The organism is Streptomyces sp. RB17 (genome assembly GCF_009604455.1).
Taxonomy (GTDB): Bacteria; Actinomycetota; Actinomycetes; order Streptomycetales; family Streptomycetaceae; genus Streptomyces.
The window spans coordinates 1,018,581-1,130,577 of record NZ_WEGL01000002.1 but is presented as its reverse complement, the minus strand read 5'-3'; the positions used below and the strand labels follow the sequence as shown (position 1 = coordinate 1,130,577).

Annotated in this window: 104 protein-coding genes and 3 pseudogenes (2 of these 107 only partly in view); 59 read left to right on the top strand and 48 right to left on the bottom strand. The window is 71.8% G+C overall.

All coding sequences use genetic code 11. The features are described from left to right. Positions 1 to 543, bottom strand: partial view of a hypothetical protein gene (locus SRB17_RS46115; RefSeq protein WP_228395947.1) — the 5' portion only. 129 nt of this gene lie to the left of the window's left edge; 543 of the gene's 672 nt are visible here — the first part of the coding sequence; the start codon lies at positions 541 to 543; its stop codon lies off the left edge, out of view. Positions 544 to 640: 97 nt separating this feature from the next. Between SRB17_RS46115 and SRB17_RS12100 the strand changes: the two genes are divergently transcribed. Further along, on the top strand, positions 641 to 1,381 hold the full coding sequence (locus SRB17_RS12100) for a hypothetical protein (protein ID WP_153537530.1): 741 nt from the start codon (positions 641 to 643) through the stop codon (positions 1,379 to 1,381). Positions 1,382 to 1,635: 254 nt separating this feature from the next. Here SRB17_RS12100 and SRB17_RS12095 read toward each other — a convergent pair whose 3' ends face one another. Together SRB17_RS12095 and SRB17_RS12090 are read right to left on the bottom strand one after the other, a co-directional pair. Beyond that, positions 1,636 to 2,301: a nitroreductase gene (locus SRB17_RS12095; protein WP_323375326.1), complete on the bottom strand. Its 666-nt coding sequence runs from the start codon at positions 2,299 to 2,301 to the stop codon at positions 1,636 to 1,638. A 354-nt stretch (positions 2,302 to 2,655) separates the two neighbouring features. Further along, positions 2,656 to 3,369 carry a TioE family transcriptional regulator gene (locus SRB17_RS12090; RefSeq protein WP_323375325.1) on the bottom strand — a complete coding sequence of 238 codons (714 nt, stop codon included), beginning with the start codon at positions 3,367 to 3,369 and terminating at the stop codon, positions 2,656 to 2,658. A gap of 102 nt (positions 3,370 to 3,471) precedes the next feature. Here SRB17_RS12090 and SRB17_RS12085 point away from each other — a divergent pair, with 102 nt between their 5' ends. The 3 genes from SRB17_RS12085 (at position 3,472) to SRB17_RS12075 (ending at position 5,948) form a co-directional block, all read left to right on the top strand. Continuing rightward, the gene (locus SRB17_RS12085; protein WP_153537526.1) at positions 3,472 to 4,629 is read left to right on the top strand and encodes an erythromycin esterase family protein; all 1,158 of its coding nucleotides are present in this window, start codon (positions 3,472 to 3,474) and stop codon (positions 4,627 to 4,629) included. An 84-nt stretch (positions 4,630 to 4,713) separates the two neighbouring features. Next, the gene (locus tag SRB17_RS12080) at positions 4,714 to 5,112 is read left to right on the top strand and encodes an ACT domain-containing protein (RefSeq protein ID WP_323375324.1); all 399 of its coding nucleotides are present in this window, start codon (positions 4,714 to 4,716) and stop codon (positions 5,110 to 5,112) included. A gap of 95 nt (positions 5,113 to 5,207) precedes the next feature. After that, a complete protein-coding gene (locus tag SRB17_RS12075) occupies positions 5,208 to 5,948 on the top strand; it encodes a VOC family protein (RefSeq protein ID WP_153537524.1) in 741 nt (246 codons plus the stop codon). A gap of 159 nt (positions 5,949 to 6,107) precedes the next feature. Here the strand turns inward: SRB17_RS12075 and SRB17_RS12070 are convergent, their stop codons facing one another. Beyond that, positions 6,108 to 7,322: a beta-ketoacyl-[acyl-carrier-protein] synthase family protein gene (locus tag SRB17_RS12070; protein WP_323375323.1), complete on the bottom strand. Its 1,215-nt coding sequence runs from the start codon at positions 7,320 to 7,322 to the stop codon at positions 6,108 to 6,110. 296 nt (positions 7,323 to 7,618) lie between these two features. Here SRB17_RS12070 and SRB17_RS12065 point away from each other — a divergent pair, with 296 nt between their 5' ends. Continuing rightward, positions 7,619 to 8,413, top strand: a complete 795-nt coding sequence (locus SRB17_RS12065; protein ID WP_153537522.1) for a hypothetical protein — start codon at positions 7,619 to 7,621, stop codon at positions 8,411 to 8,413. Between the two features lie 967 nt (positions 8,414 to 9,380). On the opposite strand, the gene SRB17_RS12060 is transcribed toward SRB17_RS12065, so the two are convergent. After that, positions 9,381 to 10,031, bottom strand: a complete 651-nt coding sequence (locus SRB17_RS12060; RefSeq protein WP_089100675.1) for a response regulator transcription factor — start codon at positions 10,029 to 10,031, stop codon at positions 9,381 to 9,383. Continuing rightward, the gene (locus SRB17_RS12055) at positions 10,019 to 11,290 is read right to left on the bottom strand and encodes a sensor histidine kinase (protein ID WP_153537518.1); all 1,272 of its coding nucleotides are present in this window, start codon (positions 11,288 to 11,290) and stop codon (positions 10,019 to 10,021) included. Before SRB17_RS12055 ends, SRB17_RS12060 begins: the two co-directional genes overlap by 13 nt. A gap of 135 nt (positions 11,291 to 11,425) precedes the next feature. Between SRB17_RS12055 and SRB17_RS12050 the strand changes: the two genes are divergently transcribed. The 3 genes from SRB17_RS12050 (at position 11,426) to SRB17_RS12040 (ending at position 14,064) form a co-directional block, all read left to right on the top strand. After that, positions 11,426 to 11,941 (top strand): hypothetical protein, encoded by a 516-nt coding sequence (locus tag SRB17_RS12050; protein ID WP_323375322.1) that lies wholly within the window; start codon positions 11,426 to 11,428, stop codon positions 11,939 to 11,941. A 53-nt stretch (positions 11,942 to 11,994) separates the two neighbouring features. After that, entirely contained in the window at positions 11,995 to 12,711 is a 717-nt protein-coding gene (locus SRB17_RS12045; protein WP_153537517.1) for a class I SAM-dependent methyltransferase, read from the top strand. 369 nt (positions 12,712 to 13,080) lie between these two features. Next, entirely contained in the window at positions 13,081 to 14,064 is a 984-nt protein-coding gene (locus SRB17_RS12040) for an aldo/keto reductase (protein WP_153537515.1), read from the top strand. Between the two features lie 8 nt (positions 14,065 to 14,072). Here SRB17_RS12040 and SRB17_RS12035 read toward each other — a convergent pair whose 3' ends face one another. Beyond that, positions 14,073 to 14,585, bottom strand: coding sequence for a GNAT family N-acetyltransferase (locus SRB17_RS12035; RefSeq protein ID WP_153537513.1), 513 nt, complete (start codon positions 14,583 to 14,585; stop codon positions 14,073 to 14,075). Positions 14,586 to 14,902: 317 nt separating this feature from the next. Between SRB17_RS12035 and SRB17_RS12030 the strand changes: the two genes are divergently transcribed. Beyond that, positions 14,903 to 15,559, top strand: coding sequence for a hypothetical protein (locus SRB17_RS12030; protein ID WP_153537511.1), 657 nt, complete (start codon positions 14,903 to 14,905; stop codon positions 15,557 to 15,559). Positions 15,560 to 15,634: 75 nt separating this feature from the next. Here the strand turns inward: SRB17_RS12030 and SRB17_RS12025 are convergent, their stop codons facing one another. Then, positions 15,635 to 16,591, bottom strand: a complete 957-nt coding sequence (locus tag SRB17_RS12025; RefSeq protein ID WP_153537509.1) for a hypothetical protein — start codon at positions 16,589 to 16,591, stop codon at positions 15,635 to 15,637. A 102-nt stretch (positions 16,592 to 16,693) separates the two neighbouring features. On the opposite strand from SRB17_RS12025, the gene SRB17_RS12020 reads away from it, so the two are divergent. Continuing rightward, positions 16,694 to 17,209 carry a GNAT family N-acetyltransferase gene (locus SRB17_RS12020; RefSeq protein WP_153537507.1) on the top strand — a complete coding sequence of 172 codons (516 nt, stop codon included), beginning with the start codon at positions 16,694 to 16,696 and terminating at the stop codon, positions 17,207 to 17,209. On the opposite strand, the gene SRB17_RS12015 is transcribed toward SRB17_RS12020, so the two are convergent. Both SRB17_RS12015 and SRB17_RS12010 read right to left on the bottom strand, forming a co-directional pair. Further along, positions 17,206 to 18,051: an alpha/beta fold hydrolase gene (locus SRB17_RS12015; RefSeq protein WP_153537505.1), complete on the bottom strand. Its 846-nt coding sequence runs from the start codon at positions 18,049 to 18,051 to the stop codon at positions 17,206 to 17,208. The genes SRB17_RS12020 and SRB17_RS12015 overlap by 4 nt on opposite strands. 84 nt (positions 18,052 to 18,135) lie before the next feature. Next, positions 18,136 to 19,320: an MFS transporter gene (locus SRB17_RS12010; protein ID WP_153537503.1), complete on the bottom strand. Its 1,185-nt coding sequence runs from the start codon at positions 19,318 to 19,320 to the stop codon at positions 18,136 to 18,138. 56 nt (positions 19,321 to 19,376) lie between these two features. Here SRB17_RS12010 and SRB17_RS12005 point away from each other — a divergent pair, with 56 nt between their 5' ends. Then, on the top strand, positions 19,377 to 19,973 hold the full coding sequence (locus SRB17_RS12005) for a CGNR zinc finger domain-containing protein (RefSeq protein ID WP_153537501.1): 597 nt from the start codon (positions 19,377 to 19,379) through the stop codon (positions 19,971 to 19,973). Positions 19,974 to 20,423: 450 nt separating this feature from the next. Further along, positions 20,424 to 21,173, top strand: a complete 750-nt coding sequence (locus SRB17_RS12000) for an SDR family oxidoreductase (protein WP_153537499.1) — start codon at positions 20,424 to 20,426, stop codon at positions 21,171 to 21,173. A gap of 61 nt (positions 21,174 to 21,234) precedes the next feature. Here SRB17_RS12000 and SRB17_RS11995 read toward each other — a convergent pair whose 3' ends face one another. Then, positions 21,235 to 22,299 carry a YihY/virulence factor BrkB family protein gene (locus SRB17_RS11995; protein ID WP_153537497.1) on the bottom strand — a complete coding sequence of 355 codons (1,065 nt, stop codon included), beginning with the start codon at positions 22,297 to 22,299 and terminating at the stop codon, positions 21,235 to 21,237. Between the two features lie 182 nt (positions 22,300 to 22,481). Between SRB17_RS11995 and SRB17_RS11990 the strand changes: the two genes are divergently transcribed. The 3 genes from SRB17_RS11990 to SRB17_RS11980 all read left to right on the top strand — a co-directional run bounded on the left by SRB17_RS11990 (position 22,482) and on the right by SRB17_RS11980 (position 24,128). After that, positions 22,482 to 22,874: a DUF2267 domain-containing protein gene (locus SRB17_RS11990; RefSeq protein WP_153537495.1), complete on the top strand. Its 393-nt coding sequence runs from the start codon at positions 22,482 to 22,484 to the stop codon at positions 22,872 to 22,874. Positions 22,875 to 22,950: 76 nt separating this feature from the next. Continuing rightward, a complete protein-coding gene (locus SRB17_RS11985) occupies positions 22,951 to 23,556 on the top strand; it encodes a YdeI/OmpD-associated family protein (protein WP_153537493.1) in 606 nt (201 codons plus the stop codon). 107 nt (positions 23,557 to 23,663) lie between these two features. Next, on the top strand, positions 23,664 to 24,128 hold the full coding sequence (locus SRB17_RS11980; protein WP_153537491.1) for a MerR family transcriptional regulator: 465 nt from the start codon (positions 23,664 to 23,666) through the stop codon (positions 24,126 to 24,128). A 224-nt stretch (positions 24,129 to 24,352) separates the two neighbouring features. On the opposite strand, the gene SRB17_RS11975 is transcribed toward SRB17_RS11980, so the two are convergent. Then, the gene (locus SRB17_RS11975) at positions 24,353 to 25,780 is read right to left on the bottom strand and encodes a phytoene desaturase family protein (protein WP_153537489.1); all 1,428 of its coding nucleotides are present in this window, start codon (positions 25,778 to 25,780) and stop codon (positions 24,353 to 24,355) included. Positions 25,781 to 26,233: 453 nt separating this feature from the next. On the opposite strand from SRB17_RS11975, the gene SRB17_RS11970 reads away from it, so the two are divergent. Next, positions 26,234 to 26,716 carry a GreA/GreB family elongation factor gene (locus SRB17_RS11970; RefSeq protein WP_153537487.1) on the top strand — a complete coding sequence of 161 codons (483 nt, stop codon included), beginning with the start codon at positions 26,234 to 26,236 and terminating at the stop codon, positions 26,714 to 26,716. A 30-nt stretch (positions 26,717 to 26,746) separates the two neighbouring features. Here SRB17_RS11970 and SRB17_RS11965 read toward each other — a convergent pair whose 3' ends face one another. Both SRB17_RS11965 and SRB17_RS11960 read right to left on the bottom strand, forming a co-directional pair. Beyond that, positions 26,747 to 29,281 (bottom strand): ATP-dependent Clp protease ATP-binding subunit, encoded by a 2,535-nt coding sequence (locus SRB17_RS11965; protein ID WP_153537485.1) that lies wholly within the window; start codon positions 29,279 to 29,281, stop codon positions 26,747 to 26,749. Positions 29,282 to 29,406: 125 nt separating this feature from the next. Beyond that, entirely contained in the window at positions 29,407 to 30,345 is a 939-nt protein-coding gene (locus tag SRB17_RS11960; RefSeq protein WP_323375321.1) for a Dyp-type peroxidase, read from the bottom strand. A gap of 143 nt (positions 30,346 to 30,488) precedes the next feature. Between SRB17_RS11960 and SRB17_RS11955 the strand changes: the two genes are divergently transcribed. Further along, positions 30,489 to 31,415, top strand: coding sequence for a LysR family transcriptional regulator (locus SRB17_RS11955; RefSeq protein WP_323375320.1), 927 nt, complete (start codon positions 30,489 to 30,491; stop codon positions 31,413 to 31,415). Positions 31,416 to 31,887: 472 nt separating this feature from the next. Here the strand turns inward: SRB17_RS11955 and fdhD are convergent, their stop codons facing one another. Both fdhD and SRB17_RS11945 read right to left on the bottom strand, forming a co-directional pair. Continuing rightward, positions 31,888 to 32,724: a formate dehydrogenase accessory sulfurtransferase FdhD gene (gene fdhD / locus SRB17_RS11950; RefSeq protein WP_153537483.1), complete on the bottom strand. Its 837-nt coding sequence runs from the start codon at positions 32,722 to 32,724 to the stop codon at positions 31,888 to 31,890. A gap of 44 nt (positions 32,725 to 32,768) precedes the next feature. Then, entirely contained in the window at positions 32,769 to 35,060 is a 2,292-nt protein-coding gene (locus SRB17_RS11945; RefSeq protein WP_153537480.1) for an FdhF/YdeP family oxidoreductase, read from the bottom strand. A gap of 180 nt (positions 35,061 to 35,240) precedes the next feature. Here SRB17_RS11945 and SRB17_RS11940 point away from each other — a divergent pair, with 180 nt between their 5' ends. Both SRB17_RS11940 and SRB17_RS11935 read left to right on the top strand, forming a co-directional pair. Next, complete coding sequence (locus SRB17_RS11940; RefSeq protein WP_153537478.1) at positions 35,241 to 36,503, top strand: molybdopterin molybdotransferase MoeA; 1,263 nt, start codon at positions 35,241 to 35,243, stop codon at positions 36,501 to 36,503. A gap of 64 nt (positions 36,504 to 36,567) precedes the next feature. Then, positions 36,568 to 36,939 (top strand): thioesterase family protein, encoded by a 372-nt coding sequence (locus tag SRB17_RS11935; RefSeq protein WP_153537476.1) that lies wholly within the window; start codon positions 36,568 to 36,570, stop codon positions 36,937 to 36,939. Between the two features lie 12 nt (positions 36,940 to 36,951). On the opposite strand, the gene SRB17_RS11930 is transcribed toward SRB17_RS11935, so the two are convergent. Then, on the bottom strand, positions 36,952 to 37,329 hold the full coding sequence (locus SRB17_RS11930; protein ID WP_153537474.1) for an NUDIX domain-containing protein: 378 nt from the start codon (positions 37,327 to 37,329) through the stop codon (positions 36,952 to 36,954). Between the two features lie 278 nt (positions 37,330 to 37,607). On the opposite strand from SRB17_RS11930, the gene SRB17_RS11925 reads away from it, so the two are divergent. The 3 genes from SRB17_RS11925 to SRB17_RS11915 all read left to right on the top strand — a co-directional run bounded on the left by SRB17_RS11925 (position 37,608) and on the right by SRB17_RS11915 (position 40,013). Further along, positions 37,608 to 38,180: a class I SAM-dependent methyltransferase gene (locus SRB17_RS11925; protein WP_153537473.1), complete on the top strand. Its 573-nt coding sequence runs from the start codon at positions 37,608 to 37,610 to the stop codon at positions 38,178 to 38,180. Positions 38,181 to 38,199: 19 nt separating this feature from the next. Beyond that, positions 38,200 to 39,375 (top strand): bifunctional class I SAM-dependent methyltransferase/NUDIX hydrolase, encoded by a 1,176-nt coding sequence (locus SRB17_RS11920; protein ID WP_323375318.1) that lies wholly within the window; start codon positions 38,200 to 38,202, stop codon positions 39,373 to 39,375. Between the two features lie 86 nt (positions 39,376 to 39,461). Continuing rightward, complete coding sequence (locus SRB17_RS11915) at positions 39,462 to 40,013, top strand: DUF664 domain-containing protein (RefSeq protein WP_153537469.1); 552 nt, start codon at positions 39,462 to 39,464, stop codon at positions 40,011 to 40,013. Positions 40,014 to 40,069: 56 nt separating this feature from the next. On the opposite strand, the gene SRB17_RS11910 is transcribed toward SRB17_RS11915, so the two are convergent. Next, entirely contained in the window at positions 40,070 to 40,951 is an 882-nt protein-coding gene (locus tag SRB17_RS11910) for a diacylglycerol kinase family protein (protein ID WP_153537467.1), read from the bottom strand. A 53-nt stretch (positions 40,952 to 41,004) separates the two neighbouring features. Then, complete coding sequence (locus SRB17_RS11905) at positions 41,005 to 42,597, bottom strand: FAD-binding oxidoreductase (protein ID WP_153537464.1); 1,593 nt, start codon at positions 42,595 to 42,597, stop codon at positions 41,005 to 41,007. A 120-nt stretch (positions 42,598 to 42,717) separates the two neighbouring features. On the opposite strand from SRB17_RS11905, the gene SRB17_RS11900 reads away from it, so the two are divergent. Continuing rightward, a complete protein-coding gene (locus SRB17_RS11900) occupies positions 42,718 to 43,317 on the top strand; it encodes a TetR/AcrR family transcriptional regulator (RefSeq protein WP_153537462.1) in 600 nt (199 codons plus the stop codon). Beyond that, positions 43,314 to 44,894: a glycerol-3-phosphate dehydrogenase/oxidase gene (locus SRB17_RS11895; protein WP_153537460.1), complete on the top strand. Its 1,581-nt coding sequence runs from the start codon at positions 43,314 to 43,316 to the stop codon at positions 44,892 to 44,894. The genes SRB17_RS11900 and SRB17_RS11895 overlap by 4 nt, the downstream gene beginning before the upstream one ends. Before the next feature lie 132 nt (positions 44,895 to 45,026). On the opposite strand, the gene SRB17_RS11890 is transcribed toward SRB17_RS11895, so the two are convergent. Further along, complete coding sequence (locus SRB17_RS11890; protein ID WP_153537458.1) at positions 45,027 to 46,478, bottom strand: WGR domain-containing protein; 1,452 nt, start codon at positions 46,476 to 46,478, stop codon at positions 45,027 to 45,029. 114 nt (positions 46,479 to 46,592) lie between these two features. Between SRB17_RS11890 and SRB17_RS11885 the strand changes: the two genes are divergently transcribed. After that, entirely contained in the window at positions 46,593 to 47,189 is a 597-nt protein-coding gene (locus tag SRB17_RS11885) for an SMI1/KNR4 family protein (protein ID WP_153537456.1), read from the top strand. Between the two features lie 359 nt (positions 47,190 to 47,548). Here the strand turns inward: SRB17_RS11885 and SRB17_RS11880 are convergent, their stop codons facing one another. The 5 genes and pseudogenes from SRB17_RS11880 to SRB17_RS11860 all read right to left on the bottom strand — a co-directional run bounded on the left by SRB17_RS11880 (position 47,549) and on the right by SRB17_RS11860 (position 52,179). Beyond that, a complete protein-coding gene (locus tag SRB17_RS11880) occupies positions 47,549 to 49,153 on the bottom strand; it encodes an ABC-F family ATP-binding cassette domain-containing protein (RefSeq protein ID WP_194293972.1) in 1,605 nt (534 codons plus the stop codon). A 155-nt stretch (positions 49,154 to 49,308) separates the two neighbouring features. Continuing rightward, positions 49,309 to 50,277, bottom strand: coding sequence for a threo-3-hydroxy-L-aspartate ammonia-lyase (locus SRB17_RS11875; RefSeq protein ID WP_153537454.1), 969 nt, complete (start codon positions 50,275 to 50,277; stop codon positions 49,309 to 49,311). A 118-nt stretch (positions 50,278 to 50,395) separates the two neighbouring features. Further along, positions 50,396 to 51,219 (bottom strand): annotated as a pseudogene (locus SRB17_RS11870) (aldo/keto reductase). Between the two features lie 2 nt (positions 51,220 to 51,221). Beyond that, a pseudogene (locus SRB17_RS11865) lies at positions 51,222 to 51,455 on the bottom strand (ABC transporter ATP-binding protein); the annotation flags it as partial. Between the two features lie 19 nt (positions 51,456 to 51,474). Next, positions 51,475 to 52,179 carry an SDR family oxidoreductase gene (locus SRB17_RS11860; protein ID WP_153538290.1) on the bottom strand — a complete coding sequence of 235 codons (705 nt, stop codon included), beginning with the start codon at positions 52,177 to 52,179 and terminating at the stop codon, positions 51,475 to 51,477. Positions 52,180 to 52,969: 790 nt separating this feature from the next. Between SRB17_RS11860 and SRB17_RS11855 the strand changes: the two genes are divergently transcribed. The 4 genes from SRB17_RS11855 (at position 52,970) to SRB17_RS11840 (ending at position 57,619) form a co-directional block, all read left to right on the top strand. Further along, positions 52,970 to 53,770 (top strand): SAM-dependent methyltransferase, encoded by an 801-nt coding sequence (locus SRB17_RS11855; RefSeq protein ID WP_323375317.1) that lies wholly within the window; start codon positions 52,970 to 52,972, stop codon positions 53,768 to 53,770. Between the two features lie 204 nt (positions 53,771 to 53,974). Next, complete coding sequence (locus SRB17_RS11850) at positions 53,975 to 55,330, top strand: uracil-xanthine permease family protein (RefSeq protein WP_323375316.1); 1,356 nt, start codon at positions 53,975 to 53,977, stop codon at positions 55,328 to 55,330. Between the two features lie 34 nt (positions 55,331 to 55,364). Then, entirely contained in the window at positions 55,365 to 56,912 is a 1,548-nt protein-coding gene (locus SRB17_RS11845) for an amidohydrolase family protein (protein ID WP_153537450.1), read from the top strand. Beyond that, positions 56,909 to 57,619 (top strand): sulfite exporter TauE/SafE family protein, encoded by a 711-nt coding sequence (locus SRB17_RS11840; RefSeq protein WP_323375315.1) that lies wholly within the window; start codon positions 56,909 to 56,911, stop codon positions 57,617 to 57,619. Before SRB17_RS11845 ends, SRB17_RS11840 begins: the two co-directional genes overlap by 4 nt. Positions 57,620 to 58,124: 505 nt before the next feature. On the opposite strand, the pseudogene SRB17_RS11835 reads toward SRB17_RS11840, so the two are convergent. After that, positions 58,125 to 59,114: pseudogene (locus SRB17_RS11835) on the bottom strand (substrate-binding domain-containing protein); the annotation flags it as partial. Between the two features lie 596 nt (positions 59,115 to 59,710). Between SRB17_RS11835 and SRB17_RS11830 the strand changes: the two are divergent. Next, positions 59,711 to 61,189, top strand: coding sequence for a glutamate-cysteine ligase family protein (locus SRB17_RS11830; protein ID WP_153537448.1), 1,479 nt, complete (start codon positions 59,711 to 59,713; stop codon positions 61,187 to 61,189). Between the two features lie 211 nt (positions 61,190 to 61,400). Here SRB17_RS11830 and SRB17_RS47560 read toward each other — a convergent pair whose 3' ends face one another. Together SRB17_RS47560 and SRB17_RS11820 are read right to left on the bottom strand one after the other, a co-directional pair. Beyond that, positions 61,401 to 61,523, bottom strand: coding sequence for a hypothetical protein (locus SRB17_RS47560; protein ID WP_267133422.1), 123 nt, complete (start codon positions 61,521 to 61,523; stop codon positions 61,401 to 61,403). Between the two features lie 83 nt (positions 61,524 to 61,606). Then, on the bottom strand, positions 61,607 to 61,975 hold the full coding sequence (locus SRB17_RS11820; protein ID WP_153537446.1) for a winged helix-turn-helix transcriptional regulator: 369 nt from the start codon (positions 61,973 to 61,975) through the stop codon (positions 61,607 to 61,609). Between the two features lie 99 nt (positions 61,976 to 62,074). Here SRB17_RS11820 and SRB17_RS11815 point away from each other — a divergent pair, with 99 nt between their 5' ends. The 3 genes from SRB17_RS11815 to SRB17_RS11805 all read left to right on the top strand — a co-directional run bounded on the left by SRB17_RS11815 (position 62,075) and on the right by SRB17_RS11805 (position 63,816). After that, positions 62,075 to 62,725 (top strand): FMN-dependent NADH-azoreductase, encoded by a 651-nt coding sequence (locus SRB17_RS11815; RefSeq protein WP_153537444.1) that lies wholly within the window; start codon positions 62,075 to 62,077, stop codon positions 62,723 to 62,725. Continuing rightward, positions 62,722 to 62,946, top strand: coding sequence for an Lrp/AsnC ligand binding domain-containing protein (locus SRB17_RS11810; protein WP_228396034.1), 225 nt, complete (start codon positions 62,722 to 62,724; stop codon positions 62,944 to 62,946). The genes SRB17_RS11815 and SRB17_RS11810 overlap by 4 nt, the downstream gene beginning before the upstream one ends. Before the next feature lie 81 nt (positions 62,947 to 63,027). Next, positions 63,028 to 63,816 carry a thioesterase family protein gene (locus SRB17_RS11805; RefSeq protein ID WP_194293971.1) on the top strand — a complete coding sequence of 263 codons (789 nt, stop codon included), beginning with the start codon at positions 63,028 to 63,030 and terminating at the stop codon, positions 63,814 to 63,816. Positions 63,817 to 63,931: 115 nt separating this feature from the next. On the opposite strand, the gene SRB17_RS48000 is transcribed toward SRB17_RS11805, so the two are convergent. The 3 genes from SRB17_RS48000 to SRB17_RS11785 are packed head-to-tail and all read right to left on the bottom strand — an operon-like array spanning position 63,932 to position 67,219. Further along, positions 63,932 to 65,617 (bottom strand): EamA family transporter, encoded by a 1,686-nt coding sequence (locus SRB17_RS48000; protein ID WP_323375314.1) that lies wholly within the window; start codon positions 65,615 to 65,617, stop codon positions 63,932 to 63,934. A 44-nt stretch (positions 65,618 to 65,661) separates the two neighbouring features. Next, positions 65,662 to 66,423, bottom strand: a complete 762-nt coding sequence (locus tag SRB17_RS11790) for a cache domain-containing protein (RefSeq protein WP_153537440.1) — start codon at positions 66,421 to 66,423, stop codon at positions 65,662 to 65,664. 37 nt (positions 66,424 to 66,460) lie between these two features. Beyond that, positions 66,461 to 67,219: a GntR family transcriptional regulator gene (locus SRB17_RS11785; RefSeq protein ID WP_153537438.1), complete on the bottom strand. Its 759-nt coding sequence runs from the start codon at positions 67,217 to 67,219 to the stop codon at positions 66,461 to 66,463. Between the two features lie 101 nt (positions 67,220 to 67,320). On the opposite strand from SRB17_RS11785, the gene SRB17_RS11780 reads away from it, so the two are divergent. From SRB17_RS11780 to SRB17_RS11740, 9 genes are all read left to right on the top strand, one after another. Further along, entirely contained in the window at positions 67,321 to 68,352 is a 1,032-nt protein-coding gene (locus SRB17_RS11780) for an ABC transporter ATP-binding protein (RefSeq protein WP_153537436.1), read from the top strand. 36 nt (positions 68,353 to 68,388) lie between these two features. Further along, on the top strand, positions 68,389 to 69,585 hold the full coding sequence (locus SRB17_RS11775) for an ABC transporter substrate-binding protein (RefSeq protein WP_323375312.1): 1,197 nt from the start codon (positions 68,389 to 68,391) through the stop codon (positions 69,583 to 69,585). A gap of 3 nt (positions 69,586 to 69,588) precedes the next feature. Then, positions 69,589 to 70,482 carry an ABC transporter permease gene (locus tag SRB17_RS11770; RefSeq protein ID WP_323375311.1) on the top strand — a complete coding sequence of 298 codons (894 nt, stop codon included), beginning with the start codon at positions 69,589 to 69,591 and terminating at the stop codon, positions 70,480 to 70,482. A 12-nt stretch (positions 70,483 to 70,494) separates the two neighbouring features. Then, positions 70,495 to 71,310: an ABC transporter permease gene (locus tag SRB17_RS11765; RefSeq protein WP_153537432.1), complete on the top strand. Its 816-nt coding sequence runs from the start codon at positions 70,495 to 70,497 to the stop codon at positions 71,308 to 71,310. A gap of 31 nt (positions 71,311 to 71,341) precedes the next feature. Then, positions 71,342 to 72,022 carry a maleylpyruvate isomerase N-terminal domain-containing protein gene (locus SRB17_RS11760; RefSeq protein WP_153537430.1) on the top strand — a complete coding sequence of 227 codons (681 nt, stop codon included), beginning with the start codon at positions 71,342 to 71,344 and terminating at the stop codon, positions 72,020 to 72,022. A gap of 118 nt (positions 72,023 to 72,140) precedes the next feature. Beyond that, positions 72,141 to 72,422, top strand: coding sequence for a hypothetical protein (locus SRB17_RS11755; protein WP_153537428.1), 282 nt, complete (start codon positions 72,141 to 72,143; stop codon positions 72,420 to 72,422). A gap of 36 nt (positions 72,423 to 72,458) precedes the next feature. Further along, positions 72,459 to 72,596 (top strand): DUF2071 domain-containing protein, encoded by a 138-nt coding sequence (locus tag SRB17_RS11750; protein ID WP_323375310.1) that lies wholly within the window; start codon positions 72,459 to 72,461, stop codon positions 72,594 to 72,596. Between the two features lie 209 nt (positions 72,597 to 72,805). Continuing rightward, a complete protein-coding gene (locus tag SRB17_RS11745) occupies positions 72,806 to 74,554 on the top strand; it encodes a carbohydrate binding domain-containing protein (RefSeq protein ID WP_153537426.1) in 1,749 nt (582 codons plus the stop codon). A gap of 166 nt (positions 74,555 to 74,720) precedes the next feature. Continuing rightward, positions 74,721 to 75,602, top strand: a complete 882-nt coding sequence (locus tag SRB17_RS11740) for a DMT family transporter (protein ID WP_323375309.1) — start codon at positions 74,721 to 74,723, stop codon at positions 75,600 to 75,602. A gap of 40 nt (positions 75,603 to 75,642) precedes the next feature. On the opposite strand, the gene SRB17_RS11735 is transcribed toward SRB17_RS11740, so the two are convergent. Next, on the bottom strand, positions 75,643 to 76,335 hold the full coding sequence (locus SRB17_RS11735; protein WP_416237041.1) for a TetR/AcrR family transcriptional regulator: 693 nt from the start codon (positions 76,333 to 76,335) through the stop codon (positions 75,643 to 75,645). An 81-nt stretch (positions 76,336 to 76,416) separates the two neighbouring features. Here SRB17_RS11735 and SRB17_RS11730 point away from each other — a divergent pair, with 81 nt between their 5' ends. Together SRB17_RS11730 and SRB17_RS11725 are read left to right on the top strand one after the other, a co-directional pair. Next, complete coding sequence (locus SRB17_RS11730) at positions 76,417 to 77,238, top strand: SDR family oxidoreductase (protein WP_153537422.1); 822 nt, start codon at positions 76,417 to 76,419, stop codon at positions 77,236 to 77,238. A gap of 617 nt (positions 77,239 to 77,855) precedes the next feature. Then, positions 77,856 to 79,124: a hypothetical protein gene (locus SRB17_RS11725; RefSeq protein ID WP_153537420.1), complete on the top strand. Its 1,269-nt coding sequence runs from the start codon at positions 77,856 to 77,858 to the stop codon at positions 79,122 to 79,124. A gap of 55 nt (positions 79,125 to 79,179) precedes the next feature. Here SRB17_RS11725 and SRB17_RS11720 read toward each other — a convergent pair whose 3' ends face one another. Further along, complete coding sequence (locus tag SRB17_RS11720) at positions 79,180 to 79,569, bottom strand: RidA family protein (RefSeq protein ID WP_153537418.1); 390 nt, start codon at positions 79,567 to 79,569, stop codon at positions 79,180 to 79,182. A gap of 72 nt (positions 79,570 to 79,641) precedes the next feature. Here SRB17_RS11720 and SRB17_RS11715 point away from each other — a divergent pair, with 72 nt between their 5' ends. Beyond that, complete coding sequence (locus SRB17_RS11715) at positions 79,642 to 80,550, top strand: LysR family transcriptional regulator (protein ID WP_153537416.1); 909 nt, start codon at positions 79,642 to 79,644, stop codon at positions 80,548 to 80,550. A 16-nt stretch (positions 80,551 to 80,566) separates the two neighbouring features. Here the strand turns inward: SRB17_RS11715 and SRB17_RS11710 are convergent, their stop codons facing one another. The 4 genes from SRB17_RS11710 to SRB17_RS11695 all read right to left on the bottom strand — a co-directional run bounded on the left by SRB17_RS11710 (position 80,567) and on the right by SRB17_RS11695 (position 83,730). Further along, the gene (locus SRB17_RS11710) at positions 80,567 to 81,049 is read right to left on the bottom strand and encodes a carboxymuconolactone decarboxylase family protein (RefSeq protein WP_153537414.1); all 483 of its coding nucleotides are present in this window, start codon (positions 81,047 to 81,049) and stop codon (positions 80,567 to 80,569) included. Between the two features lie 214 nt (positions 81,050 to 81,263). Then, positions 81,264 to 81,431: a hypothetical protein gene (locus SRB17_RS11705; protein ID WP_153537412.1), complete on the bottom strand. Its 168-nt coding sequence runs from the start codon at positions 81,429 to 81,431 to the stop codon at positions 81,264 to 81,266. 335 nt (positions 81,432 to 81,766) lie between these two features. Continuing rightward, positions 81,767 to 82,645, bottom strand: coding sequence for an LLM class flavin-dependent oxidoreductase (locus tag SRB17_RS11700; protein ID WP_153537410.1), 879 nt, complete (start codon positions 82,643 to 82,645; stop codon positions 81,767 to 81,769). 65 nt (positions 82,646 to 82,710) lie between these two features. Then, positions 82,711 to 83,730, bottom strand: a complete 1,020-nt coding sequence (locus SRB17_RS11695) for an aldo/keto reductase (RefSeq protein WP_153537408.1) — start codon at positions 83,728 to 83,730, stop codon at positions 82,711 to 82,713. Between the two features lie 237 nt (positions 83,731 to 83,967). Here SRB17_RS11695 and SRB17_RS11690 point away from each other — a divergent pair, with 237 nt between their 5' ends. The 3 genes from SRB17_RS11690 to SRB17_RS11680 all read left to right on the top strand — a co-directional run bounded on the left by SRB17_RS11690 (position 83,968) and on the right by SRB17_RS11680 (position 86,933). Then, positions 83,968 to 84,579 (top strand): TetR/AcrR family transcriptional regulator, encoded by a 612-nt coding sequence (locus SRB17_RS11690; protein WP_323375308.1) that lies wholly within the window; start codon positions 83,968 to 83,970, stop codon positions 84,577 to 84,579. 151 nt (positions 84,580 to 84,730) lie between these two features. Beyond that, positions 84,731 to 85,492, top strand: a complete 762-nt coding sequence (locus SRB17_RS11685) for a tetratricopeptide repeat protein (protein WP_323375307.1) — start codon at positions 84,731 to 84,733, stop codon at positions 85,490 to 85,492. 88 nt (positions 85,493 to 85,580) lie between these two features. Next, entirely contained in the window at positions 85,581 to 86,933 is a 1,353-nt protein-coding gene (locus SRB17_RS11680; protein WP_153537402.1) for an alpha/beta hydrolase family protein, read from the top strand. Between the two features lie 53 nt (positions 86,934 to 86,986). Here SRB17_RS11680 and SRB17_RS11675 read toward each other — a convergent pair whose 3' ends face one another. Together SRB17_RS11675 and SRB17_RS11670 are read right to left on the bottom strand one after the other, a co-directional pair. Beyond that, on the bottom strand, positions 86,987 to 87,286 hold the full coding sequence (locus SRB17_RS11675; RefSeq protein WP_153537400.1) for a hypothetical protein: 300 nt from the start codon (positions 87,284 to 87,286) through the stop codon (positions 86,987 to 86,989). A gap of 81 nt (positions 87,287 to 87,367) precedes the next feature. After that, a complete protein-coding gene (locus tag SRB17_RS11670) occupies positions 87,368 to 88,291 on the bottom strand; it encodes a helix-turn-helix domain-containing protein (protein WP_153537398.1) in 924 nt (307 codons plus the stop codon). Between the two features lie 113 nt (positions 88,292 to 88,404). Here SRB17_RS11670 and SRB17_RS11665 point away from each other — a divergent pair, with 113 nt between their 5' ends. From SRB17_RS11665 to SRB17_RS11645, 5 genes are all read left to right on the top strand, one after another. After that, positions 88,405 to 88,995: a non-oxidative hydroxyarylic acid decarboxylases subunit B gene (locus SRB17_RS11665; protein ID WP_323375306.1), complete on the top strand. Its 591-nt coding sequence runs from the start codon at positions 88,405 to 88,407 to the stop codon at positions 88,993 to 88,995. 127 nt (positions 88,996 to 89,122) lie between these two features. Beyond that, positions 89,123 to 90,547 carry a non-oxidative hydroxyarylic acid decarboxylases subunit C gene (locus tag SRB17_RS11660; protein ID WP_153537396.1) on the top strand — a complete coding sequence of 475 codons (1,425 nt, stop codon included), beginning with the start codon at positions 89,123 to 89,125 and terminating at the stop codon, positions 90,545 to 90,547. Positions 90,548 to 90,589: 42 nt separating this feature from the next. Further along, a complete protein-coding gene (locus SRB17_RS11655) occupies positions 90,590 to 90,838 on the top strand; it encodes a non-oxidative hydroxyarylic acid decarboxylases subunit D (protein WP_153537394.1) in 249 nt (82 codons plus the stop codon). 133 nt (positions 90,839 to 90,971) lie between these two features. Then, positions 90,972 to 92,063, top strand: coding sequence for a trypsin-like serine peptidase (locus tag SRB17_RS11650; RefSeq protein ID WP_153537392.1), 1,092 nt, complete (start codon positions 90,972 to 90,974; stop codon positions 92,061 to 92,063). Positions 92,064 to 92,191: 128 nt separating this feature from the next. Beyond that, positions 92,192 to 93,838 (top strand): APC family permease, encoded by a 1,647-nt coding sequence (locus tag SRB17_RS11645; RefSeq protein ID WP_153537390.1) that lies wholly within the window; start codon positions 92,192 to 92,194, stop codon positions 93,836 to 93,838. Between the two features lie 33 nt (positions 93,839 to 93,871). Here SRB17_RS11645 and SRB17_RS11640 read toward each other — a convergent pair whose 3' ends face one another. Next, entirely contained in the window at positions 93,872 to 95,707 is a 1,836-nt protein-coding gene (locus SRB17_RS11640) for an arabinofuranosidase catalytic domain-containing protein (protein ID WP_153537388.1), read from the bottom strand. 260 nt (positions 95,708 to 95,967) lie between these two features. On the opposite strand from SRB17_RS11640, the gene SRB17_RS11635 reads away from it, so the two are divergent. Next, on the top strand, positions 95,968 to 98,883 hold the full coding sequence (locus tag SRB17_RS11635) for a lectin (RefSeq protein WP_228395946.1): 2,916 nt from the start codon (positions 95,968 to 95,970) through the stop codon (positions 98,881 to 98,883). Between the two features lie 77 nt (positions 98,884 to 98,960). Here SRB17_RS11635 and SRB17_RS11630 read toward each other — a convergent pair whose 3' ends face one another. Next, entirely contained in the window at positions 98,961 to 99,533 is a 573-nt protein-coding gene (locus tag SRB17_RS11630; RefSeq protein WP_153537386.1) for a hypothetical protein, read from the bottom strand. A 124-nt stretch (positions 99,534 to 99,657) separates the two neighbouring features. Here SRB17_RS11630 and SRB17_RS11625 point away from each other — a divergent pair, with 124 nt between their 5' ends. Then, positions 99,658 to 100,833, top strand: a complete 1,176-nt coding sequence (locus tag SRB17_RS11625) for a PP2C family protein-serine/threonine phosphatase (RefSeq protein ID WP_323375305.1) — start codon at positions 99,658 to 99,660, stop codon at positions 100,831 to 100,833. Between the two features lie 11 nt (positions 100,834 to 100,844). On the opposite strand, the gene SRB17_RS11620 is transcribed toward SRB17_RS11625, so the two are convergent. Continuing rightward, the gene (locus tag SRB17_RS11620) at positions 100,845 to 101,651 is read right to left on the bottom strand and encodes a maleylpyruvate isomerase family mycothiol-dependent enzyme (RefSeq protein WP_153537384.1); all 807 of its coding nucleotides are present in this window, start codon (positions 101,649 to 101,651) and stop codon (positions 100,845 to 100,847) included. Between the two features lie 47 nt (positions 101,652 to 101,698). Continuing rightward, complete coding sequence (locus SRB17_RS11615; protein ID WP_153537382.1) at positions 101,699 to 104,197, bottom strand: SpoIIE family protein phosphatase; 2,499 nt, start codon at positions 104,195 to 104,197, stop codon at positions 101,699 to 101,701. Positions 104,198 to 104,368: 171 nt separating this feature from the next. Between SRB17_RS11615 and SRB17_RS11610 the strand changes: the two genes are divergently transcribed. Beyond that, the gene (locus SRB17_RS11610; protein WP_153537380.1) at positions 104,369 to 106,435 is read left to right on the top strand and encodes a SpoIIE family protein phosphatase; all 2,067 of its coding nucleotides are present in this window, start codon (positions 104,369 to 104,371) and stop codon (positions 106,433 to 106,435) included. 65 nt (positions 106,436 to 106,500) lie between these two features. Here the strand turns inward: SRB17_RS11610 and SRB17_RS11605 are convergent, their stop codons facing one another. Then, positions 106,501 to 107,127, bottom strand: a complete 627-nt coding sequence (locus SRB17_RS11605) for a TetR/AcrR family transcriptional regulator (RefSeq protein ID WP_194293970.1) — start codon at positions 107,125 to 107,127, stop codon at positions 106,501 to 106,503. A 100-nt stretch (positions 107,128 to 107,227) separates the two neighbouring features. On the opposite strand from SRB17_RS11605, the gene SRB17_RS11600 reads away from it, so the two are divergent. Then, entirely contained in the window at positions 107,228 to 108,019 is a 792-nt protein-coding gene (locus tag SRB17_RS11600) for an SDR family NAD(P)-dependent oxidoreductase (protein ID WP_323375425.1), read from the top strand. An 84-nt stretch (positions 108,020 to 108,103) separates the two neighbouring features. Here the strand turns inward: SRB17_RS11600 and SRB17_RS11595 are convergent, their stop codons facing one another. Then, positions 108,104 to 108,670 (bottom strand): dihydrofolate reductase family protein, encoded by a 567-nt coding sequence (locus SRB17_RS11595; RefSeq protein ID WP_153537376.1) that lies wholly within the window; start codon positions 108,668 to 108,670, stop codon positions 108,104 to 108,106. A gap of 355 nt (positions 108,671 to 109,025) precedes the next feature. Between SRB17_RS11595 and SRB17_RS11590 the strand changes: the two genes are divergently transcribed. Further along, positions 109,026 to 109,793 carry a GNAT family N-acetyltransferase gene (locus tag SRB17_RS11590; RefSeq protein WP_323375304.1) on the top strand — a complete coding sequence of 256 codons (768 nt, stop codon included), beginning with the start codon at positions 109,026 to 109,028 and terminating at the stop codon, positions 109,791 to 109,793. 42 nt (positions 109,794 to 109,835) lie between these two features. Here SRB17_RS11590 and SRB17_RS11585 read toward each other — a convergent pair whose 3' ends face one another. After that, the gene (locus tag SRB17_RS11585; RefSeq protein ID WP_153537374.1) at positions 109,836 to 110,684 is read right to left on the bottom strand and encodes an alpha/beta fold hydrolase; all 849 of its coding nucleotides are present in this window, start codon (positions 110,682 to 110,684) and stop codon (positions 109,836 to 109,838) included. Between the two features lie 111 nt (positions 110,685 to 110,795). Here SRB17_RS11585 and SRB17_RS11580 point away from each other — a divergent pair, with 111 nt between their 5' ends. Continuing rightward, a complete protein-coding gene (locus SRB17_RS11580) occupies positions 110,796 to 111,395 on the top strand; it encodes a TetR/AcrR family transcriptional regulator (RefSeq protein ID WP_323375303.1) in 600 nt (199 codons plus the stop codon). A gap of 183 nt (positions 111,396 to 111,578) precedes the next feature. Here the strand turns inward: SRB17_RS11580 and SRB17_RS47995 are convergent, their stop codons facing one another. After that, positions 111,579 to 111,722, bottom strand: coding sequence for a hypothetical protein (locus SRB17_RS47995; RefSeq protein WP_153537372.1), 144 nt, complete (start codon positions 111,720 to 111,722; stop codon positions 111,579 to 111,581). Positions 111,723 to 111,863: 141 nt separating this feature from the next. After that, on the bottom strand, positions 111,864 to 111,997 hold the 3' portion of the coding sequence (gene pip, locus SRB17_RS11570; protein ID WP_153537370.1) for a prolyl aminopeptidase. 832 nt of this gene lie beyond the right edge of the window; 134 of the gene's 966 nt are visible here — the last part of the coding sequence; the start codon falls outside the window, past its right edge — the gene reads right to left on this strand; its stop codon occupies positions 111,864 to 111,866.

Below are 111,997 nucleotides of genomic sequence, written 5' to 3'. Positions count from 1 at the left end.
GTCGGCCGACGGCCCGAGCACGAGGGCTTGGGTAGGGGTGCGCCAGATGCGATGCGTCAGCGCAGGCCCGGTGACCACGGTGACCGATGACACGAACGTCCGTTGGGCAGCCGCGCCCAGGCACTCGGTCACCGCCTGCGCCGCCTGGGCGAGGACGGCCTCGCAGTCCTGGTCCGTGCACGGTTCCTCGGTGTTCCAGCCGGGCAGTTGCTGCCAGCCGTCCATATAGCCGGACAGCCACGGGCCGTTGCTCATGGATTCGTCATCCGGGTCGACGGGGTACATCTCGCCGAAGACGAGGAAATACCGTGCGTCGGGACTTCCGAACGGACTGACGCCGTCACAGCACACCACATGGTCATGAGCTGTTCGGAAGGAGTCGCAGACCAGCTCGCGCTCCCAGTTCCAGCCGCGACGCCGTATCTCCTCGTCGACGGCATCGACGTCTTCGGGGACGTACGGCACGTAGGGCAGAGCAACGAACTCGGCAACGGCCTCGGCGGTCAGGGGGCGGTGCGCGAGGGCATGGACGGGTATCGGCATGTAGATCACTCTAGAAGCAGCTGATTCCCATGCCGACAGGCGATCTTGACATGGTGTCCGGGGTTTCGGCGGGGACGGGTGGGGAGGACAGGTGGGTGTGGTCGGGCTGATATCGGTGGTCCTGGTCGTCGGTGCGGTCTTTGTGGTGTGGCGGCTCATGCGGTATCCCGGCGGCTGGCAGTACGCGTTCTCGGACGTCCATCGTGCGGACCGTCAGGACCTGGACCGCGCCCGCTCGGCCGTGCGCGCGGTCCGGGGCACGGCTCGCCAGGAGGTGTCGCGAGCGGAGACCCGGGCGACGAGGGCGGAACGGGCGTACGAGCGCAGGATCGGCGACGCCGAGCGGGAGCTGGCGAGGCTCCGGCGGCCCGGCCGGGGCGCCTTCGTCACCAGACTGGGCGAGGTGACCCTGTACCAGCACGCCCTGCTGTTCAAGGGCAAGGAGATCCCGCTGGCAGGTCTTGCGGTGCGCTTCGAACTGGCCAGGAACTCCAAGAAGAGCTACATCTACCTCACGCATCCGGATGGCCGGGTGGAGTTTCCCGGCTACGCCGACGAGGAGTTCCCCGAGGAACACGTGCGGCGTTTCAGCGTCCGGATCGAGAACGCCGTCGCGGCGGAGAACACGTTCCGCGACGGGCGCGCGGACGGGATCCGGCAGGCCGAGTCCGCGCTCGAGGAGGCCCGGCTCGACACCGCCGAGAAGGACGATGCTCGCGAGGCGCTGGAGCAGGTCAGGGCCCGCCACAGCGAGAGCCCGGAGCTCGCCAAGGCGCTCGCCGCGCTGGAGACGGCGCGTGACCGCTGGCAGGCTCTGACCGGCCGCCGACCCCGCTGACGGGCCTCTCCCTGCTCCGTTTTCAGGAAAGCTCGGCCAACTCGCCTGCCAGGGACTCCAGTACATAAGGCCAGTAGGGCAACCAGAGGTACAGGATGGCGAGTTCGGCCACGGAAACCGCGGCTGCCGAGAATCAGCTTCCGCGCGAGCAGTTGGCGCGGCCCGTGTCTGTGCTCCGCCCGTTGCCCGCGCAGTCACGGCCCGGCCTCGGGTGGGGCACAGGGTCTGTCCTGTGGATCTTGACTGCCTAGCGGTCACAGTCCGATGAAGGTCACTGTTTCTGTCATGTCCGCCCGCCCGGTACGCAGCCGCGGCACGCCTTCCTTCTCGAATCCCACCGAGACGCCGCAGAACAGCATGAGCCCGTCGTCGGCACCGACTGTCCGGCTGACGGTCTTGCGGTACATGGTCCACATCACCTGGGGGCAGCTGTGCAATCCCTCTGCCCTCAGCAGCAGCATGACCGTCTGCAGGTACATCCCCGCGTCCCCCCACTGCCCGGGCCCCATCGTCCGGTCGAGGTAGCAGAACAATACGACCGGCGCCCCGAACGCCTCCGAGTTCAAGGCGGCGATCTTCATGGGCCTGTCGGGGTCGTCGCGGTCGATTCCCAGCGCCGCGTGCCGCTGTGCGGCCGCGACGGAGAAACGGTCCAGATACGGCGAGGTCAGTTCGGCCGGGTACATCGGATACTCCCGATCGTCGCCCGGGTCTCCCGCCAACGCCCTTGCCGTCGCACGCCTCTTCAGTTCGGCCAAGGGCTCGCCGGTCACGACAAACACATGCCACGGCTGGAGGTTCCCGCTCGACGGAGTCCGCTTCGCAGCAGCCAGTACTCGTTCGAGTGTCTCTTTGGGCACCGGCTCATCGCTGAACGCCCGCACGGCCCTGCGACTGTCCACGGCCTCATACACATCCACGTCTTCGCGTCCTCCCACTCGACCGGGCCCCTCTACGGTATTCAGCGGTCAGTGCCGAGCATCGCCGGTCCCTGGTCAGCGCCCCGACCCGACATCGCGACAAAGCTCTCCATCGGCGACCGCCCGGGCGCGAAGCTCAAGGCGGGCGGCCCACAAAGCCGCCGTAGCGACCCCTGGCACAGGGCGTGCCCGCCGGCCTCTACGGCTCCGAGCTCTACAAGGAACTCGGTATGGAGCCAGCCGGAGAAGACCTGCCTGGATTGCTCCAGGCCGACCTGGCCTGACCTGCGGCGATGTTTTCAAGGCGCAACAGCATCGCTTCGACTCAGCCCAGTAGTAAGGCAGTTGTGCTCGTCACGGATTGAGGTGAGTCAGGTAGGCGTCGAGCTGCGTGGCCGCGCGCAGCATGGCCAGGCCCTGTGCGGTGAGTTTGTTCTGCCAGGCCTCCAGGGACGAGGCGAGTACGTCTGTGCCGCCCGCGGTGCGGATCTGGTGGATCACGGTGGCGATGTGGTCCAGGAGATGTCCTCCGCGTCGGAGGAGGTGCGCGAGCTCGGCGTCTCGGATGTCGTCGGCACCGAAGACGCGGTATCCCGTGGCCGGGTCCCGGGCCGGGGTGAGGATGCCGGCGTCCTCCCAGTTGCGCAGGGTCGCCGGAGTGACGCCGAGTTGGTGTGCGAGTTCGCCGACCGTGCGGGTACCGGGAGCCCGGGAGGGTGCGGCAGTCGCCTCGGGCTCCGCCGTCAGGTGGGACACAGCGGTGCGTACCGCGGCGAGGGTGTCCCGGTCGCGGAGCAGTTGACCGTGGCCGCGGTCGATGATCGTCAGGGCCTCGTCGAGAGCGTCCCGGTGGAGCGCGTTCATGATCTGCCCGGCGGCCGCGTACCCGTACGCCGGGACGAGCGAGAGATAGGCGCGCAGCGCTCCAGCGTGCACCTCGGTGTAGATCCGGTAGCCACTGGGCGTGCGCTCGGCGGGCGGGATGAATCCGTGCCGCTCGTAGTTGCGCACGGCCTGGGTCGAGATGCCGTGCTCGCGCGCGAGGTCGGTCGGTCGCAAGCTGGTCACCGGTTGAGACTTTACCGCAGGCCCTGGCCGTCGGTACGGCCCACCTGACGGGCGAGGTCTCTCAAAGTCTCAACCGAACTTTCAAGGATACGATTGAGGTCCATGAGTCAGGACATCCGAGACTTCGTCACCCCGTCGTGCGACCTCCTGGCGCTGGGTGAGCCGACACACCAGGAACCGGCCTTCGGGCGGATCCGGAACGAACTCTTCGCCCGACTGGCCGAGCAGGGCTTTCGGTCGATCGCCCTCGAGACCGACCGCGTGGCGGCGCTCGCCGTGAACGACTACGTCCAAGGAGGACCCGGAACCCTCGGCACCCTCATGCGCGAAGGCTTCTCCCACGGCTTCGGAGCGCAGGACGCCAACAGGAGGCTGGTCGGCTGGATGCGCGACTACAACCAGCACCGGCCGCCGGCGGAACGCCTGGCCTTCCACGGCTTCGACGCGCCGTTGGAGAACACCTGCGCCCCCAGCCCCCGGACCTATGTGGAACACGCCCGCGACTACCTGGGACTCGACCTCGACCTCGCGGCTCTCACCGGAGACGACACCCGGTGGAGCCGACCGGAGGCCGTCCTGGACCACGCCATGTCACCCGGCGCCACCGCCGAGGCCGAGCGACTCCGGTCGATCGCGGACGACATGCACCTTTCGCTTTACGGACGCGCCCCGGAACTTATCGCGGCGACCTCCCGCGAGGACTGGTTCAAGGCCAGGACGCACCTCAGCGCCGGCCTCGGCCTGCTGCGCTACCACAAACAGTCGGCCCAGCCTCTGGAACCGAGCCCCCGGATAGCCGGCCTGCTCGCCGTCCGTGACGCACTCATGGCCCAGAACCTCCTGGACATCCGGGCCGTCGAGGAGCAGCGGGGCGCCACCCTGGTCTTCGCGCACAACTTCCACCTGCAGCGAAACGCGAGCGCCTGGCGCCTTCAGGACCTGAGCGCGGAGTGGTCCGGTGCCGGCGCCATCGTGGCCTCTCTGCTGGGCGACCGGTACGTCTGCATCGCCGGCAGCCTGGGCCGCAGTGAGGCTCTGGGGCTGCAGGACCCCGCCCCGGACACCCACGAGGGCCTGCTCCAGAGCCGTATCACCACCTGGGGCCTGGAACCGGTCACGGCCGACCCGGACGCCCGCACCCGGACGGACACGCACCCGAGGCAGGGCTATTTCCCCCTCGACCGGGCGACACTCGACGCGGTGGACGCGGTCCTGCACATCAACGACGGGAGGACCGCCGGCACACCGGCACGCCGCTGAGCGGGGCCGGGACGCGGTGGCGACGCAATGACCGGCACCGCTCGCCTCCGGGGCGAGCGGCCGGTCGGGCCGTAGGGTGGGGTCGTGACCGGCGAGACTGATCTGCAGAGACTGCTCAGCGACATGCGTCCGGAACTCAATCCGGGCCGCTATGTCTTCACCATGGCGGAGGGCGGCGTGCCGTCCGGCGTCACCCCCGTGGTGACGGTGGCCGAACAGGAGGGCCTGACCCTCGTCGTGCACCAGGCGGAGGCGGACGCGGCGGGGATGGCGTACGACTACGTTGCCGGCTGGATCACCCTGCGGGTCCACTCCGCGCTGGCCGCGGTCGGGCTGACCGCCGCCGTCTCCCGTGCCCTCGCCGACGCGGAGCTGAGCTGCAACGTCGTCGCCGGCTTCCACCACGACCACCTCTTCGTGCCGTACGACCGCGCCGAGGAGGCCATGGACGTCCTACGGCACCTGGCCCGCGCGTCCTCCTGACCTTTCGAGGACGGCTTCACCGCAGCCCGAGCTGAGACGCGTATGGCGGGTGCATGGAGGTGGGTTGAGGGGAGCGGGCGCATAGGATCACCGACATGGCACTGCGACCTGTAATGGTGAACATCAAGGCCCTTGATGCCTCGGCCGTCGGCCGGTTCTGGGCGGAGGCGCTCGGCTGGAGTGCCTACAGCCCCGGCGTGACCACCTACGTCGGGCCCGCCGGCGGCCTCGTCTGGCCGGACCCGGTCGCCGTCTGCGTCGACGTCGTTCCCGTCCCGGAACCCAAGACGTCAGCAAAGAACCGTGTGCACCTCGATCTCGCCACCACCTCTGCCGCCCATCAGGCGGAGTTGGTCGCGCGCCTCCAGGCTCTCGGTGCGACGCCCGTCGACGTGGGCCAGGGCAACGTGCCGTGGACGGTCCTCGCCGACCCGGAGGGCAACGAGTTCTGCGTGCTGGAGCCTCGGGAGACCTACCGGGACACCGGGCCGATCGCCGCGTTGGTGGTCGACTGCGCGGATCCGCGGGCCATGGCCCGGTTCTGGGGTGAGGCGATGGACTGGACCCTGCACGAGGTGACCGACGATCACGCGGTGTTGCGCTCCGCCAAGGGTGTCGGCTCGTATCTGGAGTTCCTCCGCACGCCCGACGTGAAGACCGTACCGGACCGCGTTCACCTTGACCTGCTGCCGTACCCCGGTGACGACAAAGCGGCGGAGGTGGCCCGCCTGCGGGCCCTCGGCGCCACCGACCTCGACCTCGGCCAGGGCGACGTCCCGTGGACGTGCCTGGCCGACCCGGAGGGCCACGAGTTCTGCGTCCTCGCCCCTTCCTGACGCGGAGCCTGGACGGCACCCCGGCACACGAGCCGTGCGTGCTCATGTGCCATGGCCCCGGGTGGGTAGAGCCGCGGTGTCTCGGTCGATCCGGGCGGCGAGCGCTTACCTGTAGGCGGCAAGATCAGCTCGCTCGCCGGCCACAGCACTGTCTCGCCGTCACTTGGTGAAGACGAGACTGACGTTGTGTCCGCCGAACCCGAACGAGTTCGCCAGCGCAGCAGACCACTGCCCGGTGCGCCGCTCACCGCGCACCACGTCCAGTTCCACGCGCGGATCGAGTTCGTCGAGGTTGCGCGTGGCCGGCACCGTGCCGTCCCGGAGCGCGAACAGAGCGGCCATGGCGCCAACCGTTCCGGACGCGCCCATCATGTGACCTGTCATCGACTTCGTCGCCGTGACCGCGGCATGGCTGCCGATCACTCGGCCGATCGCCTCGGCCTCCGCCAGGTCACCGGACTCCGTCGAGGTGGCGTGGGCGTGCACGACCCCGATGTCCGCCGGGGCCAGGCCGGCGTCGCGCAGCGCCAGTTCCATGGCGAAGGCCTGGCCTTGCGCGTCGGAGGCCGTGATGTGGTTCGCGCTCGAACTCACGGCACTTCCGGCCAGCGTGCCGTAGGCACGTGCTCCACGGGCCCGGGCGAACTCGGCGCGTTCGAGCACCATCATCCCCGCGCCCTCGCCCATGACGAACCCGGACCGCTTGACGTCGAACGGACGGGACACGGTCTCTGGGTCCACGGACCGCGTCGACAGGGCCTTCATCTGGGCGAATGCCGCGATGGTGAAGGGGTGCAGGCATGCCTCCACCCCGCCTGCGACGACCATGTCCGCCCGCCCACTGCGGATCAGATCCTGCCCCAGGGCGAGGGCCTCGGCCCCGGACGCACAGGCACTCACCGGAGTCCTGGCGCCTCCCTTCGCACCCAGGTCCATGCTCACCCAGGCAGCCGCCCCGTTGGGCATCAGCATGGGGACCGCGAACGGCGACAGCCGGCGAATCCCGGCGCGTTCGAAGACGTCGTCCTGCCCCAGCGTGGTGAGGACACCACCGGTCCCCGTACCGATGACGACGGCGAATCGTTCCGGCTCGACCTGCGGAGCACCGGCGTCCTGCCAGGCTTCGCGCGCACTGAGGACGGCGATCTGCTCACCGCGGTCCAGCTTCCTGGCCTCGGCCCTCGGAAGCAGGGAGGCAGGGTCCACCGTGAGCCCGGCCGCGACATGCACGGGCAGGTCCGCGGCCCACTCCTCCTCCAGGAAACGGACTCCCGACCTACCGTCCAGCAGCCCCGACCACGACGACGGCGCATCGGCTCCCAGTGGCGTCATCGCACCGACGCCCGTCACCAGCACACGACCGTTACGGGTCACACGAGCCTCCTTGAATTGTGTAGATGCTACAGAGCGCCTCACTTGCCCTCATGGCGATCATGTCAGCGCCCAGGAGGGATATCAGGGTAGGAGCCGACTGATTCGAGGGCGAGAGATTGTCCTGTTCCAACAAACAACGAGGGTGAACTCGTGGGGGCGGGTCGACCGCCGAACGGCAGGAGTTCCGCGAGGGGTTACGGCTCCAGGCTGCGGATCGGTTCGTCCTGGGCGCGGCACGGAACGCGCCGACGGCACACCCCTACCGGTACGCCGGGGTGCGGAGCCATCGTGTACCGATGAGCCGCATCAGCCACTCGGTGATCGTCGCGTCCGTGCCCCGTCCCTGGTTCGAGCAGGCAGCCGTCGTGCTCCTCGACGTGCTGCGCGGGATCCGTGCCGAGGAGGGGCGGGTGCTGCTTCCCGACGGTCGGGCGATACCCGGTGTGCGGCTGGTGAAGGGCGAACATCTCGCGCCGGGCGCGGTGTACGAGGTCGAGCCCGAGGACGAGCGGCGCCAGGAACCGGACCGGCTGCGGATCGTCGAACGGCGGTCGGGTGGCGACCGGGCGGTACGGCTGGAACACGTCCTCGGAGACGAAGGTACGGTCACGGTCCTGGCGGGCACGCTCCACACGAGCGCCCGCCCTGTCGCCGCCGAACTCCACGGATCCATGGCGGCCGTCGGCCGCTGGGCGTCTCTGCGGCGGGCCCAAGGCGATGCCCGTGTCGATCTGCGGGCGTGGTGGGAGGCGGCCGCGGGACGGCGGTGCAACGGCACGCCGTTCGAGGCGCGGCTGGAGCACCGACTGGCCGGGGCCACGCTGTGGGCGGTGCCCCGGCCCCACGGCGACGGCCGCTGGGAGGTACGGCTCGTCCTGTCGCTCCGCGGCCGCTCCCTCCTCCGCCCCGTCGCCGCGGTCGGCCTCCTGCTGTTCCGCGGCCGGCTGCGCCAGGCGTTCGCCGACACGGTGGACAGGATGGCCCGGGTATGGAACGCGACCGTCCCGGAAACGGCGTCCCAGGACAAGGGCCGACTCCGCGCACGCATCCTGGACGCAGCCGCCTCACCACCCGAGGAGACCCTCCTGTGACGGCGCCCGGCGGACGAACAAGCTGTGGACCGGCCATGGCCGACGGCAGCTGGGTTTCGGCTTCCCCCCTCCCTCGGCCCGTACCCGATCGCATCGACCGAGGTGCTCGACATCGGTCCGGCCCCGGGCATCACGCGGCCCACCGACCCCGCGCGTACGGTGCTCTCGCCGGCGGCGGTCCTGGAAACTCATCCGGCCGCCTCAGCCCGACCTGGCCGACCGCAAGACCGGCCAGAAACGGCAGCACCTGTTCCGCCACCGGGGCCAGCTCGTCGGCAAGGACTACCTCGACCACAACATCCTCCCCGCCCTATGCCGCAAGTCCGGCGTCCCGCAGAGCGACTCCCGCGGCGCCCTGACCAGTCACCGCGCCCGCGCCACTATCGCCACCCAACTCCTCAACGCACGCGACCCGCTCACCCTCAACGACCTGCAGCAATGGCTCGGCCACAAACACCCTGCCGGCACCCGCTACTACGCGGCGATCCTGCAGCGCACCCCCACCGCGGCCTACAGGAAAGCGGACTACTTCGCCCGCAACGTCCGCACCATTCAGGTCCTCGTCGATCGCGAGTCCATCCTCACCGGAGCCGCCGCCAGCGGTGAACAGCCCTGGAAGTACTACGACCTGGGCGAGAGCTACTGCAGCTACGACTTCTTCGCCAAGTGCCTGCACCGGCCGACCTGCGCACCCTGCCCGTTCTACGTCCCCAAGCAGTCCTCGCAGGGCCAGCTCCTGGCTGTCAAGAACGGCATCGACCAGATGCTCGAACGACTCGACCTGACCGACGACGAACGCGAAGCCCTCGAAGGCGACCGCGAGGCAATCACCGCGCTCACCGAACGTCTCGCGGATACGCCGACGCCGGCTGGGCCAACCCCCAGAGAGCTAGGCACCGGCGACACCTTCGTTCCCCTCACCCAGCTGATGGCCTCCATGGTGCCCTCCAACTGGAAGGATCGCGCACTATGCGGTCGCAACGCCCAGGAAGCGCAGCACCGCCAGGACGCGGCGGTGGTCGGCGTCGGCCTTGGGCAGGTCGAGCTTGGTGAAGATGCTGTTGATGTGCTTGGCGACCGCGCTCTCGCTCACCACCAGCTCGGCGGCGATGCCGGAGTTGGACCGGCCGCCCGCCATCAGCTCCAGCACCTCCCGCTCGCGCGGCGTCAGCCGGTCGAGTGGATCGCTGTGCCGGCGCACCAGCAGCTGCGCGACGACCTGCGGGTCGAGCGCGGTGCCGCCGGCCGCCACCCGGCGTACCGCCTCGGCGAACTCCTCGACGTCGGCGACGCGTTGCTTGAGCAGATAGCCGACGCCCGAGGTGTTGGCGGCGAGCAGATCGGCCGCGTACCGCTCCTCCACGTACTGCGACAGCAGGAGCACGGCGGTACGCGGGTACTGGCGGCGGATCACCAGCGCGGCGCGTACTCCCTCGTCGGTGAAGCCGGGCGGCATGCGCACGTCGACCACGGCGATGTCGGGCCGGTGCTCCTCGACGGCCGCCAGCAGCCCTTCTGCGTCGGCGACCTGCGCGCACATCTCGAAGCCGGCCGCCTCCAGCACCTTGACCACGCCGATGCGCAGCAAGAGGGAATCCTCGGCGATCACGGCGCGCACGGCAGCTCCACGGTGATGAGGGTCGGGCCCCCGGCGGGGCTGCGGCAGGAGAACGTGCCGTCGACGGACGCGACGCGCTTGGCGAGCCCGGCGAGCCCGGTGCCGCCGGCCGCCGCGAGATCCGCGCCGCCCGCTCCGTCGTCCGCGACGACCACCAGCAGTGTCTCCCCGATCCGCTCCACGGTCACGTCCGCCCGGGTCGCCTGGGCGTGTTTGACCACGTTCGTCAGGGCTTCGGAGATCACGAAGTACGCGACGGCCTCGACCGTGGGTGAGGGGCGCTGCGGCAGGTCCACCGCCACGCGCACCGGGATCGGGAGGCGGGCGGCGACCCCGGACAGCGCGGCGTCGAGGCCGCGGTCCTCAAGGACGGCCGGATGCAGGCCGCGCACCAGGTTGTTCAGCTCGGCGATCGCCTCCTTCGCCTCGCGGTGCGCCTCGTCGATCACCTTGCGGGCGTCCTCCGGCAGGTCGCCGAGGGTGGACCTGGCCAGGCCCAGGTTGACGGCGAGTGAGACGAGGCGCTGCTGTGCGCCGTCGTGCAGGTCGCGCTCGATCCGCCGCCGCTCGGCGTCGGCGGCGTCGAGCACGCCGGCCCGGCTCTCGGCGAGGTCGGCGACCCGGCGGGCCAGCTTCTCCGTGCGGCTGGGGCCGAGCAGGACCTCGGCCGCCCGGGCCTCCAGCCGCACCAGAGCGCCGGTCAGCCGGGGCCCGAGGAACAGCAGGGCGAGGCCGCCGGCGGTGATGTACGCGGCCTGCGTGGTGTACCCGAGGTCGGTGACCCGCCACTGCGGGGGCAGCGCCCAGATCCACACGTAGATGGAGGCGGCCACGAGAGCGGCGGCCCAGACGGCGAGGACGGCGAGGTCCAGGACGGCGAGCAGCGGACCCGCCACGGCGTGGTAGCAGACCTGCCGCCACAAGGCCCGGCCGGTCAGCCGGCGCACCGCCGACTTCCAGTTGCGTCCCGGCCCGGGTACGGCGGGGCGCGGGAGGTCCTTGCCGACGAGCGCCCGGTAGCGCCGCCGCTGCCCGACGGTCAGCAGGGGTGTCACCACGAGCGTGAGCAGCACGGGCAGCGGAGTCACGGCCACCGCGCCGGGCGCGCGCACCAACGCCGCCATCGTGCCGAGCAGCCAGAGCCACAGTGGCACCACGGCGAGGTGGAGCGGCAGGCCGGCGGCGACGAGCGCGGTCCGGTGTCCCGCCCTGCGGAACGGCCGGCCCAGCACCAGCTGCAGCCACGTCGTGAGTTGCATGCGTCATACGGTAAAGCCGCAGGCCATCCCCGTGCCATGACGCTCCCGCCCGGTTCGGGGGTGCACTTGTCTCCACCCCGGGTCGGAATCCTGCGTGACTGACGGCGCCCTGGTGTGCGGCGGAGGGTGGAGCACGTGAAGGGGAGAGCCGGCGGGGAGCGGGGGAAGACGATGCGTCAACTGGCCTTGTGCGATGAGGAAGTGGCCGGTGCCGAGGGCTTCGACCGCGCCGAGGTCATCCCGCTCCACGAAGAGGCGGAGGAGCCGCGCCCGGCGCGGGGCATGCGGCGGGCCGGGTGGCTGCTGGTCGCCTGCGGGCTCGCCCTGCTGCCGTGGCTGTGCGTGCTGGCCACCGGCCTGCCGGCCACCGCGACCGCGGCGCACTGGCCGGTCGCCTGGGTCGGGCTCGACGCGCTGGAGGCGCTCGGCCTGATCGCCACCGGCCTCCTCGCCGCCCGCGGCGACCGGCGGCACGCCCTGGCAGCCGCCGCGACCGCGACGCTGCTTGTGGTGGACGCCTGGTTCGACACCACGACCGCGGCCCCGGGCGGCGACTTCGCCACCGCGGTCGCCATGGCGCTCGGCGCCGAGCTGCCGCTCGCCGCGCTGTGCGGCCGGCTGGCGCTGCGGACGCTGAGCCGGACCGCGTGACGCCGACCGCCCGACTACGTACCACGGTCCGAATCGATCCACCGGAGAACACCATGCACCGCATCACCACCGCCCCCGTCGCCCCGATCCCGGCCCGGACCCGCTGGGCGGTCGCCGCCGGCGCGGGCGCCGCGTTGGCCGCCGCCTGGTGGCTGGGCGACACAGCGCCCTATCCGTACGCCCAACGCGGCCTGCTCGACGTGCCGTTGCCGTTCCTGACCGCCGGCCGGATGGACGCCGTACTGCGGCCGCGACCGGGGGAGCGGATGCTGGAGATCGGCCCGGGGACCGGCCTGCAGTCGCTGCACGTCGCCCCGCAGCTCGGCCCGGAGGGACGGCTCGATGTGCTCGACATCCAGCAGGAGATGCTCGACCATGTGATGCGCCGCGCCGAGCGCGACGGCCTGGCGACGATCACGCCCACCCGCTCGGACGCACGTGAACTGCCCTACGCCGACGGGACATTCGACGCCATATACGCCGTGACCGCGCTCGGCGAGATCCCCGAGCCGGATCGGGTACTGCGCGAGGCGGCACGGGTACTGGCACCAGGCGGACGGCTGGTGATCGGCGAGTTCTTCGACCGGCACTGGATCCCCTTCGGCCGGCTGCACCGGCTCGCCGGCGCCACCGGCCTCCACCTGACCGAGCGCCGCGGCCCAAGCCCGGCGTACCTCGCCCGCTTCCGACCCTGCGGAGCCGACGCGCCAGGCCACCAGAGCGAGCGCCTCGCCCACAGCGACCGGGACACCAACGACGGGCAAGCGTGAGCACCACACGCAGGGGCCGCGATCACCGAGCTGAACGACCCGGTAGCGGTAGGCCGCTCCGAGAGGCGAGGGGCTCCGCCCTCCGCGCAAGCGCGACAGGTACGGGCGTCGTCTCCCACTGAGTGACTCCGTCGGAAATCTTGGTCCAGGGGCGATCATCCCGGGTCGTGGTGCCAGCTGGGCCAGGGGTAGCCGTGGGCGAGCAGGTACTGCTGGAAGCGGGCCTCGTCGGCGGGAACTCGCGGCGGCCGGCGTCGTCCTCATGCGGCGCCATGCCGACGCCGGGCTGGAAAACTGCTGGAACGCCGGGCCCGGCAGAGCGACACTCTGCAGGTCGTATGTGGATACCGTCCAGGGAGGACCGAGCGGATGAGAACGACCCGGCTGGGGCGCAGCGCGGTGGAGGTCACGGAACTGGGTTTCGGCGGCGGTCCCCTCGGTGGCCTCTTCGCACCGCTCGACGACGACACCGCCGCGAACACGCTGGCCGCGGCATGGAGTTGCGGCATCCGCTACTTCGACACCTCACCGCACTACGGCATCGGCCACTCCGAGCGCCGCACCGGCGACTTCCTCATGGGCATGCCCCGGGACGGGTACACCCTCTCGACCAAGGTGGGGCGGCTCCTCGTGGAACAGGAGCCGGCCGGGCGGCAGGACGAGCCTTTCCATGTCCCCGCCACACACCGCCGGGTGTGGGACTTCTCGCGCGACGGTGTCCTGCGCAGTGTGGAGGACTCGCTTGCGCGGATGGGCGTGGACCGCATCGATCTGCTGTTCCTCCACGACGCGGAGGAGCACTTCGAGGACGCGCTGCGCGACGGGTACCCGGCACTGGCCGAATTGCGTGCGCAGGGCGTGGTGGGCGCCGTCGGGGCGGGCATGTACCACCCCGGCATGCTGGCCAGACTGGTCGAGGAGACCGATGTCGATGTGGTGATGCTGTCCGGCCGTTACACGCTGCTGGACCACAGCGCGCTCGACGACCTGCTGCCGGCCTGCGCCGAACGCGGGGTGTCCGTCCTGGCCGCCTCGATCTTCAATTCCGGCCTGCTCGCCACCCCTCGTCCCGCCGAGGGGGCGTCCTTCGACTATGCCCCCGCCGCACCGGAGATCCTCCGGCGGGCGCGGGAGATCGCTTCCGTCTGCGAGGCACACGGTGTGACTCTCCCCCAGGCCGCGATGGCGTTCCCCCTGCTGCATCCGGCGGTCGCCGGCATCGTGGTCGGGATGCGCTCACCGGAGGAGGTACGGGACAACATCTCCGCGTTCCAGGCGGTCGTCCCGGATCAGGTGTGGGCGGACCTGGTCGCGGCAGGCCTCCTCGACGAGCGGGCACCGGTGGGCGCCTGAGGACCGGGTCACACGGCGTTCGCTCGGGGCGACTGCCGTTCGTCGTCCGCGCTCGCGACGCAGCGTGCGGACACAGGGGCGAGGGCCGGCTCGCGGACCATGAACACATCCACCGTCTCCTCCGTCTCGACACCGAATCCGTGCCGCTCGTAGAGCTGTTGGGCCCGGCTCCCCCGGAGTACGTTGAGCCGGACGCGGGTGCCGTCGCGGTCGCACCGCTCCAGCAGCAGTCGCAGCACGGCCGATCCGATTCCCCTGCCCTGCAGGCCCGGGTCCAGGTAGAAATGCTCCAGCCGGTGAGCGTCGTTCTCCGGCCGCAGTGCCACGCATCCGGCCAGTACGCCGCGCACCTCGACGACCCAGGTGTGGTCCGGTGCGAAACCGTCCCGCAGCCGCTGCCGCACACGGTGCTCGTCGTACCGCCCGAGACGCTCCAGGTCCGCTCTGAGCACCACGGCCCGCAACTCGGCCACCGCCTCGACGTCCGCCGCCGATGCGGGACGCATCTCCCAGTCCGCCATGATCCAGATGCTAGCGCGGCGGGATGGCCCCGGTTCCGGGGAGCGACGGCTTCCGCCTGCGGAAAGCGGGCCGCGAACTCGGCCATCGTGGGCGGAGGGGAGCCCGTTCGGCAGGACACATCGGAGGGATGACACGGAGGGGTGACACAGGGCAGAACGGCACACCGCCGCGCAACGCACAGGGTTCACTCAGTGGAAACCCGCCGGCCCATCCGTATCATCCATGTGTCGGGGGACCCGTAGGACAACAACTCCCGCTCCGCGCCCGCCGCAACCGCAGGCGAGGGAGCGCACCACCGTCTCGATTGGAGCCACAGATGCCTGAGCCCACCGCCCCCGTCACCGAGTTGACCTCGCAGTACGTCAGCCAGGTGACCAACGACCTCGAGCACAACGTCAAGGAACAGGAACGCATCACTGCCGAAATCACGGCGCTCCAGGAGCAGTTGGCCGCGCTGCAGCACGACCAGACCATTCTGGTGAACATGCGGCAGGCGCTCGGTGTGGCGACCTCGGTGACCACACCCGCCCCGGCCCCGGCCGAGGGGGGCGCCGTGGTTCCCGCTCCGCGCAAGAAGACCAGCACCGCCTCCGAGACACGCCGCGCGCCGAAGAAGGCGGTGCCGGAGCAGTCCGGGCGCACGAAGCAGTCGGCCAAGAAGCCCGCGGTCACGAAGCCCTCGGCGAAGAAGGCCACCGGCCCGTCCGCCCAGCCCACGCTCATCGAACTGGTCCGCCGTCATCTCGCCGCACAGCAGGAGCCCCGCTCCGCGGCGGAAGTCGCCGAGGCGCTCGGCACGGCACATCCCGACCGGGAGATCCAGACGAAGGTCATCCGCACCACTCTGGAGAACCTCGTGGCCCGCAACGGCGCCCAGCGCACCAAGCAAGGGTCGTCGGTGTTCTACACCCTCGCCGCCGGCGCCGAGTCGGCGGCGAACGCGGAGGAGTCCCGGACCGACGCTGCCGAATGAGCCGTGGGCACATCGCCCCGTCCCACGTCCACAAGGGCGGGCTGGTTCCGGACGGGGCGAAGTCGCTTCCCAGGCTCACACACCGGCCATGGCCTTCTGCCGGATCTGGTCGAACTCGGTCACGGGATCGCCGCCGGTCTGCCAGGGCCACGCGGTGACGACGCCGCCGATCTGCTCGAAGACGGAACGCGCCTCGGCGCGCCGGTCCGCGGCGACCAGTGTGTAGGCGAGGAGGTTGAGGTCGGCGAGTGCCTTGGCGTGGCGGAGGAACCCCGGCTGGATCCAGGTGTGCGCGGCGCGGTCGAGGGCCTGCGTGGCCATGTCGTTGGACCAGTGGTTCCGTGCGACCAGGGCTTCGAGCCCGCCGCGGTCGAGGATGGCGTGGTACTGGTGGATCTGGGCGGTGAGTTCGGTCGCCACGCACGGTGCGTTGGCGGGCATGCGGGCGCGCAGGGTGTCAACGAACTCCAGGACCTGGATGCGTGACCCGGCCTCGTCCGGGCTGAGGTAGGCCAGCATGTTCAGATAGGCCTCGCGGTTCCAGCGGTCGCGTGCGAGCACCTCGTTCCACAGTCCGAAGACCTGTGACTGCTCCCGGCGTTCGAGGCGTGCCACGGCGAGGAGGGCCGCCCAGGGAGTGGGGTCGTCCGGGGCGAGCTCGGCGGCGCGCAGACAGCTCTCGACGGCGCCCGCGGGGTCTTCCAGGTGCCCGTGTGCGCGGGCCTGGGCGACCTGGGTCCAGGCCTGCAGGACGAGTGCGTGCGCATTGCGGGGCTCTCGCGTGCTCCAGGCGCGTGGCAGATGGGATCCGACGAGGTATCCCGCCAGGACGTCGATGCGGTGCGCGCGGCGGTCCCAGTCGCCGGGGTCCTGCTCCAGGAGGCGGGACATCTGCGCCACGCACAGCTCGGTGGTCGCGATGGTGCCGGTCCTGGTGGTCGCCACAAGTGACTTCAGCAGCTTGCCCAGGTCCTGGTCGTCGAGCTCCGGAGCCAGACGGACCTTTCTGCGGCGACTGGATAGAAATGCCATGTCGGGAGGCTAGGACGGATCGGTGCGCACGCAAGGGCTGGGCCGAGATCGTTATGGTTTACACGTACAACTTGCTTATACAACTTGCCTATATTGCCGTTCATGCCAGAGATACAGCTGCTCCGTCCGGATCACGTCCCCGCGCTGTTGGCCTTCGAGCTGGAGAACCGGGCCTGGTTCGCCGCGTCCATCCCTGACCGGGGCGACGACTACTTCGCCCGGTTCGACGAGCGGCTCGGTGGGTTGCTCGCCGAGCAGGAGGCCGGCCTGTGCTACTTCCACGTCGTGGTGGGCGCCGGAGGCGAGGTGCTGGGCCGGATCAATCTCGTGGATGTCGCGGACGGCGGCGCCGATCTCGGGTACCGGATCGCGGAGCGTGCCGCGGGCCGGGGGCTCGCCACCTGGGCCGTGGGGGAGATCTGCGGCCTGGCCGCCAACCGCTACGGGCTGTCGGCGCTCCGTGCCGCGACCACCCTCGACAATGCGGCATCGCAGGCCGTACTGGCCCGTTCCGGGTTCACCGTCGTCGGCGAGACCCGGCTCTCCGGCCGCCCCGGTCTGTCGTATTTCCGCAGTCTCGCGGATGTCACCGCTCGGCCGGGTGCGACGGGCACCTAGTGAGGTGCCGTGTGCTCGAGGATGGCCGGGACGATCGTCGCCCAGTCGGCTCGCTCGATCCCGTGGCCGGCGTCCTCCAGAGCCAAGAGCCTTCCCCCGGGGATCTGTTCGGCGAGTGCCTCACCGTGCCGGAGCGGGAACATCGGATCGACGGTCCCATGGATCACCAGCGTAGGCACGGCGATCGAAGACAGGGGTGCCGGTGAGAGCTCGCCGTCGGCAAGTGCGTCATGGTTGCGGGCCGCGGTGGCATCACGCGCGCGCTCGACGTCGCGACGGACCAGGCTGCGGACGGCGGCCTCGTCGAACGGGCGCCGGCCCCCTGCGAGTACCCGCGCGTGGGCGACCTTGTCATCGATCACAGAGTCGGCGTCCGACCAGTCGACGTGCCTGGCCGCGAGGCACCGCATGAACTCCTCGGTGGGTGGCGGCAGTTCGCCTTCTCCGGGCACAGCGGGGGACGTGCTGATGAGGACGAGTGAGAGGACGCCACCGGTGTGTTCGAGCGCGAGCAGTTGCGCGAGCGCCCCGCCGGCCGAGACACCCACGACGTGCGCGGCGGGGACCTCATGGGCCCGTAGCACGCGGGCGGCGTCACCGACCAGGTCCGCGCAGGTGTATCCGGGACGGCCCGGTTCGTAGGTGACGGATCGGCCGGTGTCGCGGTGGTCGTAACGGATCACGAAGCGCCCGCCGTCGGCGAGCATCCGGCAAAAGCCCTCCTCCCACCAGAGCATCGAAGCCCCGGTGCCCATGATGAGCAGGATGGGCGGATCCGACGGGTCTCCGAAGGACTCGGTGCACAGTTCGACGCCATCCGCCTCGACAACGCGCTCGGCCATCGCTCTTCTCCTCTCCTGTGCCCATGGTGCCCATGTATGGAGGTGTCGGTCAGGCGGAAGCCCCAGCGAATCCGGGGGAAGGGATCAGCCCGGCCGCGCAGACCGCCCGGAGGATGCACCCGCGTGCAGGGGTACGGCGAAGAAGGCCGGCGCCGCGCAGGCCGCCACGCCCGCCGCCGTTGCCAGGGTGCCGGGAAGGGACCAGTTCGCCAGTGGGCCGGCGATCGCCGCGCCCGCTGCGAAGGCGGTGATCTTCAGGCTGGCGCCGGTGGTGAAGATCTGGCCGCGCAGACGCTCCGGAGCCTCCCGGTGGCGCACCGCGAACAAGGCGGTGAGCTGAGGCCCTTCGCCGATTCCGGCCAGCACCAGGGCCAGGACGAGCACCGCCGGGGGGCCTGTCGCCGCCAGGGCGAACGCGGCGGCCTGGATCAGGGCACCGGCCCAGATGATCGTGTCGGGGGCGACGTGTCGTGGGAACCGTGCCAGTACGGCGTTGGCCACCAGGGCCGATACGGCCGCACAGGACAGCAGGAGCGCACCGCGCCCCGCTCCGCCGAGGACACGTTCCCCGAGCAGCGGTACGCAGGCCGTCTGCATGCCCTGCGCGGCACAGCAGACGACCGAGGCCAGGGTCGCCCGGGCCAGCCGGGGTTTTTTCAGGATGACCCGGGCGCCGGCGGCAAGGTCACCGACCAGTGCACCGGGCTGCCCTTCCCGCACCCGCGCGGAACGCCCCGGCAGGGTGCACGCCGCCGGCGCCGCCGAGCCGATGAGCGCCGCCGACACCACGACGGCCGCCGACGCCCCCAGCAACTCGGCCAGAGCCCCGGCGAGGAGCGGACCGGACAGGCTCGCCACGCCGAAGGTCATGGCATCGAGCGCGTTGGCCCGTGGCAGCCGGTCGCCTGCCGCCACCCTCGGCAGCTGCCCCGTCCAGCCGCCCGACAGCGCCGGCCCGAGCAGGCCGGTCAGGACGGCGATCAGCACGGTGACGGTGAACGGGAGCCGGCCGAGCCCCACCAGGATCGCTGTGAGACCGGTCGCGTACAGGACGAGCGCCACGGCCAGCAGCCGTCCGGGCCGCTGCTGTCGGTCGAGCACCGCACCGAGCACGGGGCCGCCTGCCGCCGCCGCGACCGTGATGCCCGCGAGCAGCGCGGACGCTTCGGAGGCCGAGCCGGCGACCGCGTATCCCGCCAGCATCAGCGCCGGTCCCGACATCTCGTCACCGACGCGGGCTGCCATCGCCCCCGCGACATAGCGAGCCATCCCGTAACGCTTTATCACGCCAGTGACGTTACGGAGGTAACGCAGAACTCCGCAATATGCGTTACAGTGCGCTGGTGTCCCCCAGCCACCATGCCGACGGCGACTGGTCCAGCCGGCACTCCGTCCTGACCATGGCCCGCCGCACCGCCGCGCTGGTCAACGCCCTGGCCGCGGACCGCCCCGACCCGGGCCACACGGCGGAGGTGCTCCTCGCCTACGGCGAGAAGGGCCCCGTGGACCTCACCTCGCGGGATGTCGCGCAGATGCGCGAGGCCGCGGTCCGGCTGCGGGAGGTCTTCGCCGCCGAGCACGCCGACGAGGCCGCCGTCGTCCTCAATCGCCTACTGGGGGAACACACCGGGCCGCTCCGCCTCACCTCACACGGTGGCGGCGCGCCCTGGCACCCCCACCTCGACCGCGCCGACGACGCCCCGTGGGCTGAGTGGTTCCTGGCCTCGTCCTGCCTGGCCCTGACCGTTCTCGTCTGGGACCGCCAGCTCCCGCCCGGCAGGATCTGTGCGTCGGCCGCCTGTCGGAACGTCTTCGTCACCCAGGGCCCCGGCCCCGAACGCCGCTACTGCTCCCGGCGCTGCGCGACCCGCGAACGTGTCGCGGCCCACCGTCGCACCCGCTCCACGGAATCACCCGCGTGACGCACCGGCCAGGCGCGTGGCTCCCGTTCGGCACGGCAGCGCGCCTCGCGTGACGACGGCACCCGTGACTTCGAGCGGTCCGACCGGCAGCGTCCGGGCCCGCGCCGTCCGCCCGCAGGCGCTCAGGGCACCCTCCCGGTGATCGGGGCACGGACACCTCCGCCCAGTTGCTCGCTCCTGTCGTCACATTCCCGTCCGCCCGCATCGAGGGCCGCCCGCAGCGGGTCGGGGTCGGCGGCGCCGAGTGGGGCGGGGACGGCCATGTGCGGCTGTGAGACGGGGGCAGGGACGGCCGCGGTTCGCCGATGCCCTGGGCGGAGCACCGGACCCGGGAGTCGGTCTCCTCCAGGCCCAGCTCCCAGGCCCCTTGACAACGCCGTCTCTCTGGGACCCCAGGTCGAGGTCCGTTCGCCGCCAGCCTTCCTCACGTCTCGCCGGTGAGATGGAGGCATGACTTCTCAGGCAATCCTTGACGGTAAGAAGGCCCTGGTCACCGGCGGCAGCCGGGGCATCGGTGCGGCGGCGGCACTGCGACTGGCGCGGCAGGGCGCGGATGTGGCGGTGACCTATGTGCGCGGTAAGGAAGCGGCGGAGGATGTGGTGCGGGCCGTCGAGAGCCTGGGGCGGCGGGCGGCGGCCCTGCGCGCCGATGCCGCGGACGCGGAGGAGGCGGCGGGCGCGGTGGGGCGGGCGGCCGAGGCGCTCGGGGGCCTGGACATCCTGGTGAACAACGCGGCCGTCGGGCTGATGCAACCGCTGGAAAGCCTGTCCCTCGCCGACGTGGACCGCCTGATCGCCGTGAACGTCCGCGGGATGTTCCTGGCCGCCCAGGCCGCTGCCGCGCTCATGGCATCCGGCGGGCGGATCATCACCGTCGGCAGCTGTGTCACCCATCACACGCCGGGCCCCGGCGCCACCCTGTACGCGATGAGCAAGTCGGCCGTCGTCGGGCTGACCAAGGCACTGGCCCGCGAGCTGGGCGGGCGCGGGATCACGGCGAACGTCGTGCATCCGGGCCCGACCGACACCGACATGAACCCGGCGGACGGTCCCTTCGCGTCCGGCCAGGCGGCCATGACCGCCCTCGGCCGCTTCGGCACGGCCGAGGAGGTGGCGTCCGCGGTGGCCTATCTGGCGGGCCCCGAGGCGGTGTACGTGACGGGAACGGAGCTGTCCGTGGACGGCGGGTACGCGGCATGAGCGAGCGGGCGCACGATGCTCTCCGGCACCGGTGCGTCCCGCCCCGACCGGCCGTGCCGGGTCATGTCTGGTTCAGCCGGCGTACGTCGTCCTCGTCCCACTTCGTGGTGTCGCGCGGCTGGGCGTAGGGCTCGGCCCCGGGCGGATGTCCGCCGGCGATGGCTCGCTGACGCGCGGTCTCCGCCTCGAACTCCAGGCCGAACAAGATCGCCAGATTGCTGATCCAGAGCCAGACCAGGAAGACGATCACACCGGCCATGGTGCCGTAGGTCTTGTTGTACGAGGCGAAGTTCGCGACGTAGAAGGCGAACCCCACGGAGGCGATCAGCCAGATCGTCAGGGCGAGGACGCTGCCCGGGGTGATCCATCGGAAGCCCTTGACCCTGGCGTTCGGTGTCGCCCAGTACAGGATCGCGATCATCACCGTGACCAGCAGGACCAGCACCGGCCATTTCGCGATCGACCACACCGTCAGGGCCGTGTCGCCGATTCCCAGCGCCCGCCCCGCGTGGCGGGCCAGGCCGCCGGTGAAGACGACGATCAGCGCACTGGCCACGGCGAGGACCATCAGCACGACGGTGACGCCGATCCGCACCGGCAGGATCTTCCAGACCGGGCGCCCCTCCGGCATGTCGTAGACGGCGTTGGCGGCGCGGATGAAGGCGGCCACGTACCCGGACGCCGACCAGACCGCCAGCACAATGCCGACGACGGCCATGACCGCGCCGGTGCCCGCGTGGTTGTGCAGCTGCTCCACGGCCCTGGTGAGGATGTCCCGGGCGGAGCCGGGCGCGAGGTGCCTGAGGTCGGTCAGCACCCTGTCGGTGACCGACCTGCCGACGATGCCCAGCAGGGACACCAGTACCAGCAGCGCCGGGAACAGGGCGAGGACCCCGTAGTAGGTCAGGGCGGCCGCCCGGTCGGTCAGCTCGTCGTCCCGGAACTCGCGCAGGGAGCCCTTCAGCACCGCGCCCCAGGCCCGCTTGGGCAGCTGCGCCGGGGTGTCGGGCGCGGCCCGTTCGAACTGTCGGCCGGGCCCGGCGTCCTCCGGCGCCGGAACACGTGGCGCCGAGGCGTCGTCGCCGCCGTGGCGGTGGCCGCTCCCGGGGAGGTGCAGCTTCGGCATATAGGTCGGGTAACCCGGGCTCGCGGTCTCAAGCAGGCGTGCCCGTGGGATTAGGCCGTGCGTGCCCGGGCCGGCTGGGTACTGGGACCGAGAGGTCCGACGCCTGGGCCGGATGCCTTCGAGACGGCTCGGGTGCCGTGGACGCGGCACATGGTGAGACAGCCCAGGAAGTGGAGGTGACGATGAGGTACGACGAGTTCCTCGCCCGTGTGCGCGAGCGCGGTGAGTACGCCGGCCAGGACGAAGCGGCGCAGGTCACGGAGGCCGTGCTGAGTGTGCTGGCGCAGCGGATCAGTCCCGGGGAGATCGACGACCTCGCCTCCCAGCTGCCCGGGCCACTGGGTCCCGCTCTCTCCGGGGCGAAGCAGTCCCGGCCGGAGCGCTTCGGGATCGAGGAGTTCCACCGCCGGGTCGCCGAGCGGATCGGAGGCGGGCCGCGCACGGCACAGTGGGACGCCGGCGCGGTCCTGACCACGGTCGCCGACAGCGTCAGCGGCGGGGAACTGAACCAGGTGTTCAGCCAACTCCCGTCGAGCTACGCCGCCCTGTTCGGCAGGACGGACCTGGCGGACTGAACCCGGAAGCCTGCGTCGGCATCGGGATCGTGCCTCCCGATTGACCATGCCACCGGGGTGGGTTTTGATGTGGCGCATGCCGGGTGCAGCGCGGACGGGTGGAGCACAGAACGGGGCCGATCCGGTCCTGGCCTTCGCCACGCAGGATTCGTGGGAGAGGTGGCTGGAGGAGCACCACGCCGACGTGCGGGGCGTCTGGCTGAAGATCCCGAAGAAAGACTCCGGGCTCGACGGCGTCGACTACGCGGGGGCGCTGGAGTCGGCGCTCTGCTTCGGCTGGATCGACGGGCAGAAGAAGAAGCTGGACGAGCGGCACTGGCTGCAGCGCTTCACCCCGCGCCGGCCGGGCAGCAGGTGGTCGAAGGTGAACCGGGAGAAGGCCACCGAGCTCACGGCGCAGGGCCGGATGCGACCGGCCGGTCTGCGGGAAGTGGAGCAGGCCAGGTCGGACGGCCGCTGGGAGGCGGCGTACGAGGGTCAGCGCACGGCGACGGTACCCGAGGACCTCCAGGCGGCCCTGGAGGCCGTTCCGGAGGCGCGGGACTTCTTCGCCACGCTGGACAGCCACAACCGGTACGCGATCCTCTACCGCATCCAGGACGCCAAGAGGCCGCAGACCCGGGCGGCACGCATCGAGAAGTTCGTCGCCATGCTCGCCGCACGGCAGAAGCTCCACCCCTGACTTTCGGCCCTGAGGCCCGCACCGCTTCGTTGCGGGCCCGAGACGGAAGAGGCGGCGCACGGAACGCACTTGCTTCAAGCGCACTTGAACGTCCTAGCGTGTCCTGCATGACGGTGATCGACAGCACCCCTGTGAAGTCCTCGTCCGTGGACGCCTGTGCGCCCGCGGTTCCGGAACTGCCCCGGCCCGATGGCCAGGACCGCTACACGATCCGCGAGGTCGCGGCGCTCACGGGGCTTCGTCCGCACACGCTGCGCTGGTACGAGCAGATCGGCCTGCTGCCCCAGGTGGAGCGCTCGCACGCCGGCCAACGGCGGTTCGACAACCGGGATCTGGAGTGGCTCGCGTGTGTGAGCAAGCTGCGGCTGACCGGGATGCCGGTCGCCGACATGGTGCGCTACGCCGAGTTGGTCCGCCAGGGAGCCCGGACCTACGAGGAACGGCAGCGGATGCTGGAGCACACCCGGCGCGGAGTCCTCACGCGCATCGCCGAGTTGCACGACACCCTCACCGTGCTCGACGCAAAGATCGACTTCTATGCGGACGCCCGCCGGGCGTCGGAAAGGGCCTGAGCGCCATCATGGGCAGCACCATCGAGCAGATCCGCACGGTCGAACTGGGCACCGGTGGCCCCCGGCCCGAACGGTGAGCGGTGCGGACTGCCGGATCTTCCCCACCACGAGATGCACGCGCTGTCTCTCCTCGCCTCCTGACGGTCTGTCAACTCCAGCTGGTCGGCTCCGGACCCGGCGCCAAGGCGCCATAGCCGCTGGGGCACGCCGAAGGCGGGTCGGTGTCAGCGGGTGGCCCGGACCCCCAGGTGGCGCAGCGCGGCCGACGCGGCTCCGGCGCCGCACATGCCGTGCGCGCCGGGGCCGGGCGGGGTCGCCGCCGAGCACAGGAACACGCCCGGCAGGCCGGTCGAGTACGGCTCGGCGGTCGGGCGGGGACCCAGCAGGAGCTGAGCGGTCGTCCTGGCGCCGGTGATGATGTCGCCCCCGGCGAAGTTGGGATTGACGGCGGCGAACCGGGCGGGCGGGGTGACCAGGCGCCCCACGATGCGGTCGCGGACGCCGGGGGCGAACCGCTCCAGCTGACGGAGTACCGCTTCGGTCGCGTCCCCGTCGTAGCCGTACGGGACATGGGCGTAGGTGTAGACGGGGTGGACGCCGCCCGCCGAACGGGACGGGTCGGCCAGATACTGCTGGCCGACCAGCACGAAGGGGCGTTCCGGCATGCGACCGGCCACCGCCTCCCGTTCAGCCTCGGCCACCTCGGCGAGCGGGCCGCCGAGGTGCACGGTGCCGGCCCGGCGCGCGTGCTCGTTCGTCCAGGGCACGCCGCCTTCGACGGCCAGGTCGAGCTTGAAGACGGCGGGAGCTCGCCGGAACCGCCGGTAGGCGCCGCGCACCCGGGCGGGGAGCCGGTTGCCGTAGAGGGCGACGACCTGGCCGGGGTCGAGGTCGAGGAGGGTCACGTCGGCGGGCGGCAGCTGCCGGGGGTCGGTGACCCGCACGCCGGTGTGGACGGTGCCTCCGTGCAGGCGCAGCACGCGTTCCATGCTGCGGGCGATGGACTGCGTGCCGCCTTCGGCCACGGCCCAGCCGGCGGCATGACCCGCGGCGAGGATGCCGAGCCCGATGGCCGAGGTGAACGGGTGCGACAGTGGGCGGAAGGCATGTGCCGCGACGCCGGCCCACAGGGCCCGCGCCTGCGCAGTGGTGAAGAGGCGGGCGAGGAGGGCGGCTGGCAGCGCGGTCAGCAGGCCGAAGCGGGTGAGCAGCAGCGGGTGCGCGGGGATGCGCAGCAGGGGGCCCATCACATCGTGTGCCAGGGCGTCCCAGTGACGTGCCGGGGTGGCCAGGAGCGTGCGGTACCGGTCACCGTCCGGACCGAGCATGCGGGCGGTGTCCGGCACGGAGCGCAGCAGGACCCCGGCACTGCCGTCGTCCAGCGGGTGCACACAGTCGATGTCGGGCAACAGCCAGCGCAGCCCGTGCCGTTCGAGGCCCAGCGCGCGCAGCGCCGGGGAATGGACGGCCATGGGATGGATGGCCGAGCAGTGGTCGTGCACGAGTCCCGGCAGGATCGCCTCGTGGCTGCGGGTGCCTCCGCCGACCTCGTCGGCCGCTTCCAGGAGCGTGACGCGGAGGCCCGCCCTGGCGAGGAGGGCGGCGGCGGCGAGTCCGTTGGGCCCGCCTCCGACCACCACGGCAGAGGTCATGTGGTGCGCCTGGACGTGATCGCGGCCGAGGGGGCGGGCGACGGCGTCATCGGTCTCATGCGTCTGAGTCTGGCATCCGTCTCATGCCTGTGAGTCCGGCATCCCTGCATCCAGGGGCGCAGCCGGGCACCGGTCCCGAGGTGGTGCCGGCGCCCGGGGTCCGTCCGCTCCCGTCCAGGTCGTCAGGACTGGGGTCGTTTGCCGTGATTGGCGCGATGGTTGCGCCGCGACTTCTTCTTCCGGCGTCGCTTCGAGGACATGGAAACCTCCTGGGGAGAGGGAAACCGGTGCCGAAGAACACCAGAAAACACCGTATATCGGGTTACCGGACACCTCCACCGCAGCCGCCGCCCCGACCACCAGTGCGGGGCGTCTCGACGCCGTACTCTCGTTGATACGATGCGAAAAATGTCTGACTCATGAATTTTCTCCCCTGGACCAGAGGAGCCGGAAATGACCGGTGACCCGGAGCCGATCGGTGCCCCTGCCCGCCGCGGGCTGGAGCAGGAGCTGGCCGACCTTCGAGACGAGCGCCGGCTCGTCGCCGGAAGCCTGCGGGACCGTACGGACGTGGGCGACCAGGCGGACCAGGCCGAACAACTGCAGCGCGCCAATCAGCTCGACAGCCTGGACCGTCGTATCGAGAACATCACCGAGCGGCTGCGCCAGGCGGACGTGGCCGGGCCCGCCCCCACGGACGTGGTCGGCGTGGGCAGCACGGTCACCGTCCGCTTCCCGGACGGCTCGGTGGAGACGCTCCAGATCGGCGAGCTCGCCGAGGCCCTGGACCAGAACCTGGTCACCTCCGACAGCCCGCTCGGCCGCGCACTGCTCGGCCACCGCCCCGGTGACTCGGTCCACTTCGACACGCCGGACGGCCCCTCGAGCGTGGTCGTGGTGTCGATCGGGGAGGAGAGCGAGCAGGACGAACGGTGAGAGGTCAGGCGTCTTCGCGGTTGGAGTGATTCACTTCTCCGGCGACGCGGCTCCGCCCGCCTCGGCAGCCGCACCGGCGCCGCTGCCCTTGCGGACCTTGCAGTGCAGGGAGTCGTGTTCGACGTCGGCCACGATGGTGTCGCCGGGCTCGGACTCGCCGCTGAGCAGCAGGGTGGCGATCCGGTTGTCGAGTTCCGCCTGGATCGTACGGCGCAGCGGGCGGGCACCGAACTCCGGCTGGTGGCCGTGGGCGATGAGCAGCTTCTTCGCCGCCTCGGTCACCTCCAGCGTCATCCCCTGGGCGTGCACGCGGCGTTTGCTCTGGTCCAGCAGATGGTCCACGATCTTCCCGAGATCGTCCTCGGTCAGCCCGTGGAAGATGATGATGTCGTCGATCCGGTTGAGGAACTCCGGCAGGAACCTGGTCCGCAGGTCCCCCATCAACTCGTCCTTCAGCTCCGACACATCACCCTTGTGGTCCAGGATCCGGTGCGCGCCGATGTTGGACGTCATGATGATCACGCAGTGCCGGAAGTCGACGGTACGGCCCTGGGCGTCGGTGAGCCGGCCGTCGTCCAGGATCTGCAGCAGGGTGTTGAAGACGTCCGGGTGGGCCTTCTCCACCTCATCGAACAGCACCACGCTGTAGGGCCGGCGGCGCACCTTCTCGGTCAGCTGGCCCGCTTCCTCGTAGCCCACGTACCCGGGAGGGGCGCCCACGAGCCGGGCGACGGTGTGCTTCTCCTGGAACTCGCTCATGTCGAACCGGATCATCCGGTCCTCGTCCCCGAACAGCAACGCCGCCAGCGTCTTGGCGAGTTCGGTCTTGCCGACACCTGTGGGGCCGAGGAAGAGGAAGGATCCGACCGGCCGGTTCGGATCGCCCATCCCCGCCCGGTTGCGCCGTACCGCCTGGGAGACGGCGGTGACGGCCTCGTCCTGACCGACGATCCGGGCGTGCATCTCCTCCTCGAGCCTGAGCAGCTTCTCCTTCTCACTCGCCGTCAGCTGCGAGACCGGGATCCCCGTACGACGTGAGACCACGTCGGCGATGTCGGCGGCCGTCACCGACACCACGCCCTCGCGACGTTCCTCGATGCCGGCGAGTTCGCCCTCCACCTCGGCGATCTGCCGCTTCAGGTCCGACGCCTTCTCGAAGTCCTCCACCGACACGGCCTGGTCGAGTTCGCGGCGGAGTTCGGCGATGCGGTCCTCGCGGCTGATCACCTCGGTGGACCGGCCGACGCTGCGCAACCGCACCCGCGCACCGGCCTGGTCCATCACGTCGATCGCCTTGTCGGGCAGGAAACGGTCGGTGATGTAGCGGTCGGAGAGTTCGGCCGCGGCCGCCAACGCGCCGTCGCCGAACCGGACCTGATGGTGTGCCTCGTAGGAGTCCCGCAGACCCTCCAGGATCTGCACCGTCTCCTCCACCGTCGGCTCGGGCACCATCACCGGCTGGAACCGCCGCTCCAGCGCCGCGTCCTTCTCCACGTACTTGCGGTACTCGTCGATCGTCGTCGCGCCCACGACGTGGAGTTCGCCGCGCGCGAGGGCGGGCTTGAGCATGTTGCCCGCGTCCATGGACCCCTCCCCCGTCGCCCCCGCGCCCACGACGGTGTGGAGTTCGTCGATGAACAGGATGATCCGGCCCTTGGCGGCCTGGACGTCCTCGATGACCTTCTTCAGCCGCTCCTCGAACTGGCCCCGGTACTGCGCCCCCGCGACCATCCCCGACAGGTCCAGGGCCACGACCCTCTTGTCCTTGAGGGTGTCGGGGACCTCACCGGCCACGATCCGCTGCGCCAGGCCCTCCACGATCGCGGTCTTGCCCACACCCGGCTCACCGATGAGCACCGGATTGTTCTTCGACCGCCGCGAGAGGATCTCGACCGTCTGCTCGATCTCCTCCGCACGCCCCACCACGGGGTCCAGCTTCCCCGCCTTCGCCTCCTCCGTCAGATCCCGGCCGAACTCGTCCAGCGTCGTCGCCGGCGCCTTCTTCCGTTCGGCGGGAAGTCCGTCGCCGCGAGCGGCCTGCTCGGTGAGATCGGCCAGTTTCCGCGTGTCCATGCCCTCGGCGCGCACCAGCCTGGCGGCGCCCGTTTCGGTGTCGCCGAGCAGGGCACCGAGGATGTGCTCGGGACCGATGTACGACACACCGGCCGCCTGTGACTGTGCGTAGGCTGCCGTGAGGGTGCGCTTGGCCGCGGGAGTGAGGCCCGGCTGCGAGGAAGGCTCGCCCGACTCCCGGGGCAGGATCTTGGCGATCTCGGCCGCCAGCGTGTCGGGGTCGACGTCCAGCTGGGAGAGCAGTCTCCGGGACGGTTCCACCTTGGTGGCGGCCCACAGCAGATGTTCGGTGTCCAGGTCGGACGTGCCGTCCTCGACCGACCGCCGCGCGGCCAGGTTGAGCAGTTCCTGCGACGACTTCGTCAGCAGCCGGCCGATGGGCACCCGCTGCACGGCGGGAGGTGATGACGCCGGCGACATCCCGAAGAAGCGATTGAACAACTCGCTGAAGGGATCCGACGAACCGAACGGTGCACCGAACGACATCGACATGACAGCTCCTGGGCGCGCGGGAGGTCGATCACCGCGGGGTGGTTGTTCCGGGGTCCGTATTCACTGAACCCCGCCGTCCGCGGCGCCGCAAACGGAGGACACGTGACTGCTCCCGTAACGCTGAGTCACGAGCCGGGCGGGGCGGCGGGCAGGTCGTCGAGAAAGGTGACGGTGGGCACATGGAAGAGGCAGCCCGTGACCGGCACCGAGAAATCGAGAATCCGGTCGTGGTGACCCGGATGCCGGCCGAGGAACATGTTTCTCAGCATCTCCTCCGTCACGTCCGGGGTACGGGCATATCCGATGAAGTAGGTGCCGAAATCCCCTTGGCCGATGGTGCCGAAGGGCATGTTCTCCCGCACGATCTTGCGTTCGTCGCCGTTCTCGTCGGTGATGGTGGTGAGTGCGACATGGGAATCGGCGGGCTTCACATCGTCGGGGAGTTCGATGTTGGCCAGTTTGGTGCGCCCGATGACCAGGTTCTGTTCCTCGACCGACAGGGCGTTCCAGGCGGTCATGTCGTGCAGGTATTTCTGCACGATCACATAGCTGCCGCCCGCGAATTCCGCGTCCTCCTCGCCGATGAACACGGCGTCGGCCGCGACGTTTCCCTCAGGGTTCTCGCTGCCGTCCACGAAACCGAGCAGGTCGCGTTCGTCGAAGAATTTGAAGCCGTGCACCTCGTCGACCACGGTGGCCTCTTCCCCGAGTCGCTCGCACAGCAGCCGGGCCAGTTCGAAGCAGAGGTCCATACGGTGGGAGCGGACATGGAAAAGGAGATCGCCCGGTGTGCCGAGAGCTCGATGGCGTGGGCCGACCAGATCCGTGAAGGGGTGCAGCCGCCGTGGGCGCGGGCCGCTGAACAGCCGGTCCCATGCGTGCGATCCGATGCCGACGACACAGCTGAGTTCCTCGGCCGGCTCGCGGAAGGCCACCGAGCGGCGCAGCGCCGAGACGTCCTCGAGGAGGCCTCGGGCCGTGTCCTCCCCGCCCGGCGCGATGGTGACGACGAGGAACACCGCCGCTCTGGCCGGCGGGACGATGACGGGCTGCGGTTCGATCACGGGAGTCCGCCTCCTGATGAGGTCCCGGAGACATGAGGTCCTTGGATGCCGAGTCGTTCCAGCATGGCGCGGCCGTGCCCACTCGGCAGGTCGGACGCGGGCCGGGATTGGCTTTACGGGGAGCGGTCGGGTAGACCCGTGCCGTGCTCTTTCGTCAGCTGGAATACCTCGTCGCGCTCTCCCGGGAGCGGCATTTCGCCCGTGCCGCCCAGGCCTGCTACGTCTCCCAGCCCGCTCTGTCGGAGGCGCTGCGCAAGCTGGAGGAGGAACTCGACGTGCCGCTGGTGCGGCGCGGCCGCAAGTACGAGGGCCTCACCCCGGAGGGCGAGCGCATCGTCGTATGGGCGCAGCGCATCCTCGCCGACCGCGACGCCCTCAAGGACGAGGTCGACGTCCTGCGCAGCGGATTGAGCGGCAGGATGCGGATCGGTACGGTGCCGACCGCGTCCGGCGCCGTCGCCCAGCTGACCGGCCCGTTCTGCGCGGCGCACCCGCTGGTCACGGTCGAGGTCATCGCGGACATGCAGTCGGTGGACATCCTGCGGCAGCTGCAGAACTTCGAGCTCGACGCCGGGGTGACGTATCTGCGTGAGGACGTGTCGGACGGCTTCCACACGGTTCCGCTGTACCGGGAGCGGTACGTCCTGCTGCTCACGGCGGCCGACGGCCTGGCCCGGCGTACGTCGGCCACCTGGGCGGAGGCGGCACGGCTGCCGCTGTGCATGCTGACCCCGGCGATGCAGGGCCGCCGGGTCCTGGACGAGTTCTTCGCGCAGGCCGGGACGCAGCCGTCGCCCCGGCTGGAGACCGACTCCGTGGCGGCGCTGTTCGCCCACGTCAGGACGGGCCAGTGGGCGGCCATCGTGCCGCACGCCTGGCTCCATGTGTTCGGTGTCCCGCACGGGATGCGGGCGGTGCCGCTGGTCGAGCCCGCCGCGGCCGTGCCCGTGGGCCTGGTGATCGCCGCCCGGGAGCCGGGTTCGATGATGGCGAGGGCGCTGACGGACATCGCCCGCACCACCGACGTGGCCTCCGCCCTGGAGCGGGTACCGGGGGATCCGGGGCGGTAGCCGACTGCGCCGGGCGCGGAGGCGTTCGCGGACGCGCGCTCAGCCGGTGTTCACTGCCGTCACCCTGGAACGGCCGACCGTGCCCGCCTCCCGGCTCCACGCAGCCGTCGGCCGTTCAGCCTGGCCCCACGGTTGCCAGGGACGGCGATTCAGCTCCGGGGTCGCCAGGGGCGGCGACTCAGCCCCCACAAGCCCCGGGCGGCAGCGACTCAGCCCCACGCCAGGGGGCGGCGGCTCGGCACCAAAGACGCCAGGGGGCAGCGGCTCGGCACCACAAACGCCAGACGCCAAGGGGCGACGGCTCGGCCTGCGGTCGCCAATGGTTAGGACCGGCTCCGCGGTCGCCGAAGGCGGGGCCCGGATCCGGCGACGCCTGTCACCCCGCGTCAGCCCCCGCACCAGCCCAAGTCAGCGCCCCATCAACCCCACGTCAGCCCGCATCAGCTGCACGTCAGACCCGCACCAGCCCCCGTCACCCCACCGGCTGCCGCTGCAGCCGCTGCGCGCCGGCGTACACGTTCATCGACGTACCGCGCAGAAAGCCGACCAGGGTCAGCCCGCTCTCGGCCGCCAGGTCCACGGCCAGCGAGGAAGGGGCCGAGACGGCCGCCAGCAGGGGGATCCCGGCGAGTACGGCCTTCTGCACCAGCTCGAAGGAGGCACGGCCGCTGACCATCAGCAGGGTGCCGCGCAACGGCAGCAGGTCCGAGCGCAGGGCGTGTCCGACGACCTTGTCCACGGCGTTGTGCCGGCCCACGTCCTCGCGCAGGCACAGCAGCTCGCCGTCGGCCGTGAACAGTCCGGCCGCGTGCAGCCCCCCGGTGCTGTCGAACACCTTCTGCGCCGCGCGGAGCTTTCCGGGCAGGGAGGCCAGCAGTTCGGGGCCCACGCTCAGCGGGTCCTCGGCCACGGACCACCTCGTGGCCATGCGCACCGCGTCCAGGCCGGCCTTGCCGCACAGGCCGCAGGAGGAGGTGGTGTAGAAGTTCCGCTCCAGCGACGCGTCGGGCGGGGCCACGCCCGGGGCGAGGGCGACGTCCACGACGTTGTAGGTGTTGCCGCCGTCCGCCGTGGCGCCGGCGCAGTAGCGGATCCCGGTGACGTCGCCGGCGGCGTGGACGACGCCCTCACCGGCGAGGAAGCCGGCCGCGAGATCGAAGTCGTCGCCCGGGGTGCGCATGGTCACCGTGAGGGGGCGCCCGCCGACCCGTATCTCCATGGGTTCCTCCGCGGCCAGGGTGTCCGGCCGGGCGGAGGCTACTCCGTCGCGGATCCGGAGCACCCGCCGCCGTACCGTCACTCGTCCCATGGTTCTGCTCCTCTCTCCCCCCGTGACCCAGGTGCTCCGGTTGGTCAGCCGGCCGAGCGCGCGGGCTCCAGGCGGACCAGCACGCCTTTGGATGTGGGGGTGTTGCTGATGTCGGCGACGCTGTCCAGCGGTACCAGGACGTTGGTCTCGGGGTAGTAGGAGGCGGCGGAGCCGTGGCTGGTGGGGTAGGCGACGACGCGGAAGTCCTCGGCCCGGCGTTCCAGCCCGTCGTGCCAGACGGCGACGAGGTCCACCCGGTCGCGGTCGGCGAGCCCGAGGGCGGCCAGGTCGTCGGGGTTGACGAGCACGACCCGGCGGGCGTTCTGGATGCCGCGGTAGCGGTCGTTCATCGCGTACGGCACGGTGTTCCACTGGTCGTGGGAGCGCAGTGTCTGCAGGAGCAGATGGCCCTCGGGGATGTGCGGCATCGTGAACTCGTTGACGGTGAAGACCGCCTTGCCGCTCGGGGTGCGGAACACGCGCCGGTTGACCGGGTTGGGCAGCCGGAAGCCGCCGGGCCTGGCGACCCGCGCGCTGAAGTCCTCGAAACCCGGTACGACACGGGAGATGCGGTCGCGGACGGTCGCGTAGTCCGCCTCGAACTCCTCCCAGGGGATGGCGGGTTCGGCGCCGAGGGTGCGGCGGGCCAGCCGGCTGATGATCGCGACCTCGCTGAGCAGGTGGGGGGAGGCCGGCTCCAGGCGACCGCGGGAGGCGTGCACCTCGCTCATGGAGTCCTCGACGGTGATGAACTGCTCGCCGGACGCCTGGATGTCGCGGTCGCTGCGGCCGAGGGTGGGCAGGATGAGGGCGGTGTCACCACAGACCGTGTGGGATCGGTTGAGCTTGGTGGAGATGTGCGCGGTGAGCCGGCAGCGGCGCATCGCTTCCTCGGTGACATGGCTGTCGGGGGTGGCCCGGACGAAGTTGCCGGCGACGCCGAGGAAGAGCTTGGCGGTGCCGTCGCGCATGGCCCGGATGCCGTCGACCGAGTCCAGCCCGTGCTGCGCGGGCGGGGTGAAGCCGAACTCGCGGCCCAGGGCGTCGAGGAAGGTCTGCGGCATGCGCTCCCAGATGCCCATCGTGCGGTCGCCCTGGACGTTGCTGTGCCCGCGCACCGGGCACACACCGGCGCCCGGCCTGCCGATGTTGCCGCGCAACAGCAGGAAGTTGACGACCTCGCGGATGGTGGGGACGCCGTGCTTGTGCTGGGTGAGGCCCATGGCCCAGCACACGATGATCTTCCTGCTCTCCAGCACCCTGTCGTGGACGTGCTCGATCTCCTGGCGGGTGAGCCCGGTCGCGGTGAGGATGTCCTCCCAGGCGATCTTCCGGGCGTGCTCGGCGAAGTCGGCGAAGCCGGTGGTGTGGGCGCCGATGAAGCCGTGGTCGAGTACGGTCCCCGGGCGCTCGTCCTCGGCCTCCAGCAGCATCCGGTTGAGCGCCTGGAAGAGGGCGAGGTCGCCGCCGGGCCGGATCTGCAGGAACTGGTCGGCGATCGCGGTGCCCCGGCCGATCACTCCGCGTGCCTTCTGCGGATGCTTGAAGCGGATGAGTCCGGCCTCCGGCAGCGGGTTCACCGCGATGACCTTGCCGCCGTTGCGCTTGGTCTCCTCCAGCGCGGTCAGCATCCGGGGATGGTTGGTGCCCGGGTTCTGTCCGACGACGAAGACGAGGTCCGCGGTGTGGATGTCGTCCAGGCAGACGCTGCCCTTGCCGATGCCCAGGGTCTCCATCAGCGCGGAACCGCTGGACTCGTGGCACATGTTGGAGCAGTCCGGCAGGTTGTTCGTGCCGTAGGCGCGGGCGAAGAGCTGCAGCAGGAAGGCGGCCTCGTTGTTCAGCCGGCCGGAGGTGTAGAAGAGGGCCTCGTCCGGGGAGTCCAGCCGGCGGAGTTCTCCGGCGAGCACCTCGAGCGCCTCGTCCCAGCCGATCGGTTCGTAGTGCTCGGCACCGGGCCGCTTGATCATGGGCTCGGTCAGCCGGCCCTGCTGGTTGAGCCAGTAGTCGGACCTGGCGCCCAGTTCGGCGATCGAGTGCTCGCGGAAGAACTCGGCGGTGACCCGGCGCGAGGTGGCCTCGTCGCTGATGTGCTTGGCGCCGTTCTCGCAGTATTCGTTGCGGTGCCGCTTGCCCGGACCGGGCTCGGGCCAGGCGCAGCCCGGGCAGTCGAAGCCCTTGACCTGGTTGATGTTCAGCAGGGTCAGCGCGGTGCGTCGTAGGGTCGTCTGCCCCAGCGAGTACTCCAGTGCGTGTGTCACCGCCGGAACACCGGTCGCCCAGCGCTTGGGCGCGGTGACCGAAAGATCGTCGCCGGGGTCCTCGATACCGCTCATTGTCCGGTCCGCCTCTTTGTCCGATGGGCACTGCGGGGCAGCATCCGCCTCTGTTCGCAGGCACGTCAAAGAGGTGTTTTCGATGGCGTGATAGGCGCGGGTTATCGGATAGGCGCCGCCTATCGGCAGACAAGCGGGACCTCTTTGACTTCCTCGGACGGCTCACCAACGATGACCCGCATGACGGCATCCCGGACGCATCCGGCCGACGGCGCGGCACCGCACGGACCGCGGACCGAGCCGGACTCGCTGCGGGCCGCGCGGTCCTGGGAGCGGGCCCGCTCGATCGCCCGGTCCTGCCCCGGGCGGCCGCTGCCCGCGGTCCCCCGCGCCCTGACCGACGCGCTGGGCCACGCGCTGGCCGAGCCGCTCGTCGCGCTCACCGACCTGCCGCCGTTCCCGACCGCCGCGATGAACGGCTGGGCCGTGGCCGGACCGGGCCCGTGGCGACTCGGCGACACCGGCGTCCTGGCCGGCCGGGAGCCCGGGGCGCTGGCGCCCGACTCGGCCGTTCCCCTCGCCACCGGCGCCCCGGTGCCGCCCGGCGCGACCGCCGTACTGCGCCGCAAACACGGCGTGGCGGAGCCCGAGCGGGGCCTGCTGTACGACCGCTCCCCCGCGCCCGTGCCCGAAGGCCGCGACATCCGGCCGCGCGGCCAGGAATGCCGCTCCGGTGAGCCGCTCCTGCCCTCCGGCACCACCGTGACCGAGCGGGTGCTGGGGCTGGCGGCCGCCGCCGGGTACGACCGGCTGACGGTGCACCGCAGGCCGAGCGTGGAACTGCTGGTCCTCGGCGACGAGTTGCTCGAACAGGGCGTGCCGCGCGGCGGTCGGGTCCGTGACGCGCTGGGGCCGCTGCTGCCGCCGTGGCTGCAGGCCTGCAGCGCCGAGCTGATCGGCCATCATCGCCTCGCCGACGACCTCGCCGCGCTCCGGGAGGCCGTGCGCCGCTCGCCCGCCGACGTCGTGCTCACGACGGGGAGCACCGCCGCCGGACCGGTGGACTTCCTGCACGACGTGCTCCGGTCGGTGGGCGCCCGGCTGCTCGTGGACTCCGTGGCCGTGCGGCCCGGTCACCCGATGCTGCTCGCGGAGCTGCCGGCCACGGCCGACGGCCGGGCGCGCCGGCTGGTCGGGCTGCCCGGCAATCCGCTCGCCGCGGTGGCCGGCATGGTCACGCTGGCCGAGCCGCTGCTCCGCCGGCTCGGCGGGCACCGCGGCACCGAGTCCGTCCGGCTGGTGGCCGGCTCCACCCTGCCGGGGCATCCGCGTGACACCCGGCTGCTGCCGGTGTTCACCTCGGGGCAGGAGGTGACGCCGCTTCCGTTCGACGGTCCGGCGATGCTGCGCGGCCTGGCACTGGCGGACGGCCTGGCGGTGGTGCCGGCGGGGGGCGTGCCGACCGGCGCCGGAGTGGACGTGGTGGAGCTGCCCGGCCGGTGAACCGTGGTCCGGGCGCAGGAGGCGTCGTACGGCGGGCCGGAACGGGCGGCGCTAGCGTGGTGGGATGCAGCACGAGGTGACCGATGCCGACACCGCGGTGACGGTGGGCAGCGGTGATGTGCCCGTGCTCGCCACCCCGCGGCTGATCGCGTGGCTGGAGGCGGCCACCGTACGGGCCGCCGCCTCCTTCACCGGGTCCGGCCAGACCACCGTCGGCACCGCGGTACGGGTCCGGCATCTGCGGGCCACCCCGGTTGGTGGCCGGGTGGAGGTGAGCGCGGAAGCCTCCGCCTCCGTCGCGGGCGGGCGGCTCACCTTCGCGGTGCAGGCCGTTGACGGCTCGGGCCGGCTGGTGGCGACGGGCGAGATCGACCGGGCGGTCGTCGACCGACAGCAGTTCCTGGCGCGCACGGCGGACCCGGCGGCGGGCCGCTGACGGGCAGGACCGTCACGCGGGCGTGTGTCCCCGAAGGTACTCGCGTACGGCTCCCGGGAGGACGGCGTCGGCGGTCTCGGAGATCGGCGCCCAGCGAACCTGCCCCGGCCCGAGAGCGGCACCGTCCGACGGGGTCTCGCTCAGCAGCTGGCACACCACCGCCGACGCCGCGTCCGCCGGTGTCCCGTCGTGCGGGGTCAGGGGCTCCGTTCCGTCGACGAGGTAACCGGTGAGTTCGTAGACGACGCGCGCCGCGGTGGCCTCCGCCGGCTCGGCCGGTTGGGGGGTACCGGACGGCAGCGCCCAGCCGTGGCCGTCCTCGACGAGCAGCAGCCGTCCGTCGTACAGGACGACCGACTGCACCACGCCTTCGGCGGGCTCCAGTGTCATGACCGACCAACCCCTCCCCCGGCGCGCCCGGCCGGGTTCTCCTCCCCCTACCCAGGGCCGACAGCTCATGCACCACACCATGTCACTTCTCGATCAAGGATCCGGCCGAGTCACGGCACCCTCGGGGCGCTTGAACGGCGGCACCCCGCGGGTAGACAACTCCCGCCGGGAGTGGGGTGGGGGGCGGATGCGCGGGGTCGAGGGGCGTCCGGGTAAGCCGAGTTCTGGCAGGTCCGCTCCGTCCTGCTTCCGGTGCCGCCCGCTCGCGAAGGAGCCGAATGACGACTGTCACCGCCACCACCGGCCACTGGGAGTCCCTCTGGGCCGGCGGACGCCGGTACCGGCACGTCAGCAGCGCGGAAGCCACGCTTCTGGCGGATCACGTCGGGCCCGGCCGCGGGCGTCCCGCCCTGGACATCGGCACCGGCGACGGTGCCCTCGCCCGCCACCTGCACCGGCTCGGATACCGCACCACCGGCATCGACGTCGCCCCCAGCGCCCTCACCGCCGCACGGAACGCCCAGCACGACGACGGCCCGGCCTGGCGTCTGATGGACTTCACCGCCGACGACCTGAGCACCCTGCCGGACCCCGCGTACGCGGTCGTCACCTGCCGTCTCGTCTACCGGTGGACGGACGACAAGCCGGCCTTCCTCGACCGAGTCCGGCAGATCCTGGTACCCGGCGGGACCTTCTGGATCGTCACCGAAGTCGCCGGCCGCCGTCCCGACAGTGATCCCCGTAACCACCTCGGGATCACCACCGCCGAGGCCGAAACGCTCACCGCGCGATGGTCCGTCGTCGAAACCGTCGACCTCGACGTACTTCGCTGCTATGCACTCCGTCCCTGAACTCGGCATTGGAGCAACTGTGTCGGACATCGAGCGGCGGACACGCCTCGCCTGGGACGCCTACGGATCACACCACCTGCGGCGAGGTACGCCCCTGCCGGATGTGGACCGGATCGCCTGGGGCCCCGCGGCGAACGGGCCGGGCGACGACATCCTCGGGGACCTCAGGGGCCTGCGCGTCCTGGACCTCGGCTGCGGGCCGGCCAGGCACGCCGCACATCTTGCTCGCACCTACGGCGCGCAGGTCGACGGTGTCGACGCCTCCCCCAGTCAGATCGAGCGGGCCCGCACCCGCTATCCCGACGTACCGGGACTGCGGCTGGTCCACGCCGACGCCGTCGAGCACCTGGGCACGGCAGCACCCTACGACGTGATCTATTCCCTCAGCACCTTCCACTTCCTCGACCCCCACCGGCTCCTGCCCGCCCTGACGACCGCCCTGAAACCCGGGGGCCGGCTGTGCTTCACCGTGCTGCACACCAACTCCCACGGCGACGGCCCCACCTCGACCGTCACCCCGCGCCCGGAGATTCTGCGCCTGCCCGACGGCGACGACCTCACCGTGCACATGTGGGTGCTCACACCCGAGTTGTGGGAAGACCTGCTCGAGCGACACGGACTCCGGGTGCAGAGCGTTTCCGTCCTGGACGCGCCGGAGCAGCACAATCACGCCTCCTACCGGCTGCTCCAGGTCCACCGACCCGCCCGGATCACCGCCCGTCCCCGTACACCGAACCCGCCTGTCCCCCGCGCGGCCGTCGGTGTCGGCGCCGTGCTGCTCGGACCGCGGGGCCTGCTCCTGGGCCGGCACCGGCTGGGTACGCGTGAGTTGCCCGGCGGGACCGTGGAGCCGGGCGAGTCACCGCAGGAGGCAGTCGTGCGCGAACTCGCCGAGGAAACCGGCCTGCATGCCGAGCCGGCCGACGTCCGCCTCCTGGGCATGCTCCTCGACCAGGTCGGCGACGTCGTCCGCATCACCATCGGCGCGCTCGTGACCCGCTGGCGCGGGGAGCCTGCCGACCAGCCCGACGAGAGCGTCGGCGACTGGCGCTGGTGGCCTCTGGACGCCCTGCCGCCGGACCTGTTCGAGTGCAGCGCCCAGATCCTCACCACCTGGCGTCCCGACCTGCCGATCGACCACCCGCCGGCCCGCTTCACCCCCGTCGCCGAGCCGCATGCGCCCGCAGCTGGATGACCTCCCCCATGCCCCGGGTGAGCCGCTCACGTCGCGGAATCCCAGAGCGGGTTACGGGCACGGTCCCCGGCGACGAGGATGGAGCCATGAAGATTCCCGACCGACGCATCGAACTGTTCACCGGAACCGCCGGCGAGCAGCGGTTCAGCGGCCCAGCGACCGGTGACGAGCGGAACATGCTGGTGGCCGTGCTGGATGCCCAGCGGGCCACTCTGAAGCTCAAGTGCTCCGGGTTGGGACCGGAGTTGGCCCTGCGGTCCGTGTCCCCGTCCTCGCTGTCCCTGCTCGGCCTCGTCCGGCACCTGGCCGACGTGGAACGCCGCTGGTTCCGTGCCGTGCTCGCCGGGCACGACGTCGAGCTGCGCTTCTCCTCCGCGGAGGTCCCCGAGGGCGACTTCGACGGCGCCGGCCCCGACCCTGACATCGTCGCGGCATCCTGGGCGGCCTGGCGCGCGGAAGTGGCCTTCGCGGAAGCGTTCGTCGCCGAGGCTCCGCATCTCGACGTCGAGGGCCACGACGCCTGGCGGGGCACAGTCTCCCTGCGCTGGGTGCTCATCCACATGATCGAGGAGTACGCGCGTCACAACGGACACGCCGACCTGATCCGCGAACGGATCGACGGCGCGGTCGGGGTCTGACATCGGGTGGCTGCGCCGGCCCCCGGAGGTACGGGGTCCACGAACGGTGAGCGAGGTCAGTACAGCACCGGCAGGTCTCCTGGCCGTACCCGCACCGTGACCGGCAGGGTCGCGTCGACCTCGCCGTCCGCGCCGTAGGGGACGGGCCGGTTCGCCTCGATGCGCAGTTCCCTGCCACGCAGCACGCGCACCTCGGGGCGGTGCACATGGGCCCCCGTCTTCAGCTCGTTCATGAGGGTGAAGAAGAGCCAGCGCGGTGCCTCGCGGATCATCACGACGTCCAGCAGGCCGTCGTCGACGCGCGCGTCGGGGGCGATGAGCCGGCCGGAACCGTAGTAGGGGGAGTTGGCGGCCACGACGGTGTAGCCGCGGTGGGTGTGTTCCTCGCCGTCGACGGTGACGCGGTAGTCGGCCGCGCGCCAGGTGGTGACGGCGCGCAGGCCGCCCGCGTAGTAGGAGGCGGCGCCGCGCAGCAGCCGGGCGTGGTTGGCGTGCAGGTTGGCCACCGCGTCCACGCCGGCGTAGACGCTGCCCAGGACGACGGTGCGCGGGTGGACGGCCGACTCCACCTCGATGGTGTCGACCGGCCGGGGCTCGGCGTGCAGCAGGATGCCGGCGAGTGCGGCGGGGTCGGCGGGCAGTTCCAGGGCGCGGGCGAAGTCGTTGCCGCGTCCCGCGGGCACCAGACCGAGGACGGTTCCGGTGCCGCTGAGTGCGCCGCCGATGCCGCCGGCGATGCCGTCGCCGCCGACCGCCAGGACGATCCGGCCGCGCTCGCCGGCACGGCGGGCGATGTCCTGGGCGTGGGTGAGGCTGTGGCTGTACTCCGTCTCCAGCTCGGCTCCGGCCTCGCGCAGCAGCCGGGCCAGGTGCAGGAGGGTCGCCGCTCCGGTGGAGCCGCCCGCGGTGGGGTTGACGACGGCGGTGAACTGTCGCATCGGGTGTGCCTCCGAGGCAGGCGGATCGGGTGGGTCGGTCGGCGGATCGGGGGTCAGTCGGTGGGGAGCAGGACGCCGGGGTTGAGCAGGCCCTCGGGGTCCAGGCGGTGCTTGACGGCGCGCAGGGCCGCGATGCCGAGCGGTCCGGCCTCGCGGACGTACCAGTCACGGTGGTCGGTGCCGACTCCATGGTGGTGGGAGATGGTGCCGCCGGCCGCGAGTACGGCCTCGTTGGCCGCATGCTTGGCGGTTGCCCAGTGGGCCACCGGGTCCTCGCCCTGGGCGCTGACGACCGTGAAGTACAGCGAGGCGCCGTTCTCGTACACGTGGGAGACGTGACACATGACCAGGGGCGGGGTGCCGGCCGCGGTGAGGGTGTCGGTGAGCGCGGTGCGCACGGCCGTGTAGAGGTCGGGGACGCGGGACCAGAAGGCGGCCGTCTCCAGGGTTTCGGCGAAGGCGCCGACGTCGAGGAGCGCGTCGCGCAGGTACGGCGCCGAGTAGCGGCCATGGGCCCAGCGTTCGCCGGGTTCCGCGCCGATGAGGGTGCCGCCGCAGGCGGTGAGGACGGCCGCAGCCTGTTCCCGGCGCTGTGCGGTGTCCTCGGCCGTGCCCTCGTAGCCGGTGATGGCCAGGCAGCCGGCCGCGCTCTGTGCCAGGTCGCCGCCGATCGCGTCGGGCTGGGCCAGGCCGATGAGGGTCTCGGTCTCGTCGGACAGGCGCAGTACGGTCGGCCGGGGTCCGTCCTGGGCGAGCCTGCGCAGCGCGGCGACGCCCTCCTCGAAGGAGGCGAACCGCCAGCCCTCGTAGACGCGCACCTGCGGCAGCGGGCGGATCCGTACGGTGACGGAGGTGATGACGCCGAAGGCGCCCTCCGAGCCGAGGATCAGCTGGCGCAGGTCGGGGCCGGCGGCGGAGCGGGGGGCGCGGCCGGTCTCGATGGTGCCCTCGGGGGTGGCGAGGGTCAGGCCGAGGACCATCTCGTCGAAGCGGCCGTATCCGGCGGACGCCTGTCCGCTGGAGCGGGCGGCGGCGAAGCCGCCGATGGTGGCCCACTCGAAGGACTGCGGGAAGTGGCCGAGGGTGAAGCCGTGTCCGGCGAGCAGCGCCTCGGCCTCGGGGGCGCGCAGTCCGGGCTGGAGCACGGCGGTGCGCGAGACGGGGTCCAGGTCGAGCAGGCCGTTCATGCGGCGCAGGTCCAGGGCGATGAACGCGGTGCGCTCGGGGGCGAGTCCTCCGACGACCGAGGTGCCGCCGCCGAAGGGGACGACGGCGAGGCCGTGCGCGGCACAGGCGCGCAGGACGGCCAGGACCTCGTCGTGGGAGGCGGGCAGGACCACGGCCTGCGGGACGTCGGTGAAGTCCCCGGTGCGGATGCGCAGCAGGTCGGGGGTGGACTTGCCGCGGGTGTGGCGGACGCGGCTCTCGCTGTCGGTGCGGACGTGGTCCTCGCCGCCGACGGCCTCGGCGAGCGCCTTGAGCGCGGCGGGGGCGGCTGTGGTGGTGGGCAGCTCGATGTCCTCGAGGGAGAGGGCGGGGGTGGTGCGGGGCTTGACGCCGAGCAGGTCGCGCAGCAGTCCGGTCACCGAGTCGGGCAGCGGTGCCGCCTTGGCCGGGTCGCCCCAGCCGTTCCACAGCATGTCCATTGAACGGTCGTCCTCACAGGTCGGTGTGCTCGGTGTGCTCGGTTCACGCGACGGCCGGCGGGCCGTGCCCGGGGCGACGGTGTCTGCTCCCCCCATCCCCGGGACGTTACACTGTGACACATGACGCCTATTCGTCACAACGGTTCGGACAACGATCATGTGCTCGACGCGGTGCGCGACTGTGTACTGGCCGTCGGGGTCCGCCGCACCACCCTCGCCGACGTGGCCCGCCGTGCCGGTGTCTCGCGGATGACGCTGTACCGTCGCTGGCCGGATCTGCGGACCCTCGTCGGCGATCTGATGACCCGTGAGTGGATCGGCGTGGCCACCCGGGCGATCCCCGAGCCCGGCTCCGGCACGGACACCCGCACCCGGATGGTGGACGGACTGGTGGCGGGCGTCGAGGCCTTCCGGGCGCACCCGCTCTTCCGCAAGATCGTCGACGTCGATCCGGAACTGCTGCTCCCCTATGTGCTCGACCGGCGCGGGGCGAGCCAGGAGGCGCTGCTGGCACTGCTGGCCGACGGGCTGCGCGACGGCCACGCGGACGGCTCCGTGCGCCCCGGGCACGTCGAACGCCAGGCCCGCGCCCTGCTGTTGACCGTGCAGTCCTTCACCCTGTCCCTGCGCACGATGACCGACGAGGACGATCCGGAGCTCGACTCCGCCGCCTTCCTCGGCGAGCTTCGCACCCTCCTGGAGAGGACCCTCACGCCATGAGCCACACCAGGGCCGACGCCGGCTCGTCCCTCAGCGCACACCGCCGCAAGCGCGAACTGGCCGAGGCCACCGACGGCAGGATCGCCGACGTCCTGGTCGTGGGGCTCGGCGCCACCGGGGCCGGAGCCGCGCTGGACGCGGCGGCCCGCGGCCTTGACGTCGTCGCGGTGGACGCCCACGACCTGGCCTTCGGCACCTCCCGCTGGAGCTCGAAGCTCGTCCACGGCGGGCTGCGCTACCTGGCCTCCGCCCAGTTCGACGTCGCGCACGAGAGCGCGGTCGAACGCGGGGTGCTGATGACACGCACGGCCCCGCACCTGGTGGGCGCTCAGCCGTTCGTCCTGCCGCTGACCCCGCTGGTGTCCCGGGGCCAGGCCTCGCTGGCGTGGGCCGGGTTCCGGGCCGGTGACATGCTGCGGCTGGCCGCGCGGACGCCGCGCCAGGTGCTGCCCGCCCCGCGCCGGCTGACGGCCACGGAGGCCCGGCATCTGGCGCCGTCGGTGCGCTCGGCCGGGCTGCGCGGCGGACTGCTGTCCTGGGACGGGAAGGTGACCGACGACGCCCGGCTGGTGACCGCCCTGGCCAGGACGGCCGCCGCGCGGGGGGCCCGGGTACTGACCCGGGTCAGGGTGCTGGAGCTGACCGGCACCGGCGCCCGGATCCGCGACGAACTCACCGGCGAGGAGGGCGAGATCAGGGCCCGCGCGGTCATCAACGCGGCCGGAGTGTGGGCGGGCGACCTCGTCGAGGGCATCCGGATCCGGCCCTCCCGCGGCACCCATCTGGTCCTGCGCTCGGAGCGGCTCGGCACCCTGCCGGCCGGTCTGCACATCCCCATCCCCGGCGAGACCAACCGCTTCGTCCTGGTCCTGCCCCAGGGCGACGGCCGGGTGTACGTCGGTCTCACCGACGAGCCGGTGGAGGGCGGGATCCCGGACGTCCCTGAGGTGCCGGAGACCGACATCGGCTTCCTGCTGGACGTGCTCGGCTCGGTCCTGGACGTCCCGGTGGCCCGGGAGGAGGTCGTGGGCGCCTTCGCCGGCCTGCGCCCCCTGCTGGACACCTCCGGGCACAGCGGCGGTGGCGAACCCGCCCGCACCTCCGACATCTCCCGTCGGCACGCGGTGCTGACGTCCCCCGACGGCGTCACGACGATCGTCGGCGGCAAGCTCACCACCTACCGGCGGATGGCACAGGACGCCGTGGACGCCGCGACCGCCGCCCGGGGGCTTCCCACCGTGCCCTCCCCCACCGCCGCACTGCCCCTGGTCGGCGCCGCCGCACCCGGCCGACTGCGCGCCCTGTCCGCACCCCGGCACCTGGTCCGCCGCTACGGCACCGAGGCCGAGGCCGTCCATGCCCTCACGGCCGAGGACCCCACCCTGGCCGAGCGGGTCCTGCCCGGCCACCCGGTCACCCGCGCGGAACTGCTGTGGGCGGTCCGGCACGAGGGCGCCCTGGACGAGTCGGATCTCCTGGACCGCCGCACCCGCATCGGCCTGGTGCCGGAGGACCGCGCCGAAGTGCTCCCGGTGGCGCGGGAGGTGCTGGCGGAGGCGGCGAGCGTACGACCCTGAGGGCTCACGCCCGGCTGTGCCGGAGAGCACCGCTACATACCCGACGCCCGTGCGCCGCACAGAAGTTGCGGACGGGACGACGTCTGTCGCGGTCCTGCATGCAGGCGGCCGCCCGCAGACAGTGAGGGGGCGTCACAGCAGGCGCCGGATGTCGCCGCGGACGCGGTAGAAGCCGCCGGCCGCCGGGTGCAGGGCGTCCACGACGTAGCGGACGCCCGGCTCGCGTATCGCCCGCGGGAACTGGACGTTCCAGGAGGTGTCGTAGCCCTCGGACACCACATGCACGCGGAGCCGGCCGCCGTCCTGCACGCACTCGACCACGACGGCTCCCACGGGTGCCCGCGTGACGGTGGCCACCGCAGCCACGGCGGTGGCGGGCTGGTAGGCCGGCAGGGCGGCGGCGAGCTTGACGTCCCGCGCCACCGGCACCGTGCCCTGCTGGGCCGCGGCGATGGCGGCCTCGCTCGCGTCGACGCACACCAGCGAGCCGTCGGTGGTCACCAGGTACAGCCGCTCGTCGCGATACTGCATCGACAGCGCCGAGCCGCCGCCCGTGCCGAGCTTCCACAGGCGCGTGCCGTTCTGGTCGAAGCAGTAGACCGACGACGCGGCGTCCCCAGCGAAGACGAACCGCCCGCCCGGGGAGGTGGCGCACGAGTAGACCGCACCGTCGCAGGCGTACGTCGCCTCGATGGTGCCGGTTCCCTTCGCCAGCCGCTGGACCACGCGGTGCCCGGTGCCCGCGTACACGGCGTCGTCCTCCTGCCAGCCGAACAGCACGCTGCCCCTGGTGGCCGTGTGCCACAACTCGCCGCCGCCGTCGGGCGCGTAGGCGGTGACGCCCCGGTGGTGGCCGTGGTAGACGGCACGGTCGTCGGCGCGCACCATCCAGGCGTGTTCGCCCTGGCTGCGGCGGGCCCACTGGTGTTCGTCCTCGTGGTCGATGACAGTGAGCCGGCCCTCGCGGTCCGACACGTTCAGGATGCCTTCGTGGATGTCGAGCCAGAAGATGTCGACGTCGGCGGCGATGTCGTACGCGGCGAAGGGCAGCTTGGAGGAGAGGTCGTAGACCTTGCCGTCGTCGCAGCCCGCGTAGATCCAGAAGTCGTCGGCGACCAGGCACTTCACCCCGTCCGGCAGGCCGAACCGGGCGAGGACGGCGCCGTCGTGGCCGAGGGTGTAGACGTCACCCGCCTGATTGCCGACCCAGCAGTGTTCGTCGTCGACGTGGATGCCGAAGGCAGCCGAGCCGGTGCGGAACCGCCACAGCACGGGCGCCACCGCCCGCGCGGTGGACGGGGCCGAGCTGACCTGACGCCGGGTCACCGGGCGTGGGGCACGCTGCCCCTGGACCGCCGGGGCGTATCCCTTGCGGACCTTCTCCCCCACCTTCTTCGCGGCCGCCGCCCTGGCCTTCTCGGCGGTCGGGAAGGTCGTCGTCTGGACCTGCCCGGCGGCGCCGATCCTGCCGTACCGCACCGTCACCACGGTTCCGTCGACGGTCACCTCGTAGAACTTGTGGGCGCCGCCGCCCTCCTGCGACAGCTCCAGATACGTCGTCGACACCGCGGACGCCGTGGTCATGGCAGACCCCTCCCCAGGACGGACCCGCGGCCGTTCCGGCAGGTCCTCACTGATCGAAATGTAAGGGCGACCACTGACAATGGGGGTGCCGCGCCCAGGGGTTACCGTTCCGCGGTGACGGATGACGACGTCGTGGAGGCGGTGCGGCGGCACGTGACGGGACGGGTCCTGCCGCCGGCGACGCCGCAGGCTCTCGCCGAGGCGGAGGCGAGCATCGGTTGCCCGCTGCCCCCGCTGCTGCGGCGCCTGTACAGCGAGGTGACCAACGGAGGTTTCGGCCCCGGCCAGGGAATCCTCGGCGTACGCGGAGGTCGCCCCCAGGGCAACTTCTACGACATCACCGACCTGCACCAGGAGGGCCCGGACCCGTCCGGCAAGATCCCAGCCGGTTTCGTACTGCTCCATGACTGGGGCTGCACCATCTGGTCGATCGCCGACTTCCGCGACCCCGCCGCCCCCATGTGGTGCAACCACATGGGGGCGGTCTGGCCCCAGGGCATCACCCTCGCGCAATGGCTTCTCGACACGGTCACCGGAACTCTGACGGTGGAAAAACTCCTGGAGACGCAGCCCTCGCCGGTGACGCGTGCTTCCGTGTCCGCCCAGGTCTCCGGCGCGATCGGATCGCGTCCGTGGCCGCCACCGCGACGAGTCGCACCTGCACCGCTCCGAGCCGCCCGTCCGCGAGGCGGGCGATCTCCTCGGCCGTGATGGCGTGCGACCCCTGTGTGGCGAACAGGTCCGCCTTGCCGTCGCCGGCCATGCCGCCGGGGATGGTGAGGACCTGGTAGCCGCGCCAGTCGCCGCCCCTCTTCTTGTACGGGGCCTCGCTTGCACGGGGACTTTGGCGTGGGCAGTCGGCTCGCCCGGCTCTCGTACATGCGCGCCTCGACCGTGGGCACCACGGCGAGGACGTCGTCGAGGCGGTCCCCGTCCAGGTCACCGAAGCCGGTGAACCGGGTGCCGGGGGCCATCTCGGTCCCGCTCAGCACGAGCGCGAAAGCGCCCTTGATGACAAGCGAGTTCACGATCGGGTCCCCCCCGACACTGCAGCACCGGCAGGTCGGCCGTCAGGCGAGGGTGACCAGGGCGCGGTAGTCCTCGCTCCACAGGTCCTCGTCCGCGTCCGGCAGCAGCAGGGCGCGGTCCGGGCGGAGGGCGTCGAGGGCGTCCTCGTCGTGGGTGACCATGACGATCGCGCCGGGATACGAGCCGACCGCGGCCAGGACCTCGTCGCGGGAGACCGGGTCGAGGTGGTTGGTCGGCTCGTCCAGCAGCAGGACGTTCGCCCCGGAGTGGACCAGGCCGGCCAGCGCCAGCCGGGTCCGCTCGCCTCCGGAGAGAACTCCGGCGGGCTTGTCGGCGTCGTCCCCGCCGAACAGGAACGCGCCCAGCACCCGCCGCGCCTCACCGGTGTCCAGGTGCGGTGCGGCCGCCCTCAGGTTCTGCAGGACCGTGCGGCCGGTGTCGAGCGTGTCGTGCTCCTGGGCGAAGTAGCCGAGGCGCAGCCCGGGTCCGTGCACCACCCGTCCGGTGTCCGGCCGCTCGGCACCGGCGAGGATCCGCAGCAGGGTGGTCTTGCCGGCGCCGTTGAATCCGAGGACGACCATGCGGCTGCCCCGGTCCACCGCCAGGTCCACTCCGTCGAGGACCCGGTGTCCGCCGTAGGACTTGGCCAGGCTGATCGCGCCGAGCGGCGTCCGCCCGCACGGGGCGGGCTCCGGCAGCCGGATCCGCGCGGTCTTCTCGGTGCGCCGGGCGGGTTCCAGCGCGGCCAGCATGCGGTCGGCGCGGCGGGCCATGCTCCGGGCCGTGGTGGCCGTGGCGGAGCGGGCCTTCATACGGTCCGCCTGGGCGTGCAGGGCGGCTGCCTTGCGTTCGGTGCCGGCCCGCTCCCGCACGCGGCGCCGCTCCTCCGTCTCGCGTCGGGTCGTGTACGTGGTCCAGCCGGTGTTGTGGACGTCGATCGCGGCCCGGCCGGCGTCCAGGTGGAAGACGCGGTTGACGACCTCGGCGAGCAGCGTCGTGTCGTGGCTGACGAGCACCAGTCCGCCCTGGTGGCCCTGGAGGAAGCCGCGCAGCCAGGTGAGCGAGTCGGCGTCGAGGTGGTTGGTGGGCTCGTCCAGGAGCAGGGTGGCGTCGGCTCCGGCGAACAGGATGCGGGCGAGTTCCACGCGCCGCTTCTGCCCGCCGGACAGGGTGCCGACCGGCTCGCCCAGGACCCGTTCGGGCAGGCCGAGTCCGGCCGCCAGCCGGGCGGCCTCGGCTTCGGCCGCGTAGCCGCCGCCGGCCTGGAAGGCGGCCTCGGCGCGGGCGTAGGCGTTCATGGCCCGCTCCAGCGCTGCCGGGTGGGCGGCGTCGGCCATCGCCGTCCCGGCCCTGCGCAGGTCGCGCAGCGCGGTGTCGAGGCCCCGGGCGGACAGGATCCGGTCGGTGACGGTCATGTCGGGGTCGGCGGCGCGGGAGTCCTGGGCGAGGAAGCCGACCGGCCTGGCGTGCGTGATCGTGCCGGCGGCGGGCCGGGTACGTCCGGCGAGCGCGGTCAGCAGGGTGGTTTTCCCGGCGCCGTTGCGGCCGACGAGGCCGATGCGGTCCCCGGGGGAGACGGTGCAGCTGAGACCGGACAGGAGCAGGCGCGCGCCGGCACGCAGCTCGACATCGCGAGCGGTGATCATGGTGTAACGCTCCGAACTGGCGAGAGGACACACTTCTGGCGTGGAAGCGGGTCCTCGGCTAGGAGATTCGGGGCGTAGACATGCGCTCACGGTAGCCGACGGGTTCCGAGCGGCGCATGTGGTTTTCGGGCCGCGCCGCAGCTCGGCAACTCCCCTCATCCGCGGATGAGTTCGGCGAACCTCTCGCTGTCGATGTTGCCGCCGGAGGCGATGACGCCGATGCGGGGCGGGAGGTTGTCGACGCGGCCGGCCAGGAGTGCGGCCAGGCCGGTGGCGCCGCTGGGTTCGAGGACGATCTTCAGGCGTTCGAAGGCGAAGCGCATGGCGGCGACGATCTCCGCGTCACTGACGAGGGCGATGGCGTCGACCAGGCGCCGGTTGATCTCGAAGGTGATCTCGCCGGGCGTGGGCAGGGCCTGGCCGTCGGCGATGGTCCGGGGCACGGGCAGGGTGACACGGGCGCCGCTCTCCAGGGACCGCTTGGTGTCGTCCCCTTCCTCCGGTTCCACGCCGACGACGCGGATGCCGGGGTGCAGGGCCTTGGCGGCGGTGGCGCTGCCGGCGATCAGGCCGCCGCCTCCGACGGGCACGAGCAGGGCGTCGAGCGGGCCGGTCTCGTCGAGGAGTTCCAGGGTCGCGGTGCCCTGTCCGGCGATGACATGGGGGTGGTCGTAGGGCGGGATGAGGGCCAGGCCGCGGTCCTCGGCCAGCGCCGTACCGAGCGCGGCGCGGTCCTCGGTGTAGCGGTCGTAGGTGACGATCTCGGCGCCGTATCCGGCGGTCGCCTCCCGCTTGAGGCGCGGGGCGTCCTCGGGCATCAGGATGACGGCACTGGTGCCGAGTTCGCGCGCGGCCAGGGCGGTGGCCTGGGCGTGGTTGCCGGAGGAGTAGGCGGCGATGCCCTTGGCGAGCTGGTCCGGGGAGAGCTGGGCGGCCGCGTTGTAGGCGCCTCGGAACTTGAAGGCGCCGACCCGCTGGAAGTTCTCGCACTTGATGAACACCTCGGCACCGACGAGGGCGTTCAGGGTGCGCGAGGTGACGACGGGGGTGCGGTGGGCGATGCCTTCGAGGCGTGCGGCGGCCGCACGGACGTCGTCGAACGTTACGGGCGATGCGGCGGCCATGACGTCTCCCACATGGACGGAATTTCCATTGTTGGACAAGAACTCTAGGTACCGTGACGCCCGTCTGTCCAGGAGAGGCTGGACGGGCGTCCGGCCAGGGCGTGGCGCGCGGCCGGCCTCAGTGGCCGGCGATCCCCCTGGGGGTGTACGGCTCCTCCAGTGCCCGGATCTCGTCCTCGGTGAGGCGGAGGTCGAGCGCGGCGAGCGCGTCCGGGATGTGGTGGGGCTCGGTGGCGCCGACGATCGGGGCGGTGACGCCCGGACGTGAGGCGACACAGGCCAGGGCCACCTGGGCCCGGGGGACGCCACGGCGCTCGGCGATCGCGGCGACGGCGTCGACGATCCGCTTGCCGTCCGGCTGGTACAGGGTGCGGCCGTAGGCGTCCGTCTCGCCACGGACGCTGGTGGTCCCCCGTCGCGGGTGAGCCGGCCACGGGCCGGCGGGCTCCACGGGATCACGTCGATACCCTGGTCGCCGCAGAGCGGCAGTATCTCCCGCTCCTCCTCCCGGTTGAGCAGGTTGTAGTGGTTCTGCATGGACACGAACGCCGTCCAGCTGTGCCGTTCGGCGGTGTGCTGCAGCTTGGCGAACTGTCAGGCGTACATCGAACTCGCCCGGATGCAGCGGGCTTTGCCCGCCCCCGGGGTGTGCGGGTCGAAGCGGTGTATCTGGTAGAGGTCGATGTAATCGGTGCCGAGCCGGAGCAGGCTGTGGTCGATCTCGGTCATGATCGCTTTGCGGGACAGCCCCGACCGGTTGGGGCGGTCGCTGCGGGCCGCCCCGTCCGCCACCGCGAAGGAGACCTTGGTGGCGATCACGACGTCCTCGCGCCGCACCATCTCCCCGAGCGCCCTGGCGACGATCCCCTCGCCGGTGCCGGCGGAGTAGCTGTCGGCGGTGTCGAAGAACGTGATTCCCACGTCCAGCGCCTGGCGGATCAGCGGACGGCTTCCTCCAGCCGGGTCTCCTCGACCTGCTCGGGGAGCGTCAGCTCGCCGCGTTTCGGGGCGCGTTCGGCTGCCATGTCGAGGAAGGAGCGCATGTCGGCGAGGTAGAGGGAGGTGTGGAACACGGCGGCGCCGTGCCTCACGAACTGCGACAGGGCGGCCAGCGTGGTATGCACGGCCACCGCCGTCGCGGCGACGGGCAGGGCGACCCGCCCGGTCATGGCGAGCCAGGGTCGGCCGCGCGCAGGTCTACTGGGTCAGCTGTGGATACAGCGCCGCCAGATCCCCGGAGAGTCCGGCCTTCACATCCCGCGTCAGGTCGTCCGCCAGCACCTCGTACGCCCCGGCCTCGATGCCGTCCAGCGCCAGGGCGGCGATGTCGTCGGCAGCGGACTTGGGCGCGTCGATGTTCGAGGTCATGTCGGTGTCGATGTAGCCGACGTGCAGTCCGGTGACTCCGATGCCGCGTGGACGCAGTTCGAGGCGCAGGGAGTTGGTCTGGGACCACAGAGCGGCCTTGGTGGCGCTGTAGGAGCCGGCGACGCCGAGCCAGGAGAGCACGGAATGGACGTTGAGGAGGTGTCCGCCGCCGTTGCGCTCGATGACGGGGACGAAGGCCCGGGTGACCAGCAGCGGCCCGTAGAAGTTGATCTCGAACTCGCGGCGTACGTCGTCGACGGGGGCGTCCAGGAAGGAGCGCGCGCCCAGTGAGACACCCGCGTTGTTGATCAGGATCGTGACGTCCTGGGCCTGTGCCGCGGCGGCCTCGACCGTTGCGGGGTCGGTGACCTCCAGGGCGAGGGGTACGGCGTCGGGGTGGGTCACGGTGCGCGGGTCGCGGGCCGTGGCGTACACCTTGGCGGCTCCTCGCGTGTACAGGTCCTCCACCAGCGCCTTGCCCAGGCCACGGCTGCCGCCGGTGACCAGTACGACAGCGTCCTTGATCGAAGTCATGGTCATCTCCAGATTTGTAAACCGATCGGTTTCCATCCACCGTAAACCGATCGGTTTCAAATTTCAAGCACACGTCGGCCCCGGTCCACCTGGAGACGGAGGCGGAAGCGGACGACACCACGGCGGCGAGCCTGGAGCACCCCGGCTCGCAGACACTGCACGGGGCGGGAGAGGCGGGGAACGACCCGAGCGCATGGATTCACCGTTCCCCGCCCCCGGCGCGTCGGCCCGCCTCGTCACGGACACGGAGGGACGACCCGCGACCGGTCGGACGAACCTTCGACTCACCGATCTTGTTCCGACGATCCGACGCCGACGACACACAGTCCAGCGGAGCCGGTCCGGCCGGGTGACGGACGCTCGCCGCGAGGGGCCGGGCAGGCCTGGCCTGTGAGACACGTCCAGTGCGTGGAGGGACACCCGGCCCGAATGGGACACGCCCCGGTCTGCCGCTGCTGCCGGGCAACCGGGAGGCCGTGGACGTGGCCGCGCTGGAGTCGGCTCGCGCCGACCCGCCCGGCCGTCGGCCACACGGTCATGAACGACTGGTCCGCCAGGCGATCTGCAGTCCGCCGAGATGAAGTCCGGTCACCACCGACGACGTGGAGCCGTACCGCGACCACCGTGGTGAAGAGCCCGACCCGGTGCCGCTGCCGGCCGCCAGGCGGGTGCCGTCCCGCGACATCCTGACCTCCGGGAACTCCCGGCGCACATCCGGTAGTTGATATGGGAAGCTTTGGCCGGCCGTTTGCGGGACCGAGGCCGTGACGGTCGTCGAGAGGAGTGCAGCGTGACACAGGACGGCGCCCGAGCCGTGGACATCGACACCAGCAAGCCGCATCCCGCACGGATCTACGACTACCTCCTGGGTGGCAAGGACAACTACGAGGTGGACCAGGTGGCGGGCGACCAACTGGCCGCGGCCGCGCCCGAGGTGTGGATCTCGGTACGGGCCAACCGCGCCTTTCTGCACCGTGCGGTCCGGTACGTCATCGGCAACGGCGTCCGTCAGATCCTCGACATCGGCACCGGGCTGCCCACCTCGCCCAACGTGCACGAGATCGCCCACCAACTGGCTCCGGACACACGCGTCGCCTATGTCGACAACGACCCGATCGTGAAGGCACACGCCGACGCACTGCTCAGCCGGGCCGGCACGACCGGCATCGTGCTCGCCGACCTGCGCGATCCGCAGTCCGTCATCGATCACCCCGAGGTCCGCCGGATCATCGATTTCGACCGGCCGGTCGCCCTGTTCCTCGTCGCCATCCTCCACTTCATCCGCGACGCGGACGAGCCCGAGCGGATCGTGGCCACCCTGCGCGACGCGCTTCCGGCCGGCAGCTTCCTGGTGCTCTCGCACGCGACGGGCGACTTCGCCGTCGACCGCAGCGAGGCCGAGGCCGTCTACAACAGCGCGACCGCCACCATGAACCTGCGGTCCCGCGACCGGGTGGAGCGGTTCTTCGACGGGTTCCAACTGGTCGAGCCCGGCCTCACCCAGGTTCCCTTCTGGCGCCCGGAATCCACCCCGCCGCCCGGCTCCGGGTCGATCGGGTTCTACGGAGGCGTGGCTTGTAAGAACGCCTGAACACTGAACGTCTGAACACCGTGCCCTCCCGTGCCTTCCCGTGTCCTCCCGCGGGAGGGCACGGTGTTTCGCCTGCCCGCCCCTTGACCGAACCCCCATCGGCGCCCCCATACTGACGGCCAAATCGATTTGGCCCATCGATATGGCCGCCGTCCCGGCCGGATCGTCGAGGCCTGAGCCGAGCGAGCCGAACGGAGCCCGCGCGTGTCCAGTCCCGTACATCCCGTCGACGAGTCCCGCCCCCTCGGACGGATCCTGCTCTTCGGCGTCCAGCACGTCCTCGTCATGGCGGCGACACCGATCTCCGCCATCTTCCTGATGAGCGCCACCCTCCGGCTCAGTCCGGGCATCACCGTCGACCTGCTCTCGGCGGCCCTGCTGCTGTCCGGGGTCGGCTCGCTCGTGCAGTCGCTCGGCCCCTGGAAGTTCGGGCCACGGCTGCCGTTCGTGATGCTGCCGGGCGGTGCGCCGCTGATCCTCTTCCTGTCGATCGCGCAGGCCCACGGGCTGCGCACGGCCACGGGCGCAGTGCTGCTCACCGCCGCCTTCACCTTCCTGGTGCTGCCGCTGTTCGCACGGCTGCTGAGGTTCTTCCCGCCACTGGTCATCGGCACGATGATCGTGATCGTCGGCGTCAACCTGGTGAAGGTCGGCGCGCTGCTGGTCACCGGACAGCCCGGAACGCCGGGCTTCGCGGATCCGGTGCGGCTGGGTCTCGCCTTCGCCACCATCGGCCTGATCGTCGCCCTCACCCGGCTGCTGCGCGGGATCCTGCGGCAACTGGCCGTGCTGCTCGGCCTGGTGGCCGGCACCGCCCTCGCCTTCGCCGTCGGCCAGGTCCACCCGGGCTCCGCGCTGTCCGGCCAACTGGTCGGCATGCCCAGGCCGTTGCCGTTCGGCGCGCCCGTCTTCGACCTGCTCGCCGCGCTGCCGCTGATGCTGTACAGCCTGGCGTCCATGGCGGAGGCGACCGGGCAGACCGTCATCAACGCCGAGGCTGTCGGCAAGGACATCGACGTCCGCGCCGACGTGCCGCGCACGGTGCGCGGGGATGCGCTGACCTCGCTGCTCGGCGGGTGCTTCGGGCTGCCGCTGATGGTGACCAGCGGCGAGAACATCGGCATCGTCCGGGTCACCGGCGTGCGCAGCCGGTACGTCACGGCCGCCGCGGGTCTCGTCCTCGTCGTCCTCGGCTTCGTGACCCCCGTCGCGCGGGCGATCAGTGTGATGCCGTCGGCCGTGGTCGGCGGCGCCGCGATGGTCGTCTTCGCGGTGATCACCGTTCTCGGTGTGCAGATGCTCGCCCGCGCCCGGCTGGAGGACCACACGGCCACGATGACCTGCGCGGTCGCGCTCGCGCTGGGGCTGCTGCCGATCCTGGTGCCCGGCGTGTACGCCGGGTTCCCGTCCGACGTGCGGATCCTGCTGGAGAGCGGCGTCGCCGTGGGCGCCCTCGTCGCCGCCGTCCTCAACGTCGTCTTCCATCACCTGGGGCGGCGCGCAGCGGACACCGCTGCCGCCGCGCCGGCCGAGGCGCCGAGCCCGGGCGCCCGTGCCTGAACTCCCGCACAGCCACCTCGAACAACGGAGCAGCATGACCGACCTGACCCCCGACCGGCTCCGCCACGACACGCTGCTGCTGGTCCCCGACGTGACACTGACGCCCGACGGCCCGCTGGATCGGCACGCGGTGGTCGTCGGGAACGGCGTGTTCCGCGACGTCGGCCCGGTCGAGCGGATCGTCGGGACCCACCCGTCCCTGGCCCCTCTCCGGCTGCCCGGGCACGCGCTGACGCCGGGCTTCGTCGACGCCCACCACCATCTGACGCAGAGCTTCGGCGGCGCACTCGCCTTCGGGGAACCGTCGGAGATCTTCCGCCGGGTGTGGGTGCCACTGGAGCGCGCCCTGGACGAGGAGTCGGCCTACGTCGCCGCGAAACTGGCCGCGCTGGAGTCCCTGCGCGGCGGTTTCACGACGGTCGCCGAGTCCGGGACCCGGGCCTCGGTGGACGTGGACGTGGTGGCCTCGGCCGCGCGTGACGCGGGGATCCGCTGTGTGCTGGGGCTCGTCTGCAACGACGTCTCGGACGGCAGCGGAGCGGACGCGGATCCGCAGAGAGTGCTCGCCGCCGCGGAGCAGCACCTGGCGCGCTACGGCGGTGACGACCTGGTCCGTCCCTCGCTGGCCGTGTCCGTGCCGGAGGCCGCGACGGCGCACACCCTGGCCACGACGGCGCGGCTCGCCGCCGACGCGGGTGCGGTCGTCCAGATCCATGTGAACGAGCACCTCGTCGCCGTCGAGCGCTCGCTGGTCCGGCACGGGCTGCGGCCCCTGGAGTATCTGCACCATGTGGGTGCCCTGGGGCCGCAGTTGCTGGCCGCGCACGCGACGCTGCTGACCCCTGGCGAGGTCACGCTGCTCGCGGACAGCGGCGCGGCGGTGAGCTACAACCCGGTGGCGAGTGCGTGGAAGGGCAACGCCGTCGCCCCGGCGACCACCTTCGCCGAGCGCGGCATCCGGTTCGGGCTCGGCACCGACGGGACGCGCGGGGACGGCTTCCGGCTCACGGACGCTGCGGAGTTCGCTCAGCGGCTCGGCTACGGCCTGGCCAGCGGGGACTCTTCCTGCGGCGCCGGCTGGACGTGGTGGGAGCGGGCCACCGCGGGCGGCGCGGACGCGGTCGGCCTCGGCCGGCACACGGGACGCATCGCGCGCGGTGCCGCAGCGGACTTCCTCCTGGTCGACCTCGACACGCCGGAGATGCGGCCGTCCTGGGACCTGCCGTGGGAGCTGGTCCGGCGCGGCAACCGTGACCAGCTCTCCGCCGTGTTCGTCGCCGGCCGCCTGCGCCTGTGGCGCGGCTGGCCGCCGGACTGGGACGGACCGGCGCTGGTCCGCCGCGCCGCCGAGTTGGCCCCGCACGTGGTACGGCGCGCCGGGGTGACCCGGGCCCATCCGACGTCGGTGGCGGCAGGGCGGCGGACAGCGGCGCACACCGAGGTCGCGGCCGGGGACGTGCGCACGATCCCGACCCACCGCAGTGCCCCGGTCACGCCCCCGGACGCCGCCCCGCCCACGCCGGCCTCGGCCCTTCCGACGCCCCCGGACCCGGCCGTGTCCTGTCCCGGTGATCAGCGGTGAGCGGCGGGACGCTGGCGGTGCTGGCGTTGACCGTCGCGGCGGCCGCGTTCGTGCAGGGGGCCAGCGGCCTCGGGTTCGCGCTGATCGTGGCACCGGTCGCGGGGCTGCTCGATCCGGGGCTGCTGCCGGTGTTCGTCCTGACCGCGATGATCCCGCTCAACCTGTACGTCGCCTGGCGTGAACGGCACAGTCTCGATCTGCGCGGCGCCCGGTGGATCACGGCGGCGCGGCTGACGGCGACACCGGCGGGGCTGGCGCTGCTGTGGGCGATCCCGGAGGGTGCGCTCGGAGCCGTCGTCGGCGCGGCGACGGTGCTGGCGGCCGTGGTGAGCCTCGTCGTGCCGTCGTTCGTGCCCGGGCGCGGGGCGTACCTGGGCGCCGGTGTCATCACGGGGCTGACCGAGACCGCGACCGGCGTGGGCGGCCCACCGCTCGCCCTCGTCTACCAGCACCGGCCGCCCGGCGAGCTGCGGGCCACGGTCGCCGCCTGCTTCCTGGTGGGCGAAGTCGCCTCGCTGGCCCTGCTGTTCGTCACCGGGCGCGGCCGTCCGGCGGACATGGGCTGGGCGCTCCTGCTGCTGCCCGCGCTCGCGGCGGGAGCCTGGCTCAGCCGCCTCGCGCACCGGCGCCTCGACGCGCGGAAGATGCGCGCCTTCGTCCTTGTCTTCGCCCTGGTGTCCGGGGTGGTGCTCATGGCAGGGACGTGACCTGACCGCCCCCTCCACCGACGGCACCGGCAGCGCCCCGCTTCTCCTACCCTCCCGGGCGCATCCCGTCCGCGGCGACCGGCGGCCGCCGCAGGGACGAGGCGCGCAGAACGAGCCGGGGCGCGCCATCCGGCGCCCCGCCCGCGGCGTCCGCCGACCCGGTCTCCCCCGGCCCCGCCTCCACCGATCCGGTCTCCGCCCGTCCGGTCTCCCCCGACCCCTTTTCCGCCGATCCCGTCACCCCGGACCCCACCTCCGTCACCCCGGTCTCCGCCGCCCCGGCCTCCACCGATCCGGCCTCCGCCCGCCCGGTCTCCCCCGACCCCTTTTCCGCCGATCCCGTCACCCCGGACCCCACCTCCGTCGCCCCGGCCTCCGTCGCCCCGGCCTCCGCCCGTCCGGTCTCCCCCAACCCCTTTTCCGCCGATCCCGTCACCCCGGACCCCACCTCCGTCGCCCCGGCCTCCACCGATCCGGCCCCCGGCCCCATTTCCCCCGGCCCCGCTTCCCTCGGGCCGGCTGCCCTGCCCGCCTCCGGTCGCGCGCCCAGTCGGGCGAGCAGCAGTTCCACCGCGTCCGCAGCCGCCCGGTCCAACCCCAAGTCGACCGCGGTGAGCGGGGGTTCGCAGGTGCGGGCGCGCAACCCGTCGTACCGGGTGACGACCATGACGTCGTCGGGGATGCGGCGGTCCCCGTCCCGCAGCGCCCGTACGGCGCCGACCGCGAAGGCGTCGACGAGCACGCACAGCGCGTCGATGCCGGGGTGCTCCGCGAGCAGCGCGGCACATCGGTCGTACCCCGCCTGCTCGCCGCCGTCCTCCGGGGCGGTGGCGACGATGGGGGGCCAGCCGTACGCGGCGGCGATCCGTTCGTACGCGGCGCGGGCGTCGACCGTGGAGTGCCGGGTGCCCGCGCCGACGACGAGCGCCGGGCTGCGGGCGCCCTGGTCACGCAGGTGGTCCAGGAGCAGTTCGACCACCCTGCCGCCGTGCAGGTCCACGTACGGGGCGTCGTCGTCGGGGGCGGTGGGCCGGCCCAGAGCCACGTACGGCAGTCCGCGCTCGCGCAGTTGGGCCACGGCCGCGTCGTCCTCCTCGGGCTCGACCACGATCGCGCCGTCGATGTCCACCGAGTACAGCGCGGATCCGGACTGCACGGGCGGGATCAGCACCAGGGCGTAGCCGTGGACGAGGGCCCGCTCGGCCGCCGCGGCGGCCACCTCCATGTAGAAGCCGAGCCGCGAAGGGCCGCCGGCCACCGCGAACGGCATCGAGGAGGCCAGCGCGATGGCCTTGGCCTGGCCCCGGCGCAGCCGCTGGGCGCGCAGATTGGGCCGGTACCCCAGTTCGGCGGCGATCTTCTTGATGCGTTCGCGGGTCCGCGGATCGACCTTGCCGATGCCGTTGAGGGCGTGGGACACCGTGGTCCGCGACACCGAGGCCGCCGCGGCGACGTCGGCGATCGTGGGCCGGCGAGCGCCGTGCGAGGTGGTCATGGGCCCATCTTCGCAACCGCCGCCGCCCCGGGGCCACCGCCCCCTGGGCCTGGGCCGGCCCGCCCCACAGGCCGTCTGCAGGACGAGGGACGGACGGGAAGGCGACCCCCGGTCCCCGGCCGCAGCCGAAGCCGGCCCCCGGCCTCGGCTGCGGCCGGGGGCCGGGGGTCGAGGAGGGTCGGCGGCGGTCGCGGGCGCATCCGGCTCTGTCGCCGTACGCCCGGTGTGCACGATCTCGGGCTGCCGGCACCACCGTGGCTCGGCCGTCGCCCGGGTGCCCGACCGGCGCCACGACGGCGACGGTGACCGGCTGGTCCGCTTCACCTGCCCCGGCTTGATCGGCCGGCTGCGCCGCGAACAGCCCCGGATCGACGAGGCGATCGCCGGGCTGCGGCGTCCCCGCCACGCACTCGACGCGCTGCGCCACTCGCCTCGGCGCGCCTCCGACGCCGGACCGCGACAGCGCCGCGCCGACGCCCCGGCCCCGGTGGTCGCGGACGTCGTCCCCGTGCGGGTGCGGGCCGCGCTTGGTGAGGCTCGAGGGTTGGTGCGACGCTGGTGGAGAGGGTTGCGACGAGGGGCATCCTGGAGGGCCGATGGGACGCGACGTCCCGGCGCTCGTCTTCACCCGCGAGGACCGCCGCCGGTACCGGATCAAGATGCACGCGTGCCTGGACACGTTGGCGCAGATGCTGCGCGAGGCACGGTTCGAGTCCGAGCGGCCTCAGGTCGGTCTGGAGATCGAGCTGAACCTGGTCGGCGACGACGCCGAGCCCGCGATGCGCAACACCGATGCGCTGAAGGCGATCTCCGACCCCGCCTGGTCCACCGAGCTCGGCCGGTTCAACCTGGAGATCAACGTGCCGCCCCGGCGGCTGACGGCGGGCGGACCCGACGCGTGGGAGTCGGAGATCCGCGCCGCGCTGAACCACGCCGACGAGCGGGCCAGGTCGATCGGCACCCGGCTGATCATGATCGGAATCCTGCCCACCCTGCGCCAGCAGGACATCGGCGAGGAGTCCCTGTCGGAGAACCCGCGCTACCAGTTGCTCAACGACCAGATCTTCGCGGCCCGGGGCGAGGACCTGCGCATCGAGGTGGACGGCGCGGACCGGCTGCGCACTTACGCGGACACCATCACCCCGGAGGCCGCGTGCACGAGCACGCAGTTCCATCTCCAGGTCGCTCCCGAGGAGTTCGCCCCCTACTGGAACGCGGCGCAGGCCATCGCCGGGGTCCAGGTGGCGCTGGCGGCGAACTCGCCGTTCCTGTTCGGCAAGGAGCTGTGGCACGAGACCCGTGTTCCGCTGTTCGAACAGGCCACGGACACCCGCCCGGAGGAGATCAAGGTGCAGGGCGTACGGCCCCGGGTGTGGTTCGGGGAGCGGTGGATCAACAGCGTCTTCGACCTCTTCGAGGAGAACCTGCGCTACTTCCCCGCCCTCCTCCCCCTGTGCGACGAACAGGACCCGGCGGAGACCCTGGACCGGGGCGACATCCCGGAACTCGGCGAACTGACCCTGCACAACGGCACGATCTACCGCTGGAACCGCCCGGTGTACGCCGTCTCGAACGACCTCCCGCACATCCGGGTGGAGAACCGGGTGCTGCCCGCCGGGCCGACGGTCGCCGACACCCTCGCCAACGGCGCCCTCTACTACGGGCTCACCCGGGCCCTGGTGGCGGAGGACCGGCCGGTGTGGTCGCGGATGTCGTTCGCGGCCGCCGCGGACAATCTGCACACCGCCGCCCGGCACGGCATCGACGCCCTGTTGTACTGGCCCGGGATGGGCGAGGTGCCGGTGCCGGAGCTGGTGCTGCGCCGGCTGCTGCCGCTGGCGCACCGGGGACTCGAACAGTCGGGCATGGACGCGGCGTGGCGGGAGCCGCTGCTCGGCATCATCGAGCAGCGCTGTGTGACGGCACGCAACGGCGCCGTGTGGCAGAAGGAGATGTTCCACCACCTCGACGCCACCACGCGCGCCGGCCGCCACGAGGCGCTGCGGCAGATGACCCAGCTGTACATCGACTACATGCACCTCAACGCCCCGGCCCACACCTGGCCCGTGGACTGACCCGGCTCGGCCGCCCCCGCTCAGCAGGTTCACCGCCCGGTCGAAGGCCGAGTCGCGGTTCTCGGCGAACTCCTCCTGGGTGAAGACCGGGTGCGCACGAGCATGTCCTTCCGACGGGCGGCCGTGGGAGACCACCGTCGCCGCAGCGCCATGGTGGGCGCCATCCGGTCATCCGGTGCAACGAGGAGGGGGTAGCCCTCCCGTCCCGGTCTCACTCGGACCGCGTCATGCCGTTCAGCGGAACCCGTCGCACAGACAGCTTGCGGCGGCTGATCCGCCGGCCCTCGGGAGTGCGGACGAGGGTGTCGTCGTGGGCGGCGGGGCTGGGTGTCATGGCGGACGGCTCGTGTGGTTGGGTCCGCATCCCCTGCGCGGTGATGTCCCTGGACAGGTCTGCGCCGGCGACCCGGGTGACCGCTAGCGCTCGGCGCCGGCGCACGGCGGCGCGTCCGGCAGGTGGGTCTTCGCCCACTCGCCCAGTTCCCGGAGCGCCGGTTCCAGGGCACCGCCCGCCTCGGTCAGCCGGTAGGACACGCGCAGCGGCGGGCCCTCGTCGACCTCGCGGAGCACGAGTCCGGCCGCACCGAGTTCCGCGAGCCGGTCGGACAGCATGCGCTCGCTGATGCCGGGGATGGCCCGGCGCAGGTCGGCGAAGTGTGCGGGCTGCTCGACCAGGACGGACACGATCGGGCCGCTCCAGCGCTTTCCGAGCAGCTGGAAGACACGGGTGATGCCATCGTCCACCCGCTTGCACGCCGCGCTGTCGTGGGTCACGTCCGCCGCCATGCGATCAGGGTACTACCTCGCCGTAGGGGGATGAAAAAAAGTAAGTCCATGTGCTAAAGATAGTCCAGTACGAAACTTCATCACCCCTTGGAGTTCCCCATGGCAACCCTGCTGCACATCGACTCGTCCGTGTTCCCGACGGAGGCCTCGTCCTCGCGTGCCGTGACGGAGGCCTTCCGCACGCACTGGCAGGAGCAGCACCCCGAGGGCACGGTCGTCTACCGCGATCTCGCGGCGCAGCCCGTTCCGCACATCAACGCCGCCGCGCACACCGCCGGCTTCGTCGACCCCGCCTCGCACACGCCGGAGCAGGCCGCGGCCTTCGCTGAGCGCGTCCGGCTGATCGAGGAGCTGGAGCAGGCCGACGCGGTGCTGATCGGCGCCCCGATGTACAACTTCTCGATCCCCTCGACCCTCAAGGCCTGGGTGGACAACGTGATCCTCATCGGCCGCACCGCGGGCGAGACCCAGTCCGCCAAGGGCACCCCGGTGACCATCGTCGCCAGCCGGGGCGGCGCGTACGGGCCCGGCACCCCGCGTGAGGGATACGAGTACGTGCAGAACTACCTCACGGCCGCCCTCGCCGACGGCCTCGGTCTGGACGTCGACTTCATCGTCCCGGAGCTGACGATGGCCCCGCAGAACCCGGCGATGGCCGAGCTGATCCCGCTGTACGAGGCCTCCCGCGACCGTGCCTTCGAGGAGGCCGCCGCGAAGGCCAAGCAGCTCGCGGAGCGCCTGGCGGCCTGACCGGTCCGCCCCGGCCCGGCCGCCGCCCTGTACGCGGCGCCGGGCCGGACGAGGTCGTCGAGTTCCGCCGGATGTACGGCCGCCCCGCCTGTTTCGTCCGCGTCGCCGTCGCCGACGACGCCACGTACGAGGCCTTCCTCGTGGAGAAGCTGAGCGGTCTGTCCTGTGTGCTGCGCATCGACTCCCACCCCACCATGAAGATGATCAAGGCAGGCCCGTGACCCGTCGGCCGCCTCGGATGTACCGTGCAACGATCTGCGCGTCACCCCAGCGTGCTCGGACACCTTGAGGAGAGGCACCCGTTGGCCGCCAGCTACTTCGAGCGCATAGACCGGCTTCGCCACAAGCCCACCCCGCACGCGAGCGGCGCGTGGGACACCGACGAGATGCACTTCAGCCCACTCGGCGGACTCGTGGTCCACGCGATCGACCAGTACCGTGCCGAGCGGGCGCCGGACGGCCTGGTCCTGTCCAGGATCAGCTTCGACATCCTGGGGCGCCTCGCCCTGGACGAGTGCGAGATCCAGGTGGAGTCGATCCGGCCCGGTCGCACCATCGACCTGCTCGAAGCGGTCGTACGCATCGCGGACCGGCCGGTGGTCCGGGCCCGCGCCTGGCTGCTCACCGCCGTGGACACCGGCGCCGTGGCCGGCGGCGCCGTCCGGCGCCTCGCACCGCCGGACGGGCTCGCCGGTCGGTCGCTGGGCTCGGTCTGGCCCGGCGGACACTGCGCATCCGTCGACGTACGGCCGGTCACCCCCGCGGAACCGGGCCGCGGCACGGTCTGGATCTCCACGGACCTCGACCTCGTCGCGGGCGAGCCGAGCAGCCCGGTCGCCTCCTACGTCGCCCTGGTCGACACGGCCAACGGCATCGCCGTACGCCGGTCTCCCACCGAGTGGATGTTCCCCAACGTGGACCTGACGATCCATCTGCACCGGCAGCCGGAAGACCGCTGGGTCGGCCTGGACACCACGGTCACCTTCGGCCCCACCGGCCAGGGCCTCACCAGCAGCGTCCTCCACGACATCCACGGCCCGGTCGGCCAGGCCGAACAGATCCTCACGGTCCGTCCGCTGCCCGGCCGGTGACGTTCACTCCGCGACGCCGGCCGTCGGCTCAGGGGTCGATGTTCCATCGCTCGGGAAGATCGGCGTCGCGGAAGACGCACACGCAATGGGCTTCCCGGACGATGTTGTGCTGCCCTCAGGTGGGACACCGGCGGAAGATCACCTCATCGGTGAAGGTGCCGGGAAGGCCGAGTCCCGCACGGTCGAGGGCCGCGGCCACCGCCGGCCATGAGTCGGTGTCCGGGCAGTAGCCCGTCGACTGGTTGCTCACCTCCCGCACCGCCCAGCGGCCGGCGTCCTCGCGGAAGCCGATCTCCCCCGCGCCCAGTACCGGCTCGCCGCCCGCGCAGGCCACGTGTTCGGACCGGCGCGGGGCCAGTCGCAGGGCGCCGTCCAGCCCGATGACGAAGGTGAAAGGCTCGGACAGTTCCTCGCGGGTCCGGGTGACGGCCCAGTCCGCGAACTCGGCCGCCGTACGAATGACAGTGCCGGACTCCCCGCGCCGGACGGCGGCCTTCACGTCCTCGGGACCGACATACCGATAGCTCCGAGGGCTGCGTCCCGACGCGCTCATGCCGGTCACAGCAGGGCATGGCGGGTCCAACGGAGGGTGCGGGATACGTCGATGGTGTGGGGAGCCGTGTTGCGACAGCCGGGCGATTGGGCCGACGCGCCGCACTGGTGGACCAGGGCCTGGGAGGCCGGACATGTCACGGCCGCCTTCGATCTGGGCACGCTGTAAGCCCAGGAGAGCGACACCGACTGCGCGTGCCATGGAGTACCGGGCGCGCATCCTGGAGCGGCGCGGAGCGCACCAGCGGCTGGTCGAGACGCCGTCCTGATCCGAGTTGCCGGGGCCCCCTCGTTCCCGAACGGCCTCAGCGGGATCTCCGTCGTCGTGCGCCCCAGCGGCACCCTCCCTGCGCGTCGCCCCCACCGAGGCGAGCCCCACCGCAGCAACCCCCGCCCACTGGGCCGGCGCGAGGTGTTGGCCGAGGAACAGCAGCCCTGTCAGCGCACCGATCGCCGGTTCCAGGCTGGTCAGCACTCCGAACACGCGCGGTGTGAGGCGGCGCAGCGCCTCCAGTTGGCATGTGTACGGCACGACGCTGGAGAGAACGGCGACCACCGCGGCCACGGCGAGGGTGCCGGGGTCCAGCAGCCGGGTGCCCGCCTGGGCGATGCCGTACGGCAGGCTGAGCAGCGCTCCCCAGGTCACGGCCAGCGCGAGGCCGCGGCCGTCGGGGGCGCGTTGGGCCAGCCGTTTGCCGACGAGGATGTATCCGGCCCAGCAGCATCCGGCCACGGCGGCGCAGGCGGCGCCGGCCGAGTCCAGGGCCGTACCGGTGCGGCTGAGCAGGAGGACGCCGGTGGCGGCGAGACCCGCCCACAGCAGGTCGGGGGCGCGGCGCGAGCCGGACAGGGCGATGGCGAAGGGGCCGAGGAACTCCAGGGTGGTGGCGGCGCCCAGGGGCAGCCGGGCGACCGCCTCGTAGTACGCCAGATGGTGCACGGCGAGCAGGGTTCCGGCGGCGGCCGCGACGCCGAGCGTGGTCCGGTCGCCGCGGATCCGGGGCCGCCACATCGCGGTCAGGACGAGCGCGGCGATGGCCAGCCGCAGGGTCACCACGCCGGCCGGTCCCACCACGGGGTAGAGACCGGTCGTCAGCGCGGCGCCGCCCTGCAGGCCCAGGATCCCGCCGAGGACGAGCCCCGGGGCCGGTACGGCGCCGAGTCCCCGTCCGAGGGCGACGGCGGCGCGTGCGCGTGGGGTGAGGTACGGGGCGATGGTTACCGGACTCCTTGTGCGGCGTCTTCGCACCCTAGGGCGACGGCCCGTGGATGATCAACGGGTGGGCGGGCGGCTCAGGCCAGCACCAGGACCAGGGGCACGCCCCGGCACGGCACCAGGCGCATGCCGTCGTACGCGCCCGGCCGCGCCGCGCCGAGCAGTTCGCCGAAGTCCGGGCCCTTGGTGAGGGAACCGGCCAGGTGGGCGGGGTCGGCGGAGGCGGCGACCCGGCCTCGGGCGTTGACCAGATGGGCGGGGCGTGGCAGGCGCCGCAGGAGGGAGAGCACGGCGGTCTCGAAGTGCCGCAGATAGACGTCGGCGGCGGCCACTCCGGCGAACCGGCCCTGGACCAGGACGGGTTCGGACAGGGTGAGGCTGTACTCGTCGGAGCAGAGGTAGTCGACGTACGGTCCGGCCACCGCCCGGCGCCCGGTGTCGCGGGGCAGCGCGAACCAGTCCCAGTGCGTGTAGTCGGAGTACGCCGACTGGCCGGGATCGAGGTCGAGCAGGAGCGGGCGAACATCGCCGTCGGCGCCGGACTGCCACCACTCCAGCCAGGCGGGCACGTCGGTGAGCAGGCCGGGGGCCGCGACGAACCCGGCTCCGGAGACGAGTTCCTCGCGGGTCAGGTGGACGTGCAGTCCGGGACGCAGGGCGGCGAGGTCGGCACTGACCGGCCGCCGGCCCGCGGCGGTCACCCGGCCGAGCAGGGTTTCGGTGTCGGCGCGGATGGCCGCGACCGTCTCGAACACGGCCTCCAGCGCACCGCCGACCTGTGCGGCCACCCACGTCTCCGCTTCCGTGCCGAGGGTGGCGAGCGCGGGGCTCCGGCCCATGGTGTCCTCCAGCGGACGGGAACCTGACGCGGCACGGTCAGAGGGTGAGGCGTACGGCGACGAGCCGCGCCGTCGACTCCCTGACGCACCGCTCGGCCAGCGTGCCGGCCGTTTCGTGGGCCCCATCTTGCACGGCGGAGATCACCGCGCGGTGACGTTCCGCAACTTCTTCACGATATGCGTCGTCGGCCAGGACCAGGCACAGCAGTGCGCCGATCTCGCCCTGCAGGGCCACCTGTTCACGGGTGAGCCGGGCCGACTGGGCGGCCGCCGCGAGTTCGACGTGGAAACGGCCGTAGAGCCGGCTACGGGCGGGCGCGTCCGCGGCCCGGGTCAGCTCCTCGGCGGTGCGGCGGAGTTGGTGGAGGTCCTCGGATTCGGTGCGCTGGGCGGCGAGCCGGGCGGCGGCGCCGGACAGGGCGGCCCAGTGGTCGCCGAGGTCGCGCAGTCCCTCGGTGCTCCAGCCGCGCAGCCGGGCCTTGAGCCGGTCGTCGGCGGGGACTTCGGGGAGGGAGACGAAGCTGCCGCCGCCGCGGCCCCGGCGGGTGGTGACCAGGCCCTGTTGCCGCAGGGCCATGAGCGCCTCACGCAGGGTGACCGTGGAGACGCCGAGCTGTCCGGCCAGCTCGGTCTCGCCGGGCAGTTGCTCGCCGTCGGCGAGGAGGCCCAGTTCGATGGCGTCGCCGATGCGGCGGACGACCGCGTCCACGCGGGCCCGGTTGTCCACCGGGCTGAAGACGGCCCTGCGTGCGCCGCGCTCGATCTCGTACTGCCTCACGGTCACCACCTCATGCATTGACTCAAGCTTTACCCTAAGGGGACCTTGAGATTAGAACTATGACTTCATATGTTTGCGGTCAAGCGGTTCAACGTACAGCGCGCCAGAAAGGTTCCCCTATGGAGGGAATTGCGATCCGGCTGCAGGACCTGCGGAAGTCGTTCGGCGAGACGACCGCCGTGGCCGGGGTCGACCTGGAGATCCGGGACGGGGAGTTCTTCTCGATGCTCGGCCCGTCCGGATCCGGCAAGACAACGGTCCTCCGGCTCGTCGCCGGGTTCGAGACACCGGACCGGGGCCGGATCGAGCTCGCCGGACAGGAGGTCACCGGCCTGGCCCCGTTCGAGCGGGACGTGCACACGGTCTTCCAGGACTACGCCCTCTTCCCGCACATGACGGTCGAACAGAACGTCGCCTACGGGCTGAAGGTCCGCAGGGTACCGAAGGCCGAACGGCTCGTCCGCGCCCGCAAGGCCCTCTCCGAGGTCCGCCTGGAGGGCTACGGCCAGCGGCGCCCGGCCCAGCTCTCCGGCGGGCAGCGCCAGCGTGTCGCCCTCGCCCGCGCGCTCGTCGGCCGGCCCCGGGTACTGCTGCTGGACGAGCCGCTCGGTGCCCTCGACCTGAAGCTGCGCGAGCAGATGCAGGTCGAACTGAAGGCGATCCAGCGGGAGGTCGGCATCACCTTCGTCTTCGTCACCCACGACCAGGAGGAGGCCCTGACGATGAGCGACCGCATCGCCGTCTTCGACCAGGGCCGCATCGCCCAGGTCGGCACACCGGCGGAGATCTACGAGCGCCCGGCGACCCCGTTCGTCGCCTCCTTCGTCGGCACCTCGAACCTCCTCGACGGGGAGACGGCCCGCCGGATCGTCGGCGCCCCGGGCACGTACAACATCCGCCCGGAGAAGATCCACGTCCTGAAGGAGTCCGCCGAGGCGGACGAGCCCGAGCACGCCACCACGACCGGAACCGTCGCCGAGGTCGTCTACCTCGGCGACGCCACCCGCTTCCTGGTCGACCTCGACGGCGGCGGCCGGCTCACCGCGCTGCAGCAGAACCTGGAGACCTCCTCCGAGGACGTCGCCGCCCTGCGCGGCACCCGGGTGCGCCTGACGTGGCACCGCCGGCACGCCGTCCGGCTGCCCTCCTGACCTCTCCCCCCGCCTCTACGTCCCCTGGAGAACGCCGTGCGTCCCACCCGTACCCTGCGCGTCGCGGCCTGCGCCGCCGCGCTGCTGCTCGCCGCCGCCTGTGACTCCTCCGGCTCCGGCGCCTCGTCCGCCACCGGGCTCAACCCGCCCGACCTCAAGGCCCCGACGAAGCTCGGCAAGACGGAGGGCCAGGTCAATCTGATCGCCTGGGCCGGCTACGTCGAGGACGGCTCCAACGACCCGAAGGTGAACTGGGTCGGCGACTTCGAGAAGCAGACGGGCTGCCAGGTGCACTCCAAGGTCGCCGCCAGCTCGGACGAGATGGTCAAGCTGATGAAGACCGGCGAGTACGACGCCGTCTCCGCCTCCGGCGACGCCTCCCTGCGCCTGATCGCCTCCGGCGACGCGGCGCCCGTCAACACCGCCCTGGTCCCCAACTACAAGGACATCTTCGCCGGGCTGAAGAACGGCCCGTGGAACTCGGTAAAGGGCCAGATGTACGGCATCCCGCACGGCCGGGGCGCCAACCTGCTGATGTACAACACCGAGAAGGTCAAGCCCGCGCCCACCTCCTGGTCCGCCGTCTTCGACGACGCCGCCCGGTACCAGGGGCACGTCACCGCGTACGACTCGCCGATCTACATCGCCGACGCGGCGCTCTATCTCAAGGCCACCAAACCCGAGTTGAAGATCAAGGACCCGTACGCCCTCGACCAGAAGCAGTTCGACGCGGCCGTGGCCCTGCTCAAGCAGCAGAACAAGAACGTCGGCGAGTACTGGAGCGACTACCTCAAGGAGGTCTCCGCCTTCAAGAGCGGTGACTCGGTGGTCGGCACCACCTGGCAGGTCATCGCCAGCCTCGCCGCCTCCGAGGGCGCCAAGGTCAAGGCGCTGGTGCCGAAGGAGGGTTCGACCGGCTGGTCCGACACCTGGATGGTGTACAGCAAGGCCAAGCACCCCAACTGCGCCTACAAGTGGCTGAACTGGATCGTCTCGCCCAAGGTCAACGCCCAGGTCGCCGAGTACTTCGGCGAGGCGCCGGCCAACTCCAAGGCCTGCGCCGAGACCAGCGACAAGAACTTCTGCACGGTCTACCACGCGGCCGACGAGAGCTACTGGAAGAAGATCGCCTTCTGGAACACGCCCATCGAGCAGTGCCTCGACGGCCGCAAGGACGTCCGTTGCGTGCCGTACGCCAAGTGGGTGCAGGCCTGGACCGAGATCAAGGGCTGAGTCGTGACGACCGATGGGACGACCGCCGTCGGCCGGGGAACCGTCCGGCGGCTCGCCGGAAGCCTGCACCGCAGGCCCCGGCTGCGGCTGACCCTGCTGCTCACCGCCCCGCTGCTGTGGCTGGCCGTCCTCTACCTCGGCTCGCTGGCGGTGCTGTTCGTCTCGGCGTTCTGGACGACGGACTCCTTCACCTCGCAGGTGGTCAAGGTCTGGTCGACGGAGAACTTCCACGAGCTGTTCACCACGCCCGTCTTCCGGCAGGTGATCCTGCGCAGTGTGGGCGTGGCCCTCGCGGTGACCGTGCTGTGCGCGGTGATCGCCTTTCCGGTCGCCTTCTACACCGCGCGGGTGGCCAAGCCGCGCCGGCGTCCGCTGCTCGTGGTGGCCATCCTGACTCCCCTGTGGGCGAGTTACCTGGTCAAGGTGTACGCCTGGCGGCTCATCCTGTCCGAGGGCGGCCTCGCCGACTGGATGCTCGCTCCGTTCGGGCTGAGCGGCCCCGGCTTCGGCCTGCCCGCCACGGTCCTCACCCTGACCTACCTGTGGCTGCCGTACATGATCCTGCCGATCCACACGGCACTCGAACAGCTCCCGGCGAACCTGCTGGACGCCTCGGCCGATCTCGGCGCCCGGGCCGGGCGGACCTTCCGCTCGGTGGTGCTGCCGATGGTGCTGCCGTCGGTCGCGGCCGGTTCGGTGTTCACCTTCTCGCTCAGCCTCGGCGACTACATCACCGTGCAGATCGTCGGCGGCAAGACGCAGTTGATCGGCAATCTCGTGTACTCCAACATCGAGCTCAACCTGCCCATGGCCGCCGCGCTCGGCACCGTACCGGTCGTCGTGATCGTCCTGTACCTGCTGGCCATCCGCCGCACCGGCGCACTCAACAGCCTGTAGGAGAAGAGCGCCATGCATCTCAGCCGCACCGCGCGCATCGCCCTGCGCACCGGCGCCGGGCTCGGTTTCGCGGTGATCTACGTCCCGCTGCTGCTCGTCCTCGTCAACTCGCTCAATCCCGACCGCAGCGCGAGCTGGCCCCCGCCGGGGCTGACCGGGCGCTGGTGGTCGGTGGCCGTGCACAACTCCGGTGCCCGGCAGGCGCTGTGGGTCTCGGTGAAGGCGGGGCTGGGGGCGACCGCGATCGCGCTGGTCCTCGGCACGCTCATCGCGTTCGCCGTGGCCCGGCACCGCTTCTTCGGCCGTGACACGGTGTCGTTCGTCGTGGTCCTGCCGATCGCGCTGCCCGGCATCGTCACCGGCATCGCCCTCAACTCGGCCTTCGGCACGGTGCTGGAACCGCTCGGCGTGGGGCTCGGACTGTTCACGGTGATCGTCGGCCACGCCACGTTCTGCATCGTGATCGTCTTCAACAACGTGGTGGCCCGGTTGCGCCGTACGGCGGCCTCGTACGAGGAAGCGGCCATGGATCTCGGCGCGACCACCTTCCGTGCCTTCGCGGACGTCACCTTCCCGCTGGTCCGTTCCGCGCTGCTGGCCGGCGGACTGCTCGCCTTCGCGCTGTCCTTCGACGAGATCGTGGTCACCACGTTCACCGCGGGACCCGGGATCGAGACCCTGCCGATCTGGATCTTCGACAACATGACCCGGCCGCAGCAGGCACCGGTGGTGAACGTCGTGGCCGCCGTACTCGTCCTGCTGTCGGTGATCCCGATCTACGTCGCCCAGCGGCTGTCCGCGGACACGGCGACGTCCAGCCGGGTGTGACACCCTGTACGTCGGACGAACAGGGGGACGCATGAGTTCTGGGGATCCTGTCGCCCCGGCGCGGGCGCTGCGTGCGGCGTACGAGGCGGCCTCGGCGGTTGTCGCGGGCCTGGATGACGAGGAGTCGTGGCTGCCGACCGGCTGCACCGGCTGGGCGGTCCGCGACCTCGTCTTCCACTGCGTGACGGATGCCCAGCGCGCTCTGGTGGCCCTGCACACGCCGGCGCGGGAGCCGGCAGACCGGGACGCGGTGACGTACTGGCAGGACTGGCGGCCGGACACCGTGGGCGCGGCGAACGGACGGCGCTGGGTGCGGGTGAACGCGAGCATGTTCCTCGACTTCCGCCAGCTCCAGGGCCTGTATCTGGAGACGCTGGCGGCGGCCCTACGCGCGGCGGAGGCGGCCGATCCCACGCAGCACGTCGGCACACAGGGACATGTCCTGACGGCCGGGGATCTGGCCACCACCCTCGCGGTGGAGGCGACCGTCCACCATCTGGACCTGACCGTCCAGCTCCCGCACGCACCCGGACCGGCGCCCGAGGGGCTCGCCGCGGTGCGCGCCACCCTGGACGGTCTGCTCGGCCGGCCCGCGCTCCCGGAGTGGAGCGACGAGCACTACGCGCGCGTGGGCACCGGCCGGGCCTCGCTCACCGAGGCCGAGCGTGCCCGGCTGGGCGCTGCGGCCGACCGGTTCCCGCTGTTCGGCTGAAGGAGGGTACGGCCCCCGCGGCGGCGGGCGCCGATCACACACCCAACACGGGGACACTCGGGGGCGACACCTGCGCGGTGCGGGGTTCGCCGCCCGGGTTGATGGAAGCCTCCGCCTCATGCACACCCCACCGAGCATCAACAGTTATGTCGACCGGGTCACCGCCGGCCCCGGCGGGGCGATGACCGTGGAGGTCGGCGCCCTCACCGGCGACCTGACCGTGGCCACCATCCTGCTGTCCGACGGCCACAGCGTGCGCGTCGCCGTGCAGCAGTCCGGCAGCGACACCTGGTACACCCTCGCCGGCAGCCCCGCACCCGTGCCCACCGGGCAACTCGCCGCCTTTCACCGGGATCTGCTGGGCCGCATCCGCCGGGGAGGTGGCACCCGCGCCACCTGAACCGACCGAGCTCACGGGGGCCGCCCCGCGGAGCGGGTGCGGCGCCTGCTCCCGGGCGGGCTCGTCGTGGACACCTGCGAGGGGGCGGCGTGGGTGAGTCTCACGCCGTTCCCCATGGCCGCCGTGCCGCCTGGCCCTGTCGCGCGCGGGGTTGCCAGGATCCGGCACGACTGAAGCCGACGCCGGTCGACACATACTCAACTCGCCGACTGGTGGGGCCGATTGACTCCCATGAACCGGTAAAAGCCCGCTCCCGCACCTTGACCGACAGATGGTCCAGACCAATCATGGACTAGACCATTAGGCCCGTCGGGCCGCACACCGCGCGCGACCCCCGCCCGACCCCCGCTCGCCGGCCTGTCGTTCGTCATCCGGGAGTAGTCATGCCACGTCCGAGACCCGTACGCGCCCTGCTCGCGGGCCTGGCCACCCTGGCCGCCTCCGCGGGACTCACCCTCGGGGCAGGGGGCGCCGCGCAGGCGGCGACCCCGCTGCCCGCGCATGTCTTCGCGCCCTACTTCGAGGCCTACAACGGCGACAGCCCCGCCGCGCTCTCCCAGGCCTCCGGAGCCAAGTACCTGACCATGGCCTTCCTGCAGACCGACAAGAAGGGCTCCTGCACCCCGTACTGGAACGGCGACACCAGCACACCCGTCAACTCCTCGGTCTTCGGCGCCGACTTCAGCACCATCCGCTCGCGCGGCGGCGACGTGATCCCCTCCCTCGGCGGCTACGCGGCGGACAACGGCGGCACCGAGATCGCCGACAGCTGTACGAACGTGGACTCCATCGCCGCCGCCTACGAGAAGATCATCACCACCTACGACGTCTCCCGGCTCGACATGGACGTCGAGGACAACTCCCTCACCAACACCGCGGGCATCGACCGCCGCAACCAGGCCATCAAGAAGGTCGAGGACTGGGCCGCCGCGAACGGCCGCTCGGTGCAGTTCTCCTACACCCTGCCGACCACGACGACCGGCCTCGCCGACAGCGGCCTCGCCGTACTGCGCAGCGCGAAGAGCGCCGGGGCCAAGGTCGATGTCGTCAACATCATGACGTTCGACTACTACGACGGCGCCACCCACCACATGGCCACCGACACCGAGACGGCCGCGAGCGGACTGCACGGCCAACTGGCGGGGCTCTACCCGAATCTGTCGGACAGTCAACTGTGGAACATGGTCGGCGTCATCGAGATGCCCGGCGTGGACGACTACGGTCCGGCGGAGACCTTCACCACCGCCGACGCCACCACGGTGTACGACTGGGCGGCCGCCAAGGGCATCAACACCCTCTCCTTCTGGGCCCTCCAGCGCGACAACGGCGGCTGCCCCGGCGGCAGCGCATCCGACACCTGCTCGGGGATCGCCCAGGACACCTGGTACTTCACGCACACCTTCGCGCCGTTCACCGGCGGTACGACGACCCCGCCGGCCAACGACTTCTCCGTGTCCCTCTCCCCCGCCATCGCCTCGGTCGACCCCGGCGGCACCGCGACCGCGACGGTGAAGACCTCGGTGACCTCCGGCAGCGCACAGACGGTCGGTCTGACGGTGAGCGGTGCGCCGAGCGGAGTGACCGCCTCCCTCAGCCCGTCCTCGGTCACCGCGGGCGGCAGCTCCACGCTCACCGTGAAGACCGGTTCCGGCACGGCACCCGGCACCTACCCCCTGACGATCACCGGCACCGCGGGCTCGACCCGGCACGGCTCCACGCTCACCCTGACGGTCAACGGGTCCGGAGGTACGGCCGCCCTCGGCAACGGCGACTTCGAGACCGGCTCGCTCGCGCCGTGGACCTGTGACAGCGGGGCCGCGGTGGTCTCCTCCCCCGCGCACGGCGGATCCCACGCGCTGAAGACCGCGCCCACCTCCGCGCAGACCGGCCAGTGCGCCCAGACCCTGACCCTGAAGCCCAACACCTCCTACACCCTGAGCGGCTGGGTGCAGGGCCCGTACGCCTACCTCGGCGTCAGCGGAGGCGCGACGGCCAGCACCTGGGCCTCGTCATCGTCGTGGTCGAAACTCACGGTCCCGTTCACGACCGGCGCCTCGGGCACCGTGACGGTGTACGTGCACGGCTGGTACGGCCAGGGCGCGGTCTACGCCGACGACCTCACCCTGAGCTGATCCAACGCTCCGACCGGCCCCGCCCGGTGATCACCGGGCGGGGCCGGCTCTCAGGCGACCGGTGCGCCGGGGCGGGGGGTCACCGAACGGCGTCCGGACGTCCCCTTCCGTAGGCTGAAGAGACCCGAAGCTCCTCCGGGAGGCCTCCCGCAGGCAGGAGACGGTCGTGATCGAACTGGCCGCGGCGTTCGCCGTCGCGGGCGCGGCGAGCAACGCCGTGGGCACCGCCTTCCAGCGCAAGGCCGCGTCGGCGAGCAACCGCGGCGGTCTGCGGCTGCTCGCGGAGCTGGTGCGCCGCCCCTTCTGGGTGATCGGCATGTGCGGTGTGGTCGGCGCCGCGCTGTTCCAGAGCCTGGCCCTCGTCAACGGCCCGCTCGCGCTGGTCCAGCCGCTCTTCATCCTGGAACTTCCCTTCGCGCTGCTCGTCGCCGCCCCACTGATGCACCGGCGGCTGCCCCCCTGGGGCTGGTGGGGCGTCGGCGGCTGTGTCGCAGGCCTCGCCGTCCTGCTGGTCGCCGCCGCGCCGCACGGCGCCATCGACCATGCACCACTCAGCCGCTGGATCCCGGCGCTGTGCCTCTGCCTCGGCGGAATGGCAGCGGCGGTGCTGCTGTCCGGCCGGGACAGCTCGCCGGCCCGGCGCGCCGCGCTGCTGGCCGCGGCCTCGGCCACGGGCAACGCGCTGACCGCCGCCCTGCTGAAGTCGGCCAGCGGCACCTTCGCCGACCACGGTTTCGCGGCGTTCCTGCGGTCCTGGCAGACGTACGGCTTCGCACTGGCCGGCGCCGGGTCCGTGATCCTGCTGGAGAACGCGCTCCAGGCCGGTCCGCTGGTGGCGGCGCAGCCGGCGCTGACGATCGGCGACGCGGTGGTGAGCCTGACGCTCGCCATGACCCTGTTCGAGGAACGGATCCGCACCGGCTGGTGGCTGGTCCCGGGGGCGGTGGGCGCCCTGCTGATCGTCACGGGCGTGGTGGTGCTCAGCCGGGCCGTCCAGCACATCACCGTGCTGCCGGTGGCGGCGGAAGAAGGGCACCTGGCGACCTGAACCGCGGCAGAGCGCGCCGAGGAGAAGAGGGGCGGCGCGGTCAGCGCGGCCGCGTCAGCCGTACGTCCTCCTCCTCGACAAAGGCCTCCCCGACGGCGTGCGCTGCTCTGCCGCTTGCCTGGCGCTGCGCGATGCCGGCGATCCACGACCGGAGGCGTTCACCCTGGGCGGCCATCAGGCCGGGGTCGCGCAAGGTGTTGGTGAGGACGGAGATGCCCTGGTAGGCCGCGACGAGGTCGACGGCGAGGGCGGCGGCGTCGGCACGGCCGAGCTGGGCGAACTGGGACTCCACCCAGTCGAGCAGGGCCCGCATGACCTGCGCGGCGGCCCGGTCCAGACCGTCGTCACGCTTGTCGAGCTCGGTGGCGAGGGTGCCGAAGGGACAGCCGAAGCGGGCCGCGGTCTCACGCTGGTCGACCCAGCCGGCGACGAGGGCCGTCAGCCGGGCGGCCGGATCCGGGAGTGTGTCCAGCTGGACCGTGAGCGCGTCCAGTTGCTCGCAGTGGGCGTCCACCGCGGCTTCGACCAGCTGGTCCTTGGTCTTGAAGTAGTAGTAGACGTTGCCGAGCGGCACCTCGGCGGCGCGGGCGATGTCGCCGAGGGTGGTCTTCTCCACACCCTGCTCATGGAAGACCTGGACAGCCGCCTTCACCAGGCGTTCGCGCTTGCCGCCCCGGCCGGATCGGCCGGGCCGCGCGGACGGGGCCGCGGCGGCGGAATCTGAGTCAGTCACCTGACTAAGGATAGACAACGAGCCGCGCGGCACTCTAGGGTTCTGACTTAGTTAGTCAACTAACTCACTAGGAGAGCTGCCATGATCGTAGTCACGGGCGCCACCGGGAACGTCGGACGGGCCCTGGTCGCGACGTTGATCCAGGCCGGGGAGACGGTGACGGCCGTCGCCCGGCACATCGGCGAGGAGGACGTACCGACGGGCGTGCGGGCGGTCGCCGCCGATCTCGGTGAACCGCAGAGCCTCGCCCCCGCGCTGGAGGGCGCCAAGGCACTGTTCCTGCTCGTGGCCGGAGAGGATCCGGCCGGCATCCTGAGCCAGGCCGCGGCGGCCGGGGCGGGCAAGGTGGTGCTGCTGTCCTCGCAGGGCGTGGGCACCCGGCCGGACACGTACGCGCACGCCGCTCGCTTCGAGACGGCGGTGGCCGAGTCGGGGCTGCGGTTCACCGTGCTGCGCTCGGGCGGACTGGCCTCCAACGCGCTGGCCTGGGCCGAGCCGATCCGCCGATACCGCAGCGCGGCGGCGCCGTTCGCCGATGTGGCGCTGCCGTTCGTCGATCCGGACGACGTCGCCGCGGTGGCGGCGGCCGTCCTGCGCGCGAACGGACACGACGGCGTCACGTACACGCTGACCGGCCCGGAGCCCACCACCCCGCGGCAGCGTGCCGCGGCGATCGCGGCCGCACTCGGGGAGCCGGTGACCTTCGTGGAGCAGAGCCGCGAGGAGGCCCACGCCCAGATGGTCCGGTTCATGCCGCCCGCCGTCGCCGAAGGCACCCTCGCCGTCCTGGGCGCCCCCACCCCGGAGGAGCAGGCGGTGGTCCCGGATGTGGCACGCCTGCTCGGGCGCCCCGCGGCCCCCTTCTCCGCGTGGGCGGCGCGCAACGTGGCGGCGTTCCGCTGATGCACCACGGACCGACCCGCGCTACCCGGGTGCGACGACGGGGCGGGACGGATGTACCGCAGGCAGAGGGCGGACGGCCGGTTGAAGCCGGACCGCCGGCAGAACGAACGTGAGCGACGCTTCCTGCCGGCCGCCCAGCCCGCGCCATCGTCGGCGACCGCCACCCGTGTGATCGTCGTCCGCTATCTGCCCGGCACCCGCCTGAGGCTTCGTCGCATCGAAACCCCCTGCGGCACCGTCGAGTTGAAGCTCACACAGAAGGTCCCGGCGGCCCCGCCCGGCACCGTGCAGGGGCTCGTCATGGGCATGGACCTGTCGACGGCCGAGTACGACGCACCGGCCACGCCTGGTGCTCGCGGAAGCCGAGTTCGCGGCGGACGAGGAAGCCGAGCCCTTCGCTCCCCCGGACGAGTGCGTGGCCGAGGTGACGGACGACGCCCGGGGCGCCGTATGAGCCGGGCGGGTGACGTCGGCGCTGCTTTGCGGCCACTTTGCACGCCACACCGCACCCGATTAACCAGTTTGTATATTTATGACCTTTATGGTGCTAACGACAGGAGTTTTGACCGAGAGTGCGCACAACGCGTTGCGGCAGGGCGCGGGTTGGGATGGTGGCCATGAGTGGGATCAGCCGCCGCGGTGTGGCACGCCTCGGTCTCGGCGCGGGCATCGGGGTGGCCGCGGCGTCGTTCGCCGCATGCGGTGGCGGGGGCGGACGCGACGGCTCCCCCGGGAGCCCGGACGAGCCGCGGACGGTCCGGCTGATCGGCGATGGCTCGACGTCGTACACCGGACGTCAGCCGCACCAGCCGGCGTCGCCCCTGCCCCTCGAACCCGGCCAGACCCCGCCGCAGTTCGTGGTGTTCTCCTGGGACGGCGCCGGCGAGTTGGGCACCGGCCTGTTTCCGCGCTTCCTGGAGCTCGCCCGCGACCACGGCGCGCACATGACCTTCTTCCTGTCCGGCCTCTACCTCCTGCCGGAGGACAAGAAGCGGCTCTACGACCCGCCGAACAACCCGGTCGGCGCCTCCGACATCGGCTATCTCACCGACGAACACCTCAAGGTGACGCTGAAGTACGTCCGTCAGGCCTGGCTGGAGGGCCACGAGATCGGCACACACTTCAACGGGCACTTCTGCACCGGCCCCGGATCGGTGGCCAACTGGACCTCCGCACAATGGCGTTCGGAGATCGAACAGGCGCGGGCCTTCGTCACGTCATGGCGTACGCACACCGGTTGGCACGACGAGCCGTCGCTCCCCTTCGACTACGACAAGGAACTCGTGGGCGGCCGCACCCCGTGTCTGCTCGGCCAGGCGGACCTGCTGCCGGTCGCACGGGAACTCGGCTGGCGCTACGACGCCTCCTCGCCCGGCGGGCTGCAACGCTGGCCGGGGAAGCGGGGCGGCATCTGGGACCTGCCACTGCAGAGCATCCCTTTTCCCGGGCACACCTTCGAGGTGCTGTCCATGGACTACAACATGCTGGCGAACCAGTCCAAGACCACGACGCGGGCACCTTCGTACAACTACCCCTACTGGCGGGCCCAGGCGACACAGTCGTACCTGGCCGGGTTCCAGCGGGCCTACGAGACGAACCGGGCGCCGCTGTTCATCGGCAACCACTTCGAGCAGTGGAACGGCGGCATCTACATGGACGCGGCCGAGGAGGCGCTCCGGCAGATCGCCGGCCGGGAGGACGTGCGTCTGGTCTCCTTCCGGCAGTTCGTCGACTGGCTGGAGGCCCAGGACCCCGAGATCCTGGCGAAGCTGCGCAGCCTCCAGGTCGGCGAGAAGCCGGAGGGCGGGTGGACCGCGTTCCTGCGCCCCGCGCAGCGCGCACGGGACCGGGCGGGCACCGCCGGACAGAGGGCGGAAACGGACTGAACGGTGCGCTCGGACCGCATCATGTGTCGTGGGCCCAGCCGTGACGCGGGCGGGCTCAATCCGCGTGGCGGCGCGCGTCCACCTCGATCTCGATCTTCATGCGAGGGTCGGCGAGGCCGCACTGCAGCATGGTGGCGGCCGGGCGGACGGCGCCGAAGCAGCGGCGCAGCACCGGCCAGCAGGGCTCGAAGTCCGCGCGGTCCGGCAGCAGATAGCGCACCCGCACCACGTCGGCGAAGGTGCACTTCGCCTCGGTGAGAGCGGCCTCGATGGTCCGCAGGCACTGCTCGGCCTGCTCCACGACGTCGTCCGAGATCGTCATGGTGGTGTAGTCGAACCCGGTGGTGCCGGACACATGCACCCAGTCGCCGTCGACCACGGCTCGGGCGTACCCGATCTGTTCCTCGAAGGTCGAGCCGCCGAGGATCGCACGTCGCTCTGTCATGCGCGGAACGCTAGGCGACCAGTGCCGATACGTCTAATACAGAGTTCTTCATCGACTGATATCTCTGGGCATATGGACCGCCCCGAACTCCCGCTGCCGCAACTGCACGCCTTCGTCGTGCTCGCCGAGGAACTGCACTTCGGTCACGCCGCCGCCCGTCTGGGCATCGCCCAGCCCCCGTTGAGCCAGCAGATCCGCCGGCTGGAGGAGAAGGTCGGGTACGCGCTCTTCGACCGTGAACCGGGGCGCGTGCGGCTCACCCCGGCCGGCCGTGCGCTGCTGCCGGCCGCCCGGCAGACCCTGGCCGGGCTCGCCGACGGGCTGGCCGCGGCGCGGGCCGCCGGCTGCGGCCGGTCCGGGCGGCTGCGGATCGGCTTCGCGGCCTCACTGGCCCTGACCGTGCTGCCGGGCCTGCTGCGCGACTTCCGGCAGCGCTTTCCCGACGCGTCCCTCGACATCCGTGAGATGACCACGGCGCCGCAGCTCGACGCCCTGCGCGACAGGACCATCGACATCGGCCTGCTGCGGGAACCCCCGGCCGACATGTCCGAGCTGGGCTTCAGGACCGTACTCAGCGAGGCGTTCGTGGCGGTGCTGCCGGCCGCGCACCCGCTGGCCGCCCGGCGCACGGTGCCGCTCGCGCAGTTGGCGGGCGAGCCGTTCGTCCTGCTGCCGCGCGCCGTCGGCCCGCAGCTGTACGACCGGATCACCGGCCTGTGCGAGGAGGCGGGGTTCTCGCCCCGGATCTCGCAGCACGCGGTGGAGTGGCAGACGGTGTGCGCCCTGGTGGAGACGGGGCTGGGGGTGTCCGTGGCACCGGCGAGCATCCGTCGTATGCGGCTCAAAGGGGTGGCTTTCCGCCGGATCGCTCCCGGCACGGCTCGTACCCGGGTCGCCGTCGCATGGCGCGGGAACGACCGCAATCCCCTGGTCGCCCGGCTGCTGGAGACGATCGGCCAGCACCCGCGGACCGCGCCCTGAACGCGGTCGCGCGCCGTCACCGCTCCGGCCGCACCGGATGCCTGCTCATGATCGAGACCCGGTTGAAGGCGTTGATGGTGACGGCCACCCAGATCACCGCCGCTGTCTGGTCGTCGGTGAGCACGTCCCGCGCCACCGCGTAGGCGGCGTCCTGAGCGGCGGCGTCCGAAGCGGCCGTGGTCGCCTCGGCCAGCGCCAGCGCAGCCCGCTCGGCCGGCGTGAACAACTCGGTCTCGCGCCAGGCCGCGAGCACGCCCAGACGGTCCGGGGTGTCGCCGGCCCGCAGCGCGGCGCGGGTGTGCACGTGCAGGCAATAGGCGCGGCCGTTGATCTGCGACACGCGGAGGTTGACCAGCTCCACCAGGGTGCGGTCCAGGCCGGCCTCGGCGGCGGTCGCCCGGACCGCCTCGGACGTCTGCAACAACGCGTGGTACGCCTTGGGGCTCTGCTTGTCGATGAAGATCCGCCGCGTGGCGCCGGCCGTGACGGGACTGCTCAACCTTGGCTCCTCCGGCTGCGGTGACCGACCACCACCGTACAGATGTTGAATATGAAACTATCATAGGGGGCAAGTGGCGCGACGGCTGGTCGATCCCGGCTCGCTCCGACTGGGCCACATGCCCGCCGTCGAGGAGACGGTCCATGCCACGCTGCGGCGGGATCTGTACGGCCGACGGGTGCCCGAACCGTGTGATGACGACTGCGCGGTCGCATCACCGGCCCTGGCCCGCCGCCGCGCCTTGGGTCACCCGCCCGTTGTGCCCGGGGACGCGTACGTCGTCGAGGGCAACGTACCCGCCGCGGACCACGTGCACGGCTTGGAAGCCGAGCTGCCCGAACTCACCGGCGGCGAGGGCGCCCTGGAGACGGACGTCGGCCACCCCCGCCCGGCCACGACCCCGCAGGCGGACCGACCACAACCCGCTGCACCGCGAGGAGTTCCTGCTGCACGCGCGTCGGAGCGTGTGAGTCGCCGGGGCCTGCCGCACAGTGACCGGGACCGGCCGGCCTGACGCGGGGCCGGGCCGGGCGGCCGCCTCGGCGCCCGGCTCTTGCGGGCCGGAGTCGTCCGTCGTGGTGCTGAGAGGGGCGGGGCGGTCGGATTCGAACCAACGCCCTCCGAGATGATGTCGCGGCGCACTACCTCTGTGCTACGACCCCGCCTTGCCGGTGATCATACGCGGAGCGGCCGGAGGTGCCGCCGGGCCGGCTCGGCTCAGGCCGACGGGCCGATGAGCTCGTCGGTGACCCACCGGGCGACCCCGGCAGGGTACGGCGACGGCAGTCCGAGCACGATGTGCCGGAAGCCGGCGTCGACCGCCGCGCCGATCGCGTGCCGGGTGCTGCCGGGCCGGTCGTAGGACACGGGCAGGTGGATCGAGCGGGTGACCGAGGCGGGGTCACGGCCGATCTCGGTGCAGTAGCGGTCCAGCAGCGCGCTGCGGCCGGCGATGTCGGCGATGTCACCGCCGCCGGGGATGTTCCACAGGTCGGCGTGCTCGGCGACCACGCGCAGCGTGGCGGACGAGCGGCCGCCGATGAGGATCGGCGGGTGGGGGCGCTGGACGGGTTTGGGGTTGCCGAACGCTCCGGTGAGGCGGTGGTGGGTGCCGTGGAAGTCGAAGGGCTCGGCTTCCGTCCACAACCGCCGGATCACCGTGCATGCTTCGGCGAGGCTCGCCACGGCGTGCGCGGAGTCGTGGAAGGGCAGGCCGTGTGCTTCGTACTCGCGGCGGGCCAGGGGATGGCCGGGACGTGAGCCGACACCGATCCCGAAGTCGAGCCGTCCGCCGGAGACGATGTCGACGGTCGTGGCGATCTTGGCCAGCATCGCGGGCGGCCGGAACCGGTTGCTGGTCACGAGCACGCCGATGCGCAGTCGCCGGGTGTGGGCGGCGAGGGCCGAGAGCAGGGTCCAGCCCTCGAAGGCCGGACCGTCCGCGTCGCCGAAGATCGGCATGAGGTGATCGAACAACCAGGCGTGCTCGATCTCCGGGATCGTGTCCGCCTCGCGCCAGACCCGCAGGACGTCGTCGTAGTCGACCTGTGAGGGGGCGGTCATGATTCCGAAGCGAGGCCGGGACGTGTGCGGCATGACTGTTGTTCCTTTCGACGCAGGGAACTCGGTGGTCCGGGACAGCGCCGTGGCGGATGCGTCGCTCACCGGCGTCGCAGTGCCGGGTCGAGCAGCGCGGGCGGGGTGTCGTGCTTCTCCTCGGGGGCCAGGTCGAGACCGGGGGCCACGATCGCGTCGACGGCGTCCAGTACGTCGGCGGACAACACGATGTCGGCGGCGGCGAGTTGGGCGTGCAGGTGGTCCGGGGTGCGGGGGCCGACGAGCGCGCTGGTCACGGCGCGATGCGCGGTCACGAAACCGAGCGCGAGCTGGATCAGCGTGAGACCGGCCTCGTCGGCGACCCTGGCCAGCCGCTCGACGGCTTCGATCCTGGCCCTGTTGGCGGGGACGCCGAGGTCGAAGCGTTGCGGCATGGACGCCGAGCGGTTGGTGGCGATGTCCCGGCCCGCACGGACCGCGCCCGACAGCCAGCCCGAGGCGAGCGGGCTCCACACGAGCACACCGAGCCCGTACTCCTCGGCCACGGGCAGCACATGACTCTCGATCCCGCGCTGCAGGACGGAGTAGCTGGGCTGTTCGGTGACGTAACGGCTCAGGTGGTGCTCACGCGCGGCCCACTGGGCCTGGACGATGCGGTACGCCGGGAAGGTCGAGGAGCCGAAGTAGCGGATCTTTCCCGCACGTTGCAGGTCGGTCAGCGCCGACAGCGTCTCCTCATCGCTGGTGTTCGGGTCCCACCGGTGGATCTGGTAGAGGTCGACATGGTCGACACCGAGGCGGCGCAGGCTGTCGTCCAGCGCGGTGACCAGCCAGCGGCGCGAACCGCCCCGGTGGTTGCGCTCGTCGCCCATGGGCATGGCGGCCTTCGTCGCCAGCACGATGTCGTCACGGCGGCCCGCGATGGCCTTGCCGACCATCTCCTCGGACTCGCCGTCGCCGTACATGTCGGCGGTGTCGATGAGGTTGATCCCGCCGTCGAGAGCGGCGTCGACGATGGCCGTGGCCTCGTCCTGGGTGGTGCGTCCGATCCGGCCGAAGTTCATCGCGCCGAGCGCGAGGGAGCTGACCTGCACGCCGGTGCGGCCCAAGGTGCGGTACTGCATGACTTGTCTCCTCACTGCGGGTGGGAAGCGTCGTGGAAACCGATGACGAGAAGGGGTGTGTCGCGGAGGCCGATCACGGGAGGCGAAGGAACGCCGCGGCGATGGCCTGGCCCGGTCGGGTCGGCTTGGCGGTCGGCCCGGCCCTCTGACACCATGAGTAAGCGGAACATCGTTCCGGTAATGACAATACGGAACCCTGTTCCGTTTAGCAAGGGCGGCTGTGGAAGGAGCGGCACTGTGAACGACAGCGACGAGGAGGCGGGACGCGCGGCCCGGTCGAAGCGGAGCGACGCCCGGCGTAACAAGGAGACGCTGCTCGACGCGGCCGCGGCGGTGTTCGTCACGTCGGGTGTGGACGCGCCGGTGCGCGACATCGCGGCCCGAGCCGGCGTCGGGGTGGGAACGATCTACCGCCACTTCCCGACGCGAGCGGATCTCATCATCGCCGTCTACCGGCACCAGGTGGAGAGCCTGGCCGAGACCGGGCCCGGCCTGCTGGAGACAAGTGCCACCGCCCGCGCCGCACTCGGGCGGTGGATCGACCTCTTCGTGGACTTCCTGGTCACCAAGCACGGACTCGCCGGCGTACTGAAGTCCGACACCGCCGGCTTCGACACGCTGCACGCCTATTTCCTCGACCGGCTCGTCCCCGTCTGCGATCAGCTGCTCGAGGCCGCGTCCGCCGCCGGCGAGATCACCTCCGGCCTGCAGGCCTACGAACTCATGCGGGGTGTCGGGAACCTCTGCATCGGCGCGGAGAGCGATCCCCGGTACGACGCACGCCGGCTGGTGGGGTTCCTGATCAAAGGCCTGGGCGCCGAACGCCCCGACCACAGGCCCGGAAAATGAGGGAGGCGAGCCACGACGTGGGCCGCTGCGCACTGGGGGCGCTTCCTGAAGCCCGCGTGCGAGGCATCCGTATGCTCCCGGCATGAAAATCTTCCGGTCACGCGGCCGAAACGATGCGGGAAAGCCCGAGACATCGCCCTTGGCGCAGGCCATGAGCCTCTTGAAGGACGGGCGCTACGCCGAGGCGGAGGCCGAGGCCCGCGCCGTCGCCGAGGCCCGGTCGGTGCTCCGCCTCGATTCCTTCGCACCGCTGGCACTGAGCCTCTCCGCGCTCGCGATGAGCGCCCAGGGCCGCCATGCCGATGCCCTGGCCACGTACGACGAACTCCTGCCGGTGTTCGGCAGGAGCTTCGGTGCCGAGCATCCGCAGACGCTCAAACTCCGCTCGGACCGCGCGCAGACGCTGCTCACACTCGGCCGGTATGCCGAATGCGAGGCGGAGTGCGCGGCTGTCGCCCGGATCGCCGGCCGCGGTGTGGGGCCGGAGATGCCCCTCATAGCGGGGGCCGCCCGCAATGGACTGATCTTCGCCCTCAACAAGCAGGGCCGCCACGAGGAGGCCGAGGCGCTCGCCCGCGAGGCCCTCGACACGCACCGCGCACCGAGCCGGATGGCCCTGGTCCTGCAACTCGGCCTGGCCCGCAGCCTCAACGGCCAGGGCCGCCACGAAGAGGCTCTTGCCGAAGCGGAGCGCGCCGGCGCGCTGTGCCGCAAAATACCCGTGGAGCTCTCCCGCACGGAATCCTCAGCCGTCGAACTGGCCGTCGCCACCGCGCTTTTGGGGCTGGGGCGCGCTGCCGAGGCCCGCATCCGGGCCATGGCCGCCCACGACGCCTGCCGGGCCGCGTTCGGCCCGGACCATTACCGCACGGCCGAGGCCCGGACGCTGCTCGACCGCATCGACGGCAGGTGAAGCGCGCAGCCCCTACGGATACCCCGAAGGGGAAGATGGGGGACTTCCCCCGATGTGCGGGGAGCCGACGGGCCGTCAGGCTTGATCCATGACGAACGATCTCCCGCCCAAGCCTCGCAGGGGCGCCCGGCCCACTCCTCGCGGGATCACCCGGCGACGAGTGCTCGCCGCCTGCGCCGTCGCCGCGCTGTTGACGCTGACTGCGGCTCTGCCCGCCACCGCGGCCACCCGCCCCGCCCCGTCCACCCGCACCGCCCCGGCGGTTACCACCCCGGCCACCACCGTCCCGAACCCGCCGTCCGCTCCTCCTCTCTCCCTTCCCGTCCCGGGCGGCCGGTTCCGGGTCGGGGAGGTGGACATGCACCTGGTCGACCGTTCTCGACCCGACCCCTGGCACCCCGGGCAGGGCCGGCGCGAGCTGATGGTCAGCCTGTACTACCCCACGACGCGCACGGCCGGCCGTCCGGCGGCCCCGTACATGCTGCCCGCGGCGGCCGACCACTTCGACGGCGTCACAGCGAACGGCTACCTCGGGCTGCACGTCCCGCCCGGCCGGGCGGACTGGGCCCGTACCCTCACCCACGTGACCCGGGGCGCTCCCGTGGCCGCCGGGCGGGGCGGGCGGCTTCCGGTGGTGCTCTATTCCCCGGGCCTAGGTGAACCGCGCACCTGGGGCACGACGTTGGCGGCCGGTCTGGCCGGCCGTGGCTACGCGGTCGTCACCATCGACAATACCTACGAGTCGCCCGAGGTCCAGTTCCCGGACGGCTCGCTCGCCACCATGCCGCCGCCACCCTCGACTCGCGACGCGGCGGATGCGTACCTGCGCGAGGCACTGGCCGTCCGCGTCACCGACACCAGCTTCGTCCTGGACCAGCTCCAGGCACTGAACAGCGGCCGGAATCCCGACGCGGACGGACAGCCGCTTCCGGGGGGCCTGGCCGGCACGCTGGATCCGGCCGAGGTGGGCATGTTCGGCCATTCGATGGGCGGTACGACCGCCGCGCTGGCGATGGACGCCGACCCCCGGATCACCGCGGGCATCGACATGGACGGCAACCTGACGTACCTCGACGGCTCGCTCATACCCGTCGCCCGGCATGGCCTCGACCGGCCGTTCCTGCTCCTGGGCAAGGACGGCGACACGGACACCGGCCCCGGCTGGGAGGCGTTCCGCGCCCACACCCCGGGGTGGAACCGTCAGCTCACCCTGCGCGGCTCCGAGCACGGCTCGTTCACCGACGCGGAAGCGCTCGTGCCCCAGCTGCATCTGCGGCCCTGCGAGCGGACCGACGACATCGGCACCATCGACCCGGCCACCGCGATACACACGAACGAGGCCTATGTCTCCGCCTACTTCGATCACTGGCTGCGCGGCCGCAGCGGCAGGCTGCTGGAGGGACCGTCTCCGAAGTACCCGGACATGGTGTTCGTGAAGTGACCGCGGCGCCGCCGGGAAGAGAGCGGGCGCGGGGGCGGGAGCGCGTCACAGGGCTAGCAGGAGGGAGATTCGTAGCGCGCCAGCTGGTCCTTGACCCACGGGTCGAACACGGCCAGGCGATGCCGGGCGGCAGGGTCGAACATCGCCAGCTGGCCGGCGACCCATGGGTCGATGCACTGCAGACCGCGGTGGTGATGCCCGGCGTGGCCGGCGGGCACCGCCGTTGCGCCGACGGCCGTGTGTCCGGTGGCTCCGGGAGCGGCGGCCGCGGGTCCGACGCCGGCGAGGAGCGCGCCCGCGGCCATCACGGTGGCAGCGCCGGCCGCGCCCGCGTTCCGTATCAGCTGCTTCATGGCCTTTTCCTTCCGGTAGGGCGATGCCGGTGGGGCCGGTGCCGGTAGGCCCTGCGACCGTCCCTCGGCCGGTACGGGCGTCTACCCCGTGGGTCGCGCCTCATTCGTCCCCCGGGCCCGTGCCCGGAAGGCGGCGGGTGCCTCCCCGGTGCCCCGCCGGAAGAACCTGGTGAACACGGTGGCGTCGGGGAAGCCGAGGCGGTCACCGACGGCGGCTGCCGTCAGGTCGGTGTGCCACAGCAGCCGCCGTGCCTCCAGCAGGATCCGGTCGTCGATGAAGGCCTTCGCTCCGGTACCGGCCGCCGAGCGGGTGGCCCGGGTCAGGGTCCGGACGCTGTAACCGAGCGTGTGGGCGTAGTCCTCGACACGGTGGGTCCGGGCGAAGTCACGCTCGACGGCGCGCTGGAAGCGCCGGAACGCCTCGTTGCCGGCTCCGGCCGTCTCGCGTACGCCCTGTGCGTGGGACAGCCGGAGCACGAGGACCGACAGGAGGTGTCGTACGACGTCGATCTGGATCTCCAGCGGCAGGTCGGCGAGCCGTCGGTACTCGCTCCGCAGCAGCTGGAGCACGGCGTCCAGGGCCGCCGCGTCCGGGTCCGTCGGGGTCAGGGGTGTCCGCCAGACGGGCTGGTCGACCCGCGCGGCCTCCACGGTCGCAGGGGTGAGGAACCCGGGCGTGAACAGCACGACGACACCTTCGGCCGCGGCGAGGTCGGAGGCGTACTGGTGCACCTGGCCGGGCCGTACCCACAGCCAGTCGCCCGCGGTCATCTCGCACGCGTCGAAGTCGAGGGAGCAACGCAGCCGACCGCCGCGCACCGCGATCAGCTCGTGGAAGGCGGGGCGCTTGGCCGCGTACGGATCGAGGCCATGGCCGTGGGCACGACCGGGCAGGGCGGAGAGATCGAAGACCTCCGCGCCGGGCGGGGCACCGGCGGCGGCGCGGTAGGGGACGGGGGTGACCTCGGTCCGGTCGGTGGGGCGCGGCTGTCCGTTTTTGTCCATGGTCTGTCGTCAGGATACGCCGATGGTCTCGCAAGGCGCCCTTAGCGTCGATAGTGCGGTGACCGAAATGGTTGCGCACCCCAGCGTCGGACGAACCGAAGGAGCCGATTCCTGTGCGATTGATCGTGGGCATGACGGGAGCGACGGGGGCCGTGTTCGGCGTCCGGCTGCTGGAGAGGCTGGCGACGCTCGCGGAGGTGGAGACGCACCTGGTGCTCAGTCGCTGGGCGCGGACCACCATCGAGCTGGAGACCGGTCTCACGGTCTCCGAGGTCACGGCGCTGGCCGATGTCAGCTATGCGCCGGAGGACCAGGGGGCGGCCATCTCGTCGGGTTCGTTCCGGACCGACGGCATGATCGTCGTGCCGTGCTCGATGAAGACCGTCGCCGGTATCCGCGCCGGGTACGCCGACGGACTGGTGGGACGGGCCGCGGACGTGGTGCTCAAGGAGCGTCGCCGCCTGGTCCTCGTCCCCCGCGAGACACCGCTGAGCGAGATCCATCTGGAGAACATGCTCGAACTCGCCCGCAAGGGGGTGCAGTTGGTGCCGCCGATGCCGGCGTTCTACAACCATCCGCAGTCGGTGGACGACATCGTCGACCATGTCGTCACGCGCATCCTCGACCAGTTCGACCTGCCCGCGCCCTCGGCCGGACGGTGGGAGGGCATGCGGGCGGCCCGCGCCCTGCGGCCGACCGGCTGACGCCGCGGCGCCCTCTCATCCCTTCGGACCGAGGCCCCCGGCACCCTCCCACGCCCCGGCTCCGGACGACACCCGGCCGCCGCGCCTCTCCTCCCATTGCCAGACTTCCCCGCGAAAGGACTTCCCCATGCCGTACGACGATCTGCGTGGCTTTCTCGACGTGCTCGACAAGGAGGGTCAGCTTCTCCACGTCGCCGAGGAGGTGCTGCCCGAGCCCGACATCGCCGCCGCCGCGAATGCCGCTCCGCGCCTCGGAGACGCGGCCCCGGCCCTGTTCTTCGACAACGTCAAGGGGTTCACGAACGCGCGCATCGCGATGAACGTCCATGGTTCATGGGCCAACCACGCGCTCGCTCTCGACCTGCCGAAGGAGACCGGCGCCAAGGAGCAGGTCGCCGAGTTCGCCCGCCGCTGGGAGGCGTTCCCGGTCGAGCCCGAGTGGCGCGACAACCCGCCGTGGGCTCAGAACACCCTTGAGGGCGAAGACGCCGACATCTTCCGGGTGTTGCCCCTCATCAGGCTCAACGACGGTGACGGGGGCTTCTACATCGACAAGGCCGCGGTCGTCTCGAAGGACCCCGACGACCCCGAGCACAGCGGCAAGCAGAACCTCGGCATCTACCGCATCGAGGTCAAGGGCCGGCGCAGGCTCGCGATCCAGCCCGTGCCGATGCACGACATCGCCCTGCATCTGAAGACGGCCGAGGAGCGGGGCGAGGACCTGCCCGTGGCCATCACCCTCGGCAACGACCCGGCGATCACCATCGCCGCGTCCACCCCGATGAAGTACGAGGAGAACGAGTACGGTCTGGCCGGCGCCCTGCGCGGAGCGCCCGCCCCGATCGCCCGGGCGCCCCTGACCGGGCTGCCCGTGCCGTGGGGCAGCGAGGTGGTGATCGAAGGGGTCATCGAGGGGCGCACGCGTGAGATCGAGGGGCCGTTCGGCGAGTTCACGGGCCATTACTCGGGCGGGCGCAGCATGCCGGTGATCCGCGTCGACCGGATCTCGTACCGCACCGACCCGGTCTTCGAGCACCTCTATCTCGGGATGCCATGGACCGAGTGCGACTACCTCATAGCGGCGAACACAAGTGTGCCGCTGTTCAAGCAGCTGAAGGCGGACTTCCCGGAGGTGCAGGCGGTCAACGCCTCGTACACGCACGGACTGGTCGTCATCGTCTCGACGAAGAAGCGGTACGGCGGCTTCGCCAAGGCGGTGGGACTGCGGGTCCTGACGACGCCGCACGGGCTCGGTTACGCGACCACGGTGATCGTGGTGGACGAGGACGTCGACCCGTTCAATCTGCCACAGGTGATGTGGGCGCTGTCGACGAAGATGAACCCTGCCGGAGACCTGGTCACCGTCCCCCATCTCCCGGTCGTCGAACTGGCGCCGCAGGCACAGACCCCGGGCATCGTGGACAAGCTCGTCATCGACGCCACGACGCCCGTCGCCCCCGACCGCCGCGGCACCTACGGCAACCCGGTCCGCGACCTGCCCGAGACGGCCGCATGGCTCACCCGGCTGCAGGCCCTCGCCGCCCGCCGCTGACCGCCCACTCCCCCTCCCCACACCCCGGCAAGGAGACCCGACATGGCCGAACCCACCCACCCCGGCTGTCCGCGCTGCGCGCACCAAGTGATCGAGCACGTCCACGCCTCCCCCGTCCCCGGGATCTGGGACGTGCTGCAGTGCCCGCGCTGCCTGTACATGTGGCGCACCAGCGAACCCGCCCGGCGCACCCGGCGTGAGGACTATCCCGGCGGCTTCCGGCTGACCGTGGCCGACCTCGCGAACACCGACGAGGTGCCGACCGTACCCCCGCTTCGCCCGGCGACCTGACGGAACGGCACGTGTGCGCGCACCGGGGGAAGTTGTCCGCCTCCGGTGCGCCCGGTACGGCCGCGAACGCTGTGCCGCCCGGCGCCCGGGGCTTATGGTGGGCCGTCACTTGCGTCCGCTCTGAGGGGATCTGATGGAGCCCGGGACCAGGATCGCGCGATACGCCGCCGGCTGGGCGGCAGCCCTTCTGCTCGGTGCCGGCCTCACCACCACGGCATCCGCCGAGACCACCAGGACGCCCCCACACACCCCGGCGCCCGCCAGCACCACAGCGTTCCCAGACACCACCACGGCGTCCCCCGACAGCACCACAAGACCCGTCGGCACCCCCACGGCGGACCCGAACCCGCTCGCCGAGCAGCTCGACACCTACTGGACGCCGGCCCGCATGGAGGCCGCGCTGCCCGCCGATTTCCTCCCGGGCATCGGCACCGGTGCGGCGGCGACCGGAGCGTCCCCCGCCGTGGACGGTCCCCGGCCCGGCGAGTACATCCCGCCCAGCAGGAGCTTCGACGGCATCCCCCAGGCCGGCACCTTCTTCTGGACGGACGCCACCGGTACCGGCCGGACCTGCAGCGGCTCCGTCGTGCACAGCCCCGGCCGCGACATGGTCCTGAGCGCCGGCCACTGTCTGAAGGGCTACGCGGGCACCTCGCCCAAGCGGCATCTGGCCTTCGTCCCGCAGTACCACGACGGCCTCAAACCGTTCGGGATCTACGCAGTGCGCACCGACGGGGTCTACGTCCCGCAGCAGTACTACGACCTGGGTGAACACGCGGGCGCCGCCTACGACTTCGCCTTCGCGGTCACCGACCCCGCCCAGGACGGAACACGCCTGGAGGACGCGGTCGGCGCAGGAGTGCGGCTGCTGACCGGGACCGGCTACTACCACGCCCCGGTACGGATGATCGGCTACCCGGCGGGGGCCGAGAAGCCCCTGGAGTGCTGGAGCTGGACCACCCGGTGGGACAGCGACGACCCGGCCGACCCGGGCACGTTCCCGCGCATCGCCTGCGACGCCTTCGTGGGCGGCACCAGCGGTGGCCCCATGCTCGTGCCCTGGCCCGGTGGATGGGCGGTCGTCGGAGTGATCGGCGGGTATCACACCGGCGGCAACACCCCGCAGGTCTCCTACAGCGCCTACTTCGGCACCGCCACCGAGGCCCTCTACCGTGCAGCGGTCGCCGGAGCCCCACCGGCCGGACCGCGCCCCAGCTCGAGTTGACCGAGGAGCGCGGCTGCTCGGCCGGCGGGCGCAGCCGCGTCAGAAACCGGTGCGTGCACGCTGAGCGCCATGACCGCGTCAGCGTGGCACGATAGTGATGCATATCACCCTATCGAGGGGGTGGACACATGGCTGTGTCCGAAGCAACGCCCGGCCCGAAGACCCACAAGCCCGGCCTTCGGCGCGAGATCGGCTTCGTCGGCCTCATCTGGGCCTCGGAGGGGTCGATCATCGGATCCGGGTGGCTGTTCGGTGCACAGGGTGCCCTGGCGGCCGCAGGACCGGCGGCGATCATCTCCTGGGCCATCGGCGGCGTGGCGATCCTGATCCTGGCGCTGGTGCACGCGGAACTCGGCGGCATGTACCCGGTCTCGGGTGGCACCGCACGCTTCCCGCACTACGCCTTCGGCGGCGCCGCCGGTGCGTCGTTCGGCTGGTTCTCCTGGCTGCAGGCGGCCACGGTGGCGCCCATCGAGGTGCTGGCGATGATCACGTACGGCCAGCACTACTCCTGGGCGAGCGGCTGGGAGAAGGTCAAGGGCGGCGAGCACGTCCTGACCCCGCCCGGTATCGCCGTCGCGGTCGGCCTGATGGCGGTCATCACGGCCGTCAACTTCCTCAGCATCCGGCTGCTGGCCCGCACCAACAGCGCGGCGACCTGGTGGAAGGTCGGCATCCCCCTGCTGACCATCTTCGTGTTCGCCATCGCCCAGTTCCACTCGAGCAACTTCACCGCGGCCGACGGCTTCAACCCCTACGGCGCCAAGGGCATCCTGTCCGCCGTCTCCACCAGCGGCATCATCTTCGCGCTGCTGGGCTTCGAGCAGGCCGACCAGCTCGCCGGTGAGAGCGCCAACCCCAAGCGGGACATCCCGCGGGCGGTGATCGGGTCGATCCTGCTCGGCATCCTGATCTACATCCTGCTGCAGGTCACCTTCCTGGCCGCGCTGCCCGCCTCCCAGATCGGCAGCCACTGGGCCAACTCCGCCTTCACCGCGCTGAGCGGGCCGTTCGCCCAGGTCGCCACGCTCATCAGCCTGGGCTGGCTGGCCACGGTCCTCTATCTCGACGCCGTGATCTCCCCCGGCGGCACGGGCCTGATCTACATCACCGGCTCATCGCGGGTCTCCTACGGTCTGAGCCGCAACGGCTATGTACCCAGCGCCTTCGAGAACACCAACCGGCGCGGTGTTCCCTGGGTCGGGCTGATCACCGCCTTCGTGATCGGCTGCATCTGCTTCCTGCCGTTCCCCAGCTGGCGTTCCCTGGTCGGCCTGATCACCAGCGCGAGCGTGCTGATGTATGCCGGTGCGCCGCTGTCCTTCGGGGTGTTCCGCAACCGGCTGCCCGAGGCCCAGCGCCCCTACCGGCTGCCCGGCGGACGGGTGATGTCACCGCTGGCCTTCATCGTCGCCAACCTGCTGATCCTGTGGTCGGGTTGGACCACCGACTGGAAGCTCGGCGTCGCCATCCTGATCGGCTACGTCATCCTGATCGCGAACCGGGTGTTCAAGATGAACCCCATCACCCCCCAGCTCGACCTGCGCGCCGCGCAATGGCTGCCGGTCTACCTGGTGGGCATGGGGCTCATCGTCTACCTCAGCGACTTCGGTCCGCTCAAGCACCCCTGGTTCCCGCTGTGGTGGGACATCGGGGTCACGGCCGTGTTCAGCCTCGTCGTCTACTACTGGGCGATGGCGGTGGCGCTGCCGGCCGAGCAGATCCAGGGGATGATCGACAAGGTCGTGGTCCCGGAGGAAGAGGACGTCGTCTGACCCGCGGCAGGCGGCTTCACACCTGCCGCGACGTCAGCTCAGCCGGAACCTCTGCGCCGCCGAGCCGTTGCAGTCCCAGATCTGCAGCCGCGTGCCGTTGGCCGTCGCACCGCTGGGCGAGTCCAGGCACCGCCCCGACTGAGGATTCAGCAGCGAACCGTCACCCTGCTGCACCCACTTCTGCCCACCCACACCATTGCAGTCCCACAACTCCACCTGCGTACCGTTCGCCGTCCCATCGCCATTGACGTCCAGACACCGGCCCAGCGTCCGCAGGCTCCCGTCGCCGAAGTGACTCCAGTGCTGGTCGACCGCCCACGACTGGCAGTCCCACAGCTGCACGGCCGCCCCATTGGTGCCGGTGTCGTCGGCGGCGACGTCGACACACTTGCCGCCCGGTCCGGCGATCGGGGCACCGCCGTCGACCGAGAACTTCTGGGCCGCCGAGCCGTTGCAGTCCCAGATCTGCAGCCGCGTGCCGTTGGCCGTCGCACCGCTGGGCGAGTCCAGGCACCGCCCCGACTGAGGATTCAGCAGCGAACCGTCACCCTGCTGCACCCACTTCTGCCCACCCACACCATTGCAGTCCCACAACTCCACCTGCGTACCGTTCGCCATTCCGTCGCCATTGACGTCCAGACACCGGCCCAGCGTCCGCAGGCTCCCGTCGGCGAAGTGACTCCAGTGCTGGTCCTCCGCCCACGACTGGCAGTCCCACAGCTGTACGGCCGCCCCATTGGTGCCGGTGTCGTCGGCGGCGACGTCGACGCATTTGCCGCCGGGGCCGGTGACGGTGCCCTGGGGGCCGTTGGGGACGTCGGTCTCGCCGGAGTAGCCCACGGTGGCGATGTTCGCCTGGACGGCGTTCTCGGCGGCGTCGCTCGGGTAGCCGGAGACCATCACGCCCTCGAAGAACGTGCCCATGTTCCAGTTGCTGTTGTCACCGCCCGTGCCGAGGATGATGCCGCCCTCCTGGTGCATGGGCTGGTAGCCGCCGCGCGTGGGCAGGGCGCCGTTCCACCAGGTGGTGAGCCCGCCCGACTGCGCGTCACCGCCCTTGAGCGCGTACCGCGTCTGCCCGTCGTTCTTCAGCACGGCGGTGACGAAGGTGCTGCCGTTGCCCCGGTTGGCGGTGTTGGAGCCGTTGTCGCCCTGGAACATGCCGTTCTCCAGGTCGGCCTCGACCCAGGGCCCGGACCCGGTGCACGGTGCGAAGTAGCAGGTGGTCGCGAGGCTGACGGCGTCCATGTGGCCGTTGCCGGTGTCGGCCGGTGTGCTCTCGGCGTTGCCGTAGTCGAAGCAGCAGGCGGAGCCCACGTGGGTGCCGCTGGCCACCATGTAGGCGCCCTCCGGGTGTCCGTTCACGGCGACACCTGAGGCGGCGCCCGTGTACCGGTAGCCGACGCCGGGCGAGATCCACACGCCGTACACCTTGTGTCCGCCGGCCGTGACGGCGATCTCAGAGGCGTCCGCGCCCCGGTCCGCGCCCATGCCGGACGTGCCCGCCGGGCCCGGGGTGAGGTCGTTGTGCCGGGAGGTCTGGTCGTAGATCTTCGTGATGGCGCACGTGGTGTCCGCGCAGAACGTGTCCTGCCGGCCGGCGTCGGCGTAACCGCCCGAGGACAGCAGCCCGATGTCGGCGCCGGCACCGTCGGAGGCGCGGGTGACCCGGTACAGCGGGCCGTCGTAGGCGGAGAAGAGCGCGCGCACCGTGCTGTGCGCGGCCACGCAGGGGGTGCCTGCGGCTGCGTAGATGTCACAGGGCAGCGAACCCGCGGCCTGTGACGGTCCGGGCAGGCCGAGCAACGCGCCCAGGACCAGGCCGACGACGGCCAGGAGCGACGCGAGCGATCTGGGGCTTCCGCGCATGCTGGGCTCCTCGATGGGGGTGATCGGGGCTGGGAGCAGTCGGGTTGGAGCGCCGGGAGCGGCCGTTGCGGAACGTACGCACCATGGTGATTGCCGTCAAGATTTGTGGCTTTGGCCTTATGAAAAGTTTTGGACTTGGGCCAAGTCGATGTCTCTGGGCCGATGTGACGCCCTGTCAGGCGAACGGCTGGTTCTGTACCGCGCGTCCTTGACAGCAGGGGCTGAAGGGGCGAGCTTCGGGACAACGTTGTCGAAGGGACATGGTCACGATGGTGCCGTTCCGCCTTCTGTCCGTGCTGGCCACTGGCGCCCTGGTGATGGGTGCCGTCTCCGCCCCCGCCCATGCCGATCCCGTCTCCCTCGGGCCGGTCACCGATCCGGCCTCTCTCGTCGACCCGTTCATCGGCACCTCGCACGCCGCCGACGACTTCCCGGGGGCCGACACCCCGTTCGGGATGGTCCAGTGGAGCCCCGACACCAGCCCGCACCGGCCGGACGGCGGCGGCTACGAATACGCCGACTCTGCCATCACCGGCTTCGGCCTCACCCACATCGCGGGACCGGGCTGCCGGGCCGCCGGCGACATCCCGGTGCTGCCGACCGTCGGTGCGGTCGACACGCGCGCCACGGTCGGCTTCTCGCACGCCGACGAGTCCGCGACGCCCGGCTCGTACACGGTGTCGCTGGGCAACGGCGTGCGGACGGAACTGACCGCCACCACCCGCAGCGGCATGGCCCGCTTCACCTTCCCGTCCACCAGCCAGGCGAACCTCCTGTTCAAGCTGACGGGCAGCGAGAACGGCGACAGCGCCGCCGAGTTCGACGTGGTCGACGGCAGAGAGGTCAGAGGCAAGGTCACCAGCGGCAATTTCTGCGGCGAGGGCAACTCCTACACCGTCTACTACGACATGGTCTTCGACCAGCCGTTCCGCCACAGCGGCACCGCCCTCGCCGCCACCACGCCCACCACCCCCAGGAGCAACGCCTCCGCCAGCGCTCCCGAGGCACCGGACAAGCCCACGCTGCACGGCAGCGTGCCGCGTACGCACCGCACCTTCGCTCCCCGGCCGAGCGGCTCCGACGGCTATGTCACGTTCGACACCACCAACCGCCGCGCCGTTCAGGCCAAGGTCGGCATCTCCTATGTGTCGGCCGCCGACGCGGTGGGCAACCGGCAGGCGGAGAACAGCGGTTGGGATCTGGCCAAGGTGCGCGGCGCGGCGCACGACGCCTGGAACTCCCTCCTCGGCCGGATGCGCATCGCCGGCGGTACTCCCGAGCGGCGGACCATCTTCTACACCGCGCTCTATCACGCGCTGCTGCATCCGAACGTGATCAGTGACGCCAACCGGCGCTATCCCGGCTTCGACGGCAAGGTGCACACCGTCGACCAGGGCCAGGGCGCCGCCTACGCCAACTACTCGGGCTGGGACGTCTACCGCTCGCAGGCCCAGCTCGAGGCCCTGGTCGCGCCGGCCATCGCCTCCGACACCGCCCAGTCGATGGTCGACGACTACCGTCAGACCGGTCTGTTCCCCAAGTGGTCGGAGAACAACGGGGAGACCCATGTCATGGTCGGCGATCCGGCGGACGAGATCATCGCCGACTACCACGCCTTCGGGGCCAGGAGCTTCGACACCGCCACCGCGCTCAAGGGCATGATCGCGGAGGCCACCGTCCCCAACGACAACCGGCCCGGGCTCGCCCGTCTGGAGCAGCTCGGGCGGCTGCCCAGCAACGGCACGTACGGCTGCTGCAACTTCTACGGCGCGGCGTCCACCACGCTCGAGTACGACTCGGCCGACTTCGCCCTCTCGGCCTTCGCCGGTGCCCTCGGACACACCGCGGACCAGCACCGGTTCGCGGACCGCGCGCAGGACTGGCAGAACCTGTTCGATTCCGGCAGCGGTTTCATCCGGCCGCGCGACGCCTCGGGCAGCTGGACGGCCGGCTTCTCCCCGACGTCGGGGAAGAACTTCGTCGAGGGCGATTCCTGGCAGTACACGCCGATGGTGCCGTTCAACGTGCACGGGCTGGCGACCGCCATGGGCGGTAACGCGGCGCTGGCCAGGTATCTCGACACGGACCTGTCCTCGCTGACCGGCGCGGGCGGACACACCGACCTGGGCAACGAGCCCAGTCTCAACATTCCCTGGGAGTACGACTACATCGGCCGCCCGTACCAGACGCAGAAGGTCGTCCGGCAGGTCCAGGACCAGATCTGGACCGACGGCCCGGCCGGTCTTGCGGGCAACGACGACCTGGGCGAGATGAGCTCGTGGTACGTGTGGTCCGCCCTCGGCATGTATCCGGAAACCCCCGGCACCGCCGATCTGGCGCTGGGCAGCCCGTTGTTCGACCAGGCGGTGATCACGCTGCCGTCCGGCCGCACCCTCACCGTCAACGGCACGGGCGCCGCGGACGACGCACCGTACGTCCAGTCCGCCACCTGGAACGGCAGGGCATGGAACGCCGCCCACGCGCCCGACGGCGCGCTCACCGCAGGCGGCACCCTCACCTACGTACTCGGCACCGCGCCCGACACGTCCTGGGCGTCGGACGCCTCCGCCGCCCCGCGCTCCTACCCCGGCGCGCCCGGGTACACCGACGTCGGGACGTCCGGCGACACCGCCGCGGCCTCGGCCGACTTCGACGGTGCGGGCTACAGCTACTCCGCGCACGCCCTGGCCACCGCCGGAGTCACCCCCGGCTCGAAGCTCACCGCCGACGGGGTCACGTTCACCTGGCCGTACGTGGCGTCCGGCGCACCGGACAACTACGAGGCGAACGGGCAGACGGTACGGACGTCCGGCTCGGGCAGCATCTCCTTCCTGGGTGCCGCCAACAACGGCCCGGTGTCCGGCACCGCGACCGTCAGCTACACGGACGGCACGACCCAGTCGGTTCCCCTCGGCCTCTCCGACTGGACACTGAGCGCGGGCGCCGCCTCACCGCTCGCCGACAACACGATCGCGGTGACGATGCCGTACCGCAACCACGCGGGCACCGCGTCCGACAGCACGCAGACGTATGTGTTCGCCACGACTCCGGTGGCGCTGAGTCCGGGCAGGACGGTGAGCAGCGTGCGCCTGCCGTCCGATGTCACCGCCGGGGGCCTGCACGTCTTCGCGATCGGCTTCGGTGCCGAGAAGTCCGCGTCGAAGCGGGGGAAGTGAACGTTCACGACGGCTCGGTGACGGGGCGGCCTACGCGTCACCGGTCCCGCGACCGCCGCCGACCAGCCCGGCGACCGTCAGGAATCGGACGCCGGACGGTCCTCGGGGCGGGCGGAGAGGGCGAGCGCCCGTGCCCGCTCCGCCCGGGTCAGCACACGCGAGCGTCTGCCGGGCCACCAGACGAAGTCGGCAAGCAGGAGCACGACCACCAGCCATGACGCGACGAGAACGCCGGTCGGTGCCGTCAGGGTGTCGTACCCGGCCAGCACGATCGCGAGGGCGGTGACGAGGAGGACCAGCGGGCGACGCAGCCGGTCCTCCTCGGCGACTCGGCTCAGGCCGTCGGCGTACTCGACGACCGCGGGCGCCAGCAGGGGGTCGTCGATGGCCTCGCCCCGCCGGGTGGCACACACCACCGCCGCGCGGTCGGCCGAGTTCAGGTCCCCGGCCCCGGGCCATGCTCTGCCCATCCGCCGTGCCGACCTGATCCCGTGGAACGGGCTCAGGATCAGAAAGACGACGGCGGCGCCCACCGACGAGCCCGACTCCACGAGCACGAAGGCGCCGAAGAGGCGCCGGCGGGGAGCCCGGTGCCCAGCGCCCTGCGCACCGGGCTCCCCTGCCACAGCCGGCCCGGAAACCGGGATCACCCGCCCAGGGTGACGATCACGGTTCGTGTACGCAATCACCGAAACACCGCACACAGCACCCGGAACATGCCGTTGAGTGGAGCAATCACGGGGGTACGGGGGCGCGGCACACCAGGCTGGACGGGTGAAGCACGGACGGACCGGCGGGGAGCCGGAGCAGGACGGCACGACCACACGGCCCCGGGTGCCGGCCCCTCCGGCATGGCTGCGCTGGCTACCGGTGCTGTACGTCGTGGCCGTGCTGCTGCTGGAGCCGCTCACGCCCGTGGACTGGCCGGTGAGCTTCGCACTGATCGCCGTGCCGGTACTGGCCGCCTTCGGGCACGGGCCCGTGGCCGTCGGCGCCGCCACGGTGTTCGCCGTCGGCCTCGAGGCGGTGCTGGCCGGTACCCCCTGCTGCGCGGGCCGGGCGGCCGGCTATCTGTGGGACCGTCACTACATCGCCTCCTACATCTGTACCGCCCTCGTGGGCGGTCTCGGCGCCATCCTGGCCGCCCACCGGATCCGGCGTGAACGCACGCTCGCCGACGTGCGGTTCGTGGCCGAGACCGCGCAGCGCGTCCTGCTCCGCCCCCTCCCGCACCGCATCGGCAACCTCCGCCTGCAGAGCCTGTATCTCTCCGCCGCCGCGGAGGCACGGATCGGCGGCGACCTCTACGAGGCGGTCCCCACCCGGTTCGGCGTCCGCCTGCTCATCGGCGACGTCCGCGGCAAGGGACTGGTGGCGGTCGAGACCGCGGCCGCCATGCTCGGCGCGTTCCGCGAGGTGGCGTACGACGAACCCGATCTGCTCGCTCTGGTCGACCGGGTGGACACGAGCATGCGCCGCAGGGCGACGCAGCTCGGCGGGACCGAGACGAGCGAACGGTTCGTCACCGCGGTCTTCACCGAGGTCCCCGCCGAGGGCCACATCGTCCGCCTCGTCAACTGCGGTCATCCGCCGCCCGTCCGGCTCCGGGCCGGCGAGGTGTGCGAACTGGACGGCCGGCGGCCGGCGCCGCCGCTGAACCTCGGGATGCTGGTCGAGGACCCGTACCACCTCGACACCCACCCGTTCCGGCCCGGCGATCAGCTGCTGCTGTACACGGACGGCGTCACGGAGACGCGGGACGCGACCGGGGCCTTCTACCCGCTGCTCGACCGCCTCCGCTCCTGGGGTCCCCTCCAGCCGACGGAGCTGCTCGCACGGCTCCACGACGACCTGCTGGCCTACAGCGACAAGGGCCTTCAGGACGACACCGCGGCGCTCGCGGTCTGTCTGCTGCCCGCGGAACCGTCGGCGGAGGCGCCGGCCGAGTGAGCGCGGGCGGGTCAGAAGGCGGTGTGGGCGAACCAGTTGTCGAGGACGGCGGCGGGTCCCGAGACCTCGAAGCGGGAATCCTGGTACGACCGCCGCCCGTAGAGGAGGAGCAGCAGGTCAGCCGCCTGCCCGCGCACCGCCGCCGTGACCGGCCCGGGGTTCTCGCCCTCGGGGCCGATCGGGCGGAATCCGTCCGGGTCCAGCCGCATCCGCCACTCCTCACCGGGGTCGCCGTCGACGCCCGTGGTGCGGAACGCGAGGGTCTCTCCGTCGCCGCGCAGCTTCGTCACACCGGGGGCGAAGAGGCCCGCGTAGGGCAGGTTGACGAGGAACTCGTCCACGCCGTCCGCCGCGAGCACGGGGGCGATGTCCGAGGTCAGGCCGACGGCGTGCTCCGCGTCCACCCGGTGCACCAGCGTCTCGAACAGCATCCGGCGGGCCCAGAACCGCGCGTGCGGGTCCTCGCCCCACACCCACATCGGTGCCTCGGGATCCGTGTCGCGCAGGACGGCCGCCACGCCGGGCACCCCTGCCGCCACCCAGTCGGGGTGGTCCCGCACGTTCTCCGGCAGCCCCAACTCGACGTCGCGGCTGCGGGGAGGCTCCTGCACCAGCCCTGTCAGCAGGGTGCAGAACCAGCGCTGCAGCGCCCCGACGTGCCGGGTGAGGTCGGCCAGGGTCCAGTCGGGGCAGGAGGGCACGGGGGTCGCCGGGTCGACGCCCCTGACCACCTCGCAGAAGCGCAGGGTCTCGCGGGCGACGGCCTCGCGGTAGGTGTCGTACGGCAGTGGATGCCCCGCCGTGTGTGTCGCTGCCATCTGCTGCCGCCGTTCTGCTCTGTCCTCGGGACGGATCGTCGTCACGGTCAGTCTGGCTGCTGGAGTCCGCTCGAAGGCAAATCCGGGTTCGGGGGGATCTCCTGGTCGGCCCAGATGATCTTCCCCTCGCCGGTGTACCGGGCGCCCCAGCGCTGGCAGAGCTGGGCCACCAGGAAGAGCCCGCGGCCCCCTTCGTCCGTGCTCCTGGCATGCCTGAGCCGGGGGGCCGTACTGCTGGCGTCGAAGACCTCGCAGGTGAGGCGGGCGTCGCGGAGGAGCCGTAGCCGGATGGGCGTCGCGGCGTAGCGGATGGCGTTGGTGACGAGTTCGCTCACGACGAGTTCGGTCGTCATGGCCAGTTCTCCGAGGCCCCACTCCTCGACCCGGCGGGTGGCGAGAGTGCGGAGCGTGGCGACGGCCGCCGGGTCGGGGGGGACGTCCCAGGAGGCGACCTGGTCGGCTCCCAGGGTGTGGGTGCGGGTCAGGAGCAGGGCGATGTCGTCGGGCTGGGGCACGGGCACGAGCTGCCGCAGAACGGACGCGCACAGCGCGTCCAGGTCGTCCCCGGGGTCGGCGAGGACCTCTCCGAGCCGGGACATGCCCCGCTCCACGTCGTGGTCGCAGCCCACGATGAGACCGTTGGTGTAGAGGCCGAAGAGGCTGTCCTCGGCCAGTTCGATCTCGGCGGCCTCGAAGGCCATGCCACCGAGACCGAGCGGGGGTCCGGCGGGGATCTCCGGGAAGTAGGTGTGCCCGTCCGGTGCCACCACGACGGGCGGCGGATGACCGGCCCGGGCCATCGCACACCGTCTGCCGACCGGGTCGTAGACGGCGTACAGGCAGGTCGCGCCGATGAAGGTGCTGCGGGCGGCCGTGCCGGCGGCCGCCTCCTCGTCGCTCAGCCGGAGCACGAGGTCGTCGAGATGGGCGAGCAGGTCGTCGGGCGGCATCTCCATGGCCGCGAGGGTCTGCACCGCGGTGCGCAGCCGGCCCATGCTCGCCGCCGCGGAGATGCCGTGGCCCACCACATCGCCGATGACCAGGCCCACCCGTGCGCCGGACAGCGGGATCACGTCGAACCAGTCGCCGCCGACGCCGCCGGAGGGGTCCGCCGGCAGATAGGAGGAGGCAACCTCCAGTGCGGTGCCGCCGGTCAGGGCGGGTGGCAGCAGGCTGCGCTGCAGGGTGACCGCCGCCGCGTGCTCCCGGGTGTAGCGGCGGGCGTTGTCGACGCACACCGCGGCGCGTGCCACCAGTTCCCGGGCCAGCAGGACGTCGTCGGGCCCGAAGGCGACGGGGTTGAGCGACCGGGCGAACGTGGCGAGGCCGAGGGCGGTGTTCCGGGCCCGCATCGGCACGGCGATGAGCGAGTGCAGGCCGTAGTCGCGGATGCGTTCCACGCGCTCGGCGTCCCGGGCGACCCACAGCTCGTCGGCCGAGTCGAGGGCCGGGATGAGCAGAGGCTCGCCGTCGAGGATGAGGTGCGCGTCGTGCGGCGGCGGAAGGAAGTCGACGCGCCCGCCGATCCCGACGACCGCCTCGGGGGCGCCCTCCCGCACCGAACGCAGTGCCGCCCGGCGCATCACCGGCCTGGCGAGGGCGGGCCCCGCGTCGGTCAGCCATGCCCCGTGACCCTCGGTGCTGAGCACGGGTTCCAGCAGGTCGACGATGACGAAGTCGGCGAAGCGGGGGACGGCGAAGTCGGCGAGTTCCTGGGCGGTCCGCATCACGTCGAGCGTCGTGCCGATGCTGGTGCCGGCTTCGTTGACCATGGTCAGCAGCTGCCGGGCGTTCCACCGCTCGGTGACGTCCTGCACCATGTAGCAGACGCCGGTGATGGAGTCGTCGGCGTCGACCAGGGGGAAGAACGAGGTCGCGTAGGCGTGCTGGCGGTGCGGGTCGGCCCAGCTCCAGCCCGTGTACTCGTAGTCGGTCACCGGCAGGCCCGTCGCGAGCACCTTGCGCATCAGGCTCTCCAGGGCCTCCGCCTGCAGCCCGGGCAGCAGTTCGCTCAGCCGCCGGCCGAGCCGCTCGTCGCGGGGGACTCCGCCGAACCCTTCCAGGGTGTCGTTCACCCAGACGTAGCGCAGCTCGGTGTCCAGGACGGCCATGCCGACCGGCGCGCGGGTCAGGAACCCGTCCAGCACCCACTGGCCCATGGTCCACCGCCGGCGCTCCTCCCGGGCGGACACCAGGAAGCACTCGGTGTCGCCGATGCGGAACGGGGCCGAGACGCGCAGCTGGATGTCGAGGCTGCGGCCGTCACGGTGCCGTACGGCGATCTGCCCGCTCCAGCCGTTGCCGGCGCGGCACCGTTCCACGACACCGGCGAGCCGTACGGGGTCCTCGGGCCTGGCCAGCAGCCGCGCGACGGAGGCGCCCACGACGTCCCGTGCCGCGTGGCCGAGCAATGCCTCGGCGCTCCGCGTCCAGCCGATCACGACGCCGTGTTCCGATATCACCGCAGCCGCGTCCGTGGACGCGTCGAAGACATGTGCCGGTCCCCGCGGTGTCGCTGCGGCGAAGCCCTCTGGCGCAGATTCCATCAGTTCCACCCATACACCACTATGAGCTTGTTTGGCCGAGGATGTGCGGGGATACAGCGGGAGATGCGGGGTCCGGTCCAGTGCGGTTGGGCGGGGCCGAGGCCGGAGGGACCATGGAAGCACCGGCCGTCAGCGTCCGCGCGCCCGACCGGCGGGTGGAGGTGAACCGGCATGACAGCCGACTCCTTGGAAGCCGGCCACGACGAACACGACGACGAGGCGCCCCGGCCGACGGGCCTGCTGGACGTGCTGAGCGTGGCCGCGGTGGCCCTGGACACCCGTGGCCGCATCGTCTTCTGGACCCCGCAGGCCGAGGAACTCTTCGGCTACTCCTCGCAGGAGGCCCTCGGCAAGCCCGCGGCGCGCCTGCTGGTGCAGCCGGAGCATCTGGAGGCCGTGGTGAGTCTGTTCACCGAGGTGCTGGAGACCGGCCGGGGCTGGGCCGGTGCCTTTCCGATCCGGCACAAGGACGGCAGCAGCCGCCTGACCGAGTTCCGGACCATGCGGCTGCTGGACGACCTCGGGGACGTCTACGCCCTGGGCATCGCGGCCGACCACACCCTGCTCCAGCGTGTCGAGACCGACCTGGCCCTGTGCGAGCGGCTGATCAGCCAGTCCCCCATCGGCCTGGCCCTGCTGGACCCGGATCTGCGGTATCTCCTGGTCAATCCGGCGCTGGAACGGATCGACGGCACTCCCGCCGAGGACCACATCGGCCGCCATCTGAGGGAGACCCTGCCCTTCCCCGACATCGACACCGTCGAGTCCGCCCTGCGACAGGTGCTCACCACCGGCACGTCCCTGCTGGACCAGTACCACGTCGGCCGTTCGCCGGCCGAGACCGGCCAGGAGCACGCCTGGTCGCTGTCCTTCTACCGGCTGGAGGATCCCGGCGGCCGGGTGCTGGGCGCGGCCGTGTCGGTCGTGGACGTCACCGAGCGGCACCGCGCGGCGGCCGAGGCCGACCGGGCGCGGCGGCGTCTGGCCCTCATCGCGGACGCCTCCGCGCGGGTCGGCACCGCGCTGGACGTGGAGCAGACCGCTCATGAGCTGGCGGAGATCGCTGCGCCGGCGCTGGCCGACGTGGTCGCCGTGGACGTCCTCGACTCCGCCCTGGCCTGCCGTCGTATGCGCCGGCCGGACAACGGCCCGGAGCTGTTCCGCGCCCTCGCCCTGAAGGCGGCTCATCCCACGGTCGCGGTACGCGCCGCCGACCCTCCGGGCAACGTCGCCTGCTACGAGGGGGACCGCCTGGTCACCCTGTGCGTCCACACCGGACGACCGGTGCTGGTGCGTCGCGTCGGGCCGCACGACCTGCCGCGCATCGCCCGGGACGCCGAGGCCGGCGCCCTGCTCGCCGAGGCCGGTGTCCACTCGTATCTCGCCGTGCCGCTGATCGCCCACGGCGAGGTGCTCGGCGTCCTCGATCTCAAGCGGACCCGCAATCCGGCGCCGTTCGACGACGACGACGTCGTCCTGGCCGCCGAGCTCGCCGGCCGGGCCGCCGTGGCCATCGACAACGCCCGCTGGTTCCAGAGCGTCCGCAACACCGCCCTCACCCTGCAGCGCAGCCTGCTGCCCGAGCACGCGGCGCACCACCCGGGCCTGGAGCTCGCCTCCCGCTACCAGCCCGCGCAGGCCACCAGCGAGGTCGGCGGCGACTGGTACGACGTCATCCCGCTGACCGGCGAGAAGACCGCCCTGGTGGTGGGTGACGTCATGGGCAACGGGATCGACGCGGCCGCCACCATGGGCCGGCTGCGCACCGCCACCTGTGCGTACGCCGATCTCGACCTCGACCCCGGCGCGGTGCTCCAGCACCTCGACAAGATCACCTGCGATCTGGAGCACTACATCGTCACCTGCCTGTACGCGGTGTACGACCCCGGTACCGGGCAGTGCTGCGTCGCCAACGCCGGACACATGCCGCCCGCCCTCGCGCGGCCCGGCGACGCGCCTCGGCTCCTGGAGCTGCCGGCCGCCGCGCCGCTCGGCGTCGGCGGCGTCCGGTTCGAGACCACGTCGGTCGCCCTGCACCCCGACGATGTGCTGGTCCTCTACACCGACGGGCTCGTGGAGACCCGTCAGCACGCGATCGACGACCGGCTGAACGCCCTGCTGGACCTCCTCGACGAGCCGCGCCGGCCACTGGAGGAGACCTGCGACGTCCTGCTGCACGGCCTGCGCCACCCCGACGACCACGACGACGTCGCCCTGCTGATCGCCCGGGCCGTGTAGGCGACACCGCGCGCTTCCGAGGGCGCCGGCGCGGCCACGGTGTGGTGCGACCGGCGACCGGCTCCCTACTGCTCCGCCGGCTCTCCCGAAGCGGCCGTGGACGACCGGCCGGCGGACCCGCGCACGAGCAGCAGGAGGGCGTCGACCAGGTCGTCCGCCGGGCTGCCCGTGGCCAGCCGCCGCAGTTGCAGGCCCATCACCAGGGCGACCGTCGTGGCGGCCAGGCGTTCCGCGTCGGGCACGCCCAGCGCGGTGAGGATCCGGGCGGCCAGCAGATCGTAGGCCCGGAAGGCCTCGGCCGCCGACTCGCGCAGACGCTCGTCACGCCCGGCCTGGAGGTACAGCTCGAAGGGCGCCAGATGGGCGCTGTCCAGCGCCGAGCCGCAGGCCACCTGGCCGGCCAGCGACGCCGCGTCCTCGACGTCCAGGCCCTCCGTCCGGCACTGGTCGGCCAGTTCGGTGAAGTGCCGTGCCTCCTCGCGCACGAAGTGCAGCAGGCTCTCCCGCAGCAGCTCGTGCTGGGTCTCGAAGTGGTAGGTGACCGAACCGAGGGACACCCCCGCCTCCTTGGCGATGCGCCGGTTCGTGACCGCCGCGACTCCGTCCTCGCCGATGATCCGCAGGACGGCGGTGATGATGCGCTGGCGCATCGGGGCGGAGGGAGCGGCGGGCGACACGGCGGCGGGCGACATGGCGTGCATTCTTCCATCACGGGGTGCCCTCGCCTGTGGACAGGTGTGCTCGACCTCCCTATTGTTCGTTCGAACGAACAGGAACTGGAGGATGGTCGAAGTGCACATTGCCGGGTCAACCGTTCTGCTCACCGGTGTCACCGGCGGCATCGGCGGCGCGCTCGCCGCCGAGCTGTCCGCCCGCGGCGCGCGTCTCGTGCTCACCGGCCGTCGGCTCGAGGCGCTCGAACCCCTCGCGGACCGGTACGGCGCCCGCACGATCGCCGCCAATCTGGCCGACCCGGGCGATGTGCGGCGGCTCGCCGAGGAGGCCGCCGACACGGACGTCCTGATCGCCAACGCGGCCCTGCCCTCCAGCGGCGACCTCCTCGACTACACGCCGGAGCAGATCGACCGGGCCCTGGCCGTGAACCTGCGGGCCCCGGCGATGCTCGCGCGGCTGCTCGCTCCCGGCATGGTCGCCGCCGGGCGCGGCCACATCTGCTTCGTCGGGTCGCTGTCCGGCATGGCCGCGACCAAGTCGTCGTCCCTGTACACCGCGACGAAGTTCGGGCTGCGCGGCTTCTCGCTGGCCTTCCGCCAGGACCTGCACGGCACGGGCGTGGGCGTCTCGATCGTCCAGCCGGGTTTCGTCCGCGATCTGGGCATGTTCGCGAAGACCGGCTCGGCGACGCCCGGTGGTGTCCGCACCGTCTCGCCGGCGCAGGTCTGCAAGGGCGTGACGCGGGCGATCGAACGGGATCTCGCCGAGGTCAACGTGGCGCCGCCCGAGCTGCGCTTCCTCACCAAGGTCGCGTCGCAGTTCCCGGGGTTCGCCGAGCGGGTGCAGCGGCTGGCCGGCGCCGAGCCGACGGTGAACGCGATCGTGGCCGCGCAGCGCCCGAGCCGCTGAGCCGCCACGGCCGGAGGCCGCGCGGGAAGGTGTCGGGGGCCCACGCAGGTGCGAGTCCTGCCCTCTCCGCCCGCAACACCGGGGTCAGTGCTGGCTCGCGGGACTGCTCGGCAGGGAAGAGCGGCTGCCCTTGCAGGAGTAGACGATCTCCACGGATCCGCCCGGCAGGGCGCGCTCGCTGTGGAAGGTGAGCCCGAGGGACGGGTCGAGCGCGGGCGTCAGCTGCGTGCCGCCCCCGAACAGCAGCGGTACGACGACCAGCTCCAGCGTGTCGAGCGCGCCGAGGGCGTGGAAGGTCTGGATCGTGCGTGGCCCTCCGACGAGGTGGACGTCGCCACCCCGGTTGGCCGCGCGGATCTTCTCCAGCAGCCGCACCGGATCACTGTCGGTCACGACGTGGCCGGGGGTGCCGGCCGGGCGGTGGGAGCCGAGCACGAAGACATCGAGGTCCGGCCAGGGCCAGCGGTCGTTGGTCAGCGCGGGCTCGAAGGTGGTGCGGCCCATCACCGCGGCCTCGCACCCTTCCAGGAACTCCCGGATGCCGTGGCTCTCGCCGGACACGAAAGCGGGGTCGGCCGTGTGCGCGGGCCACCCGGTCGGCGTGGTGACATAACCGTCGACACTCATGCCCACACGGGCTCGGATCTTCATGTCGTCTCCTGTTCGGGCTGTTTCTTCGAGGCGGGCAGCGCCTCGTCCAAGCGTCGAACGGGGCCCTCGCACCTCGACACACCGCCGGAGAAAACTCCGCTTGTCACCCGCTCCCACGCTGTGCCAGGATCCGGCGAGTTCGCAAGCACGTCCGACCACTCGTCTCGAAGGACTGAGGTCCATGGTTCCGGCGTCCCACCGCGGCCGCCGCCGGTACTGAGCCGCCTGCCCGACTCCAGCGCTCGGCAGTACCTTTCGCGTCTCCTCACGGCGGCCCGACGAAGCGGTGTCCAGCACCCCGCCCGCCTCCTCGCAGAGGTTCGTTTCCCGTGCCACCGAACGTGAGGTCTTCATCGTGCGCACCGATGTCCAGCGCTTTGCCGTCGCCCACCTCCTGCGCCGTCCGGCGGCGCGTGAAGTCGGCGGATTCGTCGTCGGTTTCGATCCCTCGACGACCAGCCCGTACGTCAACTACGCCACCCCCTTCCCCGGCGCCGAGCCCACCGGCCGGGACGTCGCCGACCTGATCGCCGCGTTCCGTGAGCGCGGGCTCAAGCCCCGGCTGGAGTTCGTCCCGGACACCACCCCCGCCGTCGAACCCGCGCTGCGCCGGGCCGGCTTCCGCACGGAGGCGGTGCACGAGTACCTGGTCTGCACGCCGGCGACGCTGGCCGTGCCCCGGTCCGGAAACGGCTCGGCGGGCCCGGTCGAGGTGGCGGCCCCGGCCACGGAGGCCGACTACACCGCTCTCGACATCACGCTGTCCGAGGCCTTCGGCGGCGAGTGGGAGCCTTCCCCGGAAGGCGCGGCACGGCTGCGACGCACCGAGGAGGGCGGCGGAGCCGTCCGGTTCGTCCGCGCTCCCGGCGGAGGCTGCGCCGGCGGCGCGCTCTGCTCGGCACCCGCCGAGGGCACGGCGGAACTGGCGGGCGTGGGCACGCTGCCGGCGTATCGGGGACGCGGCATCGCCGCCGCGGTCACCGCCGCCCTGGCCGGGACCCTGTTCGACCGGGGCGCGCGGTCCGTGTGGCTGGAGTACTCCGGTGAGGGCTCCCGCCGCGTGTACGAGAGGGTCGGCTTCCGGCCGGGCGGCACACGACTGTACGTCTCACTGGACGCCTGACCTCCTCGGCCGGCGGGGCCGTGTCCCCGCCGGCGCGCGGTGTCAGCCTTCCCCGGGCAGGGGGTTGTCCTTGACGAACCGGCGGATCTCCTCCGTGAGCGCCGCCGGGTTGTCCAGTTGGACCAGGGTGCGCGCGTCGAGGATCTCCACATAGCGGGCGTCCGGCAGCAGTTCGGCCAGGCGGCGGCCCGTCGCGGGCGGCATCATGCGGTCCTCGGCGCCCCAGGCGACCAGTGCCGGGCGGGTGAAGTGCGGGAGATTCCGGGCCGCTTCCAGGTAGCAGTCCTTCCGGGTCGTACGGAGGAACTTGGTGAAGTCCCGGCGGATGTGACGGTTCGTCAGCAGTGGTCCGTACCAGCGTGCGATGAGCTCCTTCGGGAGCCGCTTCTTCGTCATTCCGCCGAGCGAGGTCCGCATGCGGGCCAGGAAGGGAAAACGGAAGGTCTGCAGGAGGAGGAAGACGCCGCCGGGGATCCTGCAGGCCGCGTTCAGGATGCGGCCCTGGAGGCCGGGCGGGTAGTTGTCCAGGGCCTCGCACGAGGTCAGGACGAGCCGCGCGATGCGTTCGTCCCGTACGCCGACGAGGAGTTGGGCCGTGCCGGTGTCGTTCTGGACGAGGGTGACGTCCCGCAGGTCCAGGCGGTCCATGAACTCGGCCAGCAGGCGGGCGATGCCGTGCGCGGAGAGATCAGCGTCCGGCCGCATGGGGCGCCGGTGGCTGCCGAGGGGCAGCACGGGGACCAGGACGCGGAAGCCGGGGCGCAGGGCGGAGACGACGTCCGCCCAGACGGAGTCGTCGAAGCCGAGGCCGTGGGCGAGGACCACGGTGGGGCCGTCGCCCTCGGTGTCCTGGTAGTCGATGGTTCCCGCACTCAGCTCGATCTCCGGCATGCCCGTGCCTCCGCCCGGTCGGTCGCCTCGACTGTCTCTTGATAGATCGTTCTAGTGACAGAATAGGTGGCGGCCGCCCTTGGGCAACAGAGGCTCTCCGGAGGTGCCACCGTGAGCGACGGCAAGGCCATCAGCACGCATGAGACCCGGCAGCGCATCGTGAACGCGGGCACCGAGCTGTTCCGGCGCTCCGGCTACACCGGCACCGGGATGAAGCAGATCGCCGAGGCCGCCGAGGCGCCCTTCGGCTCCATCTACCACTTCTTCCCCGGCGGCAAGGCCCAGCTGGGCGAGGAGGTGATCCGTAGCTCGGGGGCCGTCTACCTGGAGCTCATCACCACGCTCATGGAGCCGTACGAGGACCGGGTGGCGGCCACCGCCGACGCCTTCGCCGCCGCGGCCGACACCCTCGCCGAGCTGGACTTCGCCGACCCGTGTCCCATCGCGACGGTCGCGATGGAGGTCGCGAGCACCAACGACGCGCTGCGGCAGGCCACTTCGGCGGTCTTCGACAGCTGGATCGACCGCCTCGCCGCCTACTACGCCCAGGGCGGCATCCCCGGGCCCACCGCCCGCGAGACGGCGAGCTCGGTCATCGCCCTGCTGGAGGGCGCCTTCATGCTGGGCCGGGCCGCACGCAGCACAGAACCGGTACGGGCCGCGGGCACGGCGGCCGCGGCGATCGTACGAGCGGCACTGGCCGGGAAGTGAGCCGTACGGATCGGCGCAGTGCCCGACCGTGTCCAGCAGTGCCTGGCGCCGGGCGGCGACGGCGGTCTCGAAGTCCGCGATCGCGCCGGCGGCGTCCCCCGCCGACCGGGTAGTTCTCCCAGGTCGCCGAGCGGCTGCCGGCGGTGTGGTCGGCGGCCAGGGACAGCATCTCGGTGAGGTGGCTCAGCGCCGGGCGAGGGTCGTGACGGGCGGCACCCAGGGGTGCGGGTACGGCGCGGCGTCCCGCCCCCACGGTCCGCCGCCGGGGAGGAAGGCGGCCCGCGGTCCAGCAGCGGGACGGACGAGCCGGGGTGGTGTTGCCGTCATCGGACACTCCTCGCGGGACGGACCGGCCCCTGCGGGACCCGCCGGCGCCCCGGGCCAGTACGGCCTGCTGCCGACCCGCGCGCCCGGCACACCGACCGGTCGCCCCACCCTCTTTCCGGCGCGCCGCACCCCGTTCGGCGGCTAGTCGCAGGCCGCGTACCGGTCGGTCGCCGCCACCAGCGCCTCCGCCATACCGGAACCCCCGGTCGTGTGTCCGGTGTCGTCCACGATCACCAACTCGCTGCCGGGCCAGGCCTGTCGGAGTCGCCAGACGA

What these genes read in the sequence shown, in the direction of transcription:
- SRB17_RS12085 (WP_153537526.1), top strand. Translation starts at nt 3,472, where the DNA reads ATGAGTCAGGACATCCGAGACTTCGTCACCCCGTCGTGCGACCTCCTG.
- SRB17_RS12075 (WP_153537524.1), top strand. Translation starts at nt 5,208, where the DNA reads ATGGCACTGCGACCTGTAATGGTGAACATCAAGGCCCTTGATGCCTCG.
- SRB17_RS12065 (WP_153537522.1), top strand. Translation starts at nt 7,619, where the DNA reads ATGAGCCGCATCAGCCACTCGGTGATCGTCGCGTCCGTGCCCCGTCCC.
- SRB17_RS12055 (WP_153537518.1), bottom strand. Translation starts at nt 11,290, where the DNA reads ATGCAACTCACGACGTGGCTGCAGCTGGTGCTGGGCCGGCCGTTCCGC.
- SRB17_RS12045 (WP_153537517.1), top strand. Translation starts at nt 11,995, where the DNA reads ATGCACCGCATCACCACCGCCCCCGTCGCCCCGATCCCGGCCCGGACC.
- SRB17_RS12040 (WP_153537515.1), top strand. Translation starts at nt 13,081, where the DNA reads ATGAGAACGACCCGGCTGGGGCGCAGCGCGGTGGAGGTCACGGAACTG.
- SRB17_RS12035 (WP_153537513.1), bottom strand. Translation starts at nt 14,585, where the DNA reads ATGGCGGACTGGGAGATGCGTCCCGCATCGGCGGCGGACGTCGAGGCG.
- SRB17_RS12030 (WP_153537511.1), top strand. Translation starts at nt 14,903, where the DNA reads ATGCCTGAGCCCACCGCCCCCGTCACCGAGTTGACCTCGCAGTACGTC.
- SRB17_RS12025 (WP_153537509.1), bottom strand. Translation starts at nt 16,591, where the DNA reads ATGGCATTTCTATCCAGTCGCCGCAGAAAGGTCCGTCTGGCTCCGGAG.
- SRB17_RS12020 (WP_153537507.1), top strand. Translation starts at nt 16,694, where the DNA reads ATGCCAGAGATACAGCTGCTCCGTCCGGATCACGTCCCCGCGCTGTTG.
- SRB17_RS12015 (WP_153537505.1), bottom strand. Translation starts at nt 18,051, where the DNA reads ATGGCCGAGCGCGTTGTCGAGGCGGATGGCGTCGAACTGTGCACCGAG.
- SRB17_RS12010 (WP_153537503.1), bottom strand. Translation starts at nt 19,320, where the DNA reads ATGGCTCGCTATGTCGCGGGGGCGATGGCAGCCCGCGTCGGTGACGAG.
- SRB17_RS12005 (WP_153537501.1), top strand. Translation starts at nt 19,377, where the DNA reads ATGCGTTACAGTGCGCTGGTGTCCCCCAGCCACCATGCCGACGGCGAC.
- SRB17_RS12000 (WP_153537499.1), top strand. Translation starts at nt 20,424, where the DNA reads ATGACTTCTCAGGCAATCCTTGACGGTAAGAAGGCCCTGGTCACCGGC.
- SRB17_RS11995 (WP_153537497.1), bottom strand. Translation starts at nt 22,299, where the DNA reads ATGCCGAAGCTGCACCTCCCCGGGAGCGGCCACCGCCACGGCGGCGAC.
- SRB17_RS11990 (WP_153537495.1), top strand. Translation starts at nt 22,482, where the DNA reads ATGAGGTACGACGAGTTCCTCGCCCGTGTGCGCGAGCGCGGTGAGTAC.
- SRB17_RS11985 (WP_153537493.1), top strand. Translation starts at nt 22,951, where the DNA reads ATGCCGGGTGCAGCGCGGACGGGTGGAGCACAGAACGGGGCCGATCCG.
- SRB17_RS11980 (WP_153537491.1), top strand. Translation starts at nt 23,664, where the DNA reads ATGACGGTGATCGACAGCACCCCTGTGAAGTCCTCGTCCGTGGACGCC.
- SRB17_RS11975 (WP_153537489.1), bottom strand. Translation starts at nt 25,780, where the DNA reads ATGACCTCTGCCGTGGTGGTCGGAGGCGGGCCCAACGGACTCGCCGCC.
- SRB17_RS11970 (WP_153537487.1), top strand. Translation starts at nt 26,234, where the DNA reads ATGACCGGTGACCCGGAGCCGATCGGTGCCCCTGCCCGCCGCGGGCTG.
- SRB17_RS11965 (WP_153537485.1), bottom strand. Translation starts at nt 29,281, where the DNA reads ATGTCGATGTCGTTCGGTGCACCGTTCGGTTCGTCGGATCCCTTCAGC.
- fdhD (WP_153537483.1), bottom strand. Translation starts at nt 32,724, where the DNA reads ATGGGACGAGTGACGGTACGGCGGCGGGTGCTCCGGATCCGCGACGGA.
- SRB17_RS11945 (WP_153537480.1), bottom strand. Translation starts at nt 35,060, where the DNA reads ATGAGCGGTATCGAGGACCCCGGCGACGATCTTTCGGTCACCGCGCCC.
- SRB17_RS11940 (WP_153537478.1), top strand. Translation starts at nt 35,241, where the DNA reads ATGACGGCATCCCGGACGCATCCGGCCGACGGCGCGGCACCGCACGGA.
- SRB17_RS11935 (WP_153537476.1), top strand. Translation starts at nt 36,568, where the DNA reads ATGCAGCACGAGGTGACCGATGCCGACACCGCGGTGACGGTGGGCAGC.
- SRB17_RS11930 (WP_153537474.1), bottom strand. Translation starts at nt 37,329, where the DNA reads ATGACACTGGAGCCCGCCGAAGGCGTGGTGCAGTCGGTCGTCCTGTAC.
- SRB17_RS11925 (WP_153537473.1), top strand. Translation starts at nt 37,608, where the DNA reads ATGACGACTGTCACCGCCACCACCGGCCACTGGGAGTCCCTCTGGGCC.
- SRB17_RS11915 (WP_153537469.1), top strand. Translation starts at nt 39,462, where the DNA reads ATGAAGATTCCCGACCGACGCATCGAACTGTTCACCGGAACCGCCGGC.
- SRB17_RS11910 (WP_153537467.1), bottom strand. Translation starts at nt 40,951, where the DNA reads ATGCGACAGTTCACCGCCGTCGTCAACCCCACCGCGGGCGGCTCCACC.
- SRB17_RS11905 (WP_153537464.1), bottom strand. Translation starts at nt 42,597, where the DNA reads ATGGACATGCTGTGGAACGGCTGGGGCGACCCGGCCAAGGCGGCACCG.
- SRB17_RS11900 (WP_153537462.1), top strand. Translation starts at nt 42,718, where the DNA reads ATGACGCCTATTCGTCACAACGGTTCGGACAACGATCATGTGCTCGAC.
- SRB17_RS11895 (WP_153537460.1), top strand. Translation starts at nt 43,314, where the DNA reads ATGAGCCACACCAGGGCCGACGCCGGCTCGTCCCTCAGCGCACACCGC.
- SRB17_RS11890 (WP_153537458.1), bottom strand. Translation starts at nt 46,478, where the DNA reads ATGACCACGGCGTCCGCGGTGTCGACGACGTATCTGGAGCTGTCGCAG.
- SRB17_RS11880 (WP_194293972.1), bottom strand. Translation starts at nt 49,153, where the DNA reads ATGATCACCGCTCGCGATGTCGAGCTGCGTGCCGGCGCGCGCCTGCTC.
- SRB17_RS11875 (WP_153537454.1), bottom strand. Translation starts at nt 50,277, where the DNA reads ATGGCCGCCGCATCGCCCGTAACGTTCGACGACGTCCGTGCGGCCGCC.
- SRB17_RS11860 (WP_153538290.1), bottom strand. Translation starts at nt 52,179, where the DNA reads ATGACTTCGATCAAGGACGCTGTCGTACTGGTCACCGGCGGCAGCCGT.
- SRB17_RS11845 (WP_153537450.1), top strand. Translation starts at nt 55,365, where the DNA reads ATGACCGACCTGACCCCCGACCGGCTCCGCCACGACACGCTGCTGCTG.
- SRB17_RS11830 (WP_153537448.1), top strand. Translation starts at nt 59,711, where the DNA reads ATGGGACGCGACGTCCCGGCGCTCGTCTTCACCCGCGAGGACCGCCGC.
- SRB17_RS47560 (WP_267133422.1), bottom strand. Translation starts at nt 61,523, where the DNA reads ATGACACCCAGCCCCGCCGCCCACGACGACACCCTCGTCCGCACTCCC.
- SRB17_RS11820 (WP_153537446.1), bottom strand. Translation starts at nt 61,975, where the DNA reads ATGGCGGCGGACGTGACCCACGACAGCGCGGCGTGCAAGCGGGTGGAC.
- SRB17_RS11815 (WP_153537444.1), top strand. Translation starts at nt 62,075, where the DNA reads ATGGCAACCCTGCTGCACATCGACTCGTCCGTGTTCCCGACGGAGGCC.
- SRB17_RS11790 (WP_153537440.1), bottom strand. Translation starts at nt 66,423, where the DNA reads ATGGGCCGGAGCCCCGCGCTCGCCACCCTCGGCACGGAAGCGGAGACG.
- SRB17_RS11785 (WP_153537438.1), bottom strand. Translation starts at nt 67,219, where the DNA reads ATGCATGAGGTGGTGACCGTGAGGCAGTACGAGATCGAGCGCGGCGCA.
- SRB17_RS11780 (WP_153537436.1), top strand. Translation starts at nt 67,321, where the DNA reads ATGGAGGGAATTGCGATCCGGCTGCAGGACCTGCGGAAGTCGTTCGGC.
- SRB17_RS11765 (WP_153537432.1), top strand. Translation starts at nt 70,495, where the DNA reads ATGCATCTCAGCCGCACCGCGCGCATCGCCCTGCGCACCGGCGCCGGG.
- SRB17_RS11760 (WP_153537430.1), top strand. Translation starts at nt 71,342, where the DNA reads ATGAGTTCTGGGGATCCTGTCGCCCCGGCGCGGGCGCTGCGTGCGGCG.
- SRB17_RS11755 (WP_153537428.1), top strand. Translation starts at nt 72,141, where the DNA reads ATGCACACCCCACCGAGCATCAACAGTTATGTCGACCGGGTCACCGCC.
- SRB17_RS11745 (WP_153537426.1), top strand. Translation starts at nt 72,806, where the DNA reads ATGCCACGTCCGAGACCCGTACGCGCCCTGCTCGCGGGCCTGGCCACC.
- SRB17_RS11730 (WP_153537422.1), top strand. Translation starts at nt 76,417, where the DNA reads ATGATCGTAGTCACGGGCGCCACCGGGAACGTCGGACGGGCCCTGGTC.
- SRB17_RS11725 (WP_153537420.1), top strand. Translation starts at nt 77,856, where the DNA reads ATGAGTGGGATCAGCCGCCGCGGTGTGGCACGCCTCGGTCTCGGCGCG.
- SRB17_RS11720 (WP_153537418.1), bottom strand. Translation starts at nt 79,569, where the DNA reads ATGACAGAGCGACGTGCGATCCTCGGCGGCTCGACCTTCGAGGAACAG.
- SRB17_RS11715 (WP_153537416.1), top strand. Translation starts at nt 79,642, where the DNA reads ATGGACCGCCCCGAACTCCCGCTGCCGCAACTGCACGCCTTCGTCGTG.
- SRB17_RS11700 (WP_153537410.1), bottom strand. Translation starts at nt 82,645, where the DNA reads ATGCCGCACACGTCCCGGCCTCGCTTCGGAATCATGACCGCCCCCTCA.
- SRB17_RS11695 (WP_153537408.1), bottom strand. Translation starts at nt 83,730, where the DNA reads ATGCAGTACCGCACCTTGGGCCGCACCGGCGTGCAGGTCAGCTCCCTC.
- SRB17_RS11685 (WP_323375307.1), top strand. Translation starts at nt 84,731, where the DNA reads ATGAGCCTCTTGAAGGACGGGCGCTACGCCGAGGCGGAGGCCGAGGCC.
- SRB17_RS11680 (WP_153537402.1), top strand. Translation starts at nt 85,581, where the DNA reads ATGACGAACGATCTCCCGCCCAAGCCTCGCAGGGGCGCCCGGCCCACT.
- SRB17_RS11675 (WP_153537400.1), bottom strand. Translation starts at nt 87,286, where the DNA reads ATGAAGCAGCTGATACGGAACGCGGGCGCGGCCGGCGCTGCCACCGTG.
- SRB17_RS11670 (WP_153537398.1), bottom strand. Translation starts at nt 88,291, where the DNA reads ATGGACAAAAACGGACAGCCGCGCCCCACCGACCGGACCGAGGTCACC.
- SRB17_RS11660 (WP_153537396.1), top strand. Translation starts at nt 89,123, where the DNA reads ATGCCGTACGACGATCTGCGTGGCTTTCTCGACGTGCTCGACAAGGAG.
- SRB17_RS11655 (WP_153537394.1), top strand. Translation starts at nt 90,590, where the DNA reads ATGGCCGAACCCACCCACCCCGGCTGTCCGCGCTGCGCGCACCAAGTG.
- SRB17_RS11650 (WP_153537392.1), top strand. Translation starts at nt 90,972, where the DNA reads ATGGAGCCCGGGACCAGGATCGCGCGATACGCCGCCGGCTGGGCGGCA.
- SRB17_RS11645 (WP_153537390.1), top strand. Translation starts at nt 92,192, where the DNA reads ATGGCTGTGTCCGAAGCAACGCCCGGCCCGAAGACCCACAAGCCCGGC.
- SRB17_RS11640 (WP_153537388.1), bottom strand. Translation starts at nt 95,707, where the DNA reads ATGCGCGGAAGCCCCAGATCGCTCGCGTCGCTCCTGGCCGTCGTCGGC.
- SRB17_RS11635 (WP_228395946.1), top strand. Translation starts at nt 95,968, where the DNA reads ATGGTCACGATGGTGCCGTTCCGCCTTCTGTCCGTGCTGGCCACTGGC.
- SRB17_RS11620 (WP_153537384.1), bottom strand. Translation starts at nt 101,651, where the DNA reads ATGGCAGCGACACACACGGCGGGGCATCCACTGCCGTACGACACCTAC.
- SRB17_RS11615 (WP_153537382.1), bottom strand. Translation starts at nt 104,197, where the DNA reads ATGGAATCTGCGCCAGAGGGCTTCGCCGCAGCGACACCGCGGGGACCG.
- SRB17_RS11610 (WP_153537380.1), top strand. Translation starts at nt 104,369, where the DNA reads ATGACAGCCGACTCCTTGGAAGCCGGCCACGACGAACACGACGACGAG.
- SRB17_RS11605 (WP_194293970.1), bottom strand. Translation starts at nt 107,127, where the DNA reads ATGTCGCCCGCCGCCGTGTCGCCCGCCGCTCCCTCCGCCCCGATGCGC.
- SRB17_RS11595 (WP_153537376.1), bottom strand. Translation starts at nt 108,670, where the DNA reads ATGAAGATCCGAGCCCGTGTGGGCATGAGTGTCGACGGTTATGTCACC.
- SRB17_RS11585 (WP_153537374.1), bottom strand. Translation starts at nt 110,684, where the DNA reads ATGCCGGAGATCGAGCTGAGTGCGGGAACCATCGACTACCAGGACACC.
- SRB17_RS47995 (WP_153537372.1), bottom strand. Translation starts at nt 111,722, where the DNA reads ATGACGGCAACACCACCCCGGCTCGTCCGTCCCGCTGCTGGACCGCGG.